This window comes from Agrococcus terreus, from assembly GCF_014645235.1.
Taxonomy (GTDB): domain Bacteria; phylum Actinomycetota; class Actinomycetes; order Actinomycetales; family Microbacteriaceae; genus Agrococcus; species Agrococcus terreus.
Map to the genome: position 1 here is coordinate 1 of NZ_BMLM01000001.1, position 109,623 is coordinate 109,623.

108 protein-coding genes and 1 tRNA gene (1 of these 109 only partly in view) are annotated in these 109,623 nt (G+C 74.6%); 51 read left to right on the forward strand and 58 right to left on the reverse strand.

What is annotated here, in order from left to right; all coding sequences use genetic code 11:
* Positions 1 to 456: 456 nt before the first annotated feature.
* Positions 457 to 1,113: an NUDIX hydrolase gene (locus IEW90_RS00005; protein WP_188714714.1), complete on the forward strand. Its 657-nt coding sequence runs from the start codon at positions 457 to 459 to the stop codon at positions 1,111 to 1,113.
* A 49-nt stretch (positions 1,114 to 1,162) separates the two neighbouring features.
* On the opposite strand, the gene IEW90_RS00010 is transcribed toward IEW90_RS00005, so the two are convergent.
* The 9 genes from IEW90_RS00010 to idi are packed head-to-tail and all read right to left on the reverse strand — an operon-like array spanning position 1,163 to position 8,892.
* Positions 1,163 to 1,606: a pyrimidine dimer DNA glycosylase/endonuclease V gene (locus IEW90_RS00010; RefSeq protein ID WP_188714716.1), complete on the reverse strand. Its 444-nt coding sequence runs from the start codon at positions 1,604 to 1,606 to the stop codon at positions 1,163 to 1,165.
* A gap of 34 nt (positions 1,607 to 1,640) precedes the next feature.
* Entirely contained in the window at positions 1,641 to 3,212 is a 1,572-nt protein-coding gene (locus IEW90_RS00015; RefSeq protein ID WP_188714718.1) for an SDR family oxidoreductase, read from the reverse strand.
* On the reverse strand, positions 3,209 to 4,111 hold the full coding sequence (locus IEW90_RS00020) for a prenyltransferase (RefSeq protein ID WP_188717950.1): 903 nt from the start codon (positions 4,109 to 4,111) through the stop codon (positions 3,209 to 3,211). The genes IEW90_RS00015 and IEW90_RS00020 overlap by 4 nt, the downstream gene beginning before the upstream one ends.
* Before the next feature lie 13 nt (positions 4,112 to 4,124).
* Positions 4,125 to 4,457: a lycopene cyclase domain-containing protein gene (locus tag IEW90_RS00025; protein ID WP_188714720.1), complete on the reverse strand. Its 333-nt coding sequence runs from the start codon at positions 4,455 to 4,457 to the stop codon at positions 4,125 to 4,127.
* Complete coding sequence (locus tag IEW90_RS00030) at positions 4,454 to 4,789, reverse strand: lycopene cyclase domain-containing protein (protein WP_188714723.1); 336 nt, start codon at positions 4,787 to 4,789, stop codon at positions 4,454 to 4,456. Before IEW90_RS00030 ends, IEW90_RS00025 begins: the two co-directional genes overlap by 4 nt.
* Entirely contained in the window at positions 4,786 to 6,396 is a 1,611-nt protein-coding gene (gene crtI, locus IEW90_RS00035) for a phytoene desaturase family protein (RefSeq protein WP_188714724.1), read from the reverse strand. The genes IEW90_RS00030 and crtI overlap by 4 nt, the downstream gene beginning before the upstream one ends.
* The gene (locus IEW90_RS00040; protein ID WP_188714726.1) at positions 6,393 to 7,331 is read right to left on the reverse strand and encodes a phytoene/squalene synthase family protein; all 939 of its coding nucleotides are present in this window, start codon (positions 7,329 to 7,331) and stop codon (positions 6,393 to 6,395) included. The genes crtI and IEW90_RS00040 overlap by 4 nt, the downstream gene beginning before the upstream one ends.
* Entirely contained in the window at positions 7,328 to 8,347 is a 1,020-nt protein-coding gene (locus IEW90_RS00045) for a polyprenyl synthetase family protein (RefSeq protein ID WP_188714728.1), read from the reverse strand. The genes IEW90_RS00040 and IEW90_RS00045 overlap by 4 nt, the downstream gene beginning before the upstream one ends.
* Positions 8,344 to 8,892, reverse strand: a complete 549-nt coding sequence (idi, locus tag IEW90_RS00050) for an isopentenyl-diphosphate Delta-isomerase (protein ID WP_188714731.1) — start codon at positions 8,890 to 8,892, stop codon at positions 8,344 to 8,346. The genes IEW90_RS00045 and idi overlap by 4 nt, the downstream gene beginning before the upstream one ends.
* A gap of 103 nt (positions 8,893 to 8,995) precedes the next feature.
* Here idi and IEW90_RS00055 point away from each other — a divergent pair, with 103 nt between their 5' ends.
* The gene (locus IEW90_RS00055; protein WP_188717951.1) at positions 8,996 to 9,553 is read left to right on the forward strand and encodes a MarR family winged helix-turn-helix transcriptional regulator; all 558 of its coding nucleotides are present in this window, start codon (positions 8,996 to 8,998) and stop codon (positions 9,551 to 9,553) included.
* Here the strand turns inward: IEW90_RS00055 and IEW90_RS00060 are convergent.
* On the reverse strand, positions 9,550 to 10,956 hold the full coding sequence (locus IEW90_RS00060; RefSeq protein WP_188714733.1) for an ATP-dependent DNA helicase: 1,407 nt from the start codon (positions 10,954 to 10,956) through the stop codon (positions 9,550 to 9,552). The genes IEW90_RS00055 and IEW90_RS00060 overlap by 4 nt on opposite strands.
* Before the next feature lie 143 nt (positions 10,957 to 11,099).
* Between IEW90_RS00060 and IEW90_RS00065 the strand changes: the two genes are divergently transcribed.
* Positions 11,100 to 11,909, forward strand: coding sequence for a class II glutamine amidotransferase (locus IEW90_RS00065; protein WP_188714736.1), 810 nt, complete (start codon positions 11,100 to 11,102; stop codon positions 11,907 to 11,909).
* Here the strand turns inward: IEW90_RS00065 and IEW90_RS00070 are convergent.
* The 5 genes from IEW90_RS00070 to IEW90_RS00090 form a co-directional block, all read right to left on the reverse strand.
* Entirely contained in the window at positions 11,906 to 12,313 is a 408-nt protein-coding gene (locus IEW90_RS00070; RefSeq protein ID WP_188717952.1) for a pyridoxamine 5'-phosphate oxidase family protein, read from the reverse strand. The two genes, IEW90_RS00065 and IEW90_RS00070, sit on opposite strands and share 4 nt — an antisense overlap.
* Positions 12,310 to 12,528 carry a DUF3618 domain-containing protein gene (locus IEW90_RS00075; protein WP_188714737.1) on the reverse strand — a complete coding sequence of 73 codons (219 nt, stop codon included), beginning with the start codon at positions 12,526 to 12,528 and terminating at the stop codon, positions 12,310 to 12,312. Before IEW90_RS00075 ends, IEW90_RS00070 begins: the two co-directional genes overlap by 4 nt.
* On the reverse strand, positions 12,525 to 12,983 hold the full coding sequence (locus tag IEW90_RS00080; protein ID WP_188714738.1) for a phage holin family protein: 459 nt from the start codon (positions 12,981 to 12,983) through the stop codon (positions 12,525 to 12,527). The genes IEW90_RS00075 and IEW90_RS00080 overlap by 4 nt, the downstream gene beginning before the upstream one ends.
* Positions 12,983 to 13,264 (reverse strand): hypothetical protein, encoded by a 282-nt coding sequence (locus IEW90_RS00085; RefSeq protein ID WP_188714740.1) that lies wholly within the window; start codon positions 13,262 to 13,264, stop codon positions 12,983 to 12,985. The genes IEW90_RS00080 and IEW90_RS00085 overlap by 1 nt, the downstream gene beginning before the upstream one ends.
* A 118-nt stretch (positions 13,265 to 13,382) precedes the next feature.
* Positions 13,383 to 15,323 (reverse strand): M13 family metallopeptidase, encoded by a 1,941-nt coding sequence (locus IEW90_RS00090; protein ID WP_188714742.1) that lies wholly within the window; start codon positions 15,321 to 15,323, stop codon positions 13,383 to 13,385.
* A gap of 139 nt (positions 15,324 to 15,462) precedes the next feature.
* Between IEW90_RS00090 and IEW90_RS00095 the strand changes: the two genes are divergently transcribed.
* Positions 15,463 to 16,782 (forward strand): MATE family efflux transporter, encoded by a 1,320-nt coding sequence (locus IEW90_RS00095; RefSeq protein WP_229679413.1) that lies wholly within the window; start codon positions 15,463 to 15,465, stop codon positions 16,780 to 16,782.
* Between the two features lie 122 nt (positions 16,783 to 16,904).
* A complete protein-coding gene (locus IEW90_RS00100) occupies positions 16,905 to 18,146 on the forward strand; it encodes a serine hydrolase domain-containing protein (RefSeq protein WP_188714744.1) in 1,242 nt (413 codons plus the stop codon).
* A gap of 484 nt (positions 18,147 to 18,630) precedes the next feature.
* Here IEW90_RS00100 and IEW90_RS00105 read toward each other — a convergent pair whose 3' ends face one another.
* Both IEW90_RS00105 and IEW90_RS00110 read right to left on the reverse strand, forming a co-directional pair.
* Complete coding sequence (locus tag IEW90_RS00105) at positions 18,631 to 20,268, reverse strand: efflux permease Rv1217c-related protein (protein WP_188714746.1); 1,638 nt, start codon at positions 20,266 to 20,268, stop codon at positions 18,631 to 18,633.
* Positions 20,269 to 20,272: 4 nt separating this feature from the next.
* On the reverse strand, positions 20,273 to 21,286 hold the full coding sequence (locus tag IEW90_RS00110; RefSeq protein ID WP_188714749.1) for an ABC transporter ATP-binding protein: 1,014 nt from the start codon (positions 21,284 to 21,286) through the stop codon (positions 20,273 to 20,275).
* Between the two features lie 238 nt (positions 21,287 to 21,524).
* Here IEW90_RS00110 and IEW90_RS00115 point away from each other — a divergent pair, with 238 nt between their 5' ends.
* Together IEW90_RS00115 and nucS are read left to right on the forward strand one after the other, a co-directional pair.
* Positions 21,525 to 22,712, forward strand: coding sequence for an MFS transporter (locus IEW90_RS00115; RefSeq protein WP_229679414.1), 1,188 nt, complete (start codon positions 21,525 to 21,527; stop codon positions 22,710 to 22,712).
* Complete coding sequence (nucS, locus tag IEW90_RS00120) at positions 22,709 to 23,404, forward strand: endonuclease NucS (protein WP_188714753.1); 696 nt, start codon at positions 22,709 to 22,711, stop codon at positions 23,402 to 23,404. The genes IEW90_RS00115 and nucS overlap by 4 nt, the downstream gene beginning before the upstream one ends.
* A gap of 201 nt (positions 23,405 to 23,605) precedes the next feature.
* Here nucS and IEW90_RS00125 read toward each other — a convergent pair whose 3' ends face one another.
* The 3 genes from IEW90_RS00125 to hemB all read right to left on the reverse strand — a co-directional run bounded on the left by IEW90_RS00125 (position 23,606) and on the right by hemB (position 26,862).
* Entirely contained in the window at positions 23,606 to 24,478 is an 873-nt protein-coding gene (locus tag IEW90_RS00125) for a hypothetical protein (protein WP_188714755.1), read from the reverse strand.
* Between the two features lie 105 nt (positions 24,479 to 24,583).
* Entirely contained in the window at positions 24,584 to 25,885 is a 1,302-nt protein-coding gene (gene hemL / locus IEW90_RS00130) for a glutamate-1-semialdehyde 2,1-aminomutase (protein WP_188714757.1), read from the reverse strand.
* Positions 25,882 to 26,862, reverse strand: a complete 981-nt coding sequence (gene hemB, locus IEW90_RS00135; RefSeq protein ID WP_188714759.1) for a porphobilinogen synthase — start codon at positions 26,860 to 26,862, stop codon at positions 25,882 to 25,884. Before hemB ends, hemL begins: the two co-directional genes overlap by 4 nt.
* A gap of 226 nt (positions 26,863 to 27,088) precedes the next feature.
* Here hemB and IEW90_RS00140 point away from each other — a divergent pair, with 226 nt between their 5' ends.
* The 3 genes from IEW90_RS00140 (at position 27,089) to IEW90_RS00150 (ending at position 29,802) form a co-directional block, all read left to right on the forward strand.
* The gene (locus IEW90_RS00140) at positions 27,089 to 27,859 is read left to right on the forward strand and encodes an SDR family NAD(P)-dependent oxidoreductase (RefSeq protein WP_188714761.1); all 771 of its coding nucleotides are present in this window, start codon (positions 27,089 to 27,091) and stop codon (positions 27,857 to 27,859) included.
* Between the two features lie 249 nt (positions 27,860 to 28,108).
* Positions 28,109 to 29,158 carry an NAD(P)-dependent alcohol dehydrogenase gene (locus IEW90_RS00145; protein WP_308421845.1) on the forward strand — a complete coding sequence of 350 codons (1,050 nt, stop codon included), beginning with the start codon at positions 28,109 to 28,111 and terminating at the stop codon, positions 29,156 to 29,158.
* 71 nt (positions 29,159 to 29,229) lie between these two features.
* On the forward strand, positions 29,230 to 29,802 hold the full coding sequence (locus tag IEW90_RS00150) for a flavin reductase family protein (RefSeq protein WP_188714763.1): 573 nt from the start codon (positions 29,230 to 29,232) through the stop codon (positions 29,800 to 29,802).
* A gap of 136 nt (positions 29,803 to 29,938) precedes the next feature.
* Here IEW90_RS00150 and IEW90_RS00155 read toward each other — a convergent pair whose 3' ends face one another.
* The 8 genes from IEW90_RS00155 to IEW90_RS00190 form a co-directional block, all read right to left on the reverse strand.
* Positions 29,939 to 30,394: a hypothetical protein gene (locus tag IEW90_RS00155; RefSeq protein ID WP_188714765.1), complete on the reverse strand. Its 456-nt coding sequence runs from the start codon at positions 30,392 to 30,394 to the stop codon at positions 29,939 to 29,941.
* A 164-nt stretch (positions 30,395 to 30,558) separates the two neighbouring features.
* A complete protein-coding gene (locus IEW90_RS00160; protein WP_188714768.1) occupies positions 30,559 to 31,941 on the reverse strand; it encodes a tripartite tricarboxylate transporter permease in 1,383 nt (460 codons plus the stop codon).
* Entirely contained in the window at positions 31,941 to 32,399 is a 459-nt protein-coding gene (locus IEW90_RS00165) for a hypothetical protein (protein ID WP_188714770.1), read from the reverse strand. Before IEW90_RS00165 ends, IEW90_RS00160 begins: the two co-directional genes overlap by 1 nt.
* Complete coding sequence (locus IEW90_RS00170) at positions 32,396 to 33,352, reverse strand: hydroxymethylglutaryl-CoA lyase (RefSeq protein WP_188714771.1); 957 nt, start codon at positions 33,350 to 33,352, stop codon at positions 32,396 to 32,398. The genes IEW90_RS00165 and IEW90_RS00170 overlap by 4 nt, the downstream gene beginning before the upstream one ends.
* The gene (locus IEW90_RS00175) at positions 33,349 to 34,614 is read right to left on the reverse strand and encodes a hydroxymethylglutaryl-CoA reductase, degradative (protein ID WP_188714772.1); all 1,266 of its coding nucleotides are present in this window, start codon (positions 34,612 to 34,614) and stop codon (positions 33,349 to 33,351) included. Before IEW90_RS00175 ends, IEW90_RS00170 begins: the two co-directional genes overlap by 4 nt.
* A gap of 87 nt (positions 34,615 to 34,701) precedes the next feature.
* Positions 34,702 to 36,447 (reverse strand): helix-turn-helix domain-containing protein, encoded by a 1,746-nt coding sequence (locus IEW90_RS00180; protein ID WP_188714773.1) that lies wholly within the window; start codon positions 36,445 to 36,447, stop codon positions 34,702 to 34,704.
* 146 nt (positions 36,448 to 36,593) lie between these two features.
* Positions 36,594 to 37,640, reverse strand: a complete 1,047-nt coding sequence (locus IEW90_RS00185) for a serine hydrolase domain-containing protein (RefSeq protein WP_188714774.1) — start codon at positions 37,638 to 37,640, stop codon at positions 36,594 to 36,596.
* 224 nt (positions 37,641 to 37,864) lie between these two features.
* The gene (locus tag IEW90_RS00190; RefSeq protein WP_188714775.1) at positions 37,865 to 39,484 is read right to left on the reverse strand and encodes an ATP-binding cassette domain-containing protein; all 1,620 of its coding nucleotides are present in this window, start codon (positions 39,482 to 39,484) and stop codon (positions 37,865 to 37,867) included.
* Positions 39,485 to 39,708: 224 nt separating this feature from the next.
* On the opposite strand from IEW90_RS00190, the gene IEW90_RS00195 reads away from it, so the two are divergent.
* Complete coding sequence (locus IEW90_RS00195; RefSeq protein ID WP_188714777.1) at positions 39,709 to 39,981, forward strand: peptide methionine sulfoxide reductase; 273 nt, start codon at positions 39,709 to 39,711, stop codon at positions 39,979 to 39,981.
* A 10-nt stretch (positions 39,982 to 39,991) separates the two neighbouring features.
* Here IEW90_RS00195 and IEW90_RS00200 read toward each other — a convergent pair whose 3' ends face one another.
* The 10 genes from IEW90_RS00200 to IEW90_RS00240 all read right to left on the reverse strand — a co-directional run bounded on the left by IEW90_RS00200 (position 39,992) and on the right by IEW90_RS00240 (position 48,866).
* The gene (locus tag IEW90_RS00200) at positions 39,992 to 40,468 is read right to left on the reverse strand and encodes an aminoacyl-tRNA deacylase (protein WP_188714778.1); all 477 of its coding nucleotides are present in this window, start codon (positions 40,466 to 40,468) and stop codon (positions 39,992 to 39,994) included.
* A gap of 138 nt (positions 40,469 to 40,606) precedes the next feature.
* Complete coding sequence (locus tag IEW90_RS00205; RefSeq protein WP_188714780.1) at positions 40,607 to 41,410, reverse strand: uroporphyrinogen-III synthase; 804 nt, start codon at positions 41,408 to 41,410, stop codon at positions 40,607 to 40,609.
* 183 nt (positions 41,411 to 41,593) lie between these two features.
* Positions 41,594 to 42,541, reverse strand: coding sequence for a hydroxymethylbilane synthase (gene hemC, locus IEW90_RS13740; protein ID WP_229679415.1), 948 nt, complete (start codon positions 42,539 to 42,541; stop codon positions 41,594 to 41,596).
* Positions 42,538 to 43,854, reverse strand: a complete 1,317-nt coding sequence (locus tag IEW90_RS13745; protein ID WP_229679416.1) for a ferrochelatase — start codon at positions 43,852 to 43,854, stop codon at positions 42,538 to 42,540. The genes hemC and IEW90_RS13745 overlap by 4 nt, the downstream gene beginning before the upstream one ends.
* A complete protein-coding gene (hemQ, locus tag IEW90_RS00215) occupies positions 43,851 to 44,567 on the reverse strand; it encodes a hydrogen peroxide-dependent heme synthase (protein ID WP_188714781.1) in 717 nt (238 codons plus the stop codon). Before hemQ ends, IEW90_RS13745 begins: the two co-directional genes overlap by 4 nt.
* On the reverse strand, positions 44,564 to 46,204 hold the full coding sequence (gene hemG, locus IEW90_RS00220; protein ID WP_188714783.1) for a protoporphyrinogen oxidase: 1,641 nt from the start codon (positions 46,202 to 46,204) through the stop codon (positions 44,564 to 44,566). Before hemG ends, hemQ begins: the two co-directional genes overlap by 4 nt.
* Positions 46,201 to 47,298 carry a uroporphyrinogen decarboxylase gene (hemE, locus tag IEW90_RS00225; protein WP_188714786.1) on the reverse strand — a complete coding sequence of 366 codons (1,098 nt, stop codon included), beginning with the start codon at positions 47,296 to 47,298 and terminating at the stop codon, positions 46,201 to 46,203. Before hemE ends, hemG begins: the two co-directional genes overlap by 4 nt.
* Before the next feature lie 86 nt (positions 47,299 to 47,384).
* A complete protein-coding gene (locus IEW90_RS00230; protein WP_188714788.1) occupies positions 47,385 to 47,759 on the reverse strand; it encodes a hypothetical protein in 375 nt (124 codons plus the stop codon).
* 2 nt (positions 47,760 to 47,761) lie between these two features.
* The gene (locus IEW90_RS00235; RefSeq protein WP_188714790.1) at positions 47,762 to 48,307 is read right to left on the reverse strand and encodes a hypothetical protein; all 546 of its coding nucleotides are present in this window, start codon (positions 48,305 to 48,307) and stop codon (positions 47,762 to 47,764) included.
* 1 nt (position 48,308) lies between these two features.
* Positions 48,309 to 48,866 carry an RNA polymerase sigma factor gene (locus IEW90_RS00240; protein WP_188714792.1) on the reverse strand — a complete coding sequence of 186 codons (558 nt, stop codon included), beginning with the start codon at positions 48,864 to 48,866 and terminating at the stop codon, positions 48,309 to 48,311.
* 167 nt (positions 48,867 to 49,033) lie between these two features.
* Between IEW90_RS00240 and IEW90_RS00245 the strand changes: the two genes are divergently transcribed.
* The 9 genes from IEW90_RS00245 (at position 49,034) to IEW90_RS00285 (ending at position 56,402) form a co-directional block, all read left to right on the forward strand.
* Positions 49,034 to 49,441 carry an Asp23/Gls24 family envelope stress response protein gene (locus tag IEW90_RS00245; protein WP_188714794.1) on the forward strand — a complete coding sequence of 136 codons (408 nt, stop codon included), beginning with the start codon at positions 49,034 to 49,036 and terminating at the stop codon, positions 49,439 to 49,441.
* Positions 49,438 to 49,626 carry a hypothetical protein gene (locus IEW90_RS00250; RefSeq protein ID WP_188714796.1) on the forward strand — a complete coding sequence of 63 codons (189 nt, stop codon included), beginning with the start codon at positions 49,438 to 49,440 and terminating at the stop codon, positions 49,624 to 49,626. Before IEW90_RS00245 ends, IEW90_RS00250 begins: the two co-directional genes overlap by 4 nt.
* Positions 49,623 to 49,934, forward strand: a complete 312-nt coding sequence (locus tag IEW90_RS00255; protein ID WP_188714798.1) for a hypothetical protein — start codon at positions 49,623 to 49,625, stop codon at positions 49,932 to 49,934. Before IEW90_RS00250 ends, IEW90_RS00255 begins: the two co-directional genes overlap by 4 nt.
* Before the next feature lie 19 nt (positions 49,935 to 49,953).
* The gene (locus tag IEW90_RS00260) at positions 49,954 to 50,553 is read left to right on the forward strand and encodes a hypothetical protein (RefSeq protein WP_188714800.1); all 600 of its coding nucleotides are present in this window, start codon (positions 49,954 to 49,956) and stop codon (positions 50,551 to 50,553) included.
* Positions 50,550 to 51,113, forward strand: coding sequence for a hypothetical protein (locus IEW90_RS00265; protein ID WP_188714802.1), 564 nt, complete (start codon positions 50,550 to 50,552; stop codon positions 51,111 to 51,113). The genes IEW90_RS00260 and IEW90_RS00265 overlap by 4 nt, the downstream gene beginning before the upstream one ends.
* 88 nt (positions 51,114 to 51,201) lie before the next feature.
* Complete coding sequence (locus IEW90_RS00270; RefSeq protein WP_188714804.1) at positions 51,202 to 51,390, forward strand: CsbD family protein; 189 nt, start codon at positions 51,202 to 51,204, stop codon at positions 51,388 to 51,390.
* Between the two features lie 136 nt (positions 51,391 to 51,526).
* Positions 51,527 to 52,894: a glutamyl-tRNA reductase gene (locus tag IEW90_RS00275; protein WP_188714806.1), complete on the forward strand. Its 1,368-nt coding sequence runs from the start codon at positions 51,527 to 51,529 to the stop codon at positions 52,892 to 52,894.
* Positions 52,891 to 54,315, forward strand: coding sequence for an MFS transporter (locus IEW90_RS00280; protein WP_229679417.1), 1,425 nt, complete (start codon positions 52,891 to 52,893; stop codon positions 54,313 to 54,315). The genes IEW90_RS00275 and IEW90_RS00280 overlap by 4 nt, the downstream gene beginning before the upstream one ends.
* Positions 54,316 to 54,467: 152 nt before the next feature.
* Positions 54,468 to 56,402, forward strand: a complete 1,935-nt coding sequence (locus tag IEW90_RS00285; RefSeq protein ID WP_188714809.1) for an amylo-alpha-1,6-glucosidase — start codon at positions 54,468 to 54,470, stop codon at positions 56,400 to 56,402.
* A gap of 21 nt (positions 56,403 to 56,423) precedes the next feature.
* On the opposite strand, the gene IEW90_RS00290 is transcribed toward IEW90_RS00285, so the two are convergent.
* From IEW90_RS00290 to IEW90_RS00305, 4 genes are read right to left on the reverse strand one after another with little or no spacing between them, the layout of a single operon-like run.
* Positions 56,424 to 57,257 (reverse strand): carbohydrate ABC transporter permease, encoded by an 834-nt coding sequence (locus tag IEW90_RS00290; RefSeq protein ID WP_188714811.1) that lies wholly within the window; start codon positions 57,255 to 57,257, stop codon positions 56,424 to 56,426.
* Entirely contained in the window at positions 57,254 to 58,450 is a 1,197-nt protein-coding gene (locus IEW90_RS00295; RefSeq protein WP_188714813.1) for a carbohydrate ABC transporter permease, read from the reverse strand. Before IEW90_RS00295 ends, IEW90_RS00290 begins: the two co-directional genes overlap by 4 nt.
* A gap of 2 nt (positions 58,451 to 58,452) precedes the next feature.
* Positions 58,453 to 59,700: an extracellular solute-binding protein gene (locus IEW90_RS00300; protein ID WP_188714815.1), complete on the reverse strand. Its 1,248-nt coding sequence runs from the start codon at positions 59,698 to 59,700 to the stop codon at positions 58,453 to 58,455.
* Positions 59,701 to 59,714: 14 nt separating this feature from the next.
* On the reverse strand, positions 59,715 to 60,728 hold the full coding sequence (locus tag IEW90_RS00305; protein WP_188714816.1) for a LacI family DNA-binding transcriptional regulator: 1,014 nt from the start codon (positions 60,726 to 60,728) through the stop codon (positions 59,715 to 59,717).
* 142 nt (positions 60,729 to 60,870) lie between these two features.
* Between IEW90_RS00305 and IEW90_RS00310 the strand changes: the two genes are divergently transcribed.
* Both IEW90_RS00310 and IEW90_RS00315 read left to right on the forward strand, forming a co-directional pair.
* The gene (locus IEW90_RS00310; RefSeq protein WP_188714819.1) at positions 60,871 to 62,742 is read left to right on the forward strand and encodes a glycogen debranching N-terminal domain-containing protein; all 1,872 of its coding nucleotides are present in this window, start codon (positions 60,871 to 60,873) and stop codon (positions 62,740 to 62,742) included.
* 34 nt (positions 62,743 to 62,776) lie between these two features.
* A complete protein-coding gene (locus tag IEW90_RS00315) occupies positions 62,777 to 63,013 on the forward strand; it encodes a PLDc N-terminal domain-containing protein (RefSeq protein ID WP_229679418.1) in 237 nt (78 codons plus the stop codon).
* 97 nt (positions 63,014 to 63,110) lie between these two features.
* Here IEW90_RS00315 and IEW90_RS00320 read toward each other — a convergent pair whose 3' ends face one another.
* The 3 genes from IEW90_RS00320 to IEW90_RS00330 form a co-directional block, all read right to left on the reverse strand.
* Positions 63,111 to 64,088: a carbohydrate ABC transporter permease gene (locus IEW90_RS00320; RefSeq protein WP_188714821.1), complete on the reverse strand. Its 978-nt coding sequence runs from the start codon at positions 64,086 to 64,088 to the stop codon at positions 63,111 to 63,113.
* Complete coding sequence (locus IEW90_RS00325; protein ID WP_229679588.1) at positions 64,085 to 65,218, reverse strand: carbohydrate ABC transporter permease; 1,134 nt, start codon at positions 65,216 to 65,218, stop codon at positions 64,085 to 64,087. Before IEW90_RS00325 ends, IEW90_RS00320 begins: the two co-directional genes overlap by 4 nt.
* A gap of 491 nt (positions 65,219 to 65,709) precedes the next feature.
* Positions 65,710 to 67,056 (reverse strand): ABC transporter substrate-binding protein, encoded by a 1,347-nt coding sequence (locus IEW90_RS00330; RefSeq protein WP_188714824.1) that lies wholly within the window; start codon positions 67,054 to 67,056, stop codon positions 65,710 to 65,712.
* Positions 67,057 to 67,311: 255 nt separating this feature from the next.
* Between IEW90_RS00330 and IEW90_RS00335 the strand changes: the two genes are divergently transcribed.
* Positions 67,312 to 68,319, forward strand: coding sequence for a LacI family DNA-binding transcriptional regulator (locus IEW90_RS00335; protein ID WP_188714826.1), 1,008 nt, complete (start codon positions 67,312 to 67,314; stop codon positions 68,317 to 68,319).
* Here the strand turns inward: IEW90_RS00335 and IEW90_RS00340 are convergent.
* Positions 68,271 to 69,095, reverse strand: coding sequence for a metal ABC transporter ATP-binding protein (locus IEW90_RS00340; RefSeq protein WP_188714828.1), 825 nt, complete (start codon positions 69,093 to 69,095; stop codon positions 68,271 to 68,273). The genes IEW90_RS00335 and IEW90_RS00340 overlap by 49 nt on opposite strands.
* A 44-nt stretch (positions 69,096 to 69,139) precedes the next feature.
* Here IEW90_RS00340 and aztB point away from each other — a divergent pair, with 44 nt between their 5' ends.
* The 5 genes from aztB to treS all read left to right on the forward strand — a co-directional run bounded on the left by aztB (position 69,140) and on the right by treS (position 75,370).
* Positions 69,140 to 70,057, forward strand: coding sequence for a zinc ABC transporter permease AztB (gene aztB / locus IEW90_RS00345; RefSeq protein ID WP_229679419.1), 918 nt, complete (start codon positions 69,140 to 69,142; stop codon positions 70,055 to 70,057).
* Positions 70,054 to 71,292 (forward strand): ABC transporter, encoded by a 1,239-nt coding sequence (locus IEW90_RS00350; protein WP_188714834.1) that lies wholly within the window; start codon positions 70,054 to 70,056, stop codon positions 71,290 to 71,292. The genes aztB and IEW90_RS00350 overlap by 4 nt, the downstream gene beginning before the upstream one ends.
* Positions 71,289 to 72,200 (forward strand): zinc ABC transporter substrate-binding protein AztC, encoded by a 912-nt coding sequence (gene aztC, locus IEW90_RS00355; RefSeq protein ID WP_188714836.1) that lies wholly within the window; start codon positions 71,289 to 71,291, stop codon positions 72,198 to 72,200. The genes IEW90_RS00350 and aztC overlap by 4 nt, the downstream gene beginning before the upstream one ends.
* A 72-nt stretch (positions 72,201 to 72,272) precedes the next feature.
* Positions 72,273 to 73,505, forward strand: a complete 1,233-nt coding sequence (locus tag IEW90_RS00360) for a hypothetical protein (RefSeq protein ID WP_188714838.1) — start codon at positions 72,273 to 72,275, stop codon at positions 73,503 to 73,505.
* Positions 73,506 to 73,651: 146 nt separating this feature from the next.
* Complete coding sequence (treS, locus tag IEW90_RS00365) at positions 73,652 to 75,370, forward strand: maltose alpha-D-glucosyltransferase (protein WP_188714840.1); 1,719 nt, start codon at positions 73,652 to 73,654, stop codon at positions 75,368 to 75,370.
* A gap of 25 nt (positions 75,371 to 75,395) precedes the next feature.
* On the opposite strand, the gene IEW90_RS00370 is transcribed toward treS, so the two are convergent.
* Entirely contained in the window at positions 75,396 to 76,094 is a 699-nt protein-coding gene (locus tag IEW90_RS00370) for a GOLPH3/VPS74 family protein (protein WP_188714844.1), read from the reverse strand.
* Between the two features lie 68 nt (positions 76,095 to 76,162).
* Positions 76,163 to 77,212 carry an Lrp/AsnC family transcriptional regulator gene (locus IEW90_RS00375; RefSeq protein WP_188714846.1) on the reverse strand — a complete coding sequence of 350 codons (1,050 nt, stop codon included), beginning with the start codon at positions 77,210 to 77,212 and terminating at the stop codon, positions 76,163 to 76,165.
* A 174-nt stretch (positions 77,213 to 77,386) separates the two neighbouring features.
* Here IEW90_RS00375 and IEW90_RS00380 point away from each other — a divergent pair, with 174 nt between their 5' ends.
* Genes IEW90_RS00380 through IEW90_RS13755 form a run of 5 tightly spaced genes read left to right on the forward strand, consistent with a single transcriptional unit; the run spans position 77,387 to position 82,572 of the window.
* The gene (locus IEW90_RS00380; RefSeq protein ID WP_188714848.1) at positions 77,387 to 78,289 is read left to right on the forward strand and encodes a polysaccharide deacetylase family protein; all 903 of its coding nucleotides are present in this window, start codon (positions 77,387 to 77,389) and stop codon (positions 78,287 to 78,289) included.
* 23 nt (positions 78,290 to 78,312) lie between these two features.
* A complete protein-coding gene (locus IEW90_RS00385; protein ID WP_188714851.1) occupies positions 78,313 to 79,626 on the forward strand; it encodes an MFS transporter in 1,314 nt (437 codons plus the stop codon).
* Positions 79,626 to 80,417 carry an SDR family NAD(P)-dependent oxidoreductase gene (locus IEW90_RS00390; protein WP_188714853.1) on the forward strand — a complete coding sequence of 264 codons (792 nt, stop codon included), beginning with the start codon at positions 79,626 to 79,628 and terminating at the stop codon, positions 80,415 to 80,417. Before IEW90_RS00385 ends, IEW90_RS00390 begins: the two co-directional genes overlap by 1 nt.
* A complete protein-coding gene (locus IEW90_RS13750; RefSeq protein WP_229679420.1) occupies positions 80,414 to 81,421 on the forward strand; it encodes a ketopantoate reductase family protein in 1,008 nt (335 codons plus the stop codon). The genes IEW90_RS00390 and IEW90_RS13750 overlap by 4 nt, the downstream gene beginning before the upstream one ends.
* Positions 81,418 to 82,572: a M20 family metallopeptidase gene (locus tag IEW90_RS13755; protein WP_229679421.1), complete on the forward strand. Its 1,155-nt coding sequence runs from the start codon at positions 81,418 to 81,420 to the stop codon at positions 82,570 to 82,572. Before IEW90_RS13750 ends, IEW90_RS13755 begins: the two co-directional genes overlap by 4 nt.
* Positions 82,573 to 82,633: 61 nt before the next feature.
* On the opposite strand, the gene IEW90_RS00400 is transcribed toward IEW90_RS13755, so the two are convergent.
* A complete protein-coding gene (locus IEW90_RS00400) occupies positions 82,634 to 83,356 on the reverse strand; it encodes an RDD family protein (RefSeq protein ID WP_188717959.1) in 723 nt (240 codons plus the stop codon).
* Positions 83,357 to 83,496: 140 nt separating this feature from the next.
* Here IEW90_RS00400 and IEW90_RS00405 point away from each other — a divergent pair, with 140 nt between their 5' ends.
* Positions 83,497 to 83,895 (forward strand): pyridoxamine 5'-phosphate oxidase family protein, encoded by a 399-nt coding sequence (locus tag IEW90_RS00405; protein ID WP_188714856.1) that lies wholly within the window; start codon positions 83,497 to 83,499, stop codon positions 83,893 to 83,895.
* Between the two features lie 33 nt (positions 83,896 to 83,928).
* Here the strand turns inward: IEW90_RS00405 and IEW90_RS00410 are convergent, their stop codons facing one another.
* Together IEW90_RS00410 and IEW90_RS00415 are read right to left on the reverse strand one after the other, a co-directional pair.
* Positions 83,929 to 85,233: an MFS transporter gene (locus tag IEW90_RS00410; RefSeq protein ID WP_188714858.1), complete on the reverse strand. Its 1,305-nt coding sequence runs from the start codon at positions 85,231 to 85,233 to the stop codon at positions 83,929 to 83,931.
* Positions 85,234 to 85,257: 24 nt separating this feature from the next.
* The gene (locus IEW90_RS00415; RefSeq protein ID WP_188714860.1) at positions 85,258 to 85,737 is read right to left on the reverse strand and encodes a MarR family winged helix-turn-helix transcriptional regulator; all 480 of its coding nucleotides are present in this window, start codon (positions 85,735 to 85,737) and stop codon (positions 85,258 to 85,260) included.
* Between the two features lie 93 nt (positions 85,738 to 85,830).
* On the opposite strand from IEW90_RS00415, the gene IEW90_RS00420 reads away from it, so the two are divergent.
* Both IEW90_RS00420 and IEW90_RS00425 read left to right on the forward strand, forming a co-directional pair.
* The gene (locus tag IEW90_RS00420) at positions 85,831 to 87,072 is read left to right on the forward strand and encodes an inorganic phosphate transporter (protein WP_188714862.1); all 1,242 of its coding nucleotides are present in this window, start codon (positions 85,831 to 85,833) and stop codon (positions 87,070 to 87,072) included.
* Positions 87,072 to 87,299, forward strand: coding sequence for a hypothetical protein (locus IEW90_RS00425; protein WP_188714864.1), 228 nt, complete (start codon positions 87,072 to 87,074; stop codon positions 87,297 to 87,299). Before IEW90_RS00420 ends, IEW90_RS00425 begins: the two co-directional genes overlap by 1 nt.
* A gap of 172 nt (positions 87,300 to 87,471) precedes the next feature.
* Here IEW90_RS00425 and IEW90_RS00430 read toward each other — a convergent pair whose 3' ends face one another.
* The 3 genes from IEW90_RS00430 to IEW90_RS00440 form a co-directional block, all read right to left on the reverse strand.
* Entirely contained in the window at positions 87,472 to 88,239 is a 768-nt protein-coding gene (locus tag IEW90_RS00430) for a hypothetical protein (protein WP_188714867.1), read from the reverse strand.
* Between the two features lie 157 nt (positions 88,240 to 88,396).
* Positions 88,397 to 89,893, reverse strand: coding sequence for an APC family permease (locus tag IEW90_RS00435; protein ID WP_188714869.1), 1,497 nt, complete (start codon positions 89,891 to 89,893; stop codon positions 88,397 to 88,399).
* 109 nt (positions 89,894 to 90,002) lie between these two features.
* Positions 90,003 to 90,440 (reverse strand): VOC family protein, encoded by a 438-nt coding sequence (locus tag IEW90_RS00440; RefSeq protein WP_188714871.1) that lies wholly within the window; start codon positions 90,438 to 90,440, stop codon positions 90,003 to 90,005.
* Positions 90,441 to 90,520: 80 nt separating this feature from the next.
* Here IEW90_RS00440 and IEW90_RS00445 point away from each other — a divergent pair, with 80 nt between their 5' ends.
* Positions 90,521 to 91,543, forward strand: a complete 1,023-nt coding sequence (locus tag IEW90_RS00445) for a pirin family protein (RefSeq protein WP_188714873.1) — start codon at positions 90,521 to 90,523, stop codon at positions 91,541 to 91,543.
* A 33-nt stretch (positions 91,544 to 91,576) separates the two neighbouring features.
* Here the strand turns inward: IEW90_RS00445 and IEW90_RS00450 are convergent, their stop codons facing one another.
* The 3 genes from IEW90_RS00450 to IEW90_RS00460 all read right to left on the reverse strand — a co-directional run bounded on the left by IEW90_RS00450 (position 91,577) and on the right by IEW90_RS00460 (position 94,098).
* Positions 91,577 to 92,479 (reverse strand): hypothetical protein, encoded by a 903-nt coding sequence (locus tag IEW90_RS00450; RefSeq protein ID WP_188714875.1) that lies wholly within the window; start codon positions 92,477 to 92,479, stop codon positions 91,577 to 91,579.
* 9 nt (positions 92,480 to 92,488) lie between these two features.
* Positions 92,489 to 93,409: a hypothetical protein gene (locus IEW90_RS00455; RefSeq protein ID WP_188714877.1), complete on the reverse strand. Its 921-nt coding sequence runs from the start codon at positions 93,407 to 93,409 to the stop codon at positions 92,489 to 92,491.
* Positions 93,410 to 93,516: 107 nt separating this feature from the next.
* Positions 93,517 to 94,098, reverse strand: coding sequence for an HhH-GPD-type base excision DNA repair protein (locus IEW90_RS00460; RefSeq protein ID WP_188714879.1), 582 nt, complete (start codon positions 94,096 to 94,098; stop codon positions 93,517 to 93,519).
* Between the two features lie 230 nt (positions 94,099 to 94,328).
* Between IEW90_RS00460 and IEW90_RS00465 the strand changes: the two genes are divergently transcribed.
* The 8 genes from IEW90_RS00465 to IEW90_RS00500 all read left to right on the forward strand — a co-directional run bounded on the left by IEW90_RS00465 (position 94,329) and on the right by IEW90_RS00500 (position 102,916).
* A complete protein-coding gene (locus tag IEW90_RS00465) occupies positions 94,329 to 94,589 on the forward strand; it encodes a hypothetical protein (RefSeq protein WP_188714881.1) in 261 nt (86 codons plus the stop codon).
* A gap of 70 nt (positions 94,590 to 94,659) precedes the next feature.
* On the forward strand, positions 94,660 to 96,033 hold the full coding sequence (locus IEW90_RS00470) for a glucose-6-phosphate dehydrogenase (RefSeq protein WP_188714882.1): 1,374 nt from the start codon (positions 94,660 to 94,662) through the stop codon (positions 96,031 to 96,033).
* 90 nt (positions 96,034 to 96,123) lie between these two features.
* Positions 96,124 to 96,876 carry a DUF3159 domain-containing protein gene (locus IEW90_RS00475; RefSeq protein WP_229679422.1) on the forward strand — a complete coding sequence of 251 codons (753 nt, stop codon included), beginning with the start codon at positions 96,124 to 96,126 and terminating at the stop codon, positions 96,874 to 96,876.
* Between the two features lie 147 nt (positions 96,877 to 97,023).
* Positions 97,024 to 97,605 (forward strand): protein-L-isoaspartate O-methyltransferase family protein, encoded by a 582-nt coding sequence (locus tag IEW90_RS00480; RefSeq protein WP_229679423.1) that lies wholly within the window; start codon positions 97,024 to 97,026, stop codon positions 97,603 to 97,605.
* Between the two features lie 125 nt (positions 97,606 to 97,730).
* Positions 97,731 to 98,936 (forward strand): M24 family metallopeptidase, encoded by a 1,206-nt coding sequence (locus IEW90_RS00485; RefSeq protein WP_229679424.1) that lies wholly within the window; start codon positions 97,731 to 97,733, stop codon positions 98,934 to 98,936.
* The gene (locus IEW90_RS00490) at positions 98,933 to 100,138 is read left to right on the forward strand and encodes a M20 family metallopeptidase (protein WP_229679425.1); all 1,206 of its coding nucleotides are present in this window, start codon (positions 98,933 to 98,935) and stop codon (positions 100,136 to 100,138) included. Before IEW90_RS00485 ends, IEW90_RS00490 begins: the two co-directional genes overlap by 4 nt.
* Positions 100,139 to 100,208: 70 nt before the next feature.
* Positions 100,209 to 101,633, forward strand: coding sequence for an MFS transporter (locus tag IEW90_RS00495; protein WP_188714885.1), 1,425 nt, complete (start codon positions 100,209 to 100,211; stop codon positions 101,631 to 101,633).
* Positions 101,634 to 101,743: 110 nt separating this feature from the next.
* Positions 101,744 to 102,916: a zinc-dependent alcohol dehydrogenase gene (locus IEW90_RS00500; protein ID WP_188714887.1), complete on the forward strand. Its 1,173-nt coding sequence runs from the start codon at positions 101,744 to 101,746 to the stop codon at positions 102,914 to 102,916.
* 68 nt (positions 102,917 to 102,984) lie between these two features.
* On the opposite strand, the gene IEW90_RS00505 is transcribed toward IEW90_RS00500, so the two are convergent.
* Positions 102,985 to 103,068, reverse strand: a tRNA-Leu gene (locus tag IEW90_RS00505).
* Between the two features lie 94 nt (positions 103,069 to 103,162).
* On the opposite strand from IEW90_RS00505, the gene IEW90_RS00510 reads away from it, so the two are divergent.
* The 6 genes in view from IEW90_RS00510 to IEW90_RS00535 are tightly spaced (at most 59 nt apart) and all read left to right on the forward strand, a layout consistent with a single transcriptional unit that may run on beyond the window.
* Positions 103,163 to 103,840, forward strand: coding sequence for an FHA domain-containing protein (locus IEW90_RS00510; protein ID WP_188714889.1), 678 nt, complete (start codon positions 103,163 to 103,165; stop codon positions 103,838 to 103,840).
* The gene (locus IEW90_RS00515) at positions 103,837 to 104,379 is read left to right on the forward strand and encodes an FHA domain-containing protein FhaB/FipA (RefSeq protein WP_188714891.1); all 543 of its coding nucleotides are present in this window, start codon (positions 103,837 to 103,839) and stop codon (positions 104,377 to 104,379) included. Before IEW90_RS00510 ends, IEW90_RS00515 begins: the two co-directional genes overlap by 4 nt.
* A gap of 2 nt (positions 104,380 to 104,381) precedes the next feature.
* Positions 104,382 to 105,623 carry a PP2C family protein-serine/threonine phosphatase gene (locus tag IEW90_RS00520; protein WP_188714893.1) on the forward strand — a complete coding sequence of 414 codons (1,242 nt, stop codon included), beginning with the start codon at positions 104,382 to 104,384 and terminating at the stop codon, positions 105,621 to 105,623.
* A gap of 59 nt (positions 105,624 to 105,682) precedes the next feature.
* Positions 105,683 to 107,044: an FtsW/RodA/SpoVE family cell cycle protein gene (locus tag IEW90_RS00525; RefSeq protein ID WP_229679589.1), complete on the forward strand. Its 1,362-nt coding sequence runs from the start codon at positions 105,683 to 105,685 to the stop codon at positions 107,042 to 107,044.
* Positions 107,041 to 108,528: a peptidoglycan D,D-transpeptidase FtsI family protein gene (locus tag IEW90_RS00530; protein ID WP_229679426.1), complete on the forward strand. Its 1,488-nt coding sequence runs from the start codon at positions 107,041 to 107,043 to the stop codon at positions 108,526 to 108,528. The genes IEW90_RS00525 and IEW90_RS00530 overlap by 4 nt, the downstream gene beginning before the upstream one ends.
* Positions 108,525 to 109,623 carry the 5' portion of a protein kinase domain-containing protein gene (locus IEW90_RS00535; RefSeq protein WP_188714895.1) on the forward strand. The gene runs 644 nt beyond the window's last position, so only the first 1,099 of its 1,743 coding nucleotides appear in the window; its start codon is at positions 108,525 to 108,527; the stop codon falls past the right edge of the window. The genes IEW90_RS00530 and IEW90_RS00535 overlap by 4 nt, the downstream gene beginning before the upstream one ends.

The window sequence follows — 109,623 nt, forward strand, 5'->3', positions numbered from 1 at the left end:
GCCAGGATCAAACTCTCCGTAAAGAAAAGTTGCATACGAGCCGGGGAAAATACCGGCACGCAGCGAGTTCGATCTTGACAATAAGGATCGTCTACTGACAATCCGTCATCATCCAAAGGAATCCGCGTGCCCGAAGGCACGACGGGTTCAAAAATATGGCATTTGACATTGTGCACGCTGTTGAGTTCTCAAGGATCAGACGCTCTCGTGCCTTCCCTGTCAGGTCGGCGCCAAGGCAACTTCTCTATCGTAACCACTTCTCGGACCGTGTCAAATCGACACGCGGCGGGGAGTGAGATTCACACCCGCTGTCCAGCCCTCTTCGGTGGCAACCTGACTACTGTACAACACGATCGGACCTCCGCGCGACACGGCGTGGCGCGCGCCGGGATCCGCGGAACGACGCGGATGTCGCGCCTCCGCGAGGGATCGTCAGCTCGGCGTTATCCTCGGCACGTGAGCGAGATCCCGGCGGCCGCGACCCTCGTGCTCCTGCGCGACGGCGACGCAGGCGCGATCGAGGTGCTGCTGCTGCAGCGTCCGGACCGAGGCTCCTTCGCGGGCGGCTGGGTGTTCCCCGGCGGCCGCGTCGAGCCGGCAGATGCGGCGCACGCGGAGGGCGACGACCAGGTCGCCGCCCGCCAGGCGGCCGTGCGCGAGACGGAGGAGGAGACCGGGCTCGTCATCGATCCCGGCACCCTCGTGCCGCTCTCGCACTGGACCCCGCCCGAGGGGCTCGCCACGCCCTTCATCACCTGGTTCTTCGTCGCGCCCACGACCTCGGGCGAGCTGCGCCTCCACGAGGCGGAGGCCGTGGCGGCGGAGTGGCTGAAGCCCGCCGAGGCGCTCAAGCGGCACGGCGCCGGGCAGATGCGCCTCTTCCCGCCCACGTGGATCACGCTCGACTCGCTGCTGGCCTACCCGACGGTCGACGCCGCGCTCGCCGCCATCGGCCGGCGCGAGCCCCGCCGCTACGCGACGAAGCAGGACGCCGAGCGGCAGCTCGTCCGCTGGCACGGCGACGAGGGCTACGACGGCGCCCCCGACACCGACGAGGGGCCGCGCCACCGCCTGCTCATGCACGTGCGCCCCTGGCGCCTCGAGCACCGCTGAATCGCGCCGCCGCGCATCCCGGATCCGGTGCCGGGGCGGACGGCGGAGGCTACGGCCGCTCCCACGACGCGATCGGCCCGGGCACGACGACGAAGCCGGGATGCGCGACGGGTCCGGCGGCCCAACGTCCCGGCCCGCGCACCGCGAGCTTGGCGCCGAGGTGGGCCCACTCGAAGGCGAGCTGCCCCGTGGTGACCTCGATCGGCGGCAGCGCCATCGCGCCGTCGAGCACCGCCTCCGGCGGCTCGGGCACGAGGATCCTCGCCGCGTCGAAGCGGTAGCCGCGCACCGAGGCCTCCCGCTGCACGTGGCCGAGGTGCGCACCGATGGCGGCCACCGGATCCGACGTCTCGCGGAAGCGCTCGAGCTGCGGGTGCCGCGTGTAGCCCTTCGTGCGCCCCGCGAGCACCGCCTGCGCGAGCAACCCCTCGCGCCACCACGCGACGAGGCCCTTCTGGTCGAGGTGCGCCGGGTGCAGGCTCCAGAGCCTCACGGGATCGTCCCGGCCGAGCGGCGAGGGCCGCGCGTCATCGCTTCGCGAGCGCCTCGGCAGCGCCGACGATGCGGGCGGTCATGGTGTCGAAGATGACGTGGTGCGCGGGCACGAGCGACCACCAGTACAGGCGGCCGGCGAGCCCGCTCGGCAGGAAGATGGCGCGCTGGCGGTAGCGGGTGCGCCCGGGCTCGTCGGCCGGATCGACCCGGAACTCGATCCACGCACGCCCGGGCACCTTCATCTCGGCGCGCAGCCGCAGCAGCCGGCCGTGCTCGAGCCGCTCCACGCGCCAGAAGTCGACGACGTCGCCGGCGCGCAGGCGCTGCGGGTCGCGACGGCCGCGGCGCAGGCCGACGCCGCCGGCCACGCGGTCCATGAGGCCGCGGATGCTCCAGAGCATCGGCACCGAGTACCAGCCCTTGTCGCCGCCGATCGCCTCGACGACCTCCCACACCGCCTCGGGCGCGGCGTCCGTGATGCGCTCGCGCGCATCCTCGAAGACCGTGGACCCCGACCACTGCGGGTCGTTCGGCAGCGGGTCGGAGGGAGCGCCCGCGGCGGAGGCCGAGCGCCAGCTCGACTCGATGTCGCCGGCGCGCTCGCGCGCGAGCGCGAGCCGCACGGCCTGCCGGTATCCCATGAGCCCGTGGGCGGGCGGCGGGATGACGGCGTCGATGCGGTGCTCGGCCACGACGCAGTCGTGCATGAGCGAGCCGATGAGCGGCATCGCGATGGCGCGCGGCACGGGCGTGACGAGGTTCACCCAGTGCGAGGCGAGCCACGGGGTGAGCACCGGCAGCGACGCGATGGGGCGCTGCGGGAGCCCGGCCTCCACGGCGTAGCCGTTCATCACCTGGCCGTAGCGCAGCACGTCGGGCCCGCCGATGTCGAAGGCGCCCTGCACCTCGTCGGGCAGCGTCGCCGCGTGCACGAGGTAGTGCAGCACGTCGCGCACCGCGATGGGCTGCACGAAGTTGCGCACCCACTTGGGCGCCGGCATGTACGGCAGCACCTCGGTGAGGTGGCGGATCATCTCGAACGACGCGGAGCCCGAGCCGATGACGATGCCGGCCTCGAGCACGATCGTCGGCACGCCGCTCGCGAGCAGCGTCTCGCCGACGGCGACGCGCGAGGCCAGGTGCTCCGAGAGCTCCTCGCCCTCGGGGTGGAGGCCCGAGAGGTAGACGATGCGACGCGCCCCGGCCTCTCGCGCGGCCGCGGCCACGTTGCGGGCCTGCTCGAGCTCCGCCTTCTGGAAGTCGCCGCCCGCGCTCATCGCGTGCACCAGGTGGTAGACGACCTCCTGGCCCGCGAAGGCCTCGGCGAGGCTGCCGGCGTCCTCGAGGTCGCCGCGCACCACCTCCACCTCGTCGGCCCAGGCGACGTCGGCGAGGCGGCCGGGGTCGCGTGCGAGGGCGCGCACCCGGTGGCCTGCGTGGGTGAGGCGCGGGATGAGGCGGCCGCCGACGTAGCCGGTGGCGCCGGTGACGAGGATGCTGCGCCGCTGCTCCTCGGGGAGCGGGCCGACGGGGGCCTCGGGCGAGAGGGGCGCGGCCTCGGGGAGGCCGGCGCTGGACGGGGTGGAGCCGCTCGGGTCGGTCATCGGCCCATCATCGCCCACCAGATGCAGAGCATGGTGACGAGGAACCCGCATCCGTAGTTGACCCACAGGAAGCGTCGCCAGCCGCGGTTCGCGGCGCCGGACGCCGCATCCGTCACGCTCCAGAACGGCGCGGCGAGCCAGATGTACGGCACCGCGACGAGCGCCGCGAGCGGGCCTGGCCACGCGGTGAGGAGCATGAGCGCGCCGGCGAGCGCCCACAGCGCGATCGCGAGGCGCACCGTGGCGCGCGCGCCGAGCACGGTCGCGACGGAGGCGATGCCGCCCTCGCGGTCGGGCACGACGTCCTGCACGGCGCCGAAGGCGTGGCTCGCCATGCCCCAGGCGAAGAAGGCGGCGAGGATCGCCCAGAGCTGCGGCGTCCACTCGGCGCCCGCGAGCACGAGGCCGTAGGCGGCGGGGCTCACGAAGTGCGTGCTCGAGGTGATCGAGTCGAGCACCGGCACCTCCTTGAACCGCAGCCCCTTCGCCGAGTACGCGACGACCGCGAAGAGGCTGACGGCGAGCACGGTCCACGACAGCGCGCCGCCCATCGCGACGAGCGCGACGACGAACGGCAGCGCGAGCCCGATCGACCAGAGGATCGTGGCCCGGTGCGTCGAGGGCGGCAGCAGCGCCCCCTCGACGCCGCCCTTGCGCGGGTTCTGCGCGTCGGACGCGTAGTCGAAGACGTCGTTGATGCCGTACATCGCGAGGTTGTACGGCACGAGGAAGAACAGCGTGCCGACGACGAGGCGCGCATCCACCTGCCCGGTCGTGAGCAGCATGGCGGCCGCGAACGGGAAGGCCGTGTTGATCCAGCTCACCGGCCGGGAGGTGAGCAGCAGCCGACGGGCGAGTCCCGGCCCGTCGGCGCCACGTCCCGCGGGGCCGGGCACCATCGGCGACGCCGCCTCAGCCACGGCTGGCCTCCGGCTCGGTGCGGCGCCCCGGCAGCAGGCGCCTCGGCAGCAGACGCCACAGCGCGGCGACGACGAGCAGGGCGACGAGCGCGTAGCCGAGGTCCTCGAGCGGCGCGAGGCCGATCCGGATGCCGACGAGCAGCGCGTCGTCGAATCGGAAGAGGTCGGCGGCGATCATGAGCGAGTCGAAGACGACGGTGAGCACGAGGATGACGGCCGCGGCGATCGCGAGCGCCGCCCAGCCCCGCCGGTCGCGGCGGATCGCGACGACCGCGGCGACGATCGCGGCGACGAGGAACGGCGCGAGGACGACGGCGTAGCTCATGCGGCCTCCCTCGCGCGGCGCCGCGCGCCGAGGATCCGCTCGGCGCCGGTGAGCGCGACGAGCGAGCAGTACGAGAGGAAGAGGATGAAGCCGAGCTCCTCGATGGGCAGGTGCGGCAGCACCTCGAACCCCGTCATCCAGGGCGAGGCGCCGAGCCGGAAGTTGCCGGTGGCGATGCAGGCGAGGTCGATCGCGAGCAGCACGAGCGCGGTGAGCGCGACGGCGCCGATCGCGCGGCGCGGGTCGCGGAAGAGCGCAAGCCGCCAGCGCACGTCGATCGCGCCCACACCGAGCGCCGAGACCACGAGCGCCCCGAGGTACGCGAGGCTCACGGGGCGTCCGCCCCGGCGCGGCGCCCCGCCCGGTCGCCGGTGCGATCCGCGGTCGGCAGCGGCTGCAGCGGCCCGGTCGTGCGCTCGCCGCGCACGTGCTTCACGACGAGCTCGGCCGAGATGAGGCACATCGGCACGCCGATGCCCGGCACGGTCGTGGAGCCTGCGAGCAGCAGGCCGCCGATGCGCGGGTGCTTCGTCGAGCCGCGCAGCATCGCGCTCTGCCGCAGCGTGTGCGCGGGGCCGAGCGCGGTGCCGCGCCACGCGTCGAGGTCCCGCGCGAAGTCGGCGGGGCCGACGGTGCGGCGCACGCGGATGCGCTCGGCGAGGTCGGGGATGCCCGTCCAGTCGGCGATCTGCGCGATCGCGCGGTCGGCGATCCGCTCGATGGCCGGGTCGCCCCCGCCGTCGACGCCGCCCGCGCCGAGCCGCACGTCGGCGGGCACGGGCACGAGCACGAAGAGCGCCTCGGATCCCTCGGGCGCGACCGAGGGGTCGGTGGCGGAGGTGCGGCTGAGGTAGAGCGAGGCGGGGTCGGTGACGCCGTCGGCCGGGTCGGCGGCGGGCGCGCCGAAGATGCGGCCGAAGCCCTCCTCCCAGTCCTCCGTGAAGAGGAGCGTGTGATGCGCGAGCTCGGGCAGCGGGCCGTCGACGCCGAGCATGACGAGCACCGCCGAGGGGCCGGCGACCTTCGTGGCCCAGCGCCGCTCCGCCTTCGCCGCCATGCCCGGCACGTGGGCGAGCAGGCGCGTGTCGGTCGCGTGGCCGTCGGCGGCCGAGACCACGAAGTCGGCGCCGATGCGCTCGCCGTCGCCGAGCTCGACGCCGCACGCCTGCCCGTCGCGCACGAGGATCCGCTCGACGCGCGCGCCGGTCCGGATCTCGGCGCCCGCCTCGGCCGTGAGCCGGGCGAGCGCGTCGACGATGCGGCCGAAGCCGCCCTGCGGGTACCAGACGCCCTCGACGAGGTCGAAGTGGCTCATGAGGTGGTACATCGACGGCGCGGCCTTGGGCTCGGTGCCGAGGAAGACGGCCGGGTAGCCGAGCGCCTGCTGCAGCCGGCGGTCGGCGAACGAGCGCGCGATGCGCGACTCGAGCGACTCGACGAGCAGCCGGCCGAGGGTCGGCAGGCGACGCGCGAGGCCGAGGCCGGCGAAGGCGGCGGGCGAGTCGAAGCGGTTCGAGAGCAGGCCGCTCGTGGCGAGCTCCGCGGTCTCGGTGGCCGAGGCGAGGTAGGCGCGCAGCTTCTCGCCCGCACCCGGCTCGATCGCCTCGACGCGCGCGATGGTCGTCTCGAGGTCGCCGGAGACCTCGAGCGGCTCGGCCTGACCCTCGTAGTGGACGCGGTAGGCGGGGTCGAGGCGCACGACGTCGACCTCGGCCTCGAGGCTCGACCCGAGCATCCGGAACGCGTGCTCGTAGGGCTCGCGCATGAGCATCCATGAGGGGCCGGTGTCGAACGTGAAGCCCTCGTGTCGCCACACGCCGGCGCGGCCGCCGAGCGCCTCGCCCTGCTCGAGCAGCGTGACGTCGTGCCCGTCGCGCGCGAGCAGCCCGGCGGAGGCGATGCCCGCGATGCCGCCGCCGATGACGACGATGCGGCTCATCGGGCGAGCCCCCGCACCGGCTCGGCGACGACGCCGCGCTGGCGGGCGAGGCCCGCGCGGGCGATGCCGGCGCCGACCGCGGCGCGGGCGACGATCGCGGCCTTCTCGCCGCGGGGCACGCTGATGCGGCGGCGCGGCAGCTCGTCGGCCGGGGTGGCGCGGATGCGGCGCGCGAGCGCCGCGAAGAGGTCGTGCGCGGCGAGCACCGCCGGGCGGGCCTCGGGCGGGAGGCTGGGGATGGTCGCGCGGGCGATGCGCAGCTCGCCCTCGAGGCGGTCGAGCACGCGGCCGACGGCGGCGTCGGTCGGATGCGCGGGGTCGAGCCCGGGCAGGTACGCGCGGCCGAGGCCGTCGGCGTCGGCGCCGAGGTCGCGGAGGAAGTTGACCACCTGGAAGGCACTGCCGAGCGCGCGGGCGCCGCGCGCGACGCGGCGCGCCTCGGCGTCGGGCAGGCGGCGGCCGGCGGTGAAGCAGCGCACGCACATGAGGCCGACGACCTCGGCCGATCCGTACACGTAGTCGCGCAGCTCGCGCTCGTCGGCGAACGCGACCGGGTCGAGGTCGCGGCGCATCGCGGCGAAGAAGGGGGCGGTGTGCTCGGCGCCGATGCCGACGCGGCGGGCGGTCTCGGCGAAGGCGTGCACGACGAGGTCGGCGCTGAACCCGGTGGCGATCGCCCGCTCGACCTCGCGCTCGAGGGCGTCGAGCACGTCGCGGCACGCTGCACCGTCGAGCCCCGACTCGGCGCCGGGACCGTCGACGATCTCGTCGGCGACGCGCACGAGCGCGTAGACCGCCTGGATGTCGCCGCGCATCCCCGACGGCAGCAGCCGGCTCGCCATGCCGAAGGAGGTCGAGTACGCCTCGATGACCGTCGCGCTCGCCCGGCGGGCGGTGGCGGTGTACAGGTCGAGGCCGGTGGTGGGCTCGGTCATCGTGCACGCTCCACGCAGCGGGTGAGGATGGTGAGCAGCTCGTCGCGGAGCGCCTGCTCGACGGGCGCCTCGGCGATCGTCGCGCGGAGCGCCGCGGCGCCCTCGGCGATGCGCGCCTCGAGCGCGTCGAGGGCGCCGGTGCCGCGCAGCACGGCCCGGATGCGGGAGGCGTCGCCGGCGTCGGCGTCCGGCCGGCCGTAGAGGGCGGCGACCGTCGACCACTCGGGCTCGCGCCGCGCGAGCAGCACGAGCATGGTCGGGGCGCCGGCGCGGATGTCGCTCAGCGCGCTCTTGCCCGTGACGGCCTCGTCGCCGAAGACGCCGAGGACGTCGTCGCGCAGCTGGTAGAGCACGCCCATCCGGGTGCCGATCGAGCCGAGGGCCTCGACCGCCTCGGGCTCGCGGCCGCCGAGGATGGCGCCCAGCTCGAGCGGCGCGCGGAACGAGTAGTCGGCCGTCTTCAGCTCGAGCACCCGCTCGATCGCGAGCTCGTCGGGCTCACCGCCCGCGAGCAGCACGTCGTCGTGCTCGCCCTCGGCGGCGCGCACGAGCGCGCGCTCGACGACGTCGGCGACGGCGCGCCGCACGTCGAGCGGCACGTCGAGCCGCGCCAGCTCGGCGAGCGCCCGGGCGAGGAGCACGTCGCCCGAGACGACCGCGGTCGTGAGCCCGAGCCGCTGCGCGTGCTCGGCGCCGAGGCCCGCCTCGGTCGCGGCGGTCACCGCGGCGCCGGCGATCGAGGGCGCGCCGCGCCGCTCGAGGTCGCCGTCGATGACGTCGTCGTGGACGAGGAGCGCGACGTGGAGCAGCTCGAGCGCCGCGGCGGTCGAGACGAGGGCCGCGTGGTCGGCGCAGCCCCCCGCAGCGGCGATGAGGAGGCGCGGACGCAGCAGCTTGCCGCCCACGGCGGCGCGCTCGGCCTCCGACTGCACGGGGTGCGGGCCGGTCGGCGCGACGATCCCGTGGATGCGCGCCTGCACCTCGGCGAGCGCGGTCCGCGCGTCGACGGCGGTCACGATGCACCTGCCAGCACGGGGAGCTGCTCGGCCTGGAGCACGAGCCAGGGGCTGAACGCCCAGGGCGTCGCGCGCAGCGCCTGCGCGAGCCGCTCGGGCTCGACCCACTGCCACTCGGCGACCTCGGCCGGGTTCGGCTCGAGCGGGCCGTCGATGCGGCCGACGTAGACGGGGCACCGCTCGTGCTCGACGATGCCGCTCGCGTCGACCGCGCGGTACGAGAAGGCGGGCAGCACGAGCTCGAGGTCGACGACGCCGGTGCCGAGCTCGTCGCGGAGCCGCCGGCGCACGGCATCCTCCATCGCCTCGCCGGGAGCCGGGTGGCCGCAGCAGGAGTTGGTCCAGACGCCGGGCCACGCGACCTTCGTGAGCGCGCGGCGCGTGACGAGCATCCGCCCCTCCGCGTCGAGCAGGTGGCACGAGAACGCCAGGTGGAGCGGGGTCGCGTCGGTGTGGACCGTCGCCTTCGGGGCCGAGCCGATCGCCTCCCCGTCCGCGTCGAGCAGGACGACGAGCTCCTCGTCAGGGACGGCGCGAAGCGACATGCCGTGAGCGTAGCAAATGATTAGCCGTTGCAACTATGAGTCGGGGCCGTACTATGAGCGCATGGCTCTGCCGTCGAACGATCGCGGCGCGGACGATCGGGCGATGCTCGATCCGCGCCGATTCGACGCATCCGCCGAGCTCGTCGAGCGGGAGGGCCTGGACGAGGACGCCATCGACGAGATCGTCGACCTCTTCCACGCGCTGCGGCGCTGGCACCGCGCCTCCGAGGCGCACAGCGAGGCGAGCAGGCGGTTCATGAACCTCAACGAGAACGACATGCGCGCCATCCGCTTCGTGCTCGCGACGAGCCGCGACGGCACCATCGTCACCTCGACGATGCTCGCCGAGCACCTCGGCATCACCGGGCCGTCGGTGACGAAGATGCTCGACCGGCTCGAGCGGGGCGGCCACATCCGCCGCGAGTCGCACCCCACCGATCGCCGGGCGCTCTCGATCGTCGTGACCGAGACCACGCGGGCCACCGCGCGCGACTCCGTGGGGCGCGACCACACCCGCCGGTTCGCGATCGCGGCCCGGATGTCGAGCGAGGAGCGGCGCGCGGCCACGCGCTTCCTCGAGGAGCTCGCCGCGCTGCCGATCCTCGAGCACGGCGAGCCGGCCGCGGCGGCTTCGCTGCCCGGCGACGGCCGCGCGGCCTAGAAGGGCGTCGGCGCGTCGGGCGCGTACGCCTCGACCAGGTCGCGCCGTTCGGCCTCCGCGGCCGTCTCGGTCGGCGGCGCCGCATCCGCCGCGCCCTCGGGCCGCAGGTCGGCGCGCGCGGCCCGCGCCGCGTCCCGCTCGCGGATGCCGTGGATGAACTGCCGCACCCGCTGGTCGACGATGATGTCGCCCGGCCGCAGCGGCCGCGTCAGGTACAGCCCCTCGAGCGACGTGAGCCGGCTGAGCGCCACGTACGTCTGCCCCGGCGCGAAGGCGCGCTGGCCGAGGTCGACGACCGCGCGGTCGAACGTCTTGCCCTGCGACTTGTGGATCGTCACCGCCCACGCGAGCCGGAGCGGGAACTGCGTGAACTCGGCCACGACGTCGCGCTTGATCTCCTTCGTCGTCGGCGAGTACGAGTAGCGGTACTGCTCCCAGACCGCCGGCTCCACCTCGTGCTGCTCGCCGTCGACCTCGACCCACACGGTGCCGCCGATGTCGACGACCTTGCCGAGCGATCCGTTGACCCAGCGCCCCTCCGAGTCGTTGCGCAGGAACATCACCTGCGCGCCGAGCTTCAGCTGCAGGTCGGCGTCGGCCGGGTACTGCCGGCCGCCGAAGTCGCCCGTGATCTCGGCCGACGCGGTCTTCGCGCGGCCGGGGAGGCGCGCGAGCTCGCGGCCGTTGATGCGCGTGACGGTGTCGTTGCGCGTCGCGAGCGTGAGCACGTCGTCGCCCGGGGGCGTGCGGGCGCCCGCGTCGTTGAGCAGCTGCGCGATCTCGGCCGTGACCGTGCCGTGCCGCACGGCGTTGAGCGCCTGCTTGAACTCGAGGTCGGCCTGGCGATGGATGTGCACGAGCTCGACCACCGCGAGCTCGGCCTCCTCGCGCCACACGCGCGCGTCGAAGAACCACATCGAGTCGTAGTGATCGGCGAAGTAGGCGCGCTCCTCGCCGTCGCCCGGCACGGGCGCCAGCTGGTACGGGTCGCCGAACATGACGACCTGCACGCCGCCGAACGGGACCGCGCGCACACCGCGCGCCTGCCGCAGCGAGCGGTCGATCGCATCCATGAGGTCGGCGTTCACCATCGAGATCTCGTCGATGACGAGCAGGTCGATCGTGCCCAGCAGCCGCTTGAGCTCGGCGCTCTGGCGCAGCGGCGCATCGGCGATCACGCCGAGCGGCAGCTTCAGCAGCGAGTGGACGGTCTGCCCGCCCACGTTGAGCGCCGCGACGCCCGTGGGCGCGCAGACGACGATCTGCCGGTCCGAGCCGTCGACGAGGTGCCGCAGGAGGGTCGACTTGCCGGTGCCGGCGCGGCCCGTGATGAACAGGTGCTCCTGCCCCGCCTCGATGCGCTCGAGGATCGCCCGCTGCTCCAGGCTCAGCTCGACGCTCATCCCACCATCCTCCCGCACCGGTCGCCGCGATCCGGCTCGGCGCCGGGCGCGTCCGCGACGCGCGTGACGCAGTATGACGGCACGCCCGGCGCCGCGCCGTCGGATGCGGGATGATGGTGGGAACAGGAAGGAGGGAGAGACCCATGTGCAGACTGCTCGCGCACGTCTCCCCCGCCCCTGCCACGACGAAGGACGTCATCGGCGACTCGGCAGCGGCCGAGTGGCAGCGGCTCGGCCGACTGCACGCCGACGGCTGGGGCACGGCATGGCTCGCCGGCCAGGAGATCCGCCGCTACCGCGACCCCGCGCGCGGCGTCGACAGCCCCGACCTCGCGGGCGCGCTCGGCGACACGCCCTCGCTGGCGCGCCTGACGCACCTGCGCCTCGCGACCGAGGGCATGGCGAACCGCGTCTCGAACACGCACCCGTTCCGCGTCGACGACATCGCGCTCGCCCACAACGGCTCCATCTCGCCCTTCGCGCAGCTGCGCGCCAAGGTGAGCGACGAGGAGCTCGCGCGCGTGGGCGGCAACACCGACACTGCCGCCGTCTTCGCGCTCATCCTGCGCCGCGTCGACGCCGGCGAGCCGCTCTTCGACGCCGTCACGTCGACCGTCGTCGAGCTGCGCCGCGAGTTCCCGCGATCGGCACTCAACCTGCTCGTGCTCTCGCCCGAGGAGCTCATCGCCGTGCACGCGAACGAGGGCGCGCCGATCCCGCACAAGGAGTTCGAGGCGTCCGGCCTCGGCCCTGACCTCCCGGCCGACCACGTCGACCACTACTACCGCCTGTCGTGGCGGCGCTCGGAGGACGGCGCGATCGCCGTGACCTCGAGCGGCCTCACGGGCGACGGCTGGCACGAGATGGCGCCCGAGACCGCGGTGCGCGTCGACCTCGCCACGCTGCAGGTGGAGCGCCGCGAGCTCGGGGCGAGGGCCGCGGTCGCGGCCTAGGCCTCGAGCAGGCCGCGGGAGCCCATCGCGCGCTCGACCGCGATGCGGACGACGACCCGCGTCGGGTTCTCGCGCGGCTGCCGGTAGCGGCGCGCGTACCGGGCGACCGCGTCCGCCACGTCCTCGGGCTCGTCGGACACGGTCGCCGTGCCCGAGAACGAGATCCACCGGGCGCCGTCGACGTGCGCGACGCTCGCGCGCGGGTCGCGAAGCACGTTGCGCACCTTCTGGGAGGCGCCGTCGGTGATGATGCGGACGACGAGGCAGCCATGCGCCTCCTCGACCGTGAACCCGACGGCCGTCACGTGGATGGATCCGTCGCGCCGCATCGTCGAGAGCGTGGCGAGGTGCCGCTCCTCGACGAAGGCGCGGCCCTCGTCGGTGAGCGCGGCGGGCGCGCTCAGCGGCGGACGATCGCGAGCACGATGCCGCCCACGACCAGCACGGCGGCGCCGGCGGCCGCGGCGAGCCAGGGCGTCGGGTCGTCGTTGTACGAGTCCTGCGCGCGGCCGATGACGCGGTCGGCGACCTTGCGCGGGTTCACCCGGGACTCGATCTCGTCGAGGTGCTGGCGCACCTCCTCGCGCTTGCGGTCGATCTCGCGCTGCGGGTCGCTCATCGCGCGCCTCCGTCGGTCGTCGTGGTCGTCGTCGTCCGGGCGGGCAGGTCGTCGAGCGGGCTCGTGCCGTCGCCCGCGTGGCCGAGGCCCTTCACCATGTTGACGTCGTCCTTGAGGGAGTCGACGGTCTCGAAGCCGCCCTTGCTGCGGTTGATCGACGCGAGCCCCACGGCCGCGAGGATGCCCACGAGCAGCAGCAGGAAGGCCGACACGAGCAGCGCCGAGAGCCACGGTGCGAAGGCCTCGTTGAGGCCCTCGAACGCGGCGACGAGGAGCCAGCCGAAGAGGAAGACGGCGAAGAATCCGGCGCCCGCGAGGAGCCCCGCGCCGATGCCGTAGCCCTTCGCCTTGGCCGCGGCCTCGGCCTTCAGGTGGTCGACCTCCGCCTTGATGAGGTCGACGATGAGCCCTGGCGTCTCGGCCAGGAGCTCACCGAGCGACTTGCGCACGGGCATCAGGCGCTCCCAGCGCCGTTCGAGCCAGCGCCGCCGCGGCGCGCGCCACGGCGCGTCACCTTGTCGATCGCGCCGCCGGCCGCGTCGGTGGCGGCCTCCACGAGCTTGGGCGCCTTCGTCTCGACGAAGTGCTGCACCTCGTGCCGCTGCTTCGCGACCGACTGCGAGTTCCAGACCTTGTCGGCCGCGCTCGCGATCTGCTCGTACCGCTGGCGTCCGGCCTTCGCGCCGAGCACGTAGCCGGCGCCGAGACCGATCACGAAGAGGATCCTGCCGCGCATGTTCGCTCCTGCCGTCGGGGTGCCGGCAGCAGCCGGCCTGTCCGGTGCCCACGATACCGACGGGCGGCCTGTGCACCCTCCCAGGTTGCTGGGGGACGCCCGCCCGTCGGCGCCGCGGTCACCAGATGGTGACGCGGGCCTCGGGGTCGAGCCAGAGGCCGTCGCCGGGGCGCACGTCGAACGCCTCGACGAACGCGTCGATGTTCTTCACGACCTGGTTCGTGCGGTGCTCGTTGGGCGAGTGCGGGTCGACCGAGACGAGGCGCACGGCCTCGGCGGGCCGGATCTTCAGCTGCCACGCGTACGCCCAGGAGAGGAAGAAGCGCTGCGCGCCCGTGAGGCCGTCGATCACGGGCGGCTCCTCGCCCTCCAGCGAGGCCACGTACGCCCGCCACGCGATGCCGACGCCGCCGAGGTCACCGATGTTCTCGCCGATCGTCAGCGCGCCGTTCACCTTGTGGCCCGGCGCCGCGGCCGGCTCGAGCGCGTCGTACTGCGCGATGAGCGAGCCCGTCCGCTCGTCGAACGCACGGCGATCGTCCTCGGTCCACCAGTCGTGGAGGCGGCCGTCGCCGTCGAACTTCGAGCCCTGGTCGTCGAAGCCGTGGCCGATCTCGTGGCCGATGACGGCGCCGATCGCGCCGAAGTTGGCCGCCGCATCCCGGTGCGCGTCGAAGAACGGCGGCTGCAGGATGGCCGCGGGGAAGACGATCTCGTTGAAGCCCGGATTGTAGTAGGCGTTGACCGTCTGCGGGTTCATGAACCACTCGTCGCGGTCGATGGGCTTGCCGACCTTCGCGAGCTCGCGGTCGTGCTCGAAGCGCGTCGCGGCCTGCACGTTCGCGACGAGGTCGTCGCCGATCTCGAGCGAGCCGTAGTCCTTCCAGTGCTTCGGGTAGCCGATCTTCGGCGTGAACGCGTCGAGCTTCGCGAGCGCGCGCTCACGGGTCTCGGCGCCCATCCACTCGAGGTCGACGATCGAGGCGCGGTACGCCTCCACGAGCCGGTCGATGAGCGCGTCCATCGCCTCCTTCGCGTCCGGCGGGAAGTGGCGCTCGACGTAGATGCGGCCGACGGCGTCGCCGAGCAGCCCCTCGACGAGCGAGACGCCGCGCTTCCAGCGCTCGCGCTGCACGGTGGCGCCGGTGAGCACGGTGCCCTGGAACGCGAAGAGGTCGCGCGAGATCTGCGTGGTCAGGTACGGGGCGTAGCCGCGGATGAGCGCGGCGCGCGCCCAGGCGCGCCACTCGTCGAGGCGCTCGTCGACGAGCATGGAGGCCAGCCCCTCGAGGTAGCTCGGCTGGCGCACGACGACCTCGTCGTACGTGCCCTCCGGCGCGTGGACGGCGCGGATCCACGGCGCGAGGCGCGGGTGGTCGGCGAGCGGGCGCTGCAGGTTGTAGGTCTTCTCGTCGTCGCGCGAGTCGACGCGGTTCCAGTGGTGGAGCGCGAGCTCGGTCTCGAGCGCGAACACCGTGGCCGCATCCGCCTGCGCCGTCTCCGGGTCGAGGTGGCCGAGCATGGTCTCGAGGTGCGCGAGGTAGGCCTCGCGGATCTCGGCGAACGCCTCCTCGCGGTAGTACGACTCGTCGGGCATGCCGAGGCCGCCCTGCGTCATGTGCACGAGGTAGCGCGAGGGGTCGCCCGGGTCGGTGTCGACCCACTGGCCGACGAAGCCGGGGCCGCCCTCCGCCTCGAGGTCGCCGAGCAGCTCGAGCAGCTCGTCGATCGACGACACCGCCTCGATGCGCTCGAGCATGGGGCGGATCGGGTCGATGCCCTTCGCGTCGGCGGCGGCCTCGTCGAGGAACGACGCGTAGAGGTCGCCGACCTTGCGCGCATCCGTGCCCGGCTCGGCCTGCTGCATCTCGACGACGATCTCGCGCACGGCCTCCTCGGCCGCCTCGGCGAGCACCGCGAACGAGCCCCAGCGGGCCTTGTCGTCGGGGATCTCGGTGCGCTCGAGCCAGCGCTCGTGCACGTGCAGGAACAGGTCGTCCTGCGGGCGGATGCGGTCGGAGAAGTCGTCGACGGGGAGGCCGGAGGGCAGGGTCGTCATGTCCCGATCCTAGGTGCGCGCCGCCGTGCGGCGGCAGGACGGCGCCGACGCGCGCTCGCGGCCCCGTCGCACGGCATCCACGGGGCGGACGCCGCATCGCATGGGCGGCCGCGTGGGCGGCGACGGCTAGCGTGATCGGGTGCGGGTGCGGACGGATGCGCGGGATCGGGAGATCCTGCGCCTCGCCCTCCCCGCGCTCGGGGCGCTCGTCGCGGAGCCCGCGTTCCTGCTCGTCGACACCGCGCTCGTCGGCCACCTGGGCGCCGAGGAGCTCGCGGGCGTCGGCATCGGCGCCTCGGTGCTCCACACGGCCGTCGGCCTGCTCATCTTCCTCGCCTACGGCACCACGCCCGCCGTCGCGCGGCTGCTCGGCGCGGGCGACCGGCCGGCCGCCATCCGCGCCGGCGTCGACGGCATCTGGCTCGCGCTCGTCGTCGGGGCCGCGCTGCTGCTCGCGACGCCCTTCGCGCACCCGCTCGTGGCGCTCTTCGGCGCCGAGGCAGCGGTGACCGAGCACGCAGCGACGTTCCTCGGCATCTCGATCCTCGGCCTGCCCGCGATGCTCGTCATGCTCGCCGCGACCGGCCTGCTGCGCGGGCTGCAGGACACACGCACGCCGCTGCTCGTGGCGGGCGTCGGCTTCGGCGCGAACGCGGCGCTCAACGTGCTGCTGATCTACGGGATGGGCCTCGGCGTCGCCGGCTCGGCGACCGGCACCGTCATCGCCCAGTGGGGCATGGCGCTGTGGCTCGGCTGGATCGCGGTGCGCGAGGCCCGGCGCGAGGGCGTGGGTCTCGGGCTGCGGCTCGAGAGCCTCGGCCGCACCGCCTCGACGGGCGGCTGGCTGTTCGTGCGCACGCTCTCGCTGCGCGCGGGCCTGCTCGCGACGACCGCGGTGGCGACGCAGGCGGGCACGGCGACGCTCGCCGCCACCCAGATCGCCTTCGCGATCTTCTCGACCCTGGCCTTCGCGCTCGACGCGCTCGCGATCGCCGGGCAGGCGATGGTCGGCAAGGCGCTCGGCGCGCACGACGTGGCGGAGGCGCGCGCCGTCACGCGTCGCCTGCAGGGCTGGGGCATCGGCTTCGGCGTCGTCGTGGGCGGCGTGCTGCTCGGGCTCGCGTGGAACGCCGGTGCTGCCTTCACCACGGATGCGGAGGTGCTCGCGGCGCTGCCTGCGGCGCTCGTGCTGCTCGCCCTCGCGCAGCCGATCGCCGGCTTCGTGTTCGTGCTCGACGGCGTGCTCATCGGCGCCGGCGACGCTCGCTACCTGGCCTGGACCGGCATCCTCAACCTGCTCGTCTACCTGCCGCTGCTGCTGGTCGCTCTCGTGCCGGGCTGGCCGTCGCTCGCGATCGTCTGGGCCGCCTTCGGCTTCGGCTACCTTGGGGCGCGCGCCACGACGCTCGGACTGCGGGCCCGCGGCGACGCGTGGCTGCGGCCGGGGCGGGTGCGCTGAGCGCGTCCCTCGTCTGACGGAGCGTGGTTCCGCCTCGCGACGGAGGCGGCCCGGCGGCCGTCCTGCTTGCGTGGAGGGGTCGGTGCGGCAGCGCGCCGGCTCGGATCGACGAGGAGGCACGGATGCGCACGAGGACGACCCTGACGACCGCCGCGGCCATCGCCGCGGCGATGGCGCTCACGGGAGGTGCGGCGCAGCCGGTGCCGGATCCCGTGCCCGACCCCACGGCGCTGCACCAGCAGCTCTGGCAGCAGGCGGCGCCGCAGGCGCGCATCCAGCAGGCGCCCGGAGCGCCGCAGGCCGTGCCCGGCGAGGGCGGGCTCGACGCCCGCGGCCTCGACGCCGCCGTCGAGCGGCTCGTCGACGACGGCGCGATCGCCGTCACCGCCCGCGTCGAGGTGGGCGACGACGCCTGGGCGGGCGCCGCGGGCGATCGCACGCAGGACCGCCGGCCGCCGGCCCTCCCCCACAGCCCGTTCCGCGCCGCGAGCAACACGAAGATGCTCGTCGCGACGCTCGTGCTGCAGGAGGTCGAGCGCGGCACCTGGACGCTCGACACCCGCATCGGCGACGTCGACCCGACGATCCTGCCGACGCATCCGGAGGTCACGCTGCGGCAGCTGCTGAGCCACACCTCCGGCATGCCGTACGGCAGCGACCAGCTGCTGCTCGGCCACGTCGACGACCCGACCTCGTGGGAGCAGACCATCGCGGCGCTCGGCGACCGCTACCCCGACGAGGAGCACCTCGCCGTCGCGGAGGCCGGCCCGTGGACCGCGCCCGGCGGCTTCGTCTACTCCAACGTCGGCTACACGACGCTCGGCGTCGCGCTCGAGGCCGCCACCGGCCGCAGCGTCGCCGACCTGCTGGAGGAGCGCATCCTCGACCCGCTCGGCATGGACCGCACCCGCTACCCCGACGAGCCGGGCCTGCGCGGCACGGAGCTGCGGGAGGCGATGTGGGACGGCGCGGCCTGGCACGACCTGCAGCACTTCGACCCCACCTACTTCTCGCACGCGGGCGCGGTCGTGTCGACCACCGAGGACCTCGCGACCTTCACCGAGGCGCTCGTGACGGGCGAGCTGGTGTCGCAGCCGCTGCTCGACGAGATGCTCGCGCCCGTGTCGACCGACGTGCTGGAGTACGGGCTCGGCGTGTACCGGGTGCCGGACCCGTGCCTGCCCGGCCAGTACCTGTACGGCCACGACGGCGCGTCGCTCGGCACGCTGAGCGTGGCGTACACGTCGGCCGACGGCGAGCGGCAGGTGACGCTGGGTGTGACGGGGCGGGACTCGTCGGGCCAGGTGCCGGGGCTCTACGACCTGAACGGGCTGCTCGTGCCGATGCTGCTGGCGACCTGCTGAGGTGTGCCGCCGCCGGTCGAGCCGCTCCGCGGCCGCAGGCCGCTGAGCGAGTCGAGACCACAGCGCGGCGGGCGGTTCGCCACGTGGATGGTCTCGAGACGCGGGCGGCCTGCGGCCGCGCGCTCCTCGACCAGCGCGCTGGAGCTGAAAGCGGAGGCGCGTGTGCGCCTCTGCCGCGACGCCAGACCGGGGGCGCCAGCCGCTCCTCATCCCGCCGGTCGAGCCGCTCCGCGGCCGCAGGCCGCTGAGCGAGTCGAGACCACAGCATGGCGGACGGTTCGCCGCGCTGTGGTCTCGAGACGCGGGCGGCCTGCGCCCGCGCGCTCCTCGACCAGCGGAGAGGGCGAAGCCCGGAGGAATCTGCCGTCAGCGGGCACATGGCTGCGATATGCGGTCATGCGGCCGTTGCGGACCGAATCCTCCGGGCGGGAGGCACCGACCCGAGGGGGGCACCGACCCTAGGGCGGCATCGTGCCGAGCACGGCTAGACGGTGACGTCGCGGCGGGAGAAGCGGACGAACGCGGCGGCCAGCAGGACGGCCGCGATGCCGAGCATCCACCACGACCCCGTCCAGTCGGGGTCCGCGTCGAGCGGGTTCGCGACCCAGTGGAACGGGCTGCCGTCCTGCACCCACTCCCAGTCCTCGCCGAACAGCGGCGCGAACTCCCCGACGAGCATGAGCCCGATGAGCAGCAGCCAGCCGAGCCACAGCACCGCCGCCGGCACGAACGCGACGATCGCCGCCGCGACCGCGAGGTAGACGGCGACCAGCGGCAGGTGCGTCACCTGGATCTCCACCAGCTGCGACCAGCGGTCGTCGCCCGAGGAGGCGAGCGAGAGGCCGACGACGGCCGCGAACACCGCGAGCGTCAGCAGCGCTGCGACCACCCCGGGCACGAGGTGGCTCGCGAGCCAGCCGCTGCGGCGCACCGAGGCCGCGAGCACCGCCTCGCCGTGCGCGAGCTCCTCGTGCCGCAGCCGCAGCACCGGCTGCATCGCCGCCGCGCACGCGAGCACCCCGACGATGCCCGCGAGCGCCGTGAGGAAGATGCCCTCGGTGTCGGTGCCGGACTCCTGCCCGAGCGTCTGCACGAGGCGCCGCAGCGCCGGGTTGTCGTCGAGCGCGCTCGCCACCGCCGGCGCGAGCCGGCCGGCCACGGCGCCCAGCACCGCCGCCACCACCACCCACACGACGAGTCCGCCGCGCGTCGTGCGCAGCGCGAGCCCGAGCGGCGCGCCGAGCGGGTTCGCGCCGAGCGCCGCCGACCCCGTGCCGCGACCCCGCCGCGAGCGCAGCAGCGACTCGCCCAGCTCGCGCCGCGACTCCACGAGCGCGACCGCGGCCCCGAGCACCGCCAGCAGCGGCACCAGCAGCAGCAGCGGGGTCGGGTCCGGCTCCCACGGCGGATCGGCGTACGGATGCGCGAGCCCGACCCAGCCGATCGGCGACAGCCACGCCGGCCACGCGGGCGTCACGCGCGTGAGGTCGGCGCTCGCCTCGCCCAGCGCGTCGCCCACGCCGCGCACGAGGAACCACGCGCTTACGACGACCGCCGCCGCGCCGTTGGCGCCGCGCGAGGTCGGCAGCGCCTGCGCCGCGAGCAGCCCGACGAGCATCGCCGCGGCACCGACGCCCGCGAGGCCGACGGCCGCGAGCGCCGAGGGGCCCGCCGGCAGCCCGAGGGCGACGGACACCGCGAGGAAGAGCGCGGCCACGATCGCGATCTCGATCGCACCCGCCACGAGGATCGCGGCGAGCGGCGCCCAGCGGCCCACCGCGGCGCCGCGCACCAGCTCGGCGCGGCCGGCATCCTCGTCGCCGCGGGAGTGCCGCACGGCGAAGAACGTCATCATGAGCCCGAGCATCACGGCGAGGTAGTTGAAGGTCGACACGAACATGACGGCGCCGAGCTCGGTGCCGGCGGGCGCGCCGCGGAGCAGCAGCAGCGCGGGCTGGGCGGCGAGCAGCGCGACGAGCGCCTGCCTCGCCTGCTCGTCGAAGGCCGCGCCGAGGCCCGCCGTGCCCGCAGCCCACAGCCCGACGATGCCGACCACCCAGATCACGACGAGCCCGCGGTCGCGGCGGAGGATCGTCGCGAGCAGCAGGCCTGCGCCGCTCATCGCGTCACCCGTGCCGCGCGCGGCGGCCGTGCTCGGGCTCGGCCGCCGGGGGCGACGCCGGCGCAGGCCTCCCGGCTGCGGCTGCGGCCCTGTGGCCCGCAACGTCGCCCGCCGCGCCTTCGGCAGCGGCGGCCGGCGCATCCGCATCCGGCCCGTAGTGGCGCAGGAACAGCTCCTCGAGGCTCGGTGGCTGCATCGTCACCGCCGTCGCGCCGCGCTCGGCGAGGAACGCGAGCACCGGCGCGAGGTGGTCGGGTGCGACGCTCATGCGCACCCGATCGCCGTCGACGACGACATCCGCGACCGGCAGCCCGGTCGGCGCCGGCCCCGTGTACGCGACCGCGGTGTGCTGCAGGTGCCGCAGCTGCTCGAGCGTGCCGGACTCCACGATCCGCCCCGCCCGAATGATCGAGACGTGCGAGCAGAGCCGCTCGACCTCGCTGAGGATGTGGCTCGAGAGCAGCACCGTCGCGCCGCGGTCGGCGATGCGCCGCACCTCCTCGGTGAACACCGACTCCATGAGCGGATCGAGGCCGCTCGTGGGCTCGTCGAGGATGTAGAGGTCGGCCGGCGAGGCGAGCGCGGCGATGAGCGCGACCTTCTGGCGGTTGCCCTTCGAGTACGTCTTCGCCCTGCGGCGCGGATCGAAGTCGAACGCCTCGACGAGCCGCTGCCGCTCCGGCGCCGGAGCGCGGAGGCCGCGGAGGCGCGTGATCGTGTCGATCGCCTCGCCGCCCGTGACGTTCGGCCACAGCGTGACGTCGCCCGGCACCGCGGCGACCCGGCGATGGATGGCGACCGCGTCGCGCCACGGATGCATGCCGAGCACGCTCGCCTCGCCGCCCGTTGCTCGAAGCATGCCGAGGAGGACGCGGATGGTGGTCGACTTGCCGGCGCCGTTCGGGCCGAGGAAGCCGTGCACCTGCCCTGCGGCGACCTCGAGGTCGAGGCCGTCGAGCGCGCGCACCCTGCCGAACCGCTTCTCGAGCCGGCGGGTGACGATCACCGGATCGCCCATGGGGTGACGGTACTCCCGCGGGGCCCGGATGCGGCGCTCGGTCGGCCGAGGGTTCGCTGAGCGCGCTGGAGCTGGAAGCGGAGGCGCTTTCGCGCCTCCGCCGCGACGCCAGCGCCGACGGCCGTCCCGGCCGTCGTGGTCTCGAGACGCGTGCAGCCTGCGGCCGCGCGCTCCTCGACCAGCGGCAGGGGCGGGCGCGGCGGCGCGGTCAGGGCAGGCCGTGCGGCAGGATGTCCTGGTGCCCCAGCCCCAGCTCGCCGCATGGCGGAACGCCGTCTTCGCGGCCTTCTTCACCGTCGGCATGGGCTTCGCCTCGTGGCTGGCCCGCGTGCCGCACGTGCGCGACTCCCTCGGCGCCTCCACGGGCGAGATGGGCCTGCTGCTGCTCGGCATCTCGATCGGCTCGATCTCGGGCCTCCTCGTCGCCAGCCACGTCGTGCACGCGTTCGGCACGCGCCGCGTGGTCGGCATCGGCCTCGTCGCCACCGCGCTCGGCCTCGCGATCGCCGGCTACGCCGCCGAGGCGGGCCTCGCCTGGCTGCTCGTCGTCGGCTTCATCGTCGGCGGCAGCCTCACCGGCATCACCGACGTCGCCATGAACATCACGGGCGCCGCGAACGAGCGCGCCCTCGGCCGCTCGATCATGCCGATCTTCCACGCCTTCTTCTCGCTCGGCACGGTCGCCGGCGCGGGCCTCGGCGGCCTCTTCGAGCTGCTCGGCATCGGGCTCGACGTGCAGGCGCTCGTCGTGCTCGTCGCCACCGCCGTCATCGCCGTGCTCGTGCACCGCCACCTGCCCGAGGACCAGGTGGAGGAGCACGAGGAGCCCGTGACGCTCGCCGAGCGCCTGCGCGTCTGGAAGGACCCGCGCACGCTGCTGCTCGGCCTCATGGTGCTCGGCATGGCCCTCACCGAGGGCAGCGCCAACGACTGGCTCGCGCTCGTCATGGTCGACGGCCACGGCTTCACGAAGGAGGGCGGCGCGTTCATGCTCGCGCTGTTCCTCACCTCGATGACGGGCGGCCGACTCCTCGGCGTCTGGCTGCTCGACCGCTTCGGGCGCGTGCCCGTGCTGCGCGCCACCGCCGTCATCGCCGCCGTCGGCCTCCTGCTCGTGATCGTCGCCGAGCATCCGGCCCTCGTCGTCGGCGGCGTCATGCTGTGGGGCTTCGGCGCCAGCCTCGGCTTCCCCGTGGGCATGAGCGCCGCCGCCGACGAGCCGCGCCTCGCCGCCGCCCGCGTCGGCACCGTCTCGGCGATCGGCTACGTCGCGTTCCTCGCCGGGCCGCCGCTGCTCGGCCTGCTCGGCGAGTCGTTCGGCATCCGCAACGCACTGCTCGCGGTGCTCGCGTTCGTGCTGCTCTCGCTCGTCACCGCCCACGTCGCGCGCGAGCGCGGCACCGCCGTCAAGGAGGCATCCGCATGAGGCTCGTCGTGGCCACCTGCTCCGTCGACTACGCAGGCCGGCTCTCGGCCCACCTGCCGCTCGCGCCGCGCGTGCTCATGCTGAAGGCCGACGGCTCGATCCTCGTGCACTCCGACGGCGGCTCCTACAAGCCGCTCAACTGGATGAGCCCGCCCGCCACCTTCGAGGCGTCCGAGCCCGACGAGGAGCAGCGGAGCGTCGGCGTCACCGAGGTGTGGACCGTCAAGCACAAGAAGACGGGCGACTCGCTCATCGTCTCGGTGCACGAGGTGCACGCCGACTCCTCGCACGAGCTGGGCGTCGATCCGGGCCTCGTGAAGGACGGCGTGGAGGCGCACCTGCAGGTGCTGCTCGCCGAGCAGATCGAGCGGCTCGGCGACGGCTACGAGCTGTGGCGGCGCGAGTACATGACGGCGATCGGGCCGGTCGACATCCTCGCGCGGGATGCGGGCGGGGCGACCGTCGCGGTCGAGATCAAGCGGCGCGGCGAGATCGACGGCGTCGAGCAGCTCACCCGGTACCTCGAGCTGCTGAACCGCGACCCGCGGATCGCGCCCGTGACGGGCGTGTTCGCGGCGCAGGAGATCAAGCCGCAGGCGCGCACGCTCGCCGAGGACCGCGGCATCCGCTGCGTCGTGCTCGACTACGACGAGATGCGCGGCATCGACTCGGGGCACGCGCGGCTGTTCTGACGTCGTCGGTCGAGGAGCGGGCGGCCGGGGGCCGCACGCGTCTCGAGACCGCTCGCCTGTGGAGCTGCCTGCCGCGCTGATGGTCTCGACTCGGGCGGCGCCCGCGGCGCCGTCCGGCTCGACCAGCGGAGTGGCTCGACCCGCTGAGGGGCGGCCCGACCGGCTGGGGTCGCGGAGCGGGTGGACCGGATGCGGCGGCGCTCAGTCGGCGCGGCCCGGGGGCCAGCCCTCCTCCTCGGCGTCCGAGAAGCGGTCGTCATCGGCGCCCCGGTTGTGCTCGGCGATCGCGTCCACCGAGCCGTGGACGACCTCCGTCTGCTCCGCGTCCGCCTGCGGATCGTCGGCTGACGCATCCGTGTACTCGCCGGGCGCCTCGACGCCCGCCTGCGGGTCGTCGGCCGCCGCGTCCAGCGGCACGTCCGCGTCGCCGGACGCTCCCCCGTCGAACGGCGCGATCCGCTCCTGCCACGACCCCTCGACGCGCGGCGGGTCGTCCTGCTCGCGCGACGCGTACGGCTCGACCCGATCGACGGAGGCGCCCGGCGCCCCGGGGATGTCGTCGGATCGCGACGCGTACGGCTCGACGTGATCGGGCATCGGCGCCGACGGCGGCGGCGTCTCGCCGGAGCGCGAGCTGTACGGCTCCACGTGGTCGGGGGCCGCGGCCGATGCGGCCGGGATCTCGTCGTCGCGCGACGAGTACGGCGTCGCCTGGCCCGGCCAGCTGCCCTCGCCGACGGCGGCGCCGAAGTCGTCGCCCGAGAACTGCTGCTGCGATGCATCCGACATGCTGACCTCCTGCTGGACCGGTGCCGGCGAGGCGCCGACGCTGAACGGGTGCTCGACGACCGCGACGACCGGCTCGGGCTGCTCGAGCGCGAAGCCGCCGTCGTCGGCGCGCGTGCCGCACGCGGGGCACTGGAACGCGGCGACGCGGCCCACCTCGTCGACGTCGACGACGCAGCCGCCGATCACGACGTCGCCGGCATCCGCCACGTCGGCGATGGTGCCGTAGCCCCAGACGATCGGGCGCATGGCGGTGCCGCAGCTGGGGCATGCCTGCGCGCTCGCCATGCGCACACGCTACGCCCGCCGGGGGCCGCGGTCGAGGGTTCCCAGGGGTCGCTCAGCGGCGGCCGCTGACGACCACGACCGGCGCCCGCGCAGGGCGGCGGTGCCTCAGGCGGTGGCAGCCGCCGCCGCGCGCGCGGCCCTCGGCAGCGCGTCCACGATCCGGCCGAGCGCCGCCTCGTCGTGCGCCGCCGTGACGAACCACGCCTCGAACACGCTCGGCGGCAGGCTCACGCCCGCGTCGAGCATCGCGTGGAAGAACGGCGGGTAGCGGAAGGCGTCCTGCGCCTTCGCCTCCTCGAACGAGCGCGGGGCCTCCTCGCGGAACGCGACCGAGAACAGGCTCCCGACCCGGCTGATCGCGTGCGCGACGCCCTCGGCGGCGAGCGCCTCCGTGAGCGCCCCCTCGATGACGTCGGCCGCGTGCTCCATCCGGTCGTAGACGCCCGGCGTCGCGAGCCGCAGGGTCGTGAGGCCCGCCGCGACCGCGACCGGGTTCCCCGACAGCGTGCCCGCCTGGTAGACGGGGCCGAGCGGCGCGAGCAGCTCCATGAGCTCGCGGCGGCCCCCGAGCGCGGCGAGCGGCATGCCGCCGCCGATGACCTTGCCGAACGTGAGGAGGTCGGGGGCGTCGTCGCCCGTCCAGCCCTCGAGGCCCCACATGCCGGCGCGCGAGACGCGGAAGCCCGTGAGCACCTCGTCGCTGATGAGCAGCGCACCGTGGGCGTGCGCCGTGCGGGCGAGGAAGGCGTTGAAGTCGCCGTCCGGCAGCACGACGCCCATGTTGGCGGCCGCGGCCTCGACGATGACGGCGGCGATGCGGTCGCCGTGCTCGGCGAAGACCGCCTCGATCGCGGCGCGGTCGTTGTACGGCACCACGAGCGTCGTGCCGGCCACGGCCTCCGGGATGCCGGCCGAGCCGGGCATCGCGAGCGTGGCGAGGCCGGAGCCCGCCGCGACGAGGAGGCCGTCGGAGTGCCCGTGGTAGTGCCCGTCGAACTTCACGAGCAGGTCGCGGCCGGTCGCGCCGCGCGCGAGCCGGATCGCCGTCATCGTCGCCTCGGTGCCGGTCGAGACGAGGCGCAGCCGCTCGACGGGGCCGACGCGCGCCTCCACCTCCTCGGCGAGCAGCGCCTCGGCGGGCGTCGAGGCGCCGAACGAGAGGCCGTGGGCCGCGGCGTCCTGCACGGCCTGCACCACCTCCGGATGCGCGTGCCCCAGGATCGCGGGGCCCCAGCTGGCGACGAGGTCGACGAGCTCGCGGCCCTCCGCGTCGGTGACGTGCGGACCCTTGGCCGCCACGAGGAAGCGGGGCGTGCCGCCGACCGATCCGAAGGCGCGGACCGGGCTGTTCACGCCGCCGGGGATGGCGCGCTTGGCGCGCTCGAAGAGCTCTGCGTTCGTGCTCATGCCCGTGCCCCGATCCACTCGGCCTGCTCGATCGCCCAGTACGTGAGCACCGCATCCGCGCCCGCGCGCACGATGCTCGTGAGGCTCTCGGCGATGAGGCGGTCGCGGTCGATCCAGCCGTTCGCGGCGGCCGCCTCGACCATCGCGTACTCGCCCGACACCTGGTAGGCCCACACGGGCACGTCGGCGACGGCCGCGACGTCGGCGAGCACGTCGAGGTAGAGGCTCGCGGGCTTCACCATGACGATGTCGGCGCCCTCGGCGAGGTCGAGGATCGCCTCGCGCAGGCCCTCGCGGCGGTTGGCCGGATCCTGCTGGTACGTCTTGCGGTCGCCCGTGAGGCTCGAGTCGACGGCCTCGCGGAAGGGGCCGTAGAGCGCGGAGGCGTACTTGGCCGAGTAGGCGAGGATCGCGGTGGTCTCGTGGCCGGCGGCGTCGAGCGCCGCGCGCACGTGCGCGACCTGGCCGTCCATCATGCCGCTGAGGCCGAGCAGCTGGCTGCCCGCCTCGGCCTGCGCGACCGCCATGGCGGCGTAGCGCTCGAGCGTGAGGTCGTTGTCGACCTCGCCGGCCGCCGTGAGCACGCCGCAGTGGCCGTGGTCGGTGAACTCGTCGAGGCACAGGTCGGTCTGCACGACCGTCTGGTCGCCGAAGCGCTCGGCGAGGAAGGCGGCGGCGCGGTTGAGGATGCCGTCGGGCGCGTCGGCGCCGGAGCCCACCGCATCCTTGTGCTCGGGGACGCCGAAGAGCATGACGCCGCCGACGCCGGCGGCGATCGCGCGCTCGACCTCGCGGGCTGCCGAGTCGAGCGTGTGCTGCACCTGGCCGGGCATCGACGAGATCGGCTTCGGCTCGTCGATCCCCTCCGCCACGAACATCGGCAGCACGAGCTGCGCGGGGTGGATGCGGGTCTCGGCCACGAGGCGGCGCATGGGCGCGCTCTGCCGCAGCCGGCGGGGGCGGAGGGTGGGGTTCATGTCCCTCCAGGGTACTCTCGCGCGCCCACCCGGTCCGGGGCGCCGGCCGCGCCCAGCGGTCGACCGCGCATCCGGACCTGATCGCGCGAACCGGACCCGGTGTGCGGGGTCCCGTTCGGGGGGTGGGGTCCGCGAACGCGTCCAGCCGGAGCGAAGCGGGCGCTCCTAGGCTTGGACAACAGGTGTCGCCCAGACCGGGGCGGCCGGGAGGTCGAAGGAGACTGACATGACGGATCACCGCGGACGCGGCGTGCTCATCACCGGCGGTGCGGGCGGCATCGGCGCCGAGACGGCGAAGGCGTTCCTCGAGCAGGGCGCCAAGGTCGCGATCGTCGACATCTCGAGTGAGGCGCTCGAGCGGACGAAGGCCGAGCTCGACGGCCTGGGCGAGGTGCTGACGATCACGGCGAACGTGACCGACGAGGCCGACGTGCAGCGCTACGTGCAGGAGACGCTCGACGCCTTCGGCCGCATCGACGTGTTCTTCAACAACGCCGGCATCGAGGGCCGCATGGGACCGTTCACCGACCTCTCCGTCGACGACTTCGACCGCACCTTCGCGATCAACGCGAAGGGCGTCTTCCTCGGCCTCAAGCACGTGGCGCCCGTGATGGCCGCGGCAGGCGGCGGCGCGATCATCAACACCTCGAGCGAGGCGGGCCTCGACGGCAGCCCCAACGTGCTCGCCTACATCGGCTCGAAGCACGCCGTCACCGGCATCACGAAGGCAGCGGCGCTCGAGATGGCCGGCACGGGCGTGCGCATCAACTCCGTGCACCCCTCGGGCGTCAGCACGGAGATGGTCAAGCGCATCGCCGCGGGCTTCGCGGGCCCCGACGGCGACCCGGACGCGATCGACTTCTCGGCCGCGATCCCGGCGGGGCGCCTCGCCACCCCGCGTGACATCGCGAACGTCGTGGTCTTCCTCGGCAGCGACGAGGCGGAGTTCGTCACGGGCGCGCAGTGGCGCGTGGACGGCGGCGTCGGCGCGCGCTGACGCTCGCAGCGGGCCTCGATGCGGGCCGCGCGGGCCGCGTCCCGGTGCCAGGCCCGGGTCCGGGACCCCGTCGCGCATCCGGGACCCGTTCGAGCGGGTCCCGGATGCGCGGAGGGGTCCAGGGCGCGAGGCGGCGACGGCGATCCCGGCGGCGCGCGCGGCCTGCACGACAGGCGTAGCCTTGGGTGCGCAGCGAGGCTCCGGCACGCCAGACGTGCGCGACCGCCCTCCCGAGAACGGAGCGACTCCATGCGCGACACGACGCAGACGCAGACCATGCAGGCAGTCCGGTACACGACCTTCGGCGAGCGGCCCGAGCTCGTCGAGGTCGAGCGGCCCGAGCCCGGACCCGGCGAGGTGCTACTGCGCATCACCGCATCCGGCCTCTGCCACTCCGACGAGGTCGTCATGTCGTTCCCCGAGGAGGGCTACCCGTACCCGATGCCGATGACGCTCGGGCACGAGCCCGCGGGCGTCGTCGAGGCGCTCGGCGAGGGCGCTACCGGTGTCGAGGTGGGCGATGCCGTCATCGTCTACGGCTGCTGGGGCTGCGGCGTGTGCGCCATGTGCGCGAGCGGCCGCGAGCAGCTGTGCCTGCGCGGCATGGTCTCCCCCGGCCTCGGCCGCGACGGCGCCATGGCGGAGTACATGGTCGTCGACACCGCCCGCCACCTCGTGCCGATCGGCGACCTCGACCCGGTGCGCGCCGCATCCCTCACCGACGCCGCGCTCACGCCCTACGAGGCGATCAAGAAGGTGCTGCCGCACCTGACCGGCGGGTCGACGGCCGTCGTGATCGGCGCCGGCGGCCTCGGCCACGTGGCCATCCAGCTGCTGCGCCAGCTGACCTCGGCGAAGGTGATCGCGCTCGACGTGGGCGAGGAGAAGCTCGCCTTCGCGCGCGAGATGGGCGCGCACGAGACGGTCGAGTCGAACGCGGACGCGGCGGCGCGCGTGCGCGAGCTGACGGACGGGATCGGCGCGGAGGTCGTGCTCGACTTCGTCGGCATCGACGCCACGGGCGCGACCGCGATGGCGGCCGTGCAGGTGGGCGGCGCCGTGGTCTGCGTGGGCGCCGGCGGCGGCTCGGCGAAGGTGGGGCTGCTCGCCGCGCCGTACGACGTCGAGGTGCGCACCTCGCTGTGGGGCACGCGCGCGTCGCTGCTCGAGCTGGTCGGGATGGCGAAGCGCGGCGAGATCCGCATCGAGACGCAGACCTACCCGATCTCGCAGGCGCTCCAGGCGTACGCCGACCTGCACGACGGGAACGTGCGCGGGCGCGCCGTCGTGGTGCCGTGAGCGGCGTCACGCGGCGCAACATGGGGCCGGATGCGGGCCGCGGCCCCGCGCCGATCGCTAGCGTCGGGAGCATGCACCACGTCGCCGCGACCGCCGCCTCCGCCCCCGAGCCGGGCGACGCGGCCGCGCGGCTGCAGGCTGGATCGCTCTCGGCCGACGCCTTCAAGGGCCTGTTCCGCGGGCACGCGGGCGGCGTCGCCGTGATCGCCGCGGATGCGGGCGACGGCCCCGTCGCGCTCACCGCCACCTCGGTGTCGTCGGTGAGCGCCGAGCCGCCGCTGCTGATCTTCTCGGTGTCGACGCAGTCGTCCGCCGCCGCTTCGATCGTGCGGGCCGAGACGGTCGTCGTGCACCTGCTCGACGCCGACGACCTCGCCCTCGCGCGCCTCGGCGCCGAGCGGGGCGCCGACCGCTTCGCCGACCGCTCGTCGTGGCGCCGGCTGGCGACGGGCGAGCCCGCGTTCCACGGGGTCCGGGCCTGGGTGCGCTGCGCCGTCATCTCCCGCATGGAGGCCGGCTCGTCGACCGTCGTCGCTGCGCATGCGCTCGAGGCGCACGTCGAGCGCGAGCCGGGCGCCGCCGACGGGCTCGTGCACCACGACCGCACCTGGCACCGGCTCGGCGAGCACTCGCGGATCGGCTGAACGCGCCCGTCGCGCCCGCGGCGCAGCGCCGTCGACCGGCGCGCCTCGTGGACCCGATCCTGATCGGCGGACCCGAAGGTTCGGGTCCACGCCGCAGGATGGGGTCCACCGGGCGGCGACGGGGTGCGGGCGGGCGTCAGCGGATCGCGACGACCTCTACGAGCGCGCCGCCCGCGGCGTACCGCAGCGGCATCCCGGGATGCTCGATGGCGAACAAGAAGGTGCTCGTTCCCTCCTCGGACGCCACCTCGTAGCGGAGGCAGTCGCGCTCGCCGATCGCGAGCGCCACGCGCTCGGCGACGATCGTCGTGCGGTCGGCGGGGAACGCGGCGTGGGCCTGCAGCTCGAGCCACGTCGCGCGCGCCCGAGCCGGCTCGCCGAGCCAGGCCCCGTCGGGATCGGCGGCGCCGGCCGCGATCGTCGCGCCCTCCGCATCCCCGTCCTCGAAGCGGTTCGCCCGCAGGGTCGCGGCACCGTCGGCGTCCACGGCGCGGATCACGAGCAGGTGCCCGTCGGGGCAGCCGGCGCGGATCTCGTCGGCGGTGAACGGCGTCGGCGCGAGGCCGGGTCCGAGCACGTGCGGGTCGCTCATGGGGCGATGATGCCACCGGGCGATGCGCACCGTGCGATGCGCACCGTGCGACGCGCATCCGAGCCGGACGCACACGCGTCGACAGGTGCGCCTCCGCCTCCCGGGTGCGGGTGGACCGGCACCCGGGAGGTCGGAGCGCACCTGTCGGCGCGGTCCGGAGGCGGTCAGGCCACGAGCGCCATGATCGCCGGCACCGACAGCGCCGCGACGTAGAAGCCCATGAACTGCACGCCCGTGTGCATGTTGAACATGCGGTTGAGCAGGCCGCCGACGAGGCCGACCGTGAGCGCCACGAGGATCGCGACCAGGCCGCGCTCGTAGAGGCAGATCACCACGATGAGCGCCGCGAAGGCGCCGATGATCGCCTCGTGCGAGACCTTCCGCATCACCCAGCGAGCCGCGCGGTGCGCCTGCGTCATCGCGAACGGGTAGCTGATCACGACGGCGACGATGACCGCGAGGAGGCCGAACACCAGGAACTGCCACGGCTCGAGCATGTCGTGCAGGTTGTTCGTCGTGCCCGCCTCGGCGTCGATCGTGTAGACGGGCGGGGCGTTGAACAGCGGGTTGGCCGGACCGGCGGCCATCGGCGAGAGCGGCAGGCCGATCGCGATGAGCGGGATGAGCGTCTCGGCGATGTACGTCGACTCGGTCGTGCCGTTGCGGATCGACATCGTCGACGTGAGGCGGTGGTAGCCGTTCTTGAAGCGGGTGCCGAAGAGCTCACCCATGAGCACCGTCATCGCCACGGGCGAGAACACGAACGTCGCGCTCGACACGGTGGCCGCCGCGGTCGTGTAGCCGAGCTGCTTCCGGTCGAGGACCCGCAGCGGGTTCGGGATGCGCCCCTTCCAGGTGCGCGTGTCGGCGGCGAGCTCGAACGTGCGCTGGTCGTCGCGCCCGATGAGCTTGCGGCCCGCGGGGCTCGAGGCCAGGAAGAGGTCGGCGATGAGCGGACCGGTCGCGATGCCGAGGAAGAACGAGATCGACAGGCCGCTGCCGGTCGTCGAGGTCGCGAACGCCTGCAGGCCGACGACGAGCAGCACGAACGGCACGAGCGCGAACAGCGCCGCCCAGCGGCCCTTCGAGAGGAAGGCGATGAGCATCGCGGCGCCGAGGAAGAGCCACGGCGCCACCGAGCTGATGGCGTCGGCGAACGGCGTGAGCACGAGCGCGAAGAGCACGGCGAGGGGCACCGCGATGATCGCCGCGACGACGCCGCCGGAGATGGCCTTCCGGAGCGCGATGTGCGGCACGCCGAGCTCGCGGAGCATCTGCGCGTCGCGCAGGAGCGGCGCGGCCATGGTGTCGCCGGGGATGCCGAGCAGCGTGGTGGGCACCGCATGGGTGATGTGCTTCGACGCGATCGCCGCCATGAAGAAGGCGAACACGCCGGCCGGCGGGACGCCGAGGAGGATGACGAGCAGCGTCACGGGGGCGATGGTCGCCGTCTCGTCGGTGCCCGAGACGAGGCCGAGGAGGCCGAACACGATGGCGCCGATGAGCGCCATCCCGAGGGCCCAGAGGGTGAGGTCGAGGAGCTCCATCAGCGGTTCGCCTCCTGCTCGGAGCGCGGGTCGGCGGGCGCGGCGGCCTCACGGGCGGCGCGCTTGGCGTGCTGGCGGGCGAGGTCCTCGTAGAGGCCGAGCTCCTGCACCTCGCGCAGCACGGCGGCGGGCAGCTCGTCGGGGTCGCCGAGCGGGCCGTACTCGGCCTCGATCGCGTCCATCGCCTCCTCGCGCGAGCCCGCATCCGCGGCCGCGTCGACGAGGACGCGCTTGGGCGGGAAGATGCGCGCCGCGAGCACGCCCGTGAGCACGCAGGCGCCGAGCCCGACGAGCAGCGCGTACGACTTCGCGAGCGCCGGCTCGACGTCGGTCTGCGAGAAGCCCCACGCGGCCAGCAGGTACGCGGGGGTCGCGAGGCCCACGCCGAGCAGGATGGACAGGAGCAGGTGGCGGCCGTCGACCGTGTCGCCCCACACCTCCAGGTACGAGCGCTTCATCGCGCCTCCCTTCCGCCCGCGAGCGCCTTCGCCACGCGGGATGTCGTGGCGCGGCCGAGCGCGTCGCTCAGCCATGCGCCGGTGCCGGCGAGCGCCGGCAGGTCGATGCCGTGCTCGATGCCGAGGCCGTCGAGCATCCAGACGAGGTCCTCGGTGGCGAGGTTGCCCGTCGCCGAGCGCGCGAACGGGCAGCCGCCGGTGCCCGCGACGGCGCTGTCGAAGACAGTGACGCCCGCCTGGAGACCGGCGAGCACGTTCGCGAGCGCCTGGCCGTAGGTGTCGTGGAGGTGCAGGCCGAGCTGCTCGACCGGCACCCCGCCCTCCTGCAGCGCGTCGACGAGCGCGCGCACGGCACCCGGGGTGCCGACGCCGATCGTGTCGCCGAGCGAGACCTCGTCGACGCCCCAGTCGAGGAGGCGCTGCGCGAGCTCGACGGTCGGGGCGGCCTCGACGGCGCCCTCCCACGGGTCGCCGAAGACCATGGAGACGTAGCCGCGCACGCGCACGCCGCGCTCGACCGCGGCGCGGACGACGGCCTCGGCCGCCGCCTCCGACCGGGCCTTCGGCGCGCCCAGGTTGGCCTCGGAGAACGACTCGGTAGCGCTGAGGAAGACGGCGACCTCGCGCGCGCCCGCGGCGAGCGCGTCGTCGAGCCCGCGGAGGTTCGGGGTCAGGACGGGGAGGCGCGCCTCGACGTCGGCGAGCTCGCGCAGCACCGCGTCGGAGCCGGCCATCTGCGGCACGCGGTCGGCGCGGACGAAGCTGCCGGCCTCGATCACGGAGGCGCCGGCGGCCGCGAGGCGGCGCACGAGCTCGGCGCGGCGTGCGGGCTCGAGCGACACGGCCTCGGCCTGGAGGCCGTCGCGGGCGCCCACCTCCCAGATCGTGACGCGCTCGGGGAGGCCCTCGGCTCGGACGCGCATCGGCAGCCCGAGCGCGAGCGGGTCGCTCATGCGCCCGACCGCAGCGCCACGAGCTCGCGCTCGGCGACGTCGGCGCGCACGGCGCGCTGCTCGACGAGCCGCGCCGCGACCGCCTCGATCTCGTCGCCCTCCGCGCCCGCGGCGACCGCCACGTTGCGCGCGTGCAGCGCCATGTGGCCCTGCTGGATGCCCTCGGCGGCGAGCGCGCGCACCGCTGCCACGTTCTGCGCGAGGCCGACCGCGCAGATGAGCTGCGCGAGCTCCTGCGCCGTGCGCACCTCGGTGAGCGCGACCGCCGCCTGCGCCGCGGGGTGCGAGCGGGTCGCGCCGCCCACGAGGCCCACCGCGATCGGCAGCTCGAGCGTGGCGACGAGGTCGCCGCCTTCGCCGCGCTCGAACCGCGAGAGCGAGCCGTAGTGGCCGTCCTGCACCGCGTGCGAGTGCGCGCCCGCCTCGACGGCGCGGGTGTCGTTGCCGGTCGCGAGCACGACGGCGCTGATGCCGTTCATGATGCCCTTGTTGTGCGTCGCGGCGCGGTACGGGTCGTCGGCCGCGAGCTGCGCGCCCGCGACCATGCGGTCGACGACGTCGGCGCCGCCGAGCACCTCGGCGGGGATGACCACGCGGGCGCGGCTGAGGCGGCGGTCGGCCTTGTTCGTGAGGATGCGCAGCAGCGGCTCGCCGCCCGCGAGCTCCGCGACGCGGCCCGAGATGGCCTCGGCCATCGTGTTCACCGCGTTCGCGCCCATCGCGTCGCGCACGTCGACGTGGAGGTGCGCGACGAGGTGCCTGCGTCCCTCCCGCTCCACGATCCGCACGTCGAGGTCGCGCACGCCGCCGCCGTGCTCGAGGAGCTTCGGGTCCTGCTCGTCGGCGAGCGCCATGAGCGCCTCGCGCTGCTCCAGGATGCGCAGGCGCGCGCCGTGCACGTCGGCGACGCCGATCACGTGGATCTGGGCCTGCATGATGGGCGCGGTGCTCGAGGTCGTGAAGCCGCCGCGCTCGCGCGCCATGCGGGCGATGTTGCTCGCCGCGGCGACGACGGAGGGCTCCTCGGTCGCCATCGGCACGAGCACCTCGCGGCCGTCGACGACGAAGTTCGTGGCGACGCCGACGGGGATGCCGATGCGGCCGACGACGTGCTCGATCATGCGGTCGGCGCGGGCCTCGTCGAGGCCGCCGTCCACGAGCGCCGCGAGCGCCTGCTCGTCGCCGACGGCGTCGGCGACGATCGCCCGCCGCTCCTCGATCGTGCGATTGCGCAGCCCGCTGAGCCTGCTCGTCCGTGCCATCGTCGCCACTCCTCCGTGCTGCTCCGTCGTCAGCGGCACCAGTCAAGCGGCCGAGGGCGACCGCGCAGGTGTCCGATCCGGACGCAATCAGGCGGTCGGATGTGTCCGTTCGAGCGCGCGAAGCGCGAGGTGGAGGCGCACCGCGACCTCGACGCGGAAGCGCGGCTCCGGCTCGTCCCAGCCCTCGCCGAGGACGGCGCGGATGCGGGCGGCACGCTGCTTCACCGTGCTCACGTGCAGCTGCAGGGCACGCGCTGCGGCGACCGACGATCCCTGGGCGGCGAGCAGCGCCGCGAGCGTCGCGACGAGGTCGGTGCGTCGGTGGGCGTCCCAGGCGATGAGCCCGCCGATCGCGGCGTCGACGAACGCGCGGGCACGGCCTCCGTCGTCGTCGAACATCGCGGCGTAGGGGCCGAGGGACGCGGCGGTCGTCGTCGCCCGCTCGAGGCCGAGGCCGCGCAGCAGTCGAGCCGCCCGACCCGCGCCGCGCATCCCCTCGCCCGCGCCGCCCAGCGTCGCCACGGCATCCGCCACCACGAGCGCCGGCACCGGGCCGAGCACCTCGCCGGTGCGGTCCGCCGCCGCCTGGGCGTCGCCGCCGGGCAGCAGCACCGCGCACCCCTCGGGCACCGTCGCGACGAGCGCGCCGCGCAGCTGGCGCACGCGGGCCGCGGCCCGGGCGCGATCGCCCTCCGCGACGCGCACCGCCACCGCGCACCACGGGTCCTCGACCGCGAGACCCCGCTGCCGGGCGCGACGGACTGCTGCCGCGGGGTCGGCGCTCTCGAGGAGGTCGAGCACGAGCTCGCCGCGCACGCGCTCCTCGGCGTCCGAGACGGCGCTCCGCTGCATCGTGACGAGCGCCAGGATCTGCGCCGAGCGCTCGAGCGTGCGCCGCTGCAGGTCGCTGAGCGGCGTGCCGCCGCCCACGAGCAGCGCCCCGATCCGCTCCCCCGCCGCCTGCACCGCGATCGCCGCGCGCGCGACACCCCGCTCGAGCACGGCCGCACGGCCCGTCCCCGCGCTGCGCACGACCGCGCGCGCGAGGTCGCCCCGGCCCGCCTCGGGCACGGGCGCGGTGCCCCAGATCGCCTCACCCTGTACGCCGACCGCCCACACGGGGCGCTGCAGCGCCGTCGCGAGCGCCGCGACGACGTCGTCGGGACCGCCGCCGTCGACGATGAGCTCGGTGAGCTCGCCGTGCAGCCGGGAGGCCGAGAGCGTCTCGGCCGCGAGCCGCTCGGCGCGCTCGCGGGCGGCATCCGCCTCGCGACGGCTCGCGGTGAGCTCGTCGAGCACGGCCGCGATCCGCAGCACGATCGCCGCGTGGCTCGCGAACGCGGTGAGGAGCGCCGCGTCGTCGTCGTCGAATCGCCGGGCGGCCCGGTTGGCGGCGAAGAGCACGCCGAGCACCTCGCCGCCGGCCAGCAGCGGTGCGCCGAGGATGGCGTGGATGCCCTCGGCGCGCACGATCGCGTCGATCTCGGGATCGCGCGGCAGCGCGCCGATCTGCTCGTAGTCGGCCACCGACCGGGCGGCACGGGTACGCACCACCTCGCTCGCGACGCCGACGCCGGCCGGCACGCGCATCCCGAGGAACCGACCCGTCTCGGAGCCGCGCACCGCCCGCACGAAGAGCTGGTCGGTCGGCGCGTCGTACGCGGAGAGGTAGGTGACGTCGGCGCCCGCGAGGTCGTGCACGCGGTCGACGATGCGCTGCAGCATCGCGGTCGCGTCCTCGACGTCGAGCAGGTCGTGGGTGGTGCTCGCGATCGCGGCGAGCTGCGCCTCGGCGCGCTCGAGCCGCTCGCGATCGCCCTCGCCCGTCGTCACGCCGCCTCCGCTCGTCCGCCCTCGCACCGCCGTCCAGGCTACTGATGCGCCAGGGCGGGCTCGGCGAGCAGTGCCCCGCGGGGCGGGAGGTGCCGGTGCACCGGCACCCGCCGTCCCGCGGGGCACCTGTCGGCGCTGCTGTCGCCTCAGGCTGCGGGTGAGCTCCCGCCTCCCGCCGCGCCGTCGAGCGCCGCGTCGACCGCATCCGCGAGCGCGCCGATGACGGGCCAGCCGCCGTCGGAGGAGTTGCCGAGCACGCTCACCGTCGTGCGCGCCGTGACCAGGTGCGTCGAGCGGAACGACGCCCCCGCATCCCAGCCCTCCACGATGAGCGCCTCGTGCTCGCCGTGCAGGAACAAGCCGAGGCCGGCGCGCTTGCCCTCGTCGGGCACCTCGTGGCGCGGCGCCATCATCGTCGCGAGCGTGTCGCGCCGCACGATGCGGCCGTCGAGCAGCGCGAGCCAGAAGCGGTGGAGGTCGGCAGCCGTCGTGAAGGCGCCGCCGTCGCCGGCGCCCAGCACCGGCAGCCGCAGCACCGCATCCTCGTCGCCCTCGTCGAAGACGTAAGGGCGCGCCGCGTCGCCCGGCAGCGCGTCGAGGCGGATGTGGTCGGTCGCCTCGAGGCCCGCGGGCTCGAGCACGAGGCGGCGCACGACCGCCTGGAACGGCTCCCCCGCGACGCGCTCGAGCACGATCGCGAGCACCGCGTAGCCGCCGTTGCAGTACGCGAAGCCGCTGCCGGGCGCGAACTTCTGCGGGAAGCCCTCGAGCAGCGGCAGGAACGCCTCCGCGGTCGTGAGCACGTGCGGCGGCACCGTGAGCGGGAACTCGGAGGGCTCCCAGTCGCCCTCCTCGTCGAGGTAGTCGCCGATGCCGGAGGTGTGGCCGAGCAGGTGCTCGATCGTCACCGCGTCGTCGATGAGCGGCAGGTCGTCGCCGAGCAGCTCGCGCACCGGCTGGTCGAGCCGCAGCGCGCCGTCCTCGACGAGCCGCATGACCGCGAGCGCCGTGAACGCCTTGCTGCCGCTCGCGACCGCGATGCGCGCATCCGCCCGCATCGGCACGCGGTAGCCGCGGTGCATCCACCCCTCGGCGCGCTCGAGCACGCGCTCCCCGCCCACGTCGATCGCGACGACGCCCGAGAAGGGCCCCTCCGCGATCGCCTCGTCGAGCTCCTGCTGGTCCCAGTGCATCGTGCGCTCCCCTGTCGTCGTCGACCGTGTCGTGTCGTGTCCTGTGCGGCTGCCATGGCCGTCGGGCGCACAGCCGAGCGACGCTACCGGTCGACCTTGGATGTGGGCTGGATCCGGGGTGCGGTGCCGGTGTGGTCACACATGGCCGCTTCCTGAGGCGCTGCGGGGGCCGTCTGTGACCACACCTCGAGCCGCGAGCAGGCTGCGGAGGCGGCCCGCGCGCCTCAGGCGGGGCGGTCCTGCAGGGCGCCGTCCTCGATCGACCAGCGGCGGGTGAGGCCGAGCCGATCGAGGAACGGCTCGTCGTGGCTCACCACGACGAGGGCGCCCTCGAACGCGCCCAGCGCCTCCACGAGCCGGTCGATGGAGTCGAGGTCGAGCGAGTTCGTCGGCTCGTCGAGCAGCAGGAGGCGCGGCGCCGGATCCGCGAGGAGCAGCCGCGCGAGCGCGAGCCGGAACCGCTCGCCGCCCGAGAGCTCGGCCACCTGCTGGTCGCCGCGCGCGCCCCGGAACAGGAAGCGCGCGAGCTGCGCCCGCACCTCCCCCGGCGTGCGGTCCGGCGCCGTCTCGCGCACCGCCTCGACGAGCGTCGCCGCCTCGTCCGAGAATCGGATGCGCTGCGGCAGCACCCCGAGCTCGGCGATCCGATGCACCACCCGCGCAGCCGGCTCCGGCGCACCCGGCGGCGCCTCGGCCGCCGAGCCCCAGCGCGCGACGGCCCCGAGCAGCGCCGACTTCCCGGCGCCGTTGCGGCCGGTGAGCGCTATGCGCTCGCGGCCGCGCACGTCCAGCCGCCGGCCGTCGGGCAGCGCGAGCGCGAGCACGTCGCGGCCGGCCGGCACGCGGGTGTCAGGGAGGGCGATGCGGATCGCACCCTCGTCGCGCACCTTCGCCCGCGCGGACTCCAGCGCGGCCTCCGCCGATGCCTCACGGCCCTCGTGGAGCGCCTTCGAGCGCGCCGAGGTGCGCTCCGACGCGTTCTGCAGCCCGTTCGCGACGATCCTCGGGATGCCGCCCGCGAGCTGCGCGCGACGACCGGCGGCCTCCGCCCGCTGCCGCTGCTCGTTCGCCTCGATGCGGTCGCGGCGCTCGCGCCGCACGACGGCTTCCGCATCCCGCACGTGCTGCGCTGCCGCCGCCTGCTCGACCGCGATCGCGGCGCGGTAGGCGGAGTACGGGCCCTCGAACGCCCGCAGCGTCGAGCCGTGCAGCTCGGCGATGCGATCGACCCGCTCGAGCAGCGCCACGTCGTGGCTGACGACCACGAGGGTGCCGCGCCAGTCCGCGACCGCCTCGTGCAGGCGCGCGCGGGCATCGGCGTCGAGGTCGTTCGTGGGCTCGTCGAGCAGCGCGATGTCGGCGCGCTGCAGCCGGATGGCCGCGAGTCCGACGAGCACCGCCTCGCCGCCCGAGAGCGACGCGACGGGCCGGCGCAGCAGGTCGGCGTCGCCGGACAGGCCGAGCGCGGCGAGCGCGCCGAGCGCCTCCGCCTCGACGCCCCATCGGTCGCCGACGGCGTCGAAGCGGGCCTGCGCGACGTCGCCGCGCTCGATCGCCGCGATGGCGTCGAGCACAGGCGCGATGCCGAGCGCGTCGGCGACCGTGCCCGGTCCGAGCGCGAGCCGCTGCGGCAGCGTCGCGACGGTGCCCTGGACGGCGACCTCGCCGTCGGTCGGCCGCAGCTCGCCCGCGATGAGGCGGAGCAGGGTGGTCTTGCCGGCGCCGTTGCGGCCGACGAGGCCCGTGGTGCCGTGGCCGAGGGCGCCGGTGACGCCGTCGAGCGCGACGGTGCCGTCGGGCCATGCGAGATGGACGCGCGAGAGCGCGATGGCGTGATGTGCCAAGAGAGATCCTCCGAGAGCGTGGGGAGGCGCTGACGGATGCGTCGACGATGCGTGGTCGTCGGGTCAGCGCGCGGTCGCGGCTCCGTGGATCTCGGTCATCTCGCTGCTCTCGGGAGGAGTGCGCCGGTGCTGACACCACCGGCGAGGGCTCGGCAACGCTACCTCACCGCCCGCTCATCCGGAACCCCTGCGCGCCTGCACGTCGAGGGTGCGAGAGTGAGGGAGTGGAGGGCGAGGAGCTGGATGCGCTCGTCGCGCGGGTGCCGGAGGGCTGGTCGCGGCAGGTGGTCGACGGGCGCGCCTGGGGGCTGACCCGCGTCGAGCACGGCGGCGGGCGGTCGGCGACGATCGCGGGCGAGGAGCTCGGCGGCACCGGGCGGATGGACGCGAACGTGTGGCGCACGAGCGCCGGCACGGTGCTGCGGCCGTGCGAGATGCCGGAGGAGCAGGTGCTCGCGGTGCTGCGGGCGCTGCCGGAGGATCACCGGGCCGACTGAGCGGGTCGGCTCAGCGCTCCGGCTCGGGCTCCGTCACGTCGGCGACCTGCGCGCCCAGGTGCGCGACGAGCGCATCGCCGTCGACCGTCGCCGCGACGCCGTGGTCGCCGCCGCCGATCGACACGCGCCGGCCGAGCACGCGCTCGTCGGCCACGACCGGCAGCGGCGTGGTCGTGCCGAACGGCGTGATCGTGCCGCGCCGGAAGCCGGTGACCGCATAGGCAGCATCCGCATCCGGCATCGACAGGCGACTGACGCCGAGGAGCGCGCGCAGCTTCGGCCACGCGATCGTGCGGTCGCCCGGCACGAGGACGAGCAGGTGGTCGCCCTCGCCGCGGCGCACGACCATCGTCTTGATGAGGTCGCGCGGCTCGACGCCGCGGGCGACCGCGGCCTCGGCGAGCGAGCCGACGCGGCCGTGGCGCGTCACCTCGTGGTCGAGGCCGGATGCGGCGAGCGCCTCGAGCGCCCGGTTGGTCTCGCTCATGCGCTCAGGCTACGCCCGCGGACAGCGGCCTCCGCGAGGAGGAGCAGCGACAGGTACCGCTCCGCCCCAGAGGTACGGGTCGACCTGTACCTCTCGGGCGGACGCGTACCTCTCGCGGCAGGGTGCGCGGAAACGCCATCAGGCGGCGGCGACGAGCGCGGCGACCAGAGCCTCGGCGCTCGGGCGCGCGGCCACCGCCGCGACGCGCAGGCCGTGCTTGCGGCAGTCCTCGGCGGTCTGCTCGCCGATCGCGATCACGCGCGTCTCAGTCGAGAGGCCGAGCCGCGCGACCTGCTTCGCGACCGAGCCCGAGGTGACGAGCACCGCGTCGATCGGCGTCTCGGCCGGCTCGAGGGCCGTGAGCACCTCATCCGCATCATGGCCCGACGCCTGCAGCTCGCGCTGCAGCCGCTGCGCATCGACGACCGGCAGCGGGCCGGTCTGCTCGGTGACCGCGTCGAGCAGCTCGTCGCTCGAGTCGAACACCGGCACCGTGCGGTACGCGACGACCTCGCTCACCTGCATGCCGTGGCGGCGGAGGCCCTCGGCGATCGTGGGGCGCGCGTCGAGCGCGTGCGGCCACAGCACGCGGCCCTCGCGGATCGGCCACTCGTCGACCAGGCCCGCGGCCGACTGCCGCGTCGGGATGAACGCCACCGGCACGCCGCGCTCGCGCAGCGACGCCGCCGTCACCGATCCGACCGCCGCGACCTTCACGGATGCGGGGATGCGCGGTAGCACCCGCACCGTCGACTGGCTCGTCACGACCAGCCAGTCGACGCGGCCGGCCGCGAGCAGGTCGAGGGATGCGCGCAGGCGCTCCTGGTCCTCGGCGGGCTCGATGGTGACGAGCGGCAGCACGAGGGGCTCGAAGCCGGCATCGGCGACGCGTCGGGCGACGTCGTCGCCCCAGGTGCCTCCGCGGGGGATCAGGACGCGCATGGCTCCTCCGGGGTCGGGGAAGGGTTCAGTGTAGGACGCTGGAGCTGGGCGCTGGAGCTCTGGGCGGAGGCGCTTTCGCGCCTCCGCCGCGACGCCAGTCCCGGCCGTCGGCAGCTTCGCGCTCGGTGCATGGTCTCGAGACGGCCGCGCCCTGCGGGCGGGGCCTCCTCGACCAACGGGTGGTTACCGCGCCGCCGCCACCAGCTCAGCCGCGCCGCCCTCGAGCATCTCGGCCACGGCCCGCTCCGCGACGTCGCGCGCCGCCTCCGCGAGCTCTGCCCGGTCGGAGACGGAGTCCAGCGTGTGGGCGTGCGAGGCGGTGATGCGGCGCGAGCCGTCGAGCGCGTAGGCGGAGGCGGTGAGGAAGAGCATGCCGTCCTCGACCTCGGCCCGCGCGCCCAGCGGCGCCGCGCATCCGGCCTCGAGCCCCGCCAGCACGCGGCGCTCGGCGTCGACCGCGGCTCGCGTCGCCACGTGGTCGGTCTTCGCCACCGCGGCGCGCGCCGAGGCGTCGCCCGCGCGCACCTCGACCGCGAGCGCGCCCTGCGCGGGCGCGGTCGGGAAGCGCGAGAGGTCGAGCAGGTCGGTCGCGGCGCCCTCGAGCCCGAGGCGGCGCAGGCCCGCGAGCGCGAGCACGACCGCGTCGAGGTCGGCGCCCTCCCCCGTCTCGGCGTCGCCCTGCGCCCGAGCGAGGCGCGTGGGCACGTTGCCGCGGATGTCGACGACCTCGAGGTCGGGGCGGGCGGCGCGCAGCTGCGCGGCCCGCCGCGGCGAGCCGGTGCCCACGCGGGCGCCCTCGGGCAGCGCGTCGAGCGTCAGGCCGTCGCGCGCGCACAGGGCGTCGCGCGCATCCTCGCGCTTCGTCACGGCGGCGAGCTCGATGCCCTCCGCCGGCGCCGTCGGGAGGTCCTTCATCGAGTGCACGGCCACGTCGACGGTGCCGTCGAGCAGCGCGTCGCGCAGCGCCGAGACGAACACGCCCGTGCCGCCGAGCTGCGACAGCGACGTGCGGTCGACGTCGCCCTGCGTCGTCACCTCGACGATCTCGACCTCGCCGGCGAAGCGCGCCGCGACGGCGCGCGTCTGCGCGAGCGCGAGCGCCGAGCCGCGCGTGCCGACCTTGAGCGTCACGGCTGCAGCCCCGCGATCGCGGGCCGGAAGCCCAGCCGCGGGTTCTCGCAGCAGCCGGGACGGCACACGTCGTACCAGGTGTGGATCGACGTGACGGCCTTCCGCTCCGCGACCGGCCGGCCCTCGAGCCGCTCCTGCACGAGGTCGACGAGCGCGCCCACGTACTGCGGGTCGATGCCCGGCGTCGGCGTGCGGCGCACCCACAGGCCCGCCTCGGTGGCCGTCTCGATGGCCTCCTCGTCGAGGTCCCACATGACCTCCATGTGGTCGCTCACGAAGCCGAGCGGCACGATCACGACGGCCTTGCGGGCGCCCGCGCCGTCGGTGCGGAGCGCCTCGATGGCGTCGTTGATGTCGGGCTCGAGCCACGGCTGCGAGGGCGGCCCGGAGCGCGACTGGTAGACGAGCTGCCAGGCGACCTCGGGGGCCGACTGCTCCATGACCCACTCGGCGGCCGCGAGGTGCTGCGCGGCGTAGCCGCCGCCCTCGCCCCACTCGTGCAGGTCGGGCGCGCCGGAGCGCTCCGCGTCGGCCGTGGGGATCGAGTGCGTCGCGAACAGCACCTCGATCTCGGCGTCGGCGAGGCCTGCGTCGTGCGCCTCGGCCACCGCGGCGCGCACGCCGTCGACGAACGGCGCGAGGAAGCCGGGGTGGTTGAAGAACTGCCGCACCTTGTCGATCTGCATAGACCCCTGCAGGCCCGTCGCCTCGAGCGCATCCGCCCAGTCCTCGCGGTACTGGCGGCACGACGAGTACGACGAGTAGGCGGACGTGGGGATCGCGAGGAGCCGCTGCGCGCCGGCCGCGGAGGCCTCCTGCAGCGCCTCGTCGAGGTAGGGCGCCCAGTTGCGGTTGCCCCAGTAGATCGGCAGGTCGATGCCGGCCGCGTCGAGCGCCGCGCGGAGCGCCGAGACGAGCTCGCGGTTCTGCTCGTTGATGGGGCTGACGCCGCCGAAGTGGCGGTAGTGCGTCGAGACCTCCTCGAGCCGCTCGTCGGGGATGCCGCGGCCGCGCGTGACGTTGCGGAGGAACGGGATGACGTCGTCCTGGCCCTCGGGACCGCCGAAGCCGGAGAGCAGGATGCCGTCGTACGCGACGGGCTCCTCGACGTGCTCGGGGCCCGCCTGGGCGGCCGGGGTCGCGCTCGGCACCGCGGCGCCCTCGGCGAGGAAGACGCCGGTCGCGGCCGCGGGCTTCGTCTCGCGGCGCGCGGGCGCCTGCTCCTGCTGCGCCTGCAGCTCCTCCTGCTGCTGCAGCGGCGCCCCGCCGCAGCATCCGCCGCCGCAGCAGCCGCCGGTGGTCTGCTCGCTCATGCGAGCACCTCCTCGATCTCGTGGGTCTCGATGCGGCGCCCGGTGAAGAAGGGCACCTCCTCGCGCACGTGCAGGCGCGCCTCGGTGTTGCGCAGCTCGCGCATCATGTCGACGAGCTCGGTGAGGTCGTCGGCCTCGAGCGGCAGCAGCCACTCGTAGTCGCCGAGCGCGAACGCCGACACGGTGTTCGCGAGCACGCCGCGGTAGGCGGCGCCGGCGCGGCCGTGCTCGGCGAGCATGCGGCTGCGGTCCTCGGGCGGCAGCAGGTACCAGTCGTAGGAGCGGTTGAAGGGGTAGACCGTCATCCAGCCCTTGGCGTCGATGCCGCGCAGGAAGCCCGGCACGTGCGACTTGTTGAACTCGGCGTCGCGGTGCACGCCCATCGCGCTCCAGGTGAGCGTCGTGCCCGAGAGCTCCGCGGAGCGGCGGATGCGGCGCGCGGCCGCCTGCAGCGCCTGCGGGTCCTCGCCGTGCGTCCACACCATGATGTCGGCGTCGGCGCGGAGGCCCGAGACGTCGTAGACGCCCCGGACGACGACGCCCGTCGCCTCGACAGCGGCGAGCTCGTCGGCGATCGGCGCGCCGGCAGCGGCGCCGACGGCCGTCCCGCGGCGGTGCACGGTGAAGAGCGTGTAGCCGTCGTGCGACGCCTGCGCGTCGGTGCCGGCGCCCGCGTCGTGGGCCGCGTCGTGGTGGTGGGCGTGGTCGGTCATGCCTCTCCTCGGTGGGTGCCCGTCTCGGTGGAGCGGGGCTCGGATGCGGCGTCCTCCGCCGCGTGGGTCTGCTGGGCGGCGGCGTCCTGCGCGGCGACCTCGGCCTCGTGGGCGGCGAGCTCGGCCTCGACGTCGGCGGTCCAGGGCGTGCCGGGCACCGCGAACGCCTCGCGGCGGATGCCGGTGGCGGCCTGCCGCGCATCCGGCACGACCTGCGCGAGGCCGGTGCCGGCGACGGCGGCGCCGACGAGCACGAGGTTCGCCTGCGCGGCCGCGGCGGCGCGGAGCGCCTGCTGGCGGGCACGGGCGCCGACGACGCTCGACGGCTGGCCCTGCTCCCAGCGCACCCGGGCGCTCGCGAGCGGCGCGGGCAGGGTCGTGCCGAGGATGGCGCTCGCGTCGGCGAGCGCGAGCTCGGCCGCCTCCGCGTCGCTGAGCCCCTCGGTCGCGGGCGCGCCCGCGCCCGAGCCGTACGAGAGCCGCACGACCTCGCGGCCGGCGGCCGCCTCGCGCAGCCACGACCACTTGGCGCTCGAGTGGGTCATCGCCTTGGCACGGATGCGCGTGACGTCGGCCGCGACGAGCACGCCGGTGCCCCGCGGGTCGCCCTGCACGGCGCCCTCGGGCAGCACGAGCGTGACGAGCTCGACGGTCACGCCGCCGGCGCCGCCCGCCGCGGGCGAGCCTGCGAGCTCGCGGAAGCCGTCGAGGCCGCCGAGCACGCGCAGCGCCTGCGCCTCGGGCATCGCGACGACGAGCGACGAGGCCTCGAGGGCCTCCCCCGCCTCCGTCACCACGCGCCAGCCTGCCTCGACCGGCTCGGCGGTCGCGACGCGGACGCCGGTGCGCAGCTCGGCGCGGTGCTCGCGGGCGCGCTCGACGAGCCGCTCGGCGATGCGGTGGACGCCGCCGCGGATGCCGAGCACGGCCGAGCCGGGCTTCGACGCGTTCGACGGCGCGGCGTCGCCGCGCGCGACGGCCGCCGCGCGCTCCTCGAGCACGAGCGCGACGCCGCCGGAGAGCGAGCCGGCGCGGGTGATGGCGTTGTTGAGCCCGGGCGCGACGGTGCCGACGTCGAGCACCTCGGGGTCGGCCGAGTACACGCCGCCGGCGAGCGGAGCCACGAGCCGGTCGAGCACGCGGGCGCCCATGCGCCGGCGGACGAGCGGGCCGAGCGCGTCGTCCTTGCCGAGCTTCAGCACCGGCATGAGGCGGTCGGCGTAGGCGCGCAGCGCCCCGCCCCAGCCGACCGCGTCGATGACGTCCTGCGACAGCGGCGAGGAGGGGATGCCGAGCAGCGTCGCCTTCGGCAGCGGCACGGCGCGGTCCTCGAGCTGCAACCAGGCGCCCGCGACGTTCGGGGCGACGATGTCGCCGTCGAGGCCGAGCTCGGCAGCGAGCTCGGCGACGGCGCCACCGCGGGTCGCGAACGACTCGGCGCCGGCGTCGAGCGCGAGGCCGTCGAGCTCGAGGCGGGAGGCGACGCCGCCCAGGTGGTCGGCCGCGTCGAGCACGAGCACGCGGTAGCCGCGGCCGGCGAGCTCGTGCGCGACGACGAGGCCGCCCATGCCCGCGCCGGCGACGATCGTGTCCCAGCGCGGCGCGGCGGCGTCTGCCGCCTGCGCGGGCTCGGTCATCGGGCGTGCACCGCCTGCACGATGCGGGTCAGCACCGCCGGGTCGGTCTCGGGCGGCACGCCGTGGCCGAGGTTGAACACGTGCGCGCGGGCGACGGAGGCGGCGACGAGCACGTGGTCGATCGCGGCCTCGATGGTCTCCCAGTCGGCGCCGAGCACCGCCGGGTCGAGGTTGCCCTGGACGGTGACGTCGCTGTCCATGCGCTCGAGCGCGACGTCGAGCGGCACGCGCCAGTCGACGCCGATGCAGTCGACGTCGAGGTCCATCGCGCCGTACAGCTCGCCCGCGCCGACGCCGAAGTGCACGAGCGGCACGCGGCGGCCGGTGGCGTCGACGAGGTCGCGCACGGCGTCGAGCGCGCGACGGCTCGCGGGGGCGACGTGCTCGCGGTACTGCTCGAGCGGCAGCGAGCCGGCCCACGAGTCGAACAGCTGCGCGGCGCTCGCGCCCTCCTCGACCTGGGCGCGCAGGAAGCGGCCCGTGACGTCGGCCGCCCAGCGCATGAGCGCATCCCACGACTCGGGGTGCGCGCGCATGAGGCGGCGCGCCTCGAGGTGGTCCTTCGAGGGCCGCCCGGCGACGAGGTAGGCGGCGAGCGTGAAGGGGGCGCCCGCGAAGCCGATGAGCGGGGTCGTGCCGTCGCCGAGCTCGGCGAGGCCCGCGACGGTGCGCCGCACGCCCTCGCGCACGGGCTCGAGCGTCTCGTCGAGCACCGCGGGGTCGAGCGCCGTGATGCGCTCCACGTCGGCGGGCGTGCGCACGGGCTCGGCCACGACGGGGCCGATGCCGGGCTCGATCGTCACGTCGACGCCCGCGAGGCGCAGCGGGATCATGATGTCGCTGAAGAAGATGGCGGCGTCGACCCCGTGGCGGCGCACCGGCTGGAGCGTGATCTCGCTGGCGAGCTCGGGGTCGAGGCAGGTGTCGAGCATGTCGCGGCCCACGCGCAGGGCGCGGTACTCGGGCAGCGAGCGCCCGGCCTGGCGCATGAACCACACCGGGGTGACGTCGGGGCGGTCGCCTCGGTAGGCGCGCACCAGGCGGGCGGCGCCGGTGCGGGTGTTCAGCGGGTGGTCGTCGCGCAGCGCAGGCATCGTGCCTCCATCATCCCACCTGCGGCTATGAGCCGCCCACTCGGTCGTGCGCCCGCATGGCACGGCTGCTGCGCGGCGGATCGGCCTCAGGCCGCGGGCAGCTCGGGGGCCGCGGCCTCGGCGGCCTCGATCCGCCGCACCTGCACGCGGACGCGCACGTCGGCCCAGTCGGCCGGCATGGCGGCCCGCACGGCGGCGGCCACCGCCGCGGCCACCTCGCGGGAGTCGGCGCCCTCGTCGACGCCGATGCTCACGACGACGCTGCGCGCGGGCACGAGCGAGACGTGGGCGAGCACGGGCGAGGGCGCGAGACCGCCGGCGATCGCGGGCGCGGCGCGGTAGCCGCGCACGACGCCGGGCGTCGCGACGACCGCGGCGTCGGCGCGCTCGGCCACCTCCTGGGGCGGCGTCGCGCCGCCCTCCGGCTCGCGGCGGTCGGCTGCGATGGAGCTGTCAGCCATGGTCACTCCTCGATCTCGAACACGTCGTCGACGACGACGTCCACCTGGCGCAGCGGCGCCGGCGTGTGGGGCGCGAGCGCCGCGTGCACGGCGGCGCGCACCTCGTCGGCGCGGGTGCGCATCGGGGCGCCGAAGCGCACGCCGAGGGTGAGCCGCACGTCGAGCGCGCCGTCGTCGAGCCGCAGCGCCACGCGGCCCACGAGCACGCCCTCGACGCCGTCGCCCGCGCGCCGCACGAGCTCGCGCAGAGCGCCCTCGGTGACCGTCGTCTCGGTGCGCTCGTCGATCGCGCGGATCGGCAGGTCGCGCCCGGCGCGCACCTCGCTGCGCACGACCGAGAGCACCCGCTCGACCCAGGGCGCGTCCACGGGACGGGCGTCCTCGTCGGTCATCTCGCGCGTGAGGCGCGAGAGCCGCTCCATCGAGGCCAGCACCGCACGGCACTCCGCATCCTCCTCGATCGCCGCGATGCGCGGCACGCGCCCGGCGTCGAAGTAGGCGGAGAGCTGCTCGAGCGTGTGCCCGGAGTCGCCGATCGTCTCGTCCATGTCACCTCCACCCTTCCATCGCCGCGAGCACGGCGCTGCGGGCCCGCGAGAGCCGTCCGCGCACCGTCGCCGGGCTCGTGCCCAGGCGCTCCGCGATCTCGTCGTACGAGAGCTCCGCCATCTCGCGCAGCAGCCACACCTCGCGCTGGTCCTCCGGCAGGCGCGCGAGCGCCTCGCGCAGCGCGGTCGTCGCGAGCCGGCCCTCGGCCACGCGCTCGGGCGCCGGCGAGCGGTCGTCCTCCTGCTCGACCTCCGGCATCGGCTGCACGTCGCGCCGGGCGCGCGTGCGGAGCACGTCGGTGGCCCGCCGCGCCACGGCGGTCGCGAGCCACGAGCGGACGCGCTCGGGCTCGCGCAGCTCGTCGAGCCTCCGCCATGCCGTGATGAGCGCCTCCTGCACCACGTCGTCCGCGTCGCTCGAGCTGCGCATGTAGCGCGTGGCGAAGGCGACGAGGAAGGGCGAGTGCCGCCGGACGAGCACGGCGAACGCGCGATCGTCGCCGTCCTGCGCGCGCTGCGCGAGGAGGGCGTCGGGCGCTGCGTCGAGTGCGGGGCTCATCTCGCGCCGACCGTAGCCATCGAGCCCATCCACTCCCCTGGGCTTCCGCTGAAGGACAGCCGAACGGAAGATCCGTGCGACGGATCTGTGACGAATGCCGAGCGCATGACGTCCCAGTCGTGAAGGCCCCGCCACCGAGGCGGGCCGCAGACCTGGAGGAGACAGAGATGGCTGTGAGCACCACCCAGCAGACCGAGGCGATCAAGGGCACGACGACCGTCGTCGACCCGGTGGTCGCGAAGATCGCCGGCATCGCGGCGCGGGAGGTCCCCGGCGTGCACGCGCTCGGCGGCGGCGCCGCCCGCGTCGTCGGCGCGGTCCGCGACGCCATCGGCCAGACGGACCTGGGCCAGGGCGTCCACGTCGAGGTCGGCGAGACGGAGGTCGCGGCCGACGTGACCATCGTGGTCGCCTACCCCGAGCAGCTGCAGGTCGTCGCGGAGGGCGTTCGCCGCGCGGTCGGCCGAGCGATCACCGAGCTCGTGGGGATGCAGGTCGCCGAGGTCAACGTGACCGTGAGCGACGTCCACATCCCGGGCGACGAGCCCGAGCCCGAGGAGTCGCGAGTCGCATGAGCGCCGTGACGATCGGCCTGCTGACCGGCCTCGCCCTCGCGGCGATCGGCCTGGCCTGGGGCTTCTGGGGCTTCCTGCTCGCGATCGTGCTCGGCGCGATCGGCGCCCTCGTGGGCGCCGTCGCGACGCGCCGGATCGACCTGCGAGCCGCGGTCGACGCGGCGCGCGGCCGGAGCGCGGGATGACCCTCGAGCTGCCCGGCTCGGTCCGCATCGCGCCCCGCGCGCTGCGCCAGGCGGTGCGAGCCGTCGCCGCCGAGACCCTCGGCGCCCCGCCCTCCGAGGTGCGGGCCGAGGTGCTCGAGCGCGGCGGCTCGCTCGCCCTGCGCATCGCGGGGCCGATGCGGCGGACTCACCAGCCGCTGCTCGTCGCGGCGGAGGACGCCCGCCGGCACCTGCTCGAGCGGGCGGGCGCCATCACCGGCGCAGCGCTCGCGGGATGCGAGCTGCGCATCACCGCGTGCATCGCCCACGAGGCGCCGCGCGCCCGCTGATCACCCACGGAGGACCACCATGATCGAGACCGACCCCGCCGAGCGCACGGCGCTGCCGACGCGCGATGCCCGGGCGCTGCGCCGCCTCGAGCGCCGCGAGCTGCACCGCTCGCGCTCGCTCTCGGCGAGCGTCGCGCTGTGGGCGACCGCGCTCGCCCTCGCGGCGCCCGGCGCCCTCGTGCTCGCCGATCGCGCGGGCCTCGCGATCCCCGGCGTGCAGCTGCCCGGCGCCGACGCCGTCGCGTCGCTCGCCGGCGCCGCGGGCCCGGTCGGCATCGCCATCGGCGGCGCCGCGGCCGCGATCGGCCTCGTCCTGCTCGTGCTCGCGCTCGCCCCGGGGCGCCGCCAGCGCCACGCGCTGAAGCGCGACGGCATCGCCGTGATCGTGGACGACCGCGTGCTCGCGAACGCCATCTCCCGCACGGCCGCACGCGCCGCGCGCGCCACCCCCGACCGCGCCCGCACCGTCGTGGGGCGCGGCAGCGCCGCCATCACCCTGCGGCCCGCCACCGGCTTCCGGCTCGACGCCGCCGCCGCCCGCGAGGCCGGCACCACCCTCGTCGAGCACCTGCGCCCCCGCGGCGCGATGCGCGTCGTCGCGAAGGAGGAGCGGGCATGAGCCGCTCGAGCCGACCCCTCAACCGCATCCTGCTGCTCGTGCTCGGCATCGCGTGGCTCGCCGCCGGAGCGTGGCTCGTGCTGCGGCAGGCGCTGCCCGACGCCCTCGCACCGGTGCAGCCCGCGCTCGACGCTGCTGCGGCCCTCCAGCCGCTCGGGATCCCGCTCGACTGGGCGATCGCGTCGGCTGCGGCCGGTGGCGCCCTCCTCGTGCTGGCGATCGTCCACACGGCGACCCGAGGCCGGGGCCGCACGGGCGACGCGGCGGTCGCCGGCTCGGTGGTCGTCGACCGCGCCGCCGTCCGCGACGTGCTCCGCCAGGAGCTCGGCGACCACCCCGACGTGCTCGACGTGTCGGTGCAGCCCTGGCGGCGCCGCCGCGCGGCCGCGTGGCGGGTCGTGGTGCACACCCGCACCGGCGCCGCGCTCGACCGCGTCGTCGACCGCGCGGCCGAGGCCGCGCGCGCCACCCGCGACGCGCTCGGCACGGACGCCCCGATCCTGGTCCACATCGCAGGCGGCCTCCGCGCCGCCGTCGCGTCGGACCGCCGGGCGGCCTGACGCCGATCCGAACCCAGACCCCGCGCCGGCCGCCCGGCCGGCGCACCACCCACCGCGGTCGACGACCGCATCCGAGAGGAGGCCCGACATGGGCATGGACGACAAGATCCGCAACAAGGCCGAGGAGCTCAGCGGCAAGGCCAAGGAGGTCCTGGGCGCCGCGACGAACAACGAGCGCCTGGAGGCCGAGGGCAAGGCCGACCAGACGCAGGCCAAGGCCAAGCAGGCCGGCGAGCACGTCAAGGACGCCGCGAAGGACGCCTTCGGCAAGCAGTGACGATCCACACGGCGCCCGGCCTCCGCAGCACCGCGAGCGCCGGGCGTCGTCGTGCGAGCCCGACGTGCGAGCTCGATCGCCGAGGGCGGACGAGCCCGTGTTGGGGGACAGATGCCTCGGCCGGTAGGCTGGGTCGGTGCTGATCTGCCTCACGGCGAGTCACAAGAACGCCGACTTCACCGCCCTCGAGGCGCTGGCGACGGCGGACGCCAAGGCGATGCCCTCCTCGCTCGCCTCCCACCCCGCCGTCGACGGGGCGGTCGTGATCTCGACCTGCAACCGCTTCGAGGTGTACCTCGACGTCGACGCAGACGAGCACCGCGCCCCCGAGATCGCCCTCTCGGCCGCCGCCGCCGCGCTCGGCGAGCACCACCCGGAGGCCATGGCGCCGCTCGCCGACGGCGACGCCGCCGAGCACCTCTTCGCCGTCGCCGCGGGCCTCGAGTCGGTCGTCGTCGGCGAGGGCGAGATCGCCGGGCAGGTGCGCCGCGCGCTCGCGTCCGCCCAGCGCGCTGGCACCACCTCGCCGCAGCTCGAGCGCCTGTTCCAGCGCGCCTCCGAGACCCAGCGCGGCATCAAGAACCGCACGGGCCTCGGCGAGGCCGGCCGCTCGATCGTGCGGCTGGGCCTCGACCTCGCGAGCGCGAGGGTCGACTGGTCGCAGGCGCGCGTGCTGCTCGTGGGCACCGGCCGCTTCGCCGCCGTCTCGCTCGCCGAGCTCCGCCGCCGCGGCGCCGAGCGCATCGAGGTCTGGAGCCCCTCCGGCCGCGAGCGCTTCGCGCGCAGCCACGGCATCCCCGCCGTCGACGGCCGCGACGCCGCGCTGGCCGTCGCGATGGCCGACGTCGTCGTCACGTGCACGAGCGCCGACCACCACGTCGTCGACGCCGCGCTCATCCGCGAGGGCCGCGCGCGCCTCGCCGCCACCCACGCGCACCCCGGCGCCGAGCCGGCCGCCGCGCACGCCGGCTGCCCCATCGGCCTCGGCGCCGGCGGCGACGCCGCCACCTGCCCGCTGCACCACGGCGGCCACGAGGCCGCCTGCCCGGTCGACCACGGCCGCCCCGCGCAGGTCGTCGTCGACATGGGCCTGCCGCGCAACGTCGACCCCGACGTGCGCGACGTGCACGGCATCGAGCTCCTCGACCTCGAGACCATCCGCCTCCACGCACCGCTCGAGCACCTCACCGCCACCGACGACGCCCGCGCGATCGTGCAGAAGGCCGCTCGCCGCTTCGAGCGCGGCACCGAGGAGCGCCGCGTCGCGCCCGCGATCACGGCGCTGCGCCAGCACGTCGAGGAGGCGCTCGAGGCCGAGCTGGCGCGCGTCGCCAAGCGCGGCACCGAGGAGGAGCGCAAGGTCGCCGAGCAGGCGCTGCGCCACTTCGCGGGCGTGCTGCTCCACAAGCCGACCGTCCGCGCGCGCGAGCTCGCCGCCGACGGCCGCCACGACGACTTCCTCGCCGCGGTCGACGCCCTCTTCGGCATCGACGACGTCGCGTGACGTCGTCGGGGTCCGAGCCGACCACCGGCGCGCACGGCATCCTGCCGCCCGCCGGCGTCGAGGTCGACCCGGCTGACGTCCCCGACGGGCACGCCCCCGCGAAGCGCCGCCGGCTCGTCGACCTCACGCCGCTGCGCGCCTCCCCCGCGTTCGCGCGCCTGTGGTTCGGGAGCGCCATCAGCGGCATCGGCGCGCAGATGACGATCGTCGCCGTGGGCCTGCAGCTCTACGACATGACGGCGAGCACGATGGCCGTCGCGCTCGTCGGCGGCATCGCCCTGCTGCCGATGATCGTCGCGGGGCTGTGGGGCGGCATGCTCGCCGACGCCTTCGACCGCCGCCGCGTGCTGCTCGTCTCGAGCACCGTCGGCTGGGCGTCGGTGCTGGGCCTCGTCGCGCTCTCGACATGGGACGCAGCGCTGCTCGCCGAGGGCGAGCGCGCGCTCGTGTGGCCGTTCTACGTGCTCACGACGCTCAACGCCGTCGCGTCCACCATCTCGGGCGCGACACGCAGCGCCGTGACCCCGCGCATCCTGCCCGCGCACCTCATCTCGCGCGCGACGGCGCTCAACGGCATCGCCATCGGCATCATGCTCACCACCGGGCCGGCCCTGGCGGGCGTCCTCGTCGCATCCGTCGGCCTGCCGATCACCTTCGCGATCGACGCCGTGCTCTTCACCGCCGGCTTCCTCGGCATCCTCGGCCTGCCGAAGCTGCCGCCGCTCGGCGAGGTGGCGAAGCCGGGCCTCGAGTCGCTGCGCGACGGGATGCGGTTCCTGCGGCACGCCCCGAACATCCGCATGTCGTTCGCGGTCGACATCATCGCGATGAGCCTCGGCCGGCCCTTCGCGCTGCTGCCCGCCGTCGGCGCGGTCGTCATCGGCGGCGGCCCCGTGACGGTGGGCGTGCTCACGGCCGCCGCCGCGGTCGGCACGCTGCTGGCGAGCCTGTTCTCGGGGCCGGTCGCGCACGTGCACCGCCACGGGGTGGCCGTGGCGCGCTCGATCATGGTCTACGGCGGATGCTCGGCGCTGTTCGGCGTCGTCCTGCTCGGCATGCAGCTCGGCCTCGGCGGCGAGGTCGGCGCCTCGCTCGAGGACGTGTCGTGGCCCGCGCTCGCGCTCGGAGCCCTCGCGCTCGCGGGCATGGGCGCGAGCGACGAGATCAGCGCGATCTTCCGCTCGACGATGCTCCTCACCGCCGCGCCCGACGACATGCGCGGCCGCACCCAGGGCATCTTCACCGTCGTCGTCGCGGGCGGGCCCCGCATCGGCGACCTCTACGCCGGCGCCGCCGCCTCGCTCGTGGCGCTCTGGTGCCCGCCGCTCGTGGGCGGCCTCCTCATCGTCGCGCTCATCGCCGTCGTCACCCGTGCGCAGCGCACCTTCCTCGCGTACGACGCCCGCACGCCCACCCCGTAGCGCACCCGATGCGCGCCGTAGCGGGCGGCTCACGACGCGCTGAGCGCGCCGCGCGGGCGCTTCGGCTCTCGTGCGGCATTGCTGAGGCGGCCTTGCGCGGCGCCCGCGGTCGCCCGGCATAGCGTTCCCAGCACGAGGGCGAGGAGGTCACGATGCGCGAGGTGCAGCCCCTCCCGATGGTGCGGCCGGCACTGCTGCACGGCAGCCGGACGGCCCTGTGCGCGCCCACCCTGCTCTGCTCGGCGGAGGACGGATCGATGCCGGACCCGGCCGCGCACGGCGTCTCGCACGGCGACTGGCGCTGGATCCGCTCGATCGACGTGCACGTCGACGGCGGCGAGATCGAGCACATCGCGACGAGCGACGACGAGGATCGCGTGGTCTTCCACGGCATCGCACGGCAGCTCGACGGGCACGAGCCGGTCGCGCAGGTGGTCGTCGAGCGCGCCCGCCACGCCACGCCCGACGGCTTCTCCGAGCGCGTGACGTTGGTGAACGGCCGCGACGTGCCGCTCGCGGCGCGACTCGACCTGACCATCGAGGTCGAGCTCGCCCCGCTCGCCGACGTGCGCGCCGCCGACGCCGCGCCGTCGCCGGTCGAGCTGCGGCGCGACGGCGACGCCGTCGTCGTCGACGGCGGAGCGCGGTCGATGCGGCTCTCGGTGCGCGGCGGATCGCTCGAGGTGGAGGAGGACGGCCGCATCGTCGCGACGCGGCACGAGATCGTGCGGCCGGGCGACTGGTCGGGGCTCACGGTGGAGGCGACGTTCGTCGACGCCTCCCTGCACGCCCGTGCGGCCATCGCGCCGCCGCGGGTCATCGCCCTCCCGCACACGCGTCGGCCCGCGCTCGATCGCTGGGTCGAGCGCGCCTCCGGCGACCTCGCCGACCTCCTGCTCGACGCCGGGCACGGTCCCTACCTCGCGGCCGGGGCGCCCTGGGACCTCACGCTCGTCGCGCGCGACGCGCTCATCGCGGCCCGGCTCCTGCTGCCCTCCGGCGGCGGCTTCGCAGAGGGCACCCTCCGGAGCCTCGCGGCGCTCCAGGGCACGGCGCACGACCCCTCGACCGGGGAGCAGCCCGGCAGGATCCCGCACCGCCTCCGCCGCGCAGGGGACGGCGAGGGCGCCGCGCGCATCTTCGAGGCGATGGACGCGACCCCGCTGTGGATGGTGCTGCTGCACGACGCCTGGCGGGCGGGGATGCCCGCCGAGGCGGCGGAGCCGCTCGTGCCGGCGCTCGAGGCCGCCCTCGGGTGGCTCGCGCGCGCCGTCGGCGACGACTTCCTGCGGCTCGAGCCCGCGCGGCAGGACCACGACTGGCGCGGCACCCTCGGCGCGGTGCGGCACCACGACGGCTCGCTCGCCGACGAACCCGTCGCCCCCGTCGAGCTGCAGGGACTCGCGTGCCTCGCCGCGGCGTCCGCCGCCTCGATGCTCGAGGCCTTCGGCCGCGACGGCGAGCCGGGCCGCGCCCTCGCCGCCGGCATCCGCGAGCGCTTCCGGGCGTCGTTCTGGGTGTGGCGCGGCGACACCGAGTTCCCGGCGATGGCGCTCGACGGCGCCGGCGTCCCGGTCGACGCGCTGTGCTCCTCGATCGGCCAGCTCGTCGGCACGACGCTGCTGACGCTGCGGGAGGAGCGGAAGATCGCGGCGCTGCTGCTCGACGACCGGCTCTCGTCGGGCTTCGGCCTGCGCTCCCTCGCCACGGACGCGGCCGCCTACTGGCCCCTCGCCCCCTACGCGGGCGCGGTGTGGCCGCACGAGACCGCGATCGCGATCGAGGGGCTGCTGCGGCGCCGGATGCTGGCGCCCGCTCGCGCCCTCGCCGCGCAGCTCGAGCGAGCCGCGGGCGCGCTCGGCGGCCAGCTGCCCGAGTGCTTCGCCGGCTACGGCCTCGACGAGGTCCCGGGCCCGCTCCCCATCCCCGGCGCCGCGGGGCCGCGGGCGGCGAGCGCGGCGTCGGTCGTGCCGGTGCACGCCGGGCTCGTCGCGCCGCGCGCGTCCGCGCGCGCGGTCGCGCCGATGGCCGAGGACATCGGCGCCTTCCCGCTGCTGCGCCGGGCGGATCCCCGCGGCGGCGCCTGACCCGCAGGCACCGCCGCGGGCTCAGCCCTTCTCGGCGCCCTCCGTCGTCGACATGATCCGCCGCTGGAAGATGAAGAACACGACCGCGACGGGGATCGTCATGAGCACGGCCGCCGCGAGCTTCAGCGGGAACTGGTTGCCCGATCCCAGCTGCCCCGACACGAGCGCGCCGACGCCCGTGGTGAGCGTGTTGAGCTCGGGGCTTTGGCGCGAGACCACGAAGTGCGCGAACTCGTTCCACGATCCCTGGAACGACAGGATCGTGAGCGTGATGAGCGCGGGCGTCGCCATCGGCAGCGTCACCGACCAGAAGGTGCGGAACACGCCCGCGCCGTCGATCCGGGCGGCCTCCTCGATGGAGGCGGGGATCGAGTCGAAGAACTGCTTCATGATGAAGATGCCTGCCGCATCGGCCAGGAGCGGGATGATCATGCCGCCGTACGTGTCGAACAGCCCGAGCTCCTTGATGACGAGGAAGCGCGGGATGAGCAGCACGACCGACGGCACCGCGAGCACCGCGATGAAGAGCGCGAAGATCGCGCTCCTGCCGCGGAACCGCAGGCGCGACAGCGCGTACGCCGCGAGCGAGTCGAAGAACACCCGGAAGACCGTGACGACGACGGTGATGAAGACCGAGTTCGCCGCCCACAGCGGCAGGGCGGTGTCGAAGAACAGCCGCTCGTACGCCGCGAACGTGAAGGTCTGCGGGATGAGGCCCATCGGGTCCTGCGTCGCCTCGGCGTCGGTCTTGAAGGAGTCGACGATCGCGATGACGAAGGGGTAGATGTAGACCGTCGCGAGCACGACGAGGACGACGTAGCCGGCGATCAGCCCGCCGGTGACGCGCTGCTTCATGTCAGTCCTCCGCCCGTGCCCGACTGCGGCCCCGCCTGGACCCGCGCTGCCCCTTGCGCCATCCCGCCGTCGCCGCGGCCGCCGTCGACCGCCCTGCGGTTCCGGCGGTCGCGCCCGAACCCGCTCGGGTCGCGGTCGGCGAGCGCGAAGCGCTGGATGAGCGTCATGGCGATGATGATGAGGAAGAGGATGAACGCGATCGCCGCGGCGATGCCCGGCTCGTTGCCCTCGAACGCCTGGTTGTACGCGAGGTACGCGGGACTGGTCAGCGTCGGCGCCGCCGGCGTCCCGCGCGTCAGGTACACCTGGTCGAAGACCTGCCACGTGCCGATCAGGCCGAGCGTGAGCACCGTGAAGAGCGTCGGCTTCAGCATCGGCAGCGTCACCGAGAAGAAGGTGCGCACGGGGCCGGCGCCGTCCATGACGGCCGCCTCGCCGACCTCCGCCCCGATGTTCTGGAGCCCTGCCAGGAACAGCAGCATGAAGGTGCCGGAGGTCGTGAAGATCGCGAGCATGATGAGCACCGACTGCGCCACCGAGGGCCCGGCGATCCACTGCCACGCGCTCACGCCGAGGAAGCCCGGTGCGTCCCACCCGGCGGGCGCTCCGCCGACGCCGACGGCGCCGAGCGCGATGTGGACGAGCCCGCGCGGGTCGGCGAACCAGTTCGGCCCCTGCACCGAGAAGAAGGCGAGGATGCGGTTGACGACGCCCGTGGCCGAGAAGAGGAAGAGGAAGACGCCCGTGATCGCGATCGACGAGGTCACCGACGGGAAGTAGAAGGCGGTGCGGAAGAAGCCCTTCGCCCGCAGCAGCCGCCGGTTGACCTGCACCGCGAGGAAGAGCGCGAGCGCCGTCTGCAGCGGCACGACGAGCAGCACGTAGTAGACGTTGTTGCGGATCGAGCGCCCGAAGAGCTCGCGCAGCAGGGAGTCCTCGGTCGTGATGGCGGCGTAGTTGTCGAGGCCGACGACGTCGACCCGATCGTTGAACAGCGGCGAGTTGCGGCCGTTCCAGTCGGTGAACGAGACCCAGAGCGCGAGCGCGATCGGCGCGATGAGGAAGACGCCGATGATGAGGAGCGCTGGCAGCGTGAAGAGCCAGCCGGCGACCGCCTCGCCGCGATTCCCCGCGGGGCCCCGCCCGCCCCGGCGCCGCGTCCGCGGCGCCGGGGCGTTCGAGGTGGTGGTCATGCTCAGCCCTGCGAGGCCTCGTAGGCCGCCTCCAGCTGCGTCTGCAGCTGGTCGAGCACGGCCTGCGCGTCGGCGCCGTCGAGCGTGGTGATCGCGTTGTTGAACTCGGTCACGACGTCGGCCGCGCCCGCGAAGGCGACGGGGCTCTCGGCGTAGTCGGCGCCGGCCACGAAGGCCTCGTTCTCGGGGTAGGTCTCGGCGTAGGTGGCCGCGGCCGACTGCGTCGAGGGGATCACGCCGAAGGCGTCCGAGAACGCGAGCTGCTGCTCGTCGCTCGTGAGGAACTCGACGAGGCTCTGCGCGGTCTCGGCCGTGTCCTGGCCCTCCGGGATGCCCCAGCAGTTCGAGAACGTGAACGTGCCCTGGCCGGCGGGGCCGGCGGGCAGCTCGGCGACCTGGAACTCGACGTCCGGGAAGTCGTTCTCGAGCGCGCCGTTGATCCACGGGCCCTCGATCACCATCGCGGCGCGCTGGTTGCCGAAGGCCTCCCCGCCCCAGCCGGCGCCGAGGTCGGCCGGCCACTGCAGGGCGCCGCTGGAGAGCAGGCCCTGCACGTACTCGAGCGCCTCGAGGTTCTCGGGCGAGTTCGCCGTGACGGTCTCGCCGTCCATGAGGCCTCCGCCGGCCTGCTGCATGAACGTGCCGACGCGCGCGTACTCGGCGCCCATCGACAGGCCGACGACGTCGCCCTCGGTGAGGGTCTCGGCGACGGTCTGCAGCTCCTCCCACGTGGTGGGGACGTCGTCGTCGGTGAGGCCGGCGGCCTCCCACAGCTGCGTGTTGATGACGAGCCCGAGGGTCGAGAAGTCCTTCGGCGCGCAGACGAACTCGCCGTCGAACGAGAAGGTGTCGACGAGCGCGGGGTAGAAGTCGCCCGCGTTCGGGAGGTCGCCGGCGTAGGGCTCGAGGAAGCCGTCGTTCGCGTAGGTCTGGAACTGGTCCCAGCCCATGTAGAAGACGTCGGGCGCCTGGTCGCCGGCGAAGCCCTGCGCGAGCTCCTGGTTGAGGTCGGAGGCCGCGACGACCTGGACCGTGTTGCCCGTCTCCTCGCCCCAGGCGTCGGCGGCCGCCTGCACGGCCTGCGTCTCGGCGTCGCCGGACGAGCCGATGAGCATCCGCAGCTCGAGCCCGGTCTCGGGCTCGGCCGTCTCTCCGTCGCCGGCGCCGCCACCGCCGCCGGCGCAGGAGGCGAGGGCGAGGGCCAGCGCGCCCGCGAGGGCGACGCTGCCCAGCTTGGTGCTGTGTCGCATGGTGCTGCTTCCTTTCAGGATGGGGCGGAGCCCCGGTCGGCGACGGGGGCGATCCCCCACCGCGTGTCGTCGCGCCGCACGAGCCGCGGGCGCACGAGGGTGGTCGAGGTCGGGTCGGCGAACGCCGCGTGCACGGCGCGCGCGACCTCGTCGAGGCTCTGGTCGATGCTCGGGAAGCCGAGGCCGGCCGCGAGCGAGGTGTTGTCGAACCCGATGACGGGCAGGCGGCGGCCGCTCGGCGCCGCGGCGGCGATCGCGCCGGCGGCGAGGGAGTCGGAGGCGCAGACGAGCGCGTCGACGTGCGGCAGCAGGTGCGCGGTGGCGTCGACGGCCTCGCCGACGCGGTCGTCGCTGCGGGCGGTGAGGCGCTCGAGCCCTGCGTCGTCGATCCCGAGCCGCTCGCGCATCGCGTCGGCCCAGCCGGCGCGCCGGTCGTCGCCGGAGCCGGATCCGGCCGGCCAGCCGACGAAGCCGATCCGTCGGTGGCCAGCGTCGAGGAGCGCCTCGGTGGCCTCGCGCGTGCCCGCGGCGCCGTCCACGTCGACCCACGCGTGCGGCGCGCTCGCGTCCCACGGCCGGCCGAAGGCGACGAACGGCAGGCCCGCCTCGAGCAGCGCGTCGACGCGCGCGTCCCCGGGGTGCGTGCCCGAGAGCACGAACTGGTCGGCGGCGCGCTCCGACTGCAGGCGGCGGATCTTACGCACCTCCTCCTCGTCGCTCGTGGCGGTGAAGAGCAGCACGTGGCGCCCGAGCTCGTCGGCCTGTGCCGTGAGCTCGTGGAGGAAGCGGTCGAGGAGGCTCGAGGCGATGTTGTCGACGACGGGCTCGATGCGGAGGCCGATGGTCGAGACGGTGCGCTGGCGCAGGCGGCGGGCCTGGATGTTGGGCGCGTAGCCGAGCGCATCGACGGACGCGAGCACGCGCTCGAGCGTCGTGGGCTTGAGGAGCGCGGGGTTGTTGAGGGCGTTCGAGACGGTCTGCACCGAGACACCCGCGTGGGCGGCGACGTCGGCGAGCCTCGTGCCCATCGCTGCCCCACTTCCTCGTGCGGTCCGGCGCGGTCGCTGCCGGTCGGTGCGGATCCGATCCGATCGGATGCCTGGTTGGATCGTTCCAATCTTGACGGTAGCGTAAGGCTCGCCCGATGTGAACCACCTGGAAGGCAGCACCATGAGCGATGAGGCTCCCCCGATCCGGCACGGTCGCCAGCCCCTGCTCAACGACGCGCTCGTCGTGCTCCAGGCGCCGACCCAGGCGTGGTCGGCGGCCGACGGCGACGTCGGCGCGGCCCCGATCCACGGCGTCTTCCACGGCGACTGGCGCTACGTGCGCGCGCTGACGCTGCGCGTGGCGGGCGAGCCCGTCGAGGCCACCGGCACCGCCCGCGACGCCGCGAGCGCCGCCTTCCACGGCCTGGCCCGCGCCATCGACGACGGGACGCCCGACCCGCGCGTGCTCGTCGAGCGCGTGCGCCGCGTCGCGCCCGGCGCGCTCGCCGAGCACGTCGCGGTGCGCAACGGGCTCGAGCACCCGGTCGTCGCCGAGATCGAGGTGCGCGTCGAGGTCTCGATCGCCGAGCTCTCGACCGTGAAGGCGGGCCTCCCATCCCCAGTCGCGCTCTCGTGGGACGGGCTGCGCGCGGGCGACGGCACGCGCTCGGTCGCGATCGTCGCCCCCGGCGCCGAGGTCGAGCGGCAGGGCGACGCCGTCGTCGCGCGCTGGCGGCTCGAGGTGCCGCCCGGGGGCGCGGCCGAGGCCGCGCTCGAGCTGGCGATCGACGACCCGTCGATCGTCGTGGGGCCTGCCGCCTCGCGCCGCATCGACGAGCTCCCCGCATCCGGCGACGCCTCGCTCGACCGCTGGGCCGCGCGCGCGGCCGACGACCTCCGGGCGCTGCTGCTCGACGCCGGACAGGGCCCCTTCGCCGCCGCGGGAGCCCCGTGGTTCATGACGCTCTTCGGCCGCGACTCCATCATCGCGGCGCGCCTGCTGCTGCCGCTCTCGCTCGAGCTGGCCGAGGGCACCCTGCGCACGCTCGCCGCGCGCCAGGGCGTCGTCGTCGATTCCGCGACGGCCGAGCAGCCCGGCAAGATCCTGCACGAGGTGCGGCAGGCGACGTTCACGATGCCGGGCGAGGGGATCGTGCTGCCCCCCGTCTACTACGGCACCGTCGACGCGACGCCGCTGTGGATCTCGCTCCTCCACGACGCCTGGCGCGCGGGCCTCCCGCTGCAGGCGGTGCGCGAGCTGCGCCCCGCGCTCGAGGCGGCGCTCGGCTGGATGCGCGACCACGGCAGCCCCGACGGCTCGGGCTTCCTCAAGTACGTCGACGAGACCGGCACGGGCCTCGCCAACCAGGGCTGGAAGGACTCCGGCGACTCGATCCGCTACCGCGACGGCTCGATCGCCGAGGGCCCGATCGCGCTGTGCGAGGTGCAGGCGCAGGCGTGCCAGGCGGCCGAGGGCGGCGCGGCGCTGCTCGACGCGATCGGCGCCGACGGCACCGAGTGGCGCGCCTGGGCGGAGGCCATGCGCGAGCGCTTCCGCGCCGCGTTCTGGGTGGAGCGCGGCGGCGAGCGCTACCCGGCGATCGCCCTCGACGGCGACGGCGAGCCGGTCGACTCGAAGACCTCGAACATGGGCCAGCTGCTCGGCACGACGCTGCTCTCGCCCGAGGAGGAGGCGCACGTGGCCTCGCTGCTCGTCGCGCCGACCTTCGCCTCCGGCTGGGGCCTCCGCACGATGTCGGACGACCAGGGCGGCTACTGGCCGCTGTCGTACCACTGCGGCTCGGTGTGGCCGCACGACACCGGGATCGTCATCGAGGGGATGCTGCGCGCCGGCCTGGTCGACGAGGCGCGGATCCTCGCGGCGCAGCTCGTGCGCACCGCCGACGCCTTCGACGGCCGGCTGCCGGAGCTGTTCGCCGGCCTGTCGACCGAGGAGTCGTCGTCGCCCGTCGCCTACCCGGCCTCCTGCCGGCCGCAGGCGTGGAGCGCGGCCGCGGTCGTGCCGGTGCACGCGGCGCTCACGGCGGGCTGAGCCGCCCGGGAGGGCACCGCGATAGCGTCGACGCATGCCGCTGACGGTGAACCCGCTCCTGCCGGCCCACTACGACCTCCTGTGGACGGCGGCCATGGTGGGCGTCGTGGTGCTGGGCGTCTCCGCGTTCATCAGCATCTCGCGCCGCGCTCGCCAGACGCCGCTCGCGGTCTCGCTCGCGTGGATCGGCGTCGTGCTGCTCATCCCCGTGCTCGGTCCGCTCCTCTGGTTCGCGGCGGGCCGCCGCGCCGCGCCGTCGCTCGACCGCTGAGCGGGACCGCGGCGCCGCATCCTCGCCGAGCGGTGCCCGCGCGGATGAGGGGTGCCGGTCCACCAGCACCCCTCATCCGTGCGAGCACCTGTCGGCGCTAGCCCTTCGCCGAGCCGGCCAGCAGGCCGCGCACGAAGAAGCGCTGGAGGCCGAAGAACACGAGCAGCGGCACGACGAGCGAGACGAACGCTCCCGCCGTCAGGCGCTCCCAGTTCTCGCCGCGGGAGCCCGCGAGCTCGGCCAATCGCTGTGTCAATGGCGCTGTGTCCGGCGTGCCGGACGAGAACACCAGCGCGACGAGCAGGTCGTTCCAGACCCAGAGGAACTGGAAGATCGCGAACGACGCGATCGCGGGCATCGCGAGCGGCAGCACGATCCGGAAGAAGATCTGGCCGTGCCCTGCACCGTCGACCCGCGCGGCCTCGATGACCTCGCCGGGGATCTCCGAGATGAAGTTGTGCAGCAGGAAGATCGCGAGCGGCAGCGCGAAGATCGTGTGCGCGATCCAGACCGGCAGGAACTGCCGCTCCGAGATGAACGGCACGGCGTCGTGCAACGCGTTCTGGAACGGCTGCAGGAACGTCACGAACAGCTGCAGCAGCGGGATGAGCGCCATCTGCAGCGGCACGATCTGCAGCGCGAAGACGACGACGAACAGCGTGCCCGAGCCCTTGAACTTCACCCACGCGAACGCGTACGCCGCGAGGGAGGCGAGCACGAGCGGCAGGATCGTGCCCGGGATCGCGATGAGCAGCGAGTTCACGAAGTACTCGCCGAGCTGGGGTGAGCTCGCCGAGCCCGAGAAGAGCACGTCGCCGTAGTTCGCGAGCGTCAGCTGCGGGTCGGAGAAGAACGTCCACCAGCCGCTCGTCGAGATCTGCTCGGCCGGTCGGAACGACGAGAGCAGCAGCCCGAAGGTCGGGATGGTCCACAGCACTGCGATCACGATCGCCGCCGCGGTGGCCCACGGGCTCGTCAGCCGGCGCTTGACGCGCTCGGCGCGGCCGACGCCGGCCGCCGCGGAGACCGCGGCCTCGGAGGTCTTCGGCTGGGGCGTGATAGCGACGCTGCTCATCGGATCGCCTTCTGCTGGTTGAGGACTCGGATGTTGTAGACGACGATCGGCAGCACGAGCAGGAAGAGCACGAGCGCGAGCGCCGCACCTCGTCCCGGCTCGCCGGAGCGGAACGCCTGGGTGTACATCTCGTTCGCCACCACGGAGGTGTTGAAGTTGCCCGCCGTCATCGTGCGCACGATGTCGAAGACCTTGAGCGTCGCGATCGAGATGGTCGTGACCACCACGACGAGCGACGACCGGATGCCCGGCAGCGTCACGTTCGAGAATCGCTGCCAGGGGTTCGCGCCGTCGAGCGACGCGGCCTCGATCTGCTCGACCGGCACGCCCTTGATCGCGGCCGACAGCACCGTCATGGCGAAGCCGGTCTGGATCCAGATCATCACGATGATGAGCGCGAGCGTGTTCCAGGGGCTGTTCTGGAGGATCTGCTGCGGCTGGCCGCCGAAGAGCGTGATCAGCTGGTTGATGAGACCGATCTGGTCCTGCTCGGGCCCGCGGTAGGCGTACATGAACTTCCAGATGATGCCCGCGCCGACGAACGAGATCGCCATGGGCATGAACACGAGCATCTTGTAGAAGCGCTCGCCGCGGCTCTTGTCGATGAAGACGGCGTAGGCGAGGCCGATCGCCGTCGAGAGCAGCGGCACGAGGACCACCCACACGACCGTGTTGGCGAGCGTGACGAGCGCCTCGGGCTGCGTGAACATCCAGACGAAGTTGTCGACGCCGTTGAAGGTGCCGGTCTTGTCGGTGAAGGCCAGGATCGCGGTCCGCACGGCCGGGTAGACGAGCCCGACCGTGAGCAGCAGCGCAGCCGGGATCAGGAAGACGAGCATCGGCTTGGAGTCGTCGTCGTGGTCGGCGAGGAACCCCAGCACGCCGGCGATGCCGAGCGCGGCGGCGAACGCCCACGGCCAGACGCCGATCGGCTGCTCCTGCCCGCCCTCGAGCACGGTCGCGGAGACGACCACGGCGGCCGCGGCGACGAGCCAGACGACGAGCCGCAGCGAGCGCCGCACGCCGTTCGGGGCGAAGGCCACGCCTGCGGTCACGACGAGCGCGCCGACGAGGGGCCAGCCGACGATCGTCGCCGCCTGGGCGAGCGCCGGGGTGACCCAGTCGAGCATGGGCAGCGCGCCGCTCTCGCCCATCGGCAGCAGCACGACGGCGACGGCGACGAGCGCTGCGCCGACGAGCCGGTACGCGGCGCTGCGGACCGCGGGCGATGCGGGCTGCAGCGCGCGGTCCAGCAGCAGCTGCAGCACGACGCCGACCACGCCCGCGATGCCGAGCAGGATGAGCGTGTTCGTGAGCTGCTGCGTCATCCACGGGACGACGCCGTAGAGCACGCGCGCGAGCACCGCGATGAGGACGAAGGCCGCGGCGATGATCGCCCGCGGCCTCCAGCCGTCGCGCAGCGACGCCACGAAGCCCTTGCGCTCGGCCCCGTCCTCGCGATCGAGGAAGGCCAGGAGCAGGGCCATGACGACGCCGAACGCGGCGAGGCCGACGACGGCCTGGAGCACCTTGCCGATGAGATCCATCGTGGTCATGCGATCACCTCCGTGATGCCGGTGCGGGGGCCGCTCGCGCGACCCCCGCACCGGTCAGGCACCGGTTACGGCCAGCTCTGCTCGATGGTCGAGAGCACCGACTGCGTGTCGCCGCCCGAGATCCAGTCGACCATGCCGGTCCAGAAGGTCCCGGCGCCGACGGCGCCCGGCATGAGGTCCGAGCCGTCGAAGCGGAAGGTCGTCGCCTCGTCCTGGAGGATCTCGACGGCCGACTGCAGCAGCGGGCTCGACGCGTTCTCGGGGTCCAGGCCCGAGTTCGCCGAGATGACGCCGCCGAGCGAGACGCGGCTGTTGGCCCACTCCGCGCTCGACAGGTAGGTCTGCACCGCCACGACCTCCTCGTCGTCGCTGAACGCGCCGACGAACTCGCCGCCACCGGTGACGGCGGGCGCGCCCGCCTCGGTGCCGGGCGTGAGGAAGGCCCACACGTCGCCGTCCTCGGCGACCGTCGTGCCCTCGGGCCAGAAGCCCTCGTAGAACGACGCCTGGTGGTGCATCGCGCACGTGCCGTCGAGCACCGGCAGGCCCGCCTCGCCGAAGTCGGTCGTCGCGATCGTCGAGACGTCGCCGATGCCGCCGTTGACGTAGTCGGGGTTCTTGATGAGGTCGCCGACGCGGTCGAGCGCGGTGGCGATCTCAGGGCTGTCGAACGGGATCTCGTGCGCGACCCACTGGTCGTAGACGTCGGGGCCCGCCGTGCGGAGCACGTAGTCCTCGACCCAGTCGGTGCCCGGCCAGCCGGTCGCCTCGCCGGAGCCGAAGCCGACGCACCACGGGGTGACGTCCGACTCGGCGATGCTCGCGGTGAGCTCGTCGAGCTCGTCGAGCGTCGTCGGGACCGCCCAGCCGTTCTCCTCGAACACCGAGGGCGAGTACCAGACGAAGCCCTTGACCGAGGCCATGAGCGGCGCGCCGTAGAGCGTGCCGTCGACGGTGCCGTAGTTCTGCCAGTCCTCCGTCCAGAACTCCTGGGCGTTCGCCGCGACGCCCTCGGGCGCCTCGAGCAGCGCGCCGGTGCCGGCGACGGAGGCGAGCAGGCCGGGCTGGGGGAAGATGCCGAGGTCGGGCGGGTTGCCGCCCTGCACGCGCACGTTGATCTGCGCCTCGAACTCCGCCGAGCCCTCGTAGACCACGTCGATGCCGGTGCACTCCTCGAACTGGGCCCACGACTCGTTGAGGCGCTCGGCCTCCGCGTCGAGGATCGTGCCGTAGACGTTGACCTCGGCACCCTCGAAGGTGCCGTAGTCGGCGTACTCGGCGCAGTCGCCGCTGGGGGCGGCGCCGGGCGACTCGCTGCTGCTCGGGGCGGTGTCGCCGACACAGCCGGTGAGCGCGAGCGCGGTGACGCCGGCGATGCCGAGCGGCAGGCCGACGCGTCGTGCGTGCTTCACATGAACTCCTTCGTTCGCTTGGTGCGAGGGAGGCGCCGCTCGCGGACGAGGGGCGCCGTCGCCGAACCGGAACCGGTTCCACTGTCGGGCACGCTACAGCACCCGCTCTGCGTGTCCACAGGGAGGATGCATTGCGATTCGGCAACGATCGCTCAAGGGGCGGCTACCGCGCCCGGTGCTGCGGCGGCTACCATCGCAACCGGTTCCGATGATGGACGCGGGGGCTGGCCCGCACGGCAGGCGCGAGGAGGCGGCATGCCCAGGCTCGACGACGTGGCCCGCGCCGCCGGCGTCTCGAAGGCCACCGCGTCCCGCGCCCTATCCGGCGCCGACGGCGTCTCGGCGGCGACGCGCGAACGGGTGCAGCGCACGGCCGAGGAGCTCGGCTTCCGCGTCTCGGGCGCCGCCCGGCGGCTCGCGACCGGCCTCACCCGCACCATCGGCGTGCTGACGCCCTCCGTCGACCGCTGGTACTTCGGCTCCGTGCTGCACGGCGTCGCCGACGCGGCCGACGCGCACGAGCACGACGTGCTCCTGTACGACCTCGGCGTGCTCGGCAAGGGCGGTCACGAGCGCTTCGAGCGGTTCCTGCGCCGCGGCGAGGTCGACGGGCTCGTCACGATCACCTGGAGCCTCGGCGACCGCGACCTGCAGCGGCTCGCCGAGCTGCGCGTGCCGGTCGCGACCGTGGGCGAGCCCGCCGAGCGCACCCGATCGTTCAGCCTCGACGACGACACCACCGGCGTCCTCGTCACCGAGCACCTCCTCGGCCTCGGCCACCGCGACGTGCTGCACGTCTCGAGCGCCACCGAGGTGCAGCCGTTCGCGGCCTCCTCCTCCGACCGCCGCGCGACCTCCTACGAGCGCACGATGGCGGCGCACGGCCTCGCGGCGCGGCCGATCGTCACGGTGCCCACGACGCTCGTCGGCGCGCACGCGGCGGCGATGGCGCTGCTCGAGCGACCCGACCGCCCGACGGCGATCGTCGCAGGCACCGACGAGGTGGCGCTCGGCATCCTCGTCGCCGCGCAGCAGCTCGGGATCCGGGTGCCCGGGGACCTCAGCGTCACGGGGGTCGACGACATCCCCTCGGCCGCGGCCTTCGGCCTCACGACCGTCCGACAGGACCCGGCGCAGCACGGCCGAGACGTCGTCGCGTGGATCATGCGGGAGCTCGCGAGCCCGAGCGAGCGTCCCGACACGAGTCGCACGACCTACGCGCCCGAGCTCGTGGTGCGCGCCTCCACCGCGCCGCCGCGCTGAGCCTCGGCCGCCGCGGGGGCGAGCGCCGCCGCGGCACGCGCCGCCTGCGCCGCGGCCACCGCCTCCGGCGCCCCCTCGGCGACGACGAGCCCGTGATCGAGCAGCACGGCGCGGTCGGCCCGCGCGAGGCTGCGCCGGTCGTGCGTCGCGACGACCACGACGGCGCCCTCGGCGGCGGCGGCCGCGAGCGCGTCGTCGATGCGGTCGCGCGACGCGTCGTCGGCGGCGGATCCCGGCTCGTCGAGCAGCAGCAGCGGCGCCCGCTGCACGAGCCCCTGCGCGACGAGCACGCGCTGCCGCTGGCCGCCCGACATCGCCGAGAGCTGCCGGTCGGCGAGGTGCTCTGCCCCCACCTGCGCGAGGGCCTCCTCGACGCGGCGCCGGCCGGCCGCGCCCAGGCGGCCGAGCATGCCCCGTTCGCCCCACAGCCCCATCGCGACGGCCTGCCGGCCGGTGAGCGGGAGCCGGTCGCCCGCGTCGGTGCGCTGGACGACGAGCGCCCGTGCGGCCGGCAGCCCCGCGATCGTGCCGGCGGCGGCCGGTGCGAGCCCCGCGAGCGCCTCGAGCAGCGTGCTCTTGCCGCTGCCGTTGCCGCCGACGAGCGCGGTGACGGCGCCTGCGGGCAGCCAGCAGGTCGCGCCGTCCAGCGCGCGCTCGCCGCCGCGGTGCACGACGAGACCCTCGGCGCGGACGCCGGTGCCGGCGTCGGCGTGCGGCTCGGCGGTCGGGCGCGGCGTGCGCGCGGGCGGTCGGCGGTCGAGGGATGCGGTACTCATCCCCTCGATTGTACTTTGAGAATCGTTATCGTTATCTTCGATCCGTGCCCCCCATCGACGCCACGCTGCTCGCGCCCTTCGAGACCGCCTTCTTCGGCCGCGCGCTGCTCGGCGGCGTGCTCGCCGCGGCGATCTGCGCGGTCGCCGGCGCCTGGGTGGTCGCCCGCGGCATGGCCTTCCTCGGCGAGGCGCTGGGCCACGGGATGCTCCCCGGCGTCGCGATCGCGACGCTCGTCGGTGGGCCGCCGCTGCTCGGCGCCGCCGCGAGCGCCGCGGCCATGGCGCTCGGCATCGGCTGGCTGACGCGCCGCAGGCGGCTGCGCGACGACACCGCGATCGGCATCGCCTTCGTCGGGATGCTCGCGCTGGGCGTCGTCGTCGTCTCCCGCTCCGGCAGCTTCGCCACCGACGCCACCGCGATCCTCTTCGGCGACGTGCTCGCCGTGCGCGAGCCCGAGCTGCTCGCGCTCGCCGCCGGGCTCGCCGCCACGCTCGTGCTCGCGGCGGTGCTGCACCGCCCCATCACGGCGCTCGCGTTCGACGAGCGCGTCGCCGCGACCCTCGGGATGCGCCCCGGCCTCGCCCGCGTCGGGCTCGCCGCGCTCGTCACGATCGCCGTCGTCGCCTCGTACCAGGCGGTCGGCACGCTGCTCGTGGTCGCGCTGCTCGTCGCCCCGCCCGCGGCCGCGTCGCTGTGGGCGCGCAGCATCCCGGCCGCCATGCTCGCCGGCGCCGGCATCGGCGCGGCGGCGGTGGCCGCCGGCCTCCTCGGCTCCTGGCACCTCGGCACCGCCGCCGGCGCCTCCATCGCGATCGCCGCCGTCGTCGCCTTCGCGCTCTCGCTCGCCCTGCGCTCGCTCGCCGACCGGCGGGCGCTCCCGGGCGCGCGCGCACCCCACGCCCCTGACCGATCGACCCGCACCGAGGCGCCGGAGCGCGCCCACGAGAGGAGCGCAGCGTGAGCCTGCGACCGTCCCGCCGACCGACCTCGACCGCCGCGAGGGCCGGCGTCGCCATCGCCGCCGCGCTCGCGCTGAGCGCCTGCGCCGGCGCCGGCGCCGGCGCGCAGCCTGCGCCGAGCGTCACCGCCTCCGCGAGCGAGGAGGCGCAGCCGCACGGCTTCGTCGAGGGCGCCGCCGAGCTCGCCGAGCCGCAGCGCCTGCTCGCCGCGGTCGACGCCGAGGGCGCCGTGCGCCTGCTCGACCCCGTCACCGAGGAGGTCGTGGAGCTCGGCGGCGTCGGCGCCGCGACGCACGTGGCCGACGACGGCCGCTTCCTCGCCGTCACGACCCCCGACGGCGTCGCGCTCGTCGACACCGGCGTCTGGACCGTCGACCACGGCGACCACGCCCACTACTACGCGGCCGAGCCCCGGATCGTCGGGACGCTCGACGCCGAGGGCCCGGTGGTGCTCCGCTCGACCGAGTCGACCACCGCGGTGCTCGCGGGCGACGCGGCGCTGCTGCTCGACCGCGCCGCGCTCGGCCAGGGCGAGATCGTCGAGACCGCGCGGCTCGAGGGCCTCGCGCCCGGCGGCTTCGCCGCCCCGCTCGGCGACGGCGCCGTCGTCGCCGCCCCGGGCGCCGTCGAGGTGCGCGACGCCGACGGCGTCGTGACGGCCTCCGAGCCCTGCACCGAGCCCGCCGGCGGCATCGTGACGCGCGTCGGCGCGGTCGTGGGCTGCGCCGAGGGCGCCGTGCTCGCGGTCGAGACGGAGGCGGGGGCCGACCTCGAGCGGATCGACCTCCCGGCCGGCACCGACGCCGCGCTCCGCCCGAGCGGCCTCGACATGCGGCCCGGCCGCGCGACGGCCGCCGCGGTGGCCGGCGACGCCGGCTACTGGCTGCTCGACACCCGCGAGCGCTCCTGGACGCTCGTCGAGACGGACGAGCCGCTCGTGCGCGTCGCGTCGGTCGACGACGCGGACGGGCACGTCGTGGGCATCGACGCGGCGGGCCGGGTCGTGGTGCACGACGGCGCGGGCGCGGAGATCGGCACCACCGATCCGGTGCTCGCCGATGCCCTCGCCGACCCGGTCGCCGCCGAGGCGCTGTCGCTCGAGGTCGACGCGAGCCGCGCCTACGCGCCGCTCGCGGCCGACGACGCCGTGCTCGAGATCGACTACGCCGACGGCGCGCGCATCGCGCGCACGCTCGCCGTGCCCTCGCCGCTCCACCTCGTCGAGGCCGGTCGATGAGCCGCCGCCGCGCCGCGCTCGCGCTCGGCCTCGCCGCCGCAGCCCTCGCGACCGCCGGGTGCACCGCATCCGCCGCCGACGCGCGGCCCAGCGTCGTCGTCACCACGAACATCCTCGGCGACGTCGTCGGCGAGCTCGTGGGCGAGCAGGCCGAGGTGCTCACCCTCATGCCGCCCGATGCCGACCCGCACTCGTTCGAGATATCGGCGCAGGAGGCCGCGGCGATGGAGCGCGCCGACCTCGTGGTCGCGAACGGCCTAGGGCTCGAGGAGGGGCTCGCCCAGCACGTCGCGACGGCCGAGGCGGCCGGGGTGCCGATCCTCGAGGCCGGCGACCACGTCGACGTGCTCGAGCACTCGAGCGCCGACGCGTCCGGCCCCGACCCGCACTTCTGGACCGACCCGGCGCAGATGCGCGCCGTGGTCGGGGCGCTCGAGGAGGCGCTCGCCGGCATCGACGGGATCGACGCCGCCGCGCTCGCCGGGGCCGCCGACGCCTACGACGGCGAGCTCGCCGCGCTCGAGGCCGACCTCGAGGCGCGCTTCGCCGCGATCCCCGACGAGCGCCGCGCGCTCGTGACGAACCACCACGTCTTCGGCTACCTCGCCGAGCGCTACGGGTTCCGGCTCGTCGGCGCCGTCGTGCCGGGCGGCACCACGCTCGCCGCGCCGAGCGCGAGCGACCTCGCGGGCCTCGCGGACGCCATCCGCGAGGCGGGCGTGCCCGTGATCTTCGCCGAGTCGTCGCAGCCCGACCGGCTCGTGCAGGTGCTCGCCGAGGAGGCGGGCGTCGACGTCCGCGTCGAGACGCTCTTCACCGAGTCGCTGACGGCACCCGGCGGCGGCGCCGAGACCTATCTCCAGATGCAGCAGGCCAATGCCGACCGCATCGAGGCCGCGCTCGGCTGACGCCGGCGTCCCGTCCCCGGACGGCCCAGTCCCACACCGCGGTCGCCCGACCGCATCCCCAGAGAGGAACCCATGCACACCACGACCCCCACCCGGTCGACCCGACGCCGGGCGGCAGCGCTCGGCCTCGCGACCGCCGCGGCCATCGCGCTCGCCGGCTGCACGAGCGCCGCGGCGCCCGCCGACGAGACCGCGCCCGCGGCCTCGGGCACGGCCGCCGAGGCGGGCGCCCGCCTCGCGATCGCCTACGACGGCGGCATCGCCGTCCTCGACGCGGTGACCCTCGAGCAGCTCGCCGACATCCCGCTCGACGGCTTCAACCGCCTCAACACCGCAGGCGACGGCCAGCACGCGTTCGTCACCACCGAGGGCGGCTTCCAGGTGCTCTCGACCGGCGCCGACGGCACCGAGCCCGAGCTCACCGACACGATGTTCGAGGCGACCACGCCCGGCCACGTCGTCCGTCACGAGGGCCGCACGGTGCTCTTCGACGACGGCACGGGCGACTTCTGGGCGTTCGACACCGACGCGCTGCTCGAGGCCGACGGCCTGCCGGAGACGACCGAGTTCACCTCGGAGGCAGCGCACCACGGCGTCGCCGTCGAGCTCGCCGACGGCACGCTGCTCTCGACCCTCGGCGACAGCGAGGGCCGCACGGGCGTCCGCGTGCTCGACGCCGACGGCACCGAGACCGACCGCTTCGAGTCGTGCCCCTCGGTCCACGGCGAGGGCGTCGCGGCCGACGAGGCCGTGCTCTTCGGCTGCGAGGACGGCGTGCTCACCTACGTCGACGGCGCGTTCGCCAAGCTCGAGAGCCCGGACGAGTTCGGCCGCGTCGGCAACGCGTACGTCACCGACTCGTCGGCGATCGCGGTCGTCGACTACAGGGACGACCCGGATGCGGAGGGCTCGCTCCTGCACCGCGTCGGCTTCGTCGACACCGCGAAGGCGGACCTCGACGGCGCGCAGCTCGACGTGCTCGACCTGCCCGAGGGCGTCGAGTACACCTGGCGCGGCATCGGCCGCGACGGCGAGGACGCCGCCTGGCTCCTCGGCACCGACGGCGCGCTGCACCGCATCGACGTCGAGGCGCAGGAGATCACGGCCTCGTACCCGGTCATCGAGGCCTGGGAGGGCCCGGCCGAGTGGCAGGAGGCGCACCCCGCGCTCGTCGTCGACGGCGAGTTCGCGATCGTGACCGAGCCGGCGTCGAACGCCGTCCACCGGGTCGACCTCGTCACGGGCGAGGTCGTCGCGACCGGCGAGATCGCCGGCGCGCCGAACGAGCTCGCGCTCGCCGGCTGACGCCGCGCGCCCGCGTTCGCGTCCGAGGCGCCGGTCCCGCACCCGCGGGGCCGGCGCCTCGCCGTTGCTGTGCGCACGCCGTGCGCCCACGGCGGCATCCGTGATTGGCTGGGGCGTCCGTACGCGTACGACTCGAGGAGACTCGCATGTCCTACCCCATGACCTCGCCCATCCCGATCATCGGCGGCAACGTGCCCGGCCTCGCCCTCGATCGCGACTGGCACCGCAAGAGCGTCTTCTACGAGGTCATGGTGCGGTCGTTCGTCGACTCGAACGGCGACGGGTTCGGCGACTTCCAGGGGCTCACGTCGAAGCTCGACTACCTGCAGTGGCTCGGCATCGACGGCATCTGGGTGCCGCCGTTCTTCCAGTCGCCGCTGCGCGACGGCGGCTACGACGTCTCCGACTACAAGGCCGTGCTGCCCGAGTACGGCACGATCGACGACTTCCGGCACTTCGTGGCCGAGGCGCACGCGCGCAACATGCGCGTGATGATCGACCTCCCGATCAACCACACCTCCGACCAGCACCCCTGGTTCCTGGCCTCCCGCGAGGACCCGGAGGGCCCCTACGGCGACTTCTACGTGTGGCGCGACACCGACGAGGGCTACCCCAACGTCCGCATCATCTTCGTCGACACCGAGGAGTCGAACTGGGCGTTCGACAGCGTGCGCCGGCAGTTCTACTGGCACCGCTTCTTCTCGCACCAGCCCGACCTCAACTTCGAGAACCCGGCGGTGCACGAGGCCGTCGAGGACACCCTGCGGTTCTGGCTCGACCTGGGCGTCGACGGCATCCGCCTCGACGCCATCCCGTACCTGTACGAGTCGGAGGAGGGCAACGGCGAGTCGGAGCCCGCGACGCACGAGTACATCCGGCACCTGCGCCGCATGGTCGACGACGAGTACCCGGGCCGCGTGCTCATCGCCGAGGCCAACCAGTGGCCCGCCGAGACGGCCGCCTACTTCGGCACGGCCGAGGAGCCCGAGTGCCACATGGCGTTCGACTTCCCGACGATGCCCCGCATCTTCTACTCGCTGCGCGCGCAGAACGCGCTCGAGCTCAAGCGCATCCTCGCCGAGCAGGTCGAGGTGCCGCCCGGCGCCACGTGGGGCGTGTTCCTGCGCAACCACGACGAGCTGACGCTCGAGATGGTGAGCGAGGAGTACCGGCAGGCGATGTACGGCTGGTACGCCTACGACCCGCGGATGCGGTCGAACGTCGGCATCCGCCGCCGCCTCGCGTCGCTGCTGGACAACTCGCGCGCCGAGCTCGAGCTCGCCAACGCCCTGCTGCTGTCCCTGCCCGGCTCGCCGTTCCTCTACTACGGCGACGAGATCGGGATGGGCGACAACATCTGGCTCGACGACCGCGACGCCTCGCGCACGCCGATGCAGTGGACCCCCGACCGCAACGCCGGCTTCTCGGCCGCCGACCCGGGCAAGCTGTTCCTGCCGGTCGTGCAGTCGCTCGTCTACCACTACGCCGCGGTGAACGTGGAGTCGCAGATGGCGCAGTCGACGAGCCTCCTGCACTGGATGCGGTCGGTGCTGCACGTGCGGCGGGCGCACCCCGTGTTCGGCCTCGGCGACATCACCGTGCTCGACACCGACAACGAGGCCGTGCTCGCGTTCGTGCGCTCCTACGAGGGCGACGGCTCCTACGCGGGTCCGCGCGCCGAGCAGGTGCTGTGCGTGTTCTCGTTCAGCCACAACCCGGTGCACGTGACGATCGACGCGCCGCAGTTCGCCGGCAAGCAGATGCACGACCTCTTCGGCGGCGGGGCGTTCCCGACCGTCGCGGAGGACGGCCGCTTCTCGCTCACCTTCGGCACGCAGTCGTTCTACTGGCTCGGCCTCTCGTAGCGCGCGGCTGCCGCGGGCGCCGCGGCTAGCTGCTCGTCGCGGCGGGCATGATGACGGTCGTGATCATCACGGCCGTCATCGCCGACTGCAGCGAGGCGAGCGAGCGGCGCACCTCGGCGCTCGCCCACGAGCCGGCCGCGAGCTCCTCGCCGCGAGCGCGCAGCGCGTCCGCGGGGAGGTCGGGGAAGGCCTTCGGCAGCGCGTCGGCGCCGTGCAGGATGCCGAGCGCGGCGTCGACCGGCTCGTCGTCGTCCGCGCCGGCGAGCACCTCGCGGGCGCGCGCCTGCAGGGCATCCTCGACCTCGCGGCGGTCGCCGCGCTCCCAGCGCTCGCGCCAGGCGAGGCCGAGGAAGCGGTCCTGCTGGCGCGCGAGCACGCCGAGCTCGGCGAAGTCGTCGAGCAGCTGCCGCCGCACCTTGCCGCTCGGGGACCCCGGTCCGCCGAAGCCGGCGACGATCTGCAGCGCCGGCGTGGGGGTGCGGCCGACGATGCGCTCGACGATCGGCTCGAGGCGCGGATCCGTCGCACCCGCTGCCGAGACCAGCCGGCCAGGCTTCGCGCCCGGCTCCCCCTCGCCCGCGACCCGCAGCCTGCCGTCGACGAGCAGCTGCGCGATGGCCGCGGCCGCCATCGCGGTGCCGAGCGTGCCGTCGTCGAGGATGGCGGTGCCCCGCTCGTCGTCGAGCGCGAGCAGCAGCAGGGCTTCGGGGATGGTCAGGTCCATGCCCTCGACGCTACGGGTGCGCGCGGGCGGGCGCCTCCCCCGGGCGGCGGATCGGGGAACGCGGACGGTCAGCGCCGGATGACGTCGGGCACCTGGTCGCCGAGGCGCATGCCGTCGCGGTCGATCCAGTAGCGACGCGCGAGGCGGAGGCCCGCGACGCTCGACATCGACCGCAGACCGGGCAGCGCGCCCAGGTCGTCGCGCAGGAAGCGGGCGAGCGCCTCGGGGCCCTGGAAGACGCCGGCGAGGCTCACGGGCGAGTCGCCCGTGACGGTGCTGAGCAGGCGCACGTTCGGGTGCGCCGCGAGCGTGTCGAGGGTGCCGCGGATGTCGCGCGGGCGCACGTCGATCGTGACGATCGCGTTGAGCGCGTAGCCGATCAGATCCGGCTGGATCTCGACGCGCGGCGTGACCGCGCCGGTCGCCAGCAGCCGCCGGATCGCGCGCGCCGCCGTCGAGGGCGAGACGCCGAGCGTGCGCCCCACCTCGGCCGCCGAGACGCGCCCGTTGACGCTCAGCTCGCGCATGGTCTGGAACTCGAGCTCCGAGAGCTCGTCGAGGTCGAGCACGGGCGTCTCGGGCTCGACCGCGGCGTGCTCCTCGAGCGCGCGCACCTGGTCGTCGTCGAGGCGCTCGAACCGCCACGACTGCCCGACCTTCGCGGGCTCGAGGATCATGCGGCTGTCGATGGCGCGGATCCCGGGGATCGAGGGGATGCGGGCGGCGAGCAGCTCCTCGTGGTCGGAGCCGCGGAGCGGGAAGAGGTTGGCGTAGATGTCGGCGGGCCCGCTCGTGTGGATGACGAACTGCACGTCCGGGATCTCGAGGAGCGCGGCGAGCACCGCCCGCGACTGCCCGGGCGCCGAGGTGATCCAGAGCTCGAAGGGGTTGCTCGAGGTGATGAGCTGCCACGCCGCGCGGCCGACGACGCGCAGGAGGCGGTCGTCCTGCAGGCGCGCGAGGCGACGGCTCGCGGTCGAGGTGGGCACGCCGATGATGTCGGCGAGCGCGGCCGTGGGCACGCGGGGCGCGACGTGCAGCGCGGCGACGAGGTCGAGGTCGGTGCCGTCCAGGCGCGGCGACGGCGGGGCGACGACGCGGGGGGCGGAGGGCTGCACGCGGCCACCCTATCCGGGCGTCGCAGGCGGCACGAGGGCCGCATGACCGGTTCGACCGTTGCACAACCGAAACATGACGGAAATCACCATCAGCGTTGCGCATGGTTGCATTTCTGCTTACAGTGGCCTCCATCGACCCCGACGGAGGAGTCGACCGCGCCGAAGGGAAGCCCCATGGGAACCGACCGACAGCCCTGGCAGTGGAGCGAGCCGGAGTGGCGCGCGCACGTCGAGCACGTGCGCGCCGGCCGCAGCCTCGTGGCACCCGACCGCGCGCAGCGCTGGCCCGGCGGCGCCGCCGTCGCCGTCGCGATCTCGTTCGACTCGGATCACGAGACGCCTGCCCTCCGCGACGGCGAGACCTCCCCCGGCCGCATGGCGCAGGGCGAGTACGGCGCGCGCGTGGCCGTGCCGCGCATCATGGAGCTCCTCCGCCGCCACGAGGCGCCCGCCTCCTTCTACATCCCCGCCGTGTGCGCGCTCCTGCGCCCCGACGAGGCGCCCGGCTACGTCGAGGCCGGCCACGAGGTCGCCGTGCACGGCTGGATCCACGAGCGCAACACCGCCCTCCCGCGCGAGGCGGAGCTCGACCTCGTCGCCCGCAGCCTCGACGTGCTCGAGGCGCAGACGGGCGTCCGCCCCGTCGGCATCCGCACGCCCTCCTGGGACTTCTCGGCCGACACCCTCAGCGTCATCCGCGAGCTCGGCCTCGCCTACGACTCCTCGCTCATGGCCGACTCGGAGCCCTACGAGCTCCTCGAGCGGGGCGAGCGCACGGGCGTCGTCGAGATCCCCGTCGAGTGGATCCGCGACGACGCGCCGTACCTGATGATGGACCGCTTCGGCGGCCTCCGCCCCCACATGCCCCCGCGCCAGCTCCTCCAGATCTGGATCGACGAGTACGACGCCGCCCGCGCGGAGGGCGGCCTCTTCCAGCTCACCCTGCACCCGCACATCATCGGGCACCGCTCGCGGATCCGGATCCTGGACGACCTCCTGGCCCACATCCGCGCCACCGGCGACGCCTGGATCGGCACCCACGCCGACCTCGCCGACCACGTCCGCGCACAGCTCTGAACCCTCCAGCGAGAGAGACAGCCATGACCACCACCACCGAGACCGTCCACGCGACGAAGCTCAGCAAGAAGGGCCGCAAGGCGATCGTCGCCGGCTCGATCGGCAACGCCGTCGAGTGGGTCGACTGGGCGATCTACACGACCTTCTCGTCGATCTTCGCCCACCACTTCTTCCCGCCGGGCAACGACGCCGCCGCCCTGCTGTCGACCCTCGCGATCTTCGCGGTCGGCTTCGTCATGCGCCCCGTCGGCGCCGCCGTCATGGGCGCGTACGCCGACCGCCACGGCCGCAAGAAGGGCCTCGTGCTCACGATCGGCCTCATGGCGGCGGCGACGCTCGTCATCGGCCTCTCGCCCACCTTCGACCAGGTCGGCATCGTCGCGCCGCTGCTGCTCGTGCTCGCCCGCATGGTGCAGGGCTTCGCCGCCGGCGGCGAGTTCGGCTCCTCCTCGGCCTTCCTCGTCGAGTCGGCCGCCCCCTCGCGCCGCGCCTTCGCGGGCTCGTGGCAGCAGGTGTCGGTCGGCGCCGGCGTCCTCATCGCGTCCGGCATCGGCGCGATCATCACGTCGTCGCTGCCGGCGGAGGCCGTCGACAGCTGGGGCTGGCGCCTCGCCTTCGTCATCGCCGCCTCGCTCGGCTTCGTCGGCCTGTGGCTGCGCCGCTCGGTCGAGGACACCGACTCGTTCGAGGTCGCGAAGAGCCGCAACGAGGCCAACCACGCCGCGGGGGACCGCCGCAACTCGTTCCTGCGCATGTTCAAGGAGCACCCGAAGGCCGTCGCCCGCGTCTTCGGCATCACGATCGCCGGCACGCTGCTCTACTACATGTGGGTCAGCTACATGCCGACGTACGCGGCCGTCACGACGGGCATCCCGCTGTCGGAGGCGCTGCTCGCCAACGTCATCGCGATGATCGTCTTCCTGACGCTCCTGCCGTTCGCCGGCATCCTCTCCGACAGGATCGGCCGCAAGCCCACGATGGCGGCCTTCGCCGGCGGCTTCCTCATCTTCGCCTGGCCCGCCTTCCAGATCATCGGCGGCGGCTTCTGGGCGCTGCTGCTCGTCGAGATCATCGGCATCGTGCTGCTCCTCGGCTACTCGGCGAACTGCGCCGTCATCATGGCCGAGCAGTTCCCGCCGGAGGTCCGCGCGAGCGGCATCGGCGTCCCCTACGCCCTCGCGGTCGCGCTCTTCGGCGGCACCGCGCCGTACATCACGACGTGGATGAACACGGCGGGCCTCGGCGGCTGGGTGTGGCTCTACGCCTCGGTCGCGGCGGCCATCGGCCTCGCGGTCTACCTCACGATGCCCGAGACGAAGGGCAAGGTGCTCGACTGATGCGGCACGTGCTCGTCACCGGCGCCGGCAGCGGCATCGGCCTCGAGATCGCCCGCTCGTTCGCGCGGCTCGGCGACGCGCTCACGCTGGTCGACCTGCACGCAGCGCCCCTCGAGGAGGCCGCCGCGGCGGCCCTCGAGGCGGGCGCGGCGAGCGCGACGACGATCGCCGCCGACCTGCGCGGGCCCGACGCGGCGGAGGCCGTGGTCGCCGAGGCGTGGGCGGCGGCCCCGGTCGACGTGCTCGTCTCGAGCGCCGGCGTCTACCCCGCCACCCCGTTCCTCGAGCTCGACGCGACCACCTGGGACCTCGTGCTCGACATCAACACCAGGGCGCCCGTGCTGCTCGCGGTCGCGCTCGCGCGCCGCGCGATCGAGGCCGGGCGGCCGGCGAGCGTCGTGAGCATCTCGTCGGGCGCGGCCCTCCGCGCCCGACCGGGCGCGGCGCCCTACTCGACGTCGAAGGCGGCCCTCGAGGCGGCCACCCGGGCCGCGGCCCTCGAGCTCGGCCCGCACGGCATCCGCGTCAACGCGGTCTCGCCCGGCTTCGTCGAGGTCGGCAGCGCCGTGAACCCCGTCACCGACGAGTACGCGGCCGCGGTCGGCGACACCCCGCTCGGCCGCCGCGGCCGCCCCGACGACATCGCCAGGGCGGTCGTCTGGATCGCCGGCGACGAGGCGGCATGGATCACCGGGGAGGTGCTGCGCGTCGACGGCGGATCGTCGACCGGCGCCTGGCACCTGCCCCAGCACTGGACGGCCATCGGCCAGGAGGAGGACGCACAGGCATGACCTCGCAGTACACGATCGTCGGCGCGGGAGCGATCGGCGGCACCCTCGCGGTGCACCTGCACCACGCGGGCGCCGACGTGCGGCTCGTCGACGCCGACCCCGAGCACGTCGCAGCGGTGCGCGAGCACGGCATGCGCATCCAGCACCCCGGCGGCGAGCTCTCTGCCCGCCTGCCGATCTCGACGCCCGAGGAGGCCCCCGACGAGCTCGGCGCGGTGCTCCTCGCCGTGAAGGCGCAGGCGACCGACGCGGTCGCGGCGTGGATCGCGCCCCGGCTCGCCGCCGACGGCTGGGTCGCATCGATGCAGAACGGGCTCAACGAGGCGACCATCGCCGCGCACGTCGGGCCCGAGCGCACCGTCGCGGCGTTCGTCGACCTGTTCGCCGACGTCGTGGCGCCCGGCGTCGTCAAGGACGGCGGGATCGGCGCGATCGCGCTCGGCGACTTCGCCGGCGGGGCGAGCGAGCGCGTCGAGCGGCTCGCGCACGACCTCCGGCACTGGGGCGAGCCGATCGTCACCGCGAACGTCGAGGGCTTCCTGTGGTCGAAGCTCGGCTTCGGCGCGATGCTCGTCGCCAGCGCCCTCGCCGACGCCGACATGGGCGACCTCATCGACCGCCACCGCGCAGGCATGCACGCGCTCGTGCGCGAGGTGCTCTCGGTCGCGGTCGCCGAGGGCGTCGAGCTCGAGGGCTTCGACGCCTTCGTGCCCGGCGAGTACCTCGCCGACGAGGCGCGCGCCGACGCCGCGACCGACGGCCTCGTCGCGTGGCTCGCGACCCAGACGAAGAAGCGCTCGGGCATCTGGCGCGACATCGCCGTGCGCGGCCGCCGCACCGAGGTGCCGACCCAGTACGGGCCGGTCGTGGAGGCGGGGGCCCGCCACGGCATCCCCACGCCGCTGACCGCCTGGCTCGTCGATGCGATCGGCAGGCTCGAGACCGGCGCGATGCCCATGGACGAGGCGCACCTCGACGAGCTCGACCGGCTGGCCGCCGCATGAGCGGGCTGCGGGAGCGCGCCGAGGGCGCGCGGCGGACGCTCGTCGCCGACCTCACCGAGTACCTCGAGCAGGAGACGCCGTCCGACGACCTGGCCGCGCTCGCGGCCGGCCTCGGCTGGGTGCGCGCGTGGATCGCCGAGCGGCTCGGCCCCGCCGACGCCGAGCGCACCGTGCCCGGCGGCGCGTACGGCGACATCGCGGTGCTCGACCTCGCCGCGAGCGGCGGCGGCACGGGCACGGTCGCGATCCTCGCCCACTACGACACCGTCTGGCCGCTCGGCACGCTCGCCGGCTGGCCGGTGACGATCGACGGCGACCGCCTCACGGGCCCCGGCGCCTTCGACATGAAGGCGGGGCTCGTGCAGGCGGTGCACGCGATCCGCATCGCCCGCGACGCGGGGCTGCCGCTGCCCGCGATCCGGCTCGTGCTCAACGGCGACGAGGAGATCGGCTCGCCCGCCTCGCGGCCCGTCATCGAGGATGCCGTGGCCGGCTGCGACGCCGTGCTCGTCTTCGAGGCGAGCGCGCAGGGCGCGCTGAAGACGGCGCGGAAGGGCGTCGGCATCTTTGAGGTCACGACGCGCGGCATCGAGGGCCACGCCGGGCTCGACCCCGAGCGCGGCGTGAGCGCGATCGACGAGATGGCCCGGGCGGTGCTGGCGCTGCATGGCGCCGCCGACCTGGCCGCGGGCACGAGCGTCAACGTGGGCACGCTGCAGGGCGGCTCGCGCTCCAACGTCACGGCCGGCCTCGCGACGGCGCTCGTCGACGTGCGGGTGACCGACGAGGACGAGATGGCCAGGATCGACGAGGCGCTCTCGGCGCTCGCACCGCACCGCGAGGGCGCGCGGCTCGACGTCGCGGGCGGCTGGAACCGGCCGGTCATGCCCCGCTCCGAGGGCACCGCGCAGCTCTTCTGCCTCGCGCAGCGCGCGGCCGAGCAGGTCGGCACGACGGTCGAGGAGATCTCGGTGGGCGGCGCGAGCGACGGCAACTTCGCCGCGGCGCTCGGCCTGCCGGTGCTCGACGGACTGGGCGCCGTCGGCGACGGCGCGCACGCGCGGCACGAGTGGGTGAGCATCGACGGGATGGTCGAGCGGACCGCTGTCGCCGCGGCGCTGCTCGCGCTGCTGGGCGACCCGGCACGCTGACGCACCCTCCCCGCACGGCGACGGCCCCGCTCCATCCGGAGCGGGGCCGTCGCCGTGGCGCTCAGCGGGCGCGGACGACGAGCGTGCGCGCAGCCTTGTCGTGGATCGCCTGGCCCTCCTTGTCCCACAGCGGGAACAGGTGGTCGACGATCGTGAAGATGCTCGCGATGAGGCCGACGCCCGGGATGGCCGTGAGGAGCTGCGGCCCGCCCTGCTGCACGATCCAGCGCACGAGCGCGGCGCGGGGCGTGGGGCGCCGGTCCTCGTCGACCATCCGCACCCGGATGCCGACGAGCCGCTTGCCGGGGGTCTGGCCGGTCGCGACGTGGAAGCCGACGTTGTAGAGGAGGTGCGCGACCAGGATCGCGAGCGTGAGGCCGGTGCCGAACCCGCTGCCGGGCGCGAGCATGGCCTCCGCCTCCGCCATCGCGGTCTCGTCGCCGTCGACGGCGCGGCTCATGAGGTCGAAGTAGCCGAAGGCGCCGAGCAGCACGAGCGAGAGCACGACGAACGGCACGAGGTCGATGAGCCAGGCACCCAGGCGCGCGCTCCAGCTGGCGCGCACGCCGCCGTCGGCGGTGCGGGGCGCCCCGGCCCCGGCGTAGCCGGAGGGGCGCGGCTCGCTGCGCTCTGCCCAGGCGGGCGCCGCGGGGGCGTGCCCGGCGGCCTGGTGCTGCGGCGCCTCGCGCGTCTGCGCGAGCCACTGCCCGCCGTCCCACCATCGCTCGGTGCCGGGCAGGGCGGCGTAGGGGTCCGGGTACCACCCGGCGGGCTGCTCGCTCATGCCTCCGATCGTAGGCGGCGCGGCCGTGGCGCGCGGAGGCCGCGGCGCCGTCCCTGATCGCTGCCAGCGGACGCGCGCGCCAGCGCCCGTCGCGTAGCGTCGGGAGCGGCCGCGAGCCGCGGCCCGGACGGAGGAGCAGCATGCAGTCGTGGGATGAGGTGGCGCCCCGGTTCGCGGAGCCGACGATCGGGCACCTGGCGACGCTCGAGCCGGACGGCTCGCCCAACTCCGTGCCCGTCTGGGTGCACCGGGAGGGGCCGGACCACCTGGCGCTCTTCTCGATCGCCGGGCAGCGGAAGGACCGCAACATCGTGCGCGACCCGCGCGTCTCCATCTCGGTGACGCGCGCCGGCGACGACTACGCGCCGGCCGCCGTGCGCGGCGAGGTGGTCGAGCGCATCGAGGGCGAGCGCGCGAAGGCGATCGTCGACCGCATCTCCGAGCTCTACACCGGCGGCCCGTACACGGAGGAGGGCGACTACGTCGCCTACCTCGTGCGCCCCACGGCGTGGTGGGCGCGCGGCTACGACAGCCCCTGACGGCGGACGCGGCCCGGCCGAGGTCGTCGTCGGTCAGCGCCGCTCGACCGGCACCTCCGCCGGGCTGTCGCCCGCGATCTCGGGCAGCACCACCGCCGACGAGCCCTCCACCGCCTCCTCGACCCGCCTCCCGACGGCGAGCAGCAGCCCGACCGCGCCGAGGAGCGCGACGACGCCGAACCAGAACGGCAGGTGGATGCTCACGGCCGCGCCCACGAGGCCCGCGACGAGCGGCGCGAGACCGCCGCCGAGGAAGCGCACGAAGCTGTAGGCGGCGCTCGCCACCGGCCGCTCGACCGGCGCGACCTGCATGACCGCCTGCGTGACGAGCGTGTTGTTGAGGCCGGATGCTGCGCCCGAGATGACGATCGTCGTGATGAGCACGGCCGGCACGTCGGTCCAGGCGGCCATCACGGCGAGGTCGATCGCCATCGCCACGAACGTGCCGACGAGCACCGGCACGAGCCCGAATCGGCGCTCGAGGCGCGGCGCGACCGCCACGGCGAAGACGGCCACGAGCAGGCCCCAGCCGAAGAAGATGCCGCCGAGCGCGATCGCGTCGAGCCCCAGCACGAGCGGCGCGTACGCGAGCACGGTGAAGAACGCCCAGTTGTAGAGGAGCGCGACGAGGCTCAGCACGAGCAGGCCGCGGTGGCGGAGCGCCTTGAGCGGCTCGAGCACGCCGATCGGGCGCGGGGCCGTGCGGGTCGACGGCACGAACAGCAGCGTGCCGACGAGGCCGACGAGCATGAGCGCCGAGACGCCGAGGAACGGCCACTGCCAGCCGATCGAGCCGAGCAGGCCGCCGAGCAGCGGGCCGACGGCGATGCCGATGCCCATCGCGGCCTCGTAGATCGCGATCGCGCCCGGCACGCCGCCCGTGGCGCTGCCGACGATGACGGCGAGGCTCGTGGCGATGAAGAGGGCGTTGCCGAGCCCCCAGCCCGCGCGGAAGCCGACCATCGCGCCGATCGTCGGCGAGAGGGCCGCGAGCGCCGCGAAGGCGACGATGATGACGAGGCCGAGCACGAGCGTGCGCCGGCCTCCGATCCGGCTCGACACCCATCCGGTGATGAGCATCGCGACCGCCGTGACGAGCAGGTAGCTCGTGAAGAGCAGCTCGACCTCGGCGTGGGAGGCGTGCATCTGCTCGCCGATCGCGGGGAGGATCGGGTCGACGAAGCCGATGCCCATGAACGAGATGACGCAGGCGAAGGCGACCGCCCAGACCGCGCGGGGCTGCTGGACCCGGCCGCGGGGGCTGTCGGATGCGGATGCTGTCTCGGATGCGGATGCGCGGGCGCGCGCGGGTGCGGGTGCGTTCGGCACGGATGCCATGGGACTCCTCGTCTCGGCCGCGCGTCAGCGCGGCGGGTGGACGGCGTCGGCGGCGTCCGCGAGCCGCTCGAGCGCGGGGAGCGCCCGGGCGATCGCGCCGGCGTCGTCGGCGTCGAGGGTGGTGAGCACGGCGGCGATGGTCGCCGCGCGGGCGGCGATGCGCTCGCCCGAGAGGGCGCGGCCCGCCGCGGTGATGGTGATGCGCGTGGCGCGGCCGTCGACGGGGTCGGGCGCGCGCTCGACGAGGCCGTCGGCCTCGAGCGCCTGCACGATCTGCGTCATGGCCGGCTGGCTCACGCGCTCGCCCGCCGCGAGCGCGCCGAGGCGCTGCGGGCCCCGCTCGACGAGCGTGTAGAGCGTCGAGGCACGGGCGGGGCTGAGCGCACCGGGCAGCTCGGTGCGCCGGTGCATCCGCACGATGCGGTCGATCGCAGTGCCGAGGCGAGCGGTGTCGACCGTGGTCGGCGCTGCGGCCCCCGCCGCCTCGTCCCGCTCGTCATGCATGCACCAATCATATAAGCGTCTTATGCATCTGTCCAGCGCCGTCCCCCGGCCGCCGCGTTGGACGCAGGCCCCCTCGTGGTGAAGACTGTGCCGGTGACCGAACTCGCGATCCTCGTGATCGTCGTCCTCGTGGCCCTCGCCTTCGACTTCACGAACGGCTTCCACGACACGGCGAACGCCATGGCACCCTCCGTGGCCACCGGGGCGCTGAAGCCCAAGGCGGCGGTGGCCCTGTCGGCCTCCCTCAACCTCGTCGGCGCGTTCCTGTCGATCGAGGTGGCCCGCACCGTCGGATCCGGCATCGTCGACCTCACGGGCGTCGACGGCGAGAGCCTCATGCTCATCGTGCTCTGCGGCCTCACGGGCGCGATCATCTGGAACGTGCTCACGTGGCTGTTCGGCCTCCCGAGCTCGTCGAGCCACGCGCTCTTCGGCGGCCTCATCGGCGCGACGATCGCCGCGCTCGGCATCACGGGCGTCCTGTGGGGCGGCGTCGCGCAGAAGATCCTCATCCCGGCGCTGCTCGCGCCCGTCATCGCCGGGCTCGTCGCGTTCACCGGCACGTGGCTCGTGCACCGCGCCACCCGGCGCATCAGCGAGCGCTCGGAGCGCAAGGACTTCCGCTGGGGGCAGATCGGCGCCGCGTCGCTCATGTCGCTCGCGCACGGCACGAACGACGCGCAGAAGACGATGGGCGTCATCTTCCTCGCGCTCGTCGCGCACGGCACGCTCGACCCGGAGGCCGACATGCCGCTCTGGGTGCGCGTGGTCTGCGCCGTGGCGATCGCCGCCGGCACCTACATGGGCGGCTGGCGCGTCATCCGCACGCTCGGCAAGGGCATCGTCGACATCTCGCCCCGGCAGGGCATGTCGGCCGACTTCTCGAGCGCCTCGATCATCCTCACCTCGAGCCACCTCGGGCTGCCGCTGTCGACGACGCACGTCGCCTCCGGCTCGGTCATCGGCTCCGGCATGGCGCGCACCGACGCGAAGGTGCGCTGGTCGGTGGCGCGCCGGATGCTCGTCGCGTGGCTCATCACGCTGCCCGCGGCCGGCGCGGTCGGCGCCGCCTGCTTCCTGCTCGCCGGCCTGTTCGGCCACCTGTGGGGCTCGATCGTCGTCACCGCGATCCTCATCGCGGCGTGCGCGGCGATGTGGCTGCGCTCGCGCGCGAGCCACGTCGGCCACCACAACGTCGCCGACGAGTGGGAGCAGCCGAAGAAGGAGCGCAAGCGCGAGATCGACCGCGAGCTGAGCGCCGTCGCGTCGGGCATCGCGCCCGTCTCGCGGCCCCGCAAGCGCAAGAAGCGCAAGGATCGCGGAGGGGACCGCTGATGGGCTTCGACCTCGGGGCGCTCGGCGTCGCCATCGTCTCGGTGCTCACCGTCGGGCTGCTGCTCGGCGCCGGCATCCCGCTCGTCTACGCGCTCGGCATCCGCTCGATCGAGAGCGAGCGGCCCGGCTCGACCGCCGTCGGCCGCGCACTGCTGGCGCTGTGCGTCGTGCTCGCGCTCGCCGGCATCGTCGTCATCGTCTTCGGCAAGCAGCTCTTCGGCATCTGAGGCCGCGCGGGGCGCGCCGCCCGGCCTGCCGCACTGCGCCGACCTCCGCACTGCGCCGACCTCCGCCTCCGGCTCCTCCGTTCGTGGACCCGATGCTGACTCGTGGACCCGAACGATCGGGTCCACGGCGCAGGACCGGGTCCAGCAGCGCTCCGGCGCGAGGCGGGCGGGCTCAGCCGGCGTCGATGTCGCCCTGCACGCGCCGGTAGGCCGGGTCGCGCAGCCGTCGCACCCAGTCGTACTGCTCGGTGCCCGGCAGCGGGTGGCGGCCGGCGTCGAAGCGCAGCAGCGCGTCGCGCGGGCCCGGCGCCCGGCGGAGCGTCAGCTCGCCGATGCGGTGCCAGTCGCCGCGCGGGCGCGCCGCGAGGACGGCGAGCCGCCACGGCTGCCGCTCGAGCCGCCGGGCGAGCGCATCCGGCTCGGCGGGGAGGTCGTCGGGCGCGATCGTGCGCGCGGCGAGCAGCACCGGCCCGGTGGGCGTCCGGTACGGCAGGAGCGAGCCCAGCAGCGCCTTCGACGGCGAGCCGTGCGGCACGAGCCCGAACCGCCACGGCCATCCGACGCCCGTCGACGCGAGCTCGAGGTCGGCGGGGCGGCCGCCGCCGTCGAGCCGCACCGCGAGGCCGATCACGTCCGGCAGCGGCGCGGGCACGCCCGCCGAGCGGGAGGCGCGCGCGAGCACCGGCACCGCGTCCGCCGGCTCGTCGAGCCACGGCACGCCCGTCGCGAGGTCGCTGCCGGAGCGCGTCAGCGAGCCGTGCAGCACCACGCCGTGCGGGTGGATGGGATGCGGGCGACGCACGGCCGCGAGCGCCGCGAACCCGGCGCCGAGCGCCCAGCCGATCGCGCGGGCGACCCCCGATCCGGGGCCAGCGCCTGCCGTCCCCCCGGTCGTCGCCCTGGCCGTCCCGCTGCTGCGCCGCTCCCTCGTGTCCCCCATGCGGCGACCCTAGGGGCGCGGTCGGTGCGCGCCGTCCGAGCCCGCTGGACGCGGCCTCCGCGCCCGCACGATCGAGGACCCCTCCGCGCATCCGGGACCCGCTCGTGCGGGTCCTCGATGCGCGGAGGGGTCCCGGATCCGAGGGGCGCCCGCGCGCTCAGCCCTGCGGCGTCACCGCCGGCAGGTCGGTCGCGCCCTCGCGGCCGAGCCGCGAGTGGCGGCGGCCGTAGAGCAGGTAGATGACGATGCCGATCGCGAGCCAGGCGAGGAACCGCACCCACGTGAGCGTCGTGAGGTTGAGCATGAGCCAGAGGCAGAGCCCGGCCGAGAGGATCGGCAGCACGGGCGACCACGGCACGCGGAAGCCGCGCGGCAGATCGGGGCGCGTGCGGCGCAGCACGACCACGGCGATGCTCACGAGCACGAACGCCGAGAGCGTGCCGATGTTGATCATCTCCTCGAGCAGCCCCACCTCGAAGAACGCCGCGACGACGGCGACGACGGCGCCGCCGATGAGCTGGATCCGCACGGGCGTCTTGCGCGCCGAGGTCTTCGACAGCCAGCGCGGCAGGAGGCCGTCGCGCGAGAGCGCGAACACGATGCGCGAGAGGCCGAGCAGCAGCACCATGATCACGGTCGTGAGACCGGCGAGCGCGCCGAGCGAGATGACGGCGGAGGCCCAGTCCTGGCCGACGAGGCGGAAGGCCGTCGCGAGCGACGGCTCCTCCTCGGCCGCGAGGTCGCGGTACGAGACCATGCCGGTCATGACGATCGAGACGAGCACGTAGAGCAGCGAGACGATGCCGAGGCCCAGGAAGATGCCCTTCGGCAGGGTGCGCTGCGGTTCCTTGACCTCCTCGGCGCTCGTCGCGACGACGTCGAAGCCGATGAAGGCGAAGAAGACGAGCGAGGCCGCGGCGAGCAGGCCGAAGACGCCGTACTGCGCGGGGGCCGCGCCCGTCATCCAGGAGAAGAGGGACTGCGTCCACGCATCCGTCGCGCCGCCCTCGGTGGGCACCGCCTCGGGGATGAAGGGCGTGAAGTTCGCCGCCTGCACGAAGAAGAGGCCGACGACGATGACGAACAGCACGATCAGCACCTTGATCACCGTGAAGACGGCGCCGACGCGCGCGGTGAGCTGCGTGCCCGCCACGAGCAGCGCGGTGAAGACGGCGACGATGAGGAACGCCGGCCAGCTGATGGTGAGGCCCGCGAGCTCGATCGTCGGCGCGAACGGCAGCCCGAAGGCCAGCAGCGCCTCGCCGAGGTAGACGCCCCAGTACTTCGCGAGCACGGCGGCGGCGGTGAACATCTCGAGGATGAGGTCCCACGCGATGATCCAGGCGAGCAGCTCGCCCATGGTCGCATAGGTGAACGTGTAGGCGGAGCCGGCGACGGGCACCGTGGAGGCGAACTCGGCGTAGCACATGATCGCCAGTCCGCACGTGACGGCGGCGAGGATGAACGAGACGATGACGCTGGGGCCGGCGAAGTTCGCGGCGGCCTGCGCGCCGACCGAGAAGATGCCGGCGCCGACGGCGACGGCGATGCCCATGAGCGCCAGGTCCCAGGTGCCGAGGGAGCGCTTGAGGCTCCGCTCCGCGTCGTCCGCATCGCGGATGGATGCCTCCACCGACTTCACGCGCCAGTCCATCGCGCCCCTCCTCGTGGGTCCTCGAACGGCCAGGGCGGGCCGCCCGACGGACCATCCTGGCACCGCGTGGATGCCGCGCGGGACCCCCGACCTGCGGCCGCGGCGGCGCTCAGCCGGGCTGCATCGCCTGCGCGAGCATGACGAGGATGCCGCTCGGCCCGCGCAGGTAGGTGAGGCGGTACACGCCCTGGTAGTCGGCGACGCCGCGGAGCGGCGCGCAGCCGTGGCGCGCGGCGAGCGCGAGCGAGGCGTCGATGTCGTCGACCTGCAGCGCCACCCGGTGCATGCCGATCTCGTTCGGGAGCGTCGGCTCGGTCTCGATCGCGTCGGGGTGCAGCTGCTCGAACAGCTCGATGCGCCCCTGGCCGCCGGGCGCCTCGAGCATGGCGATGCGGGCGTGGTTGCCGTCGAGCCCGACCGCGGTGTCGGCCCACTCCCCCGACACCTCGTCGCGGCCGAGCAGCTCGAGGCCCAGGTCGGTGAAGAAGGCGATGGCGGCCTCGAGGTCGCGCACCGCGATGCCGACGTTGTCGATCCGGGTGGTCATGCGCGCACGCTACCGACGCGACGTGCGGGCCACCAGGGCGGCGCCGGACCAGCACGGGCGGCGCGGCGTAGCGTGGGGCCATGAGCAACGACGAGGCGACGATCGTCGAGGACAGCGAGCTGGCTTGCGTCGAGGAGGCGCTCGAGGCGGGCGTCGAGCTGCTGCTGCCCCGCGACGTGCCGCTCGGCGGCCCGCGGGCGATGCCCGTGCAGCGCGTGCTGCCGAACAAGCACCGCCACTTCGTGGGCGCCTGGTGCTTCGCCGACGCGTTCGGCCCGACCGACCTCGGCGGCGGGCCGGGCATGGACGTGCCCCCGCATCCGCACACCGGCCTGCAGACGTGGTCGTGGCTCGTCGACGGCGCGATCGAGCACCGCGACTCGGCCGGCGGCCGGCACACGGTGCGCCCGGGCGGCCTCAACCTCATGACCGCCGGACGCGGCATCGCGCACAGCGAGTACTCGACGCCCGAGACGCGCGTGCTGCACGGCGTGCAGCTGTGGACGGTGCTGCCGCGGGGCGAGCGCGAGCGGGAGCCCTCGTTCGAGGGGCACGACGCGCTGCCGGAGGTCGAGCTCGCGCCGGGCGCGCGCGCGAGCGTGTTCGTGGGCTCGCACGCGGGCGTCACGGCCGCGGTGCCGTCGTTCACGCCGCTGCTCGGCGTCGAGCTGCGGATCGCGGCCGGTGCCGAGGCGCCGCTCGCGCTCGCGCCGGCCTTCGAGCACGGGGTGCTCGCGCTCACCGACGGCGTGCTCGTCGACGACGTGCCCGTGCCCCGCGGCGCGATGGCCTACCTCGACCCGGGCCGCGAGCACGCGGTCGTCACCGGCGCGGCCGTCAGCGGCGAGGCCGACGCGGTCGCGATCCTCCTGGGCGGCGAGCCCTTCGAGGAGGAGATCGTCATGTTCTGGAACTTCGTCGGCACCGACCACGCGACGGTCGCCGAGGCGCGCGAGACGTGGATGCGCGAGCGCGAGGCGGCGGAGGGCGAGCGCGGGCGCTTCGGCACGGTCGTGGACGACGCGAGCGGCTCGCTGCCGAGCCCGCGCATCCCCGACGTCGAGCTGCTGCCGCGCGGCCGCGCGAAGCGGCGCGACCGGTAGCGGCCGGGGCTTCGGCCGCTGGCCCGAGGACGCCTAGGCGGGTTCGGACCCGGCGGCCCGCGGCCGCCCGAGCACGAGCCAGCTCGCGGTCGCGCCGACGGCGGCGGTGAGCAGCCACAGCGGCGCATCGTGGAGCAGCCCGCCGCTGAGGTCGCCGAGGTCGGCGAGCGCCCAGCCCATGACGCCGTGCGCCGCGACGCGGCCGAAGAGGATGAGCGTCGCGGCGCCCAGCATGATGCCGAGCGCGGTCGCCGAGCGCGTGCCGGAGGCCCAGAGGCCTGCCGCCAGCAGCACGGAGCCCACGGCCCAGGCGACGGCGAGCGCGGCGACGAGCGGCACCGCGTGCCCCTCGCCGGCTCGCTCGAGCGCGAGGTGGACCTGCTCGAGCGGCAGCCCGGGCACGAGGCCGAGCGGCACGAGCACGATCCCGTCGGTCGCGACGACGCCGGCCGCTGCCAGCGCGACCGCGAGGCCGAGGAGCGCGCCACGCGGCTCGCGCCGGGTCGCGCGAGCGCGGAGGCCCGCCACGAGCACGCAGCCGGCGACGGCGACGAAGACGAACGGCAGCATCTGCTGGATGCCGCCGCCGACGAACGCGAGCATCCCGGCGAGCGGCGCCGTCAGCAGACCCAGGGCGACCAGCACCGAGCCGCCGAGCCAGTCGCCGAGGCGGCGCGGCTCGGCGCGCACGAGGAGGACAGCCTGCGCGGCGCCGACGACGAGCATCCACAGCGCGGCGAGCGCCGTCGCGAGCGCGACGAGCAGCATCGGTCCGCCGCCGGCCCCCAGCGCGGCGAGGGCGGCCGCGTGCGCGCCGACCAGGCCCGCGACGAGCCAGGCTCGGGCGCTGCGAGCGCGGTCCGCCTGCATGGAGGCGAGCGCGCGCGGATCCTCGGGCGCCGCAAGCGGACGCAGACGATCGAGGAGCCGCGCCATGCTCGGTCCCTACGCCGGGTCCGCGGCGGGTGCCTCGGGGAGGTCCCGGTCGCGGGGACGGCCGAGCAGCAGCCAGCTGGCCGCGGCGGCGAGCGCCGTCGTGAGCAGCCACAGCGGCGCGTCGGCGATCGACATGCCGCCCGAGTAGCCGACGTCGCCGATGCTCATGCCGAGGCCGAACTCGGCGACCGGCCGCGCGACCAGGACGGCGGCGCCGGCGGCGAGCATCCAGCCGAGCGCGGCCCCGTCCTCGACCCCGGCCATCCAGAGCCCGACGGCCAGCAGCGCGGAGGCGACCATCCAGGCGGCCGAGACGTTCACGATCCAGGCGATGCCATGGTCCTCGCCCGATGCCGCGAGCAGGGCGTAGGCCTCGCCGAGCGGGAGGTCGGGCATGAGCGTGGTCGGCATCAGGACCAGCCCATCGATCGCGACGAGCGCGGTGGCCGCGAGCACCGCCGCGAGCCCGAGCAGCGTCGCGCCCGGGGCTCCGCGCAGCCCCGGTCGGCGGACGCCGCGGACGATGAGCGCGATGGCGACCGCCGCCATCGCCAGCGGCAGCATGACGATCGGGATGCCGAGAAAGATGAGCAGCAGGCCGCTGAGCGGCGCGGCCGCGAGGCCGAGCGCGACGAGGATGCCGATGCTCAGCTGCGCGCCGCGCCGGCTCGGCTCGGCCCGCACGAGCAGCACCGACTGCGCGATGCCCATGCCGAGCAGCGCGACCGCGAGCAGCGCGACGCCGATCGCGATCGGCAGCGTCGGCCGGTCGAGCGCGCCGAAGAGCGCCGAGGACGCCGCATGCGCGCCGACGACGCCGGCGAGCAGCCAGGCACGGGAGCTGCGCGCCCGGTCGGCCTGCATCGCGGCGAGGGCGTCCGCATCCTCCGGCGTCGGGAGGGGGCGGAGGCGGTCGAGCAGCGCGGACATGCTCGGACGCTAGGGGATGCGGCTGAGAACCGGGCGGCGGGTCTCGAGACGGCAGCGCCCTGCGGGCGGCGCGGCCTCCTCGACCAGCGGAAGGACGGCGGGGGCGCCTACCCCTTCGCGGCCTTCGCGGCCGCCTTCGCCGCCTGCTTGGCCTTCCGCACCTCGGCGAGCGAGTCGGCGTCGACGATGTCGGCCACCGAGCGCTTCGCGCCCTCCTCGCCGTACGCGCCCGCGGCCTCCCGCCAGCCGGCGCCCTCGAAGCCGCACTGCTTGCCGAGCAGGGCGAGGAAGATGCGCGCCTTCTGCTCGCCGAAGCCCGGCAGCGCCTGCAGCCGCCGCAGCGCCTCCGGCCCGTCGGGCGAGCCCTGGCGCCAGATCGCCGCGGTGTCGCCGCCCCAGTCGTCCACGATCGCCTGCGCGAGCTGCTGCACGCGCTTCGCCATCGATCCCGGGAAGCGGTGCACCGCGGGCTTCTCGGCCATGACGGCCTGGAACGCGTCCGGATCCATCCCGGCGACCTCGGCCGGCTCGAGCCGCCCGATCCGGTCGCGCAGCTTGGCGGGGCCGGCGAACGCGGCCTCCATGGTGATCTGCTGGTCGAGGAGCATGCCCGTGAGCAGGGCGAAGTCGTCCTCCGACAGCAGCGCGTCGGCCGCGGGATCCCCCGAGAGGTGCAGTGCTCGCGTCATGGCCCCAGCCTGGCACGTCGGCCCGCGACCGGCACCACGTGAACGAACCGCCTCCCCGGGTGGTCACGACACCCGGGGAGGCGGCTCTGGGTCGAGGGGACCCGGGGGCCCGGCCCCTCTGGCCTGTGTCCAGTGAAGCATCCCGTAACAGCGTCCGCAATCCCGGAACCGCATGATCGGCGCACCTTCCTCCATGCATCCTCCGAGCATGGCGCTGGGACGATGGAGGCATGCAGACCAAGCGCTCCAACCCGTGGGGCTGGTGGGCGTTCTGGATCGGCCTCCTCGGCCTGATCCTCATGCCCATCCCGCTCTTCGTCGGCCTGATCCTCGGCGGCGGCCTCGCCGCGGTCGCGGCGATCCTCGCCGTCATCGCGCTCTTCAAGTCGCGCCACGCGGGCGGCCGCGGCATCGCCCCCGCCGTCGTCGCGGGCGTCTTCGTGCTCCTCACCTACGGCGGCATCTCGATCGGCGGCGGCGTCATCTGGTGATGCCCCGCACGGCGCCCCGCAGCGGGTGGCGCCCAGCGCGCGTCGACCGGCGCGGTGCCAGACTCGGCGCATGACGAGCCAGCCGGCGACCACCCTGCTCATCCTCGGCGCCTCGGGCGACCTCACCCGGCGCCTCCTGCTGCCGGGCATCGGCACGCTCCTCGCCTCGCAGCCCGAGCGGCGCCTGCAGGTGGTGGGCGCCGACCTCCGCGAGCTCGACGCCGACGACTGGCACGGCCGCGTGCGCGACGCGCTCGCCGAGGGCGGCGCCGGAGCGCCGGCGGCCGACGCCGTGCTCGCGACCACGCGCTACGCGGCAGGCGACGCGACCGACGACGAGGCGCTCCGTGCGCTGCTCGCGAGCATCCCGTGCGACCGGCTCGTCATCTACTTCGCCCTCCCCCCGCACGTCACCGAGCTCGTCTGCGCGGCCCTGGAGCGGATCGGGGTGCCCGGCGGCACGATCCTCGCGATCGAGAAGCCCTTCGGCGACAGCCTCGCCACCGCCCGCGAGCTCAACGCGCTCGTCACCCGGATCGTGCCCGAGGAGCGGGTCTTCCGCATCGACCACATGCTCGGCCTCCACACCGTGCTCAACCTCATCGGCCTCCGCTTCGCCAACCGGCTCATGGAGCCGGTGTGGGACCGCGACGGCATCGAGCGCGTCGAGGTGCTCTACGACGAGACCGTCACGCTCGAGGACCGCGCGGGCTACTACGACCGCAACGGGGCGCTGCGCGACATGATCCAGTCGCACCTGCTGCAGATCATGGCGATGCTCGCGATGGAGCCCATCGCCTCGGTCGGCGAGCGCGACCTGCGCGACGCGGTCGGCCAGGTGCTGCGCGCCGCGCGCGTCGTCGACCCGGTGCGCGACTCCCGCCGGGGGCGCTACGCCGCGGGCGACATCGACGGCCGCGCCGTGCCCGACTACACCGCCGAGCAGGGCGTCGACCCGGCGCGCGGCACCGAGACGATCGCCGAGATCGAGGTGGCGATCGACAACCAGCGCTGGGCGGGCGTGCCCTTCGTGCTGCGCTCGGGCAAGTCGCTCGGCGAGGTGCGCAAGCGCGCCGTGATCCACTGGCGCGCCCCCGCGCACGTGCCGAGCGGGATGCACGGCCGCGACACCCCCGACAAGCTCGTCATCGACTTCAAGCCCGACGGCTTCGAGCTGCACCTCACCACGAACGGCAAGGGCGACCCGTTCACGCTCGAGCAGACGGTGCTGCGGGGCGAGCTCGGCGGCGCGCACCTGCTCCCCTACGGCGAGGTGCTCGCGTCGATCCTCGACGGCGACCCGCGGCTCGCGGTCCGCGGCGACGCGGCCGAGGAGTGCTGGCGCATCGTCGAGCCGGTGCTCGAGGCGTGGCGCCGCGACGACGTGCCGATGGCGTCCTACCCGGCGGGCTCGACGGGCCCGGAGGGCTGGGCGACGAGCTGAGGTCGCAAACCGCGCCGCGCGCGCCTCGATGAGGTCCCGGAGGCCGCCTCCGCCTGGGCGCGGCGGCGGCGGTAAGGGTATCCTTACCTGGTGCGCCGACCCCCTGCCGAGAGCCCCGCTCCCGTGGACGGCGCCCGCTTCGACGCCGACGGCGACCCGACGCGCGAGGAGTCGCTCTCGCGCCTGCTCGGCGGCGGGAGGACGGCGCTCGAGGCGTCGATCCCGCCGATCGCGTTCCTCGCGGCGTGGCTCGCGAGCGGCGGCGCGCTCTCCGTCGCGGTCGGGTGGTCGATCGCCGCGAGCGCCGCGCTCGTCGTCGTCGCGCTCGTGCAGCGGCGGCGCCCGCGCGCAGCCCTCATCGGGATGCTCGCGACCGCCGTGGCGGCGATGGTCGCCTACTACACGGGCGACGCGCGCGACTTCTTCCTCATCCAGCTGCTCTCGAACGCGGCGAGCGCGCTCGCCTGGGCGATCTCGATCCTCGTGCGGTGGCCGCTGCTCGGCGTCATCGTCGGCGGCCTCATCGGCACGCGCACGCGCTGGCGGCGCGACCCGGCGCTCCTGCGCGCCTACGCCCGCGCCTCTTGGATCTGGGTGCTGCAGTACGTCGTGCGGGTCGTCGTCTTCACGGCGCTGTGGTGGCTCGACGAGCCGACCTGGCTCGCCGTCATGCGCGCGGCGCTCACCTATCCGCTCGTCATCGCCTGCGTGGCGGCCTCGGGATGGGTGCTCTTCGCCGCGATCCCGAAGGGCCACCCGGGCGTCCGCAAGCCGCAGGCGCCCGAGGAGGGCCGCGCGGCCCACCCGTCCGCCGCACCCGACACGCCCGCGGATCCAGCCTGATCCGTTGACCCGGCCCTGAGCCGGGCGTAGGGTCGCAGCCAAGCCAAGCGGTGCGGACCGACCAGGCGCCTTCACCAGCACTTGCGACTCGAAGCAAGCGTCTCTGAGCCAGTCCGCACCGCTTCTCACGTCCGCGGGAGGTGCGCGGTGCACGAGCTGCCGGTCGAACCGGGCGTCGTCGAGCGCGTCGCCAGCGCCATGGCGACCGTGCCGCGCCCGGGGTTCCTGCCACCCTCCGTCCGCCACCTCGCCGGCGCCGACCTGCCTGTCGGGATCGGCTGGGACGCGACCTGCTCGCAGCCGTCGACGGTCGCGCGCATGCTCGTGCTGCTCGACGCCCGCGCCGGGCACCGCGTGCTCGACGTCGGCTCCGGCAGCGGCTGGACCACGGCCATCCTCGCGACCCTCGGCGCCGCGGTGACGGGCGTCGAGCTCGTGCCGCAGCTCGTGGAGATGGGTAGGGCGCACCTGCGCGACGCGGGCGTCGACGCGGCGATCGAGCAGGCCGCGCCGGGCGTGCTCGGCCTGCCCTCGCTCGCGCCCTTCGACCGCATCCTCGTCTCGGCCGACCTCGGCCGCATGCCCGACGCCCTCGTCGACCAGCTCGCGCCCGGCGGCCGGCTCGTCGCGCCGGTCGCGGGCTCGATGGTGGTCGTCGACGTCGTCGACGGGTCGCCCGAGGTGCGCATCGACGGCACCGGCTACGCCTTCGTGCCGCTCCGCGACTGACCGCGCCGGCGGCCGCCGCCCCGCCGCCCCGCTCCGCCCTGCCCCCAGCGCCGCGGCGTAGGGTTGCCCGCACGGGCACACGGACAGGCACGGGCAGGCACGAGCAGGCACGAGGGGGCGGCGCGGTGACGGACGAGCGGATGCGCGAGGACGAGGGCCGGATCGGCGACGCGGAGCTCGCCCAGCGCCTCGAGCGCACGCGCGACCGGATGCGGCACGCGGGCCTCGACGGCCTCGTCGTCGTGGATCCCGCGAACCTCCACTACCTCACCGGCTACGACGCATGGTCGTTCTACATGCCGCAGCTGCTGTTCGTGCCGCTCGAGGGCGAGCCGCTGCTCATCATGCGGCAGATGGACGCGGGCGGCGCGCACCGCACCGCGCGCACGCCGCGCGAGCGCATCCTCGGCTACCCCGAGGCCCTCGTGCACCGCCGCGACGTGCACCCCTTCGACTGGGCCGCGGAGCAGCTGCACGCGCACGGCTTCGGCGGCCGCGGGCGCATCGGCTACGAGGCGGAGGCGCACTTCCTGTCGGTGCGCTCGTTCCACGCGCTCGAGCGCGGCCTGCCCGAGTGGACGCTCGTCGACTGCCGCGACCTCGTCAACTGGGTGCGGCTCGTGAAGAGCCCCGCGGAGCTCGTGCTGCTGCGCCGCGCGGGCCTCGTCGCGAGCGCCGCGATGCGCGCGGGCATCGACGCCGTCGCCGCGGGCGCGCGGCAGAACGACGTCGCCGCGGCGATCCAGCACGCGCAGGCCACGGGCGTCGAGGGCGCCGACGGCGACTACCCGGCGATCGTGCCGATGCTGCCCACGGGCGAGTCGGCCGACACCCCGCACATGACCTGGAGCGCGCGCCGGCTCGGCGCCGGCGAGGCCGTCTCGATCGAGCTGGCCGGCGCGCACCGCCGCTACCACGCGCCGCTCGCGCGCACGATCTCGCTCGGCGTGCCCGACGACCGCCTCCGGGAGCTCGCCGACATCACCGCCGAGGGCCTCCAGCTCGTGCTCGACGGCCTGCGGCCCGGCCGCGCCGTGGCCGAGGTGCACGCGCTGTGGCGCGACCACATCGCCGCCCACGGCATCGAGAAGCCGAGCCGACTCGGGTACTCGATCGGCATCGGCTACCCGCCCGACTGGGGCGAGCGCACCGTCTCGATCCGCGGCGACGACGAGACCGTGCTCGAGCCCGGCATGGCCTTCCACGTCATCGCCGGCATGTGGATGTCGGGCTACGGCTGCGAGCTGAGCGAATCGGTCGCGCTCCACGACGGCGGCGTCGAGGTGCTCACCGACGCGCCGCGCGAGCTCATCGTGCGGGAGGGCGCGTGAGCGCCGGCGCGGCGTCCGGCCAGGCGGCGGCCGTCGAGGCGGCGCTCGCCCTCGTCGACGGCGCGACGATCGTCGCCGACGCCTCCGCGCTCATCCTCGCCGCGAGCGAGAACCCCGGCGGCACCGAGCTGGCGGCGGTCCGGATGCTCGAGACGATCGCCTCGCGCCTCGGCGGCCGCAGCCGCCGGCAGCTCGTCGCGCCCGGCCGCCCCAACCTCTCGGTGCGCTTCGGGCCCGATCCGAGCGCGGAGGCGCCCGGCGTGCTCGTGCTCGGCCACAGCGACGTCGTGCCCGCGGGCGATGGCTGGCACGCCGACCCCTTCAGCCCGCGCGTCGCCGACGGCTGGCTCACGGGCCGCGGCGCCACCGACATGAAGGGCGGCCTGGCCGCCGCGCTGCAGGCGCTCGCCGCCGTGCACCGCGCGCGCCCCGAGCTGCCGCTCGAGCTGCTCGTCACGGTCGACGAGGAGGACCTCGCCACCGGCGTGCAGGCGCACCTGGGTGAGCCGCCCTCCCACTACCGGGCCTGCATCGTCGCCGAGCCGACCGACCTCGCCGTCGTCATCGCCTGCCGCGGCGCCGCGAACCTGCAGGTCGACGTCGCAGGCCGCGCAGCGCACGCCGGACGGCCCGAGGACGGCGCGAGCGCCATCACCACCGCCGCGCGCATCGCGACCTGGATCGCCGACGACCACGCGCGGCTCCGCGCCGGCGCCTTCGGCCTGCTCGGCTCCGCCACCTGGAGCGTCGGCCGCATCGAGGGCGGCCACGGCACCTCGATCGTGCCCGACCGCTGCACGCTGCTCGTCGACCGGCGGCTCATGCCGGGCGAGACGGGCGCGGAGGCGCTCGCCCAGCTCGAGGCCGGCATCGCCGACGCGCTCGGCGACGGCGGCTGCACCGCGAGCGCCGCGCTCCTCATGGAGATGCCCGGCTTCGAGACCGCGCCCGGGCATCCGCTCGTGGCCGCCGCGGTCGACGCGCTCGCCGCGGAGGGCCGCGAGGCGCCCGTCGAGGCGTGGACCGCGGCGTGCGAGGGCGGCTTCATCGCCCGCCACCACGGCTGCCCGACGGTCATCCTCGGCCCGGGCGACATCACCGGCCAGGCCCACCAGCCCGACGAGCGCGTGCGCATCGACGACCTCGAGGCCGCCGCGCGCGCCTACGTCCGCATGGCCCTCGCCCTCCACGACGCCGGCTGAGCCGCACGCCACACCGACCCCATCCCGCATCCCTGCACGACGCACGACCCCGACACCGGAAGGTACGGCCATGACCGAGCAGCACGCCCCCGCAGCCCCCGACGGGGGCCTCCCGCCCATCACCCGCGAGCACGACCTCTCGCCCATCCAGCGCAAGACCGTGAAGAAGTCCGTCATGGGCGCGATGGCCGGCAACGCCATCGAGTGGTTCGACTACGGCATCTACGGCTACCTGGCCGTGCACCTCTCGAACCAGATCTTCGGCGGCACCGAGGACGCCATCCTCTGGACGCTCTTCGGCTTCGCGATCTCGTTCCTCGTGCGCCCCCTCGGCGGCGCGATCCTCGGCCCGCTCGGCGACCGCATCGGGCGCCAGAAGGTGCTCGTCTTCACCATCCTGATGATCTCGCTCGCCACCGCGGCGATCGGCCTCATCCCCACCTACGAGCAGGCGGGCTGGCTCGCGCCGGCGCTGCTGTTCCTGCTGCGCATCATCCAGGGCTTCTCTGCCGGCGGCGAGTACGCCGGCGCCGCGGTCTACATGGCCGAGCACGCGCCCGACGACCGCCGCGGCTTCTGGGGCTCGTTCCTCGAGTTCGGCACCCTGCTCGGCTTCTCGGCCGCAGCGATCCTCGTCACCGCGATGGAGACGATCCTGGGCCCGGATGCGATGGAGGCCGGCTGGTGGCGCCTGCCGTTCCTGCTCACCCTGCCGCTCGGCCTCGTCGCCCTCGCGATGCGCGCCCGCCTCCACGACCCGGAGACCTTCACCGAGGCGAAGCAGCAGGACACCCGCACGAGCGCCTGGCAGACGCTGCGCGACCTCGTCACCCAGCAGCCGAAGCAGCTGCTGAAGATCATGGGCATCACGATCCTCATCAACACGGCCTTCTACCTCGTGCTGACCTACATGCCCACGTTCCTCACCACCTCGCTCGACATGGATGCGACGCAGGCGGGCCTCATGCTCGTCGGCGTCCAGCTCGTGATGATGGCGGTGATCGTGCCGCTCGGCGCGCTCACCGACCGGATCGGCAGGCGGCCGCTGCTGCTCACCGCGGCCATCGGCTTCACGCTGTTCTCGGTGCCCGCGATCATGCTGCTCAACACGGGCGTCGTCGCGCTGCAGGTGCTGGGTCTCGCGATCTTCGGCCTGTTCCTCGTCATGCTGCTGTGCAACATCTCGGCCTCGCTGCCGGCGCTGTTCCCCACGACCGTCCGCTACGCGGGCTTCGCGCTCGGCTACAACGTCGCCACGTCGCTGCTCGGCGGGCCCGCGGGCCTCATCAACGAGGCGCTCATCGACAGCACGGGCTCGACGCTGGTGCCGGGCTTCTACATGACGGTCGCCGGCATCATCGGCCTCGTCGCGATCCTCACCTTCAACGAGACGGCCGGCCGGAGCCTCCGCGGCGACCGCGTGCCGGGCGACGACGACCGCGACCGGATCGCCGTGGGCGAGACGCTCATCGGGAAGGTCACCAAGGAGCGGTGAGCGCCGAGGAGTCCGGGCCGGGCGGTCAGGCGGTGCGCGCGGTGCGCGTCCCCTGACCGTCCGATCCGAATGCGGCCCACCTTGTCCCCCACCTGCGTACGTTGGGGGACATGCGAGCACTCACCTGGCAGGGCAAGCGGAACGTCACGATCGAGGAGGTCCCGGATCCTCGCATCCAGGAGCCGACCGACGCGATCGTCCGGATCACGTCGACCGCGATCTGCGGCTCCGACCTCCACCTGTACGAGCTCTTCGCGCCGTTCCTCGCGAAGGGCGACATCCTGGGCCACGAGCCGATGGGCATCGTCGAGGAGGTGGGCTCGGCCGTCGAGGGCCTCCTGCCCGGCGACCGCGTCGTCATCCCCTTCGTCATCGCGTGCGGCGACTGCTTCATGTGCGCGCGGGGCCTCACGACGCAGTGCGAGACCACGCAGAACCGCGACACCGGATCCGGTGCGAGCCTCTACGGCTACACGTCGCTCTACGGCTCGGTGCCGGGCGGCCAGGCCGAGCGGCTGCGCGTGCCGCTGGCCGACTTCAACGCGACGAAGGTCGGCAGCGCGCTGCCCGACGACCGCTACCTCTTCCTCTCCGACATCCTCCCCACCGCCTGGCAGGGCGTCGCCTACGCCGACGTGCCCGAGGGCGGCACGCTCGGCGTCATGGGCCTCGGCCCCGTCGGCCAGTTCGCGGCGCGCATCGGCCGGCACCTCGGCCACCGCGTCATCGCGGTCGAGCCGGTGCCGGAGCGGCGCGCCATGGCCGAGCGGTACGGCGTCGAGACCCTCGACATGCCGGATGCGCTCGACGCGCTCCGCGACCTCACCGACGGCCGCGGGCCGGATGCGATCGTCGACGCCGTCGGCATGGAGGCGCACGGCGCGCCCGGCACGGCTGCGGCGCAGGCGGTGGTCGGCGCGCTCCCCGACGCGCTCGCGAAGCCGATGATGCAGCACGCGGGGCTCGACCGGCTCACCGCGCTGCACACGGCGTTCGACGCGGTGCGCCGCGGCGGCACCGTCTCGCTGAGCGGCGTCTACGTGGGCAGCGCCGACCCGATGCCGATGATGACCCTCTTCGACAAGCAGATCGCGATCCGGATGGGCCAGTGCAACGTGCAGACGTGGCGCGACGCGCTGCTGCCCCTCGTCGAGGACGAGGCCGACCCGCTCGGCACCGCTGACCTCACGACGCACCGCGTGCCGCTCGAGCAGGGCCCGGAGCTCTACGAGACGTTCCAGAAGAAGGAGGACGGCTGCATCAAGGTGGTGCTCGAGCCCTAGCGCGCCCGGCCGCAAGATTCGGCCACAGACGTGGAACGGCCCCGGGGGTGGAGCCCCGGGGCCGATCGTGCGCGAGGGGGGACTTGAACCCCCACGTCCGTACGGACACTGGCACCTGAAGCCAGCGCGTCTGCCAATTCCGCCACTCGCGCGAGACCCGGCGCAGGCCGGGCAACCCCACGAGAATATCAGGTCTCAAGTCCGGCCGGGTACGCTGGTGCGGCTGAAGGGAGGTGACGGTCACCCATGGGATTCCTCGATTCGATCGAGCGCGGCCTCGAGAAGGCGGTGAACGGCGCCTTCGCGAAGACGTTCCGCTCCGGCGTGGAGCCGGTCGAGATCGCGAGCGCGCTGAAGCGCGAGCTCGACACGAGCGCGACCGTCGTGTCGCGCGACCGCATCCTCGTGCCGAACCGCCTCACGGTGCGGCTCGCGCCCGCCGACCACCAGCGGCTGCGCCGGCTCGGCGACGCCCTGCTGGAGGAGCTCTCGGGCACCGTGCAGGGCCACGCGCGCAGCTCGGGCTACTCGTTCCCCGGCCCCATCGACCTCGCGCTCGAGGCCGACGAGGGCCTCTCGACGGGCATGCTCGAGATCGACGCCGACACCGAGGCCGGCGAGGTCGTGTGGACCGCCGTCGTCGACATCAAGGGCCGGCGCCACACGCTGCGCCGCGGCCGCACGATCATCGGCCGCGGCTCCGACGCCGACATCACCGTCGACGACGCGGGCGCCAGCCGCAAGCACGCCGAGATCATCTGGGACGGCACCCGCGCCCAGGTGAGCGACCTCGGCTCCACGAACGGCACGACCCTCAACGGCAGGACGCTGAAGACCGCCCTGCTCGAGCCCGACTCCATCATCGACATCGGCGCCACCCGCATCGTCTACCGCGTGCTCGCGCAGTCCAAGGAGCGCTCGTGAGCGAGCTGACCCTCATCATCATCAGGATCGGCTTCCTCGCCCTCCTGTGGCTGTTCATCTTCATCGTCCTGTACTCGCTGCGCAGCGACCTCTTCGGGCCGCGCCTCACGCAGCTCCAGCAGGTGGCGGTGCAGAGCCAGCGCTCGCGGAGCGCCGGCACCACCGGGACCACGGCTCCGGCGCCCGCCGCCGCGGCCTCCGACACCCCGACGACGATCACCGAACGGGCCGCGCCCGCCGGCGGCGGCCTCGCGCGTCGCATCGTCGTCACCTCGGGCCCCAAGACCGGGCTCGAGCTCGACCTGCCGGAGACCGGGCTCACGATCGGGCGCTCGAGCGGCTCGGGCCTGCAGATCAAGGACGACTACACCTCCGGCTCGCACGCGAAGATCGTGCGCTGGCGCGACCAGTGGATGGTGCAGGACCAGGGATCCACCAACGGCACCTTCGTCGACGGCAAGCGCGTGTCCGAGGCCACGCCCGTGCGCGTCGGCAGCTCGATCCGCATCGGCACGACGACGTTCGAGCTGAGGCGCTGAGCTTGAGCGCGCCCCTCGCCGCGGCGATCAGCCACGTCGGTCGCATCCGCACGGAGAACCAGGACTCCGGCTACGCGGGCGCGCACCTGTGGTTCGTCGCCGACGGCATGGGCGGGCACGCGGGCGGCGACGTCGCGAGCGCGATCGTCACCCGCCGCGCGCGCGAGGCCGACCGCGAGTACGCGACGGCCGAGGAGGCCGCCCAGGCGCTCGCCGAGGCGCTGCGGGCGGGCAACGACGCGCTCCAGCAGGCGATGGTCGAGCACCCCGAGCTCTCCGGCATGGGCACGACCGGCTCCGGCATCATCCGGGTCGGCGACCGGATGGCCATCGCCCACATCGGCGACAGCCGCATCTACCGCTACCGGGTGGGCGCGCTCGAGCAGATCTCGACCGACCACACCTTCGTCCAGAAGCTCGTCGAGGCCGGCCGCATCACGCGCGAGGAGGCCGAGCACCACCCGCGGCGCAACGTCGTCATGCGCGTGCTCGGCAACGTCGAGACGAACCCCGAGATCGACACCGCGGTCGAGCAGGCGCTGCCCGGCGACCGCTGGCTCGTCTGCTCCGACGGGCTCTCGAGCTACGTCGACGAGGAGCGCATCCGCGCGATCCTCGAGCAGGGCCTCGACACGCCCTCCACGGTGCAGCGCCTCGTCAACGAGTCGCTCTCGCGCGGCGCCCCCGACAACGTCACGGTCGTCCTGTGCGACGTCGACGACGTGCTGCCCTCGTCGATCGAGCCCACGACGGTCGGTGCCGCCGCCGCCCCGATCAGCTACGAGGCCGTCGAGCCCGAACGCACCTCGGTGAGCCTCTCGCAGCTCATCCTGCACCCGCGCCAGGCGCGGCAGCAGCCCGCGTTCGAGCACTTCGAGCCCGAGAGCGAGGAGTTCCTGCAGGAGCTGCTCGCCGAGCAGCGCCGCATGCGCCGCAACCGCCGCCTCAGCTGGGGCGCGGGCGCCGCGCTGGCGATCGTCGGCATCGTGCTGCTCTCCACCGTCTTCTACCAGTGGACCCAGGACCGCTACTTCGTCGGCGTCAACGAGGCCGGCAACGTCGCGATCTACCAGGGCATCCAGCAGCAGATCGGGCCGTTCGGCCTCTCGACGGAGGTCGAGGAGACCGGCATCGCCGCCGACGAGCTGACGCCCTTCAACCGGCGGAACGTCGAGCAGACGATCTCCGCCGACTCGCTCACGGCCGCGCAGGCCATCGTCGACCGGCTGGAGGGATCGCCGTGACCCAGGCAGCCCCGCGCGACCGCGCCGCCACCGGCTCGAACGCGCTGCAGACGGGCCTCATCCAGCTCCGCGAGGTGACCGAGGCGATCCGGGTGCGCGTCCGCAACCCGGCGAAGCTCCGCAACCTCGAGCTCTTCCTGCTCGTCATCGCGTGGGTGGTGGGCGGCGGCGCCATGGTGCTCGTGCAGCTCGGCGCGCTCGAGACCGTCGACCTGTTCCCGCTGCAGCTCGCGGCGATCCTCGCGGTGCTCACGTTCGCGCTGCACATCGCGCTGCGCGTCGTCGCGCGCGAGGCCGACGCGATCATCCTGCCTGTCGCGACCGCGCTCAACGGCATCGGCATCGCGATGATCTACCGCATCGACATCGCGCAGGGCGCCACCGGCTGGGACGCCGCCTCCATGCGGCAGATCGCCTGGACCGGCATCGCGCTCGTCATCGCCATCGCCGCGATCGTGCTCGTGCGCAACCACCGCGTCCTCGCCCGCTACCGCTTCCTCGCGATGGCCGCCGCCTTCGTGCTGCTGCTCCTGCCGCTCATGCCCGGCATCGGCCGCACCGTCAACGGCGCCACCGTCTGGGTCGGCGTCGGCCCCGTCACCTTCCAGCCGGGCGAGCTCGCCAAGATCGCGCTCGCGATCTTCTTCGCCGGCTACCTCATGACGGCCCGCGACTCGCTCTCGGTCGTCGGGAAGCGGTTCCTCGGGATCCGGTTCCCGCGCGTGCGCGACCTCGGCCCCATCCTCGTCGTCTGGGCGATGTGCATGCTCGTGCTCGTCTTCCAGCGCGACCTCGGCACGTCGCTCCTCTACTTCGGCCTCTTCCTCGTGATGATCTACGTCGCCACGGGCCGGAGGTCGTGGATGGTCATCGGCGTCGGCCTCGTCGCGCTCGGCGGCGTCGCCGCGTACTTCACGATGGGCTACGTCCAGCGGCGCATCCACGCCTGGATCCACGCGTTCGACAACGACGTCTACAACGCGTCCGGCGGCTCGTTCCAGATCGTCGAGGGCATCTTCGGCATGGCGCACGGCGGCCTGCTCGGCACGGGCCTGGGCCTCGGCCGGCCCTACCTGACCCCCTACGCCAACAGCGACTACATCATCCCGTCGCTCGGCGAGGAGCTCGGGCTCGCGGGCCTCATGGCCATCCTGTGCCTCTACATCGTCCTCGTCTCGCGCGGCATCCGCGTGGGCTTCCAGGGGCCGGACGACTTCACGAAGCTCCTCTCGGTGGGGCTCGCGTTCGTCATCGGCCTGCAGGTGTTCATCGTCGTGGGCGGTGTCACGAGGCTCATCCCGCTCACGGGCCTCACGACGCCGTTCCTCGCCGCCGGCGGCTCCTCGCTGCTGGCCAACTGGCTCATCGTCGCCCTGCTGCTGAGGCTGAGCGACTCGGTGCGCGGAAGGGGGTTCGCATGACCAGCGCCGACCGGGAGCAGAGCATGCGGCGGCCCCTGCGCCGCGTCAGCACGCTGCTGCTCGTGATGTTCGTGGGGCTCTTCGGCTCGACGACGATGATCCAGGCCGTCCAGGCCGACTCGCTGCACGGCGACGACCGCAACACGCGCACGCTCTACGACTCCTTCGCCGTCGAGCGCGGCTCGATCGTCGTCGAGGGCGTGCAGGTGGCCCTCTCGACCCCCTCCGACGACGAGTACGAATGGCAGCGCGAGTACCCGCAGGGCGCGCTGTACTCGGCCGTCACGGGCTACAACAGCCTCGGGCAGGGCAACACGGGCATCGAGGGGGCGATGAACGACGAGCTCACGGGCACCGCCAACAGCCAGTTCTTCGACCAGATCGTCGCGACGATCACCGGCCAGGACCCCGCGGGCTCCTCGGTCGAGCTCACGATCGACGCGGGCGCGCAGGAGGCCGCGGCGCAGGCGCTCGGCGACCGCGAGGGCGCCGTCGTCGCCCTCGACCCGGAGACGGGCGACATCCTCGCCATGTACTCGAGCCCCAGCTTCGACCCGAACACCTACGCGAGCCACAACATCGCCCAGGTGCGCGACTCGATCATCCAGGCGCAGGAGAGCCCCGAGCAGCCGCTGCAGAACCGCGCGATCGGCGGCGACCTGTACTTCCCGGGCTCGGTCTTCAAGCTCGTCGTGAGCGCCGCCGCGCTCGAGTCCGGGCGCTACGAGCTCGACTCCGAGTTCGACAACCCTGCCACGCTGCAGCTGCCGAACTCGACCTCGGAGATCCGCAACGCCTCCCGCGAGACGTGCGGCCCCGGCGAGCAGGCGACGCTCGAGACCGCGCTCGTGCTCTCGTGCAACATCCCCATGGCGGAGCTCGGGCTCGAGCTCGGCGACGACGCGATCCGCGAGCAGGCGGCGGCGTTCGGCTTCGGCCAGCCGCTCGCCGTGCCGATGACGGTCACGCCGTCGACCTACCCGCGCCCCGAGGTGATGGACGACGCCCGCACCATGCTCACCTCGTTCGGCCAGTACGACGTGCGCGTCACCCCGCTGCAGATGGCCATGGTGAGCGCCGCGATCGCGAACGACGGCACGCTGATGCAGCCGGGCCTCGTCGACCGCGTCATCGCCCCCAACCTCGACGTGGTCGACCAGCCCGAGCCGACCATCCTGGGCAACCCGATCTCCACCGAGACCGCCGCGGCGCTGCGGCAGGCGATGGAGCTCGGCGTGAGCGAGGGCCTGGCGTCGAACGCCCAGGTCGCGGGCGCGACCGTGGGCGGCAAGACCGGCACGGCGGAGACGGGCGAGAACGACGAGCCCTTCAACCTCTGGTTCACGGGGTACGGCGAGCGCGACGGCCGGAGCGTCGCAGTCGCCGCCGTGGTCGTGCCGGATGAGAACATCGTCGGTGACACGTCGAACGTCGTCGCCGCGCCAATCGGGAGAGCAGTGATCGAGGCGGTGCTGAACTCATGAGACCATCCAGCGGACTCACCTTCGGTGGGCGATACCAGCTGACCAGCCGGATCGCCATTGGCGGCATGGGCGAGGTGTGGCAGGCGACCGACCAGGTGATCGGGCGCACCGTCGCGCTCAAGATCCTGAAGGACGAGTACATGGGGGACCCCGGGTTCCTCGAGCGCTTCCGGGCGGAGGCGCGCCACGCGGCGCTCGTCAACCACGAGGGCATCGCCAACGTCTTCGACTACGGCGAGGAGGAGGGCAGCGCCTTCCTCGTGATGGAGCTCGTCCCCGGCGAGCCGCTCAGCGCGATCCTCGACCGCGACCGCACCCTCTCGGCCGACAAGGTGCTCGACATCGTCGCGCAGACCTCGGCGGCGCTCCACGCCGCCCACCAGGCCGGCCTCGTGCACCGCGACATCAAGCCGGGCAACCTGCTCATCACGCCCGAGGGCCGCGTGAAGATCACCGACTTCGGCATCGCGCGGATCGCCGACCAGGTGCCGCTCACCGCGACCGGCCAGGTCATGGGCACGGTGCAGTACCTCTCGCCCGAGCAGGCGTCCGGCTCGCCCGCCGCGCCGGCGACCGACATCTACTCGCTCGGCATCGTGGCCTACGAGGCCCTCGCCGGCCGCCGCCCGTTCACGGGCGAGTCGCAGGTGGCGATCGCGATGGCGCACATCAACGATGCGCCGCCGGACCTCCCCGGCACCGTGCCGGAGCCCGTGCGCAACCTCGTGCTCTCGTGCATCGCGAAGACGCCGGCCGACCGGCCGACATCGGCCGCGCACCTCTCGCGCGCCGCGACGATGCTGCGCCGCGGCGACATCGCCGGCGCCGCCGCGATCGTGCCGGGCATCGCCTCGACCGACTCCTTCGCGACGATCGACTCGCCGACGCAGGCCGCGACGCGGATCATCACGACGCAGTCGAGCCCCGCGACGGCCGCGATCCCCGTGACGCGCGCGACGACGCTGCAGGAGCAGCGCGAGCGCGAGCGCCGCCGCCGGAATCCCTGGATCTGGCCGGTCGTGATCCTCGCGATCCTCCTCGTCGCCGCGGGCGTCGCGATCGCGATGATGCTGCTCAACAACGACCAGGAGGAGC

Excerpts from the sequence above, each read along its gene's own strand:
- IEW90_RS00015 (WP_188714718.1), bottom strand. The coding sequence starts at position 3,212 with ATGACCGACCCGAGCGGCTCCACCCCGTCCAGCGCCGGCCTCCCCGAG.
- IEW90_RS00020 (WP_188717950.1), bottom strand. The coding sequence starts at position 4,111 with ATGGTGCCCGGCCCCGCGGGACGTGGCGCCGACGGGCCGGGACTCGCC.
- IEW90_RS00025 (WP_188714720.1), bottom strand. The coding sequence starts at position 4,457 with ATGAGCTACGCCGTCGTCCTCGCGCCGTTCCTCGTCGCCGCGATCGTC.
- crtI (WP_188714724.1), bottom strand. The coding sequence starts at position 6,396 with ATGAGCCGCATCGTCGTCATCGGCGGCGGCATCGCGGGCATCGCCTCC.
- IEW90_RS00040 (WP_188714726.1), bottom strand. The coding sequence starts at position 7,331 with ATGACCGAGCCCACCACCGGCCTCGACCTGTACACCGCCACCGCCCGC.
- idi (WP_188714731.1), bottom strand. The coding sequence starts at position 8,892 with ATGTCGCTTCGCGCCGTCCCTGACGAGGAGCTCGTCGTCCTGCTCGAC.
- IEW90_RS00055 (WP_188717951.1), top strand. The coding sequence starts at position 8,996 with ATGCTCGATCCGCGCCGATTCGACGCATCCGCCGAGCTCGTCGAGCGG.
- IEW90_RS00060 (WP_188714733.1), bottom strand. The coding sequence starts at position 10,956 with ATGAGCGTCGAGCTGAGCCTGGAGCAGCGGGCGATCCTCGAGCGCATC.
- IEW90_RS00065 (WP_188714736.1), top strand. The coding sequence starts at position 11,100 with ATGTGCAGACTGCTCGCGCACGTCTCCCCCGCCCCTGCCACGACGAAG.
- IEW90_RS00075 (WP_188714737.1), bottom strand. The coding sequence starts at position 12,528 with ATGAGCGACCCGCAGCGCGAGATCGACCGCAAGCGCGAGGAGGTGCGC.
- IEW90_RS00080 (WP_188714738.1), bottom strand. The coding sequence starts at position 12,983 with ATGCCCGTGCGCAAGTCGCTCGGTGAGCTCCTGGCCGAGACGCCAGGG.
- IEW90_RS00085 (WP_188714740.1), bottom strand. The coding sequence starts at position 13,264 with ATGCGCGGCAGGATCCTCTTCGTGATCGGTCTCGGCGCCGGCTACGTG.
- IEW90_RS00090 (WP_188714742.1), bottom strand. The coding sequence starts at position 15,323 with ATGACGACCCTGCCCTCCGGCCTCCCCGTCGACGACTTCTCCGACCGC.
- IEW90_RS00100 (WP_188714744.1), top strand. The coding sequence starts at position 16,905 with ATGCGCACGAGGACGACCCTGACGACCGCCGCGGCCATCGCCGCGGCG.
- IEW90_RS00105 (WP_188714746.1), bottom strand. The coding sequence starts at position 20,268 with ATGAGCGGCGCAGGCCTGCTGCTCGCGACGATCCTCCGCCGCGACCGC.
- IEW90_RS00110 (WP_188714749.1), bottom strand. The coding sequence starts at position 21,286 with ATGGGCGATCCGGTGATCGTCACCCGCCGGCTCGAGAAGCGGTTCGGC.
- nucS (WP_188714753.1), top strand. The coding sequence starts at position 22,709 with ATGAGGCTCGTCGTGGCCACCTGCTCCGTCGACTACGCAGGCCGGCTC.
- IEW90_RS00125 (WP_188714755.1), bottom strand. The coding sequence starts at position 24,478 with ATGGCGAGCGCGCAGGCATGCCCCAGCTGCGGCACCGCCATGCGCCCG.
- hemL (WP_188714757.1), bottom strand. The coding sequence starts at position 25,885 with ATGAGCACGAACGCAGAGCTCTTCGAGCGCGCCAAGCGCGCCATCCCC.
- hemB (WP_188714759.1), bottom strand. The coding sequence starts at position 26,862 with ATGAACCCCACCCTCCGCCCCCGCCGGCTGCGGCAGAGCGCGCCCATG.
- IEW90_RS00140 (WP_188714761.1), top strand. The coding sequence starts at position 27,089 with ATGACGGATCACCGCGGACGCGGCGTGCTCATCACCGGCGGTGCGGGC.
- IEW90_RS00145 (WP_308421845.1), top strand. The coding sequence starts at position 28,109 with ATGCGCGACACGACGCAGACGCAGACCATGCAGGCAGTCCGGTACACG.
- IEW90_RS00150 (WP_188714763.1), top strand. The coding sequence starts at position 29,230 with ATGCACCACGTCGCCGCGACCGCCGCCTCCGCCCCCGAGCCGGGCGAC.
- IEW90_RS00155 (WP_188714765.1), bottom strand. The coding sequence starts at position 30,394 with ATGAGCGACCCGCACGTGCTCGGACCCGGCCTCGCGCCGACGCCGTTC.
- IEW90_RS00160 (WP_188714768.1), bottom strand. The coding sequence starts at position 31,941 with ATGGAGCTCCTCGACCTCACCCTCTGGGCCCTCGGGATGGCGCTCATC.
- IEW90_RS00165 (WP_188714770.1), bottom strand. The coding sequence starts at position 32,399 with ATGAAGCGCTCGTACCTGGAGGTGTGGGGCGACACGGTCGACGGCCGC.
- IEW90_RS00170 (WP_188714771.1), bottom strand. The coding sequence starts at position 33,352 with ATGAGCGACCCGCTCGCGCTCGGGCTGCCGATGCGCGTCCGAGCCGAG.
- IEW90_RS00175 (WP_188714772.1), bottom strand. The coding sequence starts at position 34,614 with ATGGCACGGACGAGCAGGCTCAGCGGGCTGCGCAATCGCACGATCGAG.
- IEW90_RS00185 (WP_188714774.1), bottom strand. The coding sequence starts at position 37,640 with ATGCACTGGGACCAGCAGGAGCTCGACGAGGCGATCGCGGAGGGGCCC.
- IEW90_RS00200 (WP_188714778.1), bottom strand. The coding sequence starts at position 40,468 with ATGAGCGAGACCAACCGGGCGCTCGAGGCGCTCGCCGCATCCGGCCTC.
- IEW90_RS00205 (WP_188714780.1), bottom strand. The coding sequence starts at position 41,410 with ATGCGCGTCCTGATCCCCCGCGGAGGCACCTGGGGCGACGACGTCGCC.
- IEW90_RS13745 (WP_229679416.1), bottom strand. The coding sequence starts at position 43,854 with ATGAGCGAGCAGACCACCGGCGGCTGCTGCGGCGGCGGATGCTGCGGC.
- hemQ (WP_188714781.1), bottom strand. The coding sequence starts at position 44,567 with ATGACCGACCACGCCCACCACCACGACGCGGCCCACGACGCGGGCGCC.
- hemG (WP_188714783.1), bottom strand. The coding sequence starts at position 46,204 with ATGACCGAGCCCGCGCAGGCGGCAGACGCCGCCGCGCCGCGCTGGGAC.
- hemE (WP_188714786.1), bottom strand. The coding sequence starts at position 47,298 with ATGCCTGCGCTGCGCGACGACCACCCGCTGAACACCCGCACCGGCGCC.
- IEW90_RS00230 (WP_188714788.1), bottom strand. The coding sequence starts at position 47,759 with ATGGCTGACAGCTCCATCGCAGCCGACCGCCGCGAGCCGGAGGGCGGC.
- IEW90_RS00235 (WP_188714790.1), bottom strand. The coding sequence starts at position 48,307 with ATGGACGAGACGATCGGCGACTCCGGGCACACGCTCGAGCAGCTCTCC.
- IEW90_RS00240 (WP_188714792.1), bottom strand. The coding sequence starts at position 48,866 with ATGAGCCCCGCACTCGACGCAGCGCCCGACGCCCTCCTCGCGCAGCGC.
- IEW90_RS00245 (WP_188714794.1), top strand. The coding sequence starts at position 49,034 with ATGGCTGTGAGCACCACCCAGCAGACCGAGGCGATCAAGGGCACGACG.
- IEW90_RS00250 (WP_188714796.1), top strand. The coding sequence starts at position 49,438 with ATGAGCGCCGTGACGATCGGCCTGCTGACCGGCCTCGCCCTCGCGGCG.
- IEW90_RS00255 (WP_188714798.1), top strand. The coding sequence starts at position 49,623 with ATGACCCTCGAGCTGCCCGGCTCGGTCCGCATCGCGCCCCGCGCGCTG.
- IEW90_RS00260 (WP_188714800.1), top strand. The coding sequence starts at position 49,954 with ATGATCGAGACCGACCCCGCCGAGCGCACGGCGCTGCCGACGCGCGAT.
- IEW90_RS00265 (WP_188714802.1), top strand. The coding sequence starts at position 50,550 with ATGAGCCGCTCGAGCCGACCCCTCAACCGCATCCTGCTGCTCGTGCTC.
- IEW90_RS00270 (WP_188714804.1), top strand. The coding sequence starts at position 51,202 with ATGGGCATGGACGACAAGATCCGCAACAAGGCCGAGGAGCTCAGCGGC.
- IEW90_RS00285 (WP_188714809.1), top strand. The coding sequence starts at position 54,468 with ATGCGCGAGGTGCAGCCCCTCCCGATGGTGCGGCCGGCACTGCTGCAC.
- IEW90_RS00290 (WP_188714811.1), bottom strand. The coding sequence starts at position 57,257 with ATGAAGCAGCGCGTCACCGGCGGGCTGATCGCCGGCTACGTCGTCCTC.
- IEW90_RS00295 (WP_188714813.1), bottom strand. The coding sequence starts at position 58,450 with ATGACCACCACCTCGAACGCCCCGGCGCCGCGGACGCGGCGCCGGGGC.
- IEW90_RS00300 (WP_188714815.1), bottom strand. The coding sequence starts at position 59,700 with ATGCGACACAGCACCAAGCTGGGCAGCGTCGCCCTCGCGGGCGCGCTG.
- IEW90_RS00305 (WP_188714816.1), bottom strand. The coding sequence starts at position 60,728 with ATGGGCACGAGGCTCGCCGACGTCGCCGCCCACGCGGGTGTCTCGGTG.
- IEW90_RS00310 (WP_188714819.1), top strand. The coding sequence starts at position 60,871 with ATGAGCGATGAGGCTCCCCCGATCCGGCACGGTCGCCAGCCCCTGCTC.
- IEW90_RS00315 (WP_229679418.1), top strand. The coding sequence starts at position 62,777 with ATGCCGCTGACGGTGAACCCGCTCCTGCCGGCCCACTACGACCTCCTG.
- IEW90_RS00320 (WP_188714821.1), bottom strand. The coding sequence starts at position 64,088 with ATGAGCAGCGTCGCTATCACGCCCCAGCCGAAGACCTCCGAGGCCGCG.
- IEW90_RS00325 (WP_229679588.1), bottom strand. The coding sequence starts at position 65,218 with ATGCTCGACTGGGTCACCCCGGCGCTCGCCCAGGCGGCGACGATCGTC.
- IEW90_RS00335 (WP_188714826.1), top strand. The coding sequence starts at position 67,312 with ATGCCCAGGCTCGACGACGTGGCCCGCGCCGCCGGCGTCTCGAAGGCC.
- IEW90_RS00340 (WP_188714828.1), bottom strand. The coding sequence starts at position 69,095 with ATGAGTACCGCATCCCTCGACCGCCGACCGCCCGCGCGCACGCCGCGC.
- aztC (WP_188714836.1), top strand. The coding sequence starts at position 71,289 with ATGAGCCGCCGCCGCGCCGCGCTCGCGCTCGGCCTCGCCGCCGCAGCC.
- IEW90_RS00360 (WP_188714838.1), top strand. The coding sequence starts at position 72,273 with ATGCACACCACGACCCCCACCCGGTCGACCCGACGCCGGGCGGCAGCG.
- treS (WP_188714840.1), top strand. The coding sequence starts at position 73,652 with ATGTCCTACCCCATGACCTCGCCCATCCCGATCATCGGCGGCAACGTG.
- IEW90_RS00370 (WP_188714844.1), bottom strand. The coding sequence starts at position 76,094 with ATGGACCTGACCATCCCCGAAGCCCTGCTGCTGCTCGCGCTCGACGAC.
- IEW90_RS00380 (WP_188714848.1), top strand. The coding sequence starts at position 77,387 with ATGGGAACCGACCGACAGCCCTGGCAGTGGAGCGAGCCGGAGTGGCGC.
- IEW90_RS00385 (WP_188714851.1), top strand. The coding sequence starts at position 78,313 with ATGACCACCACCACCGAGACCGTCCACGCGACGAAGCTCAGCAAGAAG.
- IEW90_RS00390 (WP_188714853.1), top strand. The coding sequence starts at position 79,626 with ATGCGGCACGTGCTCGTCACCGGCGCCGGCAGCGGCATCGGCCTCGAG.
- IEW90_RS13750 (WP_229679420.1), top strand. The coding sequence starts at position 80,414 with ATGACCTCGCAGTACACGATCGTCGGCGCGGGAGCGATCGGCGGCACC.
- IEW90_RS13755 (WP_229679421.1), top strand. The coding sequence starts at position 81,418 with ATGAGCGGGCTGCGGGAGCGCGCCGAGGGCGCGCGGCGGACGCTCGTC.
- IEW90_RS00400 (WP_188717959.1), bottom strand. The coding sequence starts at position 83,356 with ATGAGCGAGCAGCCCGCCGGGTGGTACCCGGACCCCTACGCCGCCCTG.
- IEW90_RS00405 (WP_188714856.1), top strand. The coding sequence starts at position 83,497 with ATGCAGTCGTGGGATGAGGTGGCGCCCCGGTTCGCGGAGCCGACGATC.
- IEW90_RS00410 (WP_188714858.1), bottom strand. The coding sequence starts at position 85,233 with ATGGCATCCGTGCCGAACGCACCCGCACCCGCGCGCGCCCGCGCATCC.
- IEW90_RS00415 (WP_188714860.1), bottom strand. The coding sequence starts at position 85,737 with ATGCATGACGAGCGGGACGAGGCGGCGGGGGCCGCAGCGCCGACCACG.
- IEW90_RS00425 (WP_188714864.1), top strand. The coding sequence starts at position 87,072 with ATGGGCTTCGACCTCGGGGCGCTCGGCGTCGCCATCGTCTCGGTGCTC.
- IEW90_RS00430 (WP_188714867.1), bottom strand. The coding sequence starts at position 88,239 with ATGGGGGACACGAGGGAGCGGCGCAGCAGCGGGACGGCCAGGGCGACG.
- IEW90_RS00435 (WP_188714869.1), bottom strand. The coding sequence starts at position 89,893 with ATGGACTGGCGCGTGAAGTCGGTGGAGGCATCCATCCGCGATGCGGAC.
- IEW90_RS00440 (WP_188714871.1), bottom strand. The coding sequence starts at position 90,440 with ATGACCACCCGGATCGACAACGTCGGCATCGCGGTGCGCGACCTCGAG.
- IEW90_RS00445 (WP_188714873.1), top strand. The coding sequence starts at position 90,521 with ATGAGCAACGACGAGGCGACGATCGTCGAGGACAGCGAGCTGGCTTGC.
- IEW90_RS00450 (WP_188714875.1), bottom strand. The coding sequence starts at position 92,479 with ATGGCGCGGCTCCTCGATCGTCTGCGTCCGCTTGCGGCGCCCGAGGAT.
- IEW90_RS00455 (WP_188714877.1), bottom strand. The coding sequence starts at position 93,409 with ATGTCCGCGCTGCTCGACCGCCTCCGCCCCCTCCCGACGCCGGAGGAT.
- IEW90_RS00460 (WP_188714879.1), bottom strand. The coding sequence starts at position 94,098 with ATGACGCGAGCACTGCACCTCTCGGGGGATCCCGCGGCCGACGCGCTG.
- IEW90_RS00465 (WP_188714881.1), top strand. The coding sequence starts at position 94,329 with ATGCAGACCAAGCGCTCCAACCCGTGGGGCTGGTGGGCGTTCTGGATC.
- IEW90_RS00470 (WP_188714882.1), top strand. The coding sequence starts at position 94,660 with ATGACGAGCCAGCCGGCGACCACCCTGCTCATCCTCGGCGCCTCGGGC.
- IEW90_RS00495 (WP_188714885.1), top strand. The coding sequence starts at position 100,209 with ATGACCGAGCAGCACGCCCCCGCAGCCCCCGACGGGGGCCTCCCGCCC.
- IEW90_RS00500 (WP_188714887.1), top strand. The coding sequence starts at position 101,744 with ATGCGAGCACTCACCTGGCAGGGCAAGCGGAACGTCACGATCGAGGAG.
- IEW90_RS00510 (WP_188714889.1), top strand. The coding sequence starts at position 103,163 with ATGGGATTCCTCGATTCGATCGAGCGCGGCCTCGAGAAGGCGGTGAAC.
- IEW90_RS00530 (WP_229679426.1), top strand. The coding sequence starts at position 107,041 with ATGACCAGCGCCGACCGGGAGCAGAGCATGCGGCGGCCCCTGCGCCGC.